Genomic DNA, 89,457 nt, shown 5'->3' on the forward strand with positions numbered 1-89,457 from the left:
TGTCCAGCTATTCCCGTAGGAGTCGAGCATCCTTCCACTCCAATCAACTTTCTCATCATCAATTTTTATAGGTGATACCAATCACAATAGACTTTCAGAAATAACTTTTTGCGAATCAGGATAGTGATTAAACACTATATACAATCCTTTCCATATAGCTGAAATCGAATGGATAGTGGACAGTAGAAAAGTCCATGGGAAGGGGGAAACCAATTATTCATTATCGGTAGTTTTACTTATCACATGAATTAGTGACCATAAAATGGAATTTATGTTAGCATATAGTCATATCTAAAGAAAAAAGGGGATTGTTATGGACGGACGTTTACCGGTTTTGTCGATAAGGGATTTGAAGAAGAATTTTGGGAGTAAGGAAGTGTTGAAGGGTGTCCGGCTGGATGTGTATGAAGGACAGATCATCGGCTATATCGGTCCGAATGGTGCTGGGAAAAGTACGACGGTCAAGATCATCCTCGGCCTTGAAGAAGGGTACTCGGGCCAGGTGACGCTCTTCGGTGAAGATATATCCCATAGTTCTGTGGAATATAAGAAACGGATCGGCTATGTGCCTGAGATGGCGGATCTTTATGATAACCTCACGGCAGAAGAGTATCTCACATTCATGGGGGAACTATATGGAATGGAACAAAAAAAGGCGGGGGAGAAAGCGGAGAGACTCACCCGGTTGTTTGGACTTTCGGAAGTGTATGAGTCAAGGATCGCCTCTTATTCAAAAGGGATGAAGCAGAAGATTCTGATCATCTCGAGTTTATTACATAATCCCGATGTTTTATTTTTGGATGAGCCCATCAATGGTTTGGATGCCAACTCAGTCATGATTTTTAAAGAGCTTCTCGCCAAGCTTGCCGCAGAGGGGAAAACCATCTTCTACTCCTCTCACATCATGGATGTGGTGGAAAAGATCAGTAACCGGATCGTTCTGCTCCATAACGGGCAAATCGTGGCGGATGGCAGTTTTGAAGATTTAAAGAATCAGAATATGGAAGGATCCCTGGAGGAAATCTTCAACCAATTAACCGGATTCAATGAGCATAAAGAAACGGCAGCGGAAATTGTTTCTGTTGTGCAAGAGGTGTAGGGATGAAGGAATTTCGTACCCTTTTGTTTCTGGATTGGTTTCAAGGATTGTTTAGAAGGCTTGGATTCGATTACCGGTTGTTGAGAAGAATCCTTCAAGTCAAGCTGACAATGGATCAACGACGTGTGCCTACGATATTCCAGCAACAAGGCAGGAAGAAAGGGAAGGATGAAAACCGTTTTATTAAATCCCTCTGGGTGTATGCGCTGTTTGGATTATTCGTCATCCCTTTCATTGTAATGGGAGATCAATATATTTTTCAGATGAGCATCACCTTTACCGTACTCATTTTCATCGTCATGACATCAATGATTTCAGATTTCTCAGTCGTCATACTGGACATCCGGGATCACACGATTCTCTTTACCAAGCCAGTTGAAAGGAAAACCATCAGCCTGGCTAAAACGCTTCACGTGTTTATTTATCTGTTTTTCCTGACAGGCTCCCTGACCGCCGTTCCGCTGGTCGTCAGCTTGATCAACCAGGGTCTTTCCTTCTTTTTTATTTTCCTGGCAGGGATCATCCTGATGAATATCTTCATCGTTGTGTTTACGGCTATGCTCTATTATTTCATCCTCCAATACTTTGATGGGGAAAAACTGAAGGACATCATCAACTATGTGCAGATCGGATTATCCATCGGACTTGCAGTGGGATATCAGGTTGTGGCTCGTTCCTTCGAATTTGTGGATTTGACGATTTCGTTTACACCGGATTGGTGGAATATTTTTCTACCTCCCATTTGGTTCGGAGCCCTGTTTGAATGGTTCCTGAACGGTAATCACGAGACGATGATCCTGGTTCTCTCATGTACAGCTGTACTGGTTCCATTCCTGGCTCTTATCGTTTATGTGAAAGCACTGCCGACCTTTGAGAAGAATCTTCAGAAATTATCCTCCCATGGGGGTAAGAAGAAGAAAGCCCGTTTCCGGTTCGGGGATGGACTCATGAAGGTACTCGCCAAGTCGAATGAAGAGCGGGCATTTTACCGGTTCGCCCATTATATGATGAAAAATGAAAGGGAGTTTAAGTTGAAGGTGTATCCCGCCCTTGGGTTTGCCATCATCATGCCGTTCATTTTCATCTTCAATGGATTGATGGATGGGACAAGGGAAGATCTACTGACTTCAAGCATCTACCTATCAATCTATTCAAGCTTCATCGTTATACCGACAGTCGTGATGATGCTCAGTTATTCAGGGAAATACAAGGGATCCTGGATATATAAAGTAGCGCCTGTCTCAGGCAGGGCGGCCATTTACAAAGGGACATTGAAGGCATTCCTTATGAAACTATTCCTTCCGCTTTATGCCATCATAAGCATTGTCTTCATCATCCTGTTTGGGTACCGCGTGATTCCTGAAATCATCATCGTCTTTATTAGCGCCTGTATCTTTACCGTGATCTGTCTGGGACTGATGAGAGGCTCGTTGCCTTTTTCTGAAAGCTTTGAAGGAGTTCAGCAAAGTGACAGCTGGAAGGTACTGCCGTTCTATCTCATCGTAGGTGTGTTCTTCGGGCTCCATTACCTGGCCCTTCAGATTCCATTCGGTATCCCGGGCTATCTCATCCTTCTATTCGTCCTGAACCTTATTTTATGGAAAACAGTCATAAGGGACGAATAGGAATCACGTTCCTGTCTTTAAGGCAGGGGCGTTTTTTGTATATCCCACAAGTTTATAGGGAAAGTATATACGATACATACACCATTTGAAGCGGATGACATATACATAGAAAAATGATGGGCTCTGGTAAATAGGTAGTATGACATTTCCTTTGACAAAGAAAGTTTCCTTGATGCAAGATGGTAGTATTCAAAATGTTTGATCGGAGGAGAGTGGTTCGTATGTTCATAGACTGGTTAAGTGGATTTAACCCCACGATGCAGGCACTGTTCGGTGGTCTGGTGACATGGGGGCTGACGGCCCTTGGAGCAGCCACGGTGTTTTTCTTTACGAAAATTGAAAAGCATACGTTGAATATGATGCTCGGGTTTGCCGCAGGAGTCATGATAGCAGCATCGTTCTGGTCACTGCTTGCCCCTTCAATTGAATTCAGTGAGCAAAACGGTCAAATCCCATGGCTTGCACCTGCTGTCGGCTTTTTACTTGGTGGTGTGTTCATTAGACTTTTAGATTTTGTCGTACCGCATTTACATTTGGGCAATGAATCGGAAGATGCGGAAGGACCTCCAACTAAATTCAAGAAATCGACCTTATTATTCCTTGCGATCACCCTCCATAATATTCCGGAAGGTCTTGCCATCGGGGTTGCCTTCGGTGCTGCCTCACTCGGCCTCGGGGATGCAACGTTAGTGGGGGCCATTGGCCTTGCCATTGGAATCGGGATCCAGAATATGCCTGAAGGGGCTGCTCTTTCCATCCCGCTAAGGGGAGAGGGGATGTCCCGTTTGAAATCCTTCCATTACGGTCAGCTGTCAGCCATCGTAGAGCCGATAGCCGCTGTGATCGGTGCTGCTGCAGTCTTGATGGTGCAGCCCCTCCTGCCTTATGCCCTTGCTTTCGCGGCAGGAGCGATGATATTCGTCGTCGTCGAAGAACTGATTCCTGAGTCACAATCTTCAGGGAGTACGGACTTGGCTACATTGGGACTGATGCTCGGTTTCGTCGTGATGATGATTCTGGACGTTTCCCTGGGATGATCAAAGCTAACGGGTTCGGTTTTAAAGTGCAAAATTTGAATTAGCAATGCTTTTCGCACAGTAATTTTCAGTAGAATCAGTAGACACTCTAGCAGTGAAATTAACGCGTGAAAAAGCTCGGAGCCATTATGCTTCGAGCTTTTTTTATCAATTCTTTATTAAAGATCAGAATCCTTATGTTGAATGAGGAGAGCCGTTTCCCTGGGGGTTGAAAATAAGCGGAAGAATTCCGTTTAAATCGGAAAATGTAGCTATTTCACGTATATTAACCGGAGTTTTTCCGCTTATTAAAAAATATTTGTTGAATATTGTTCCATATTGAGCAGTTAAGCGGAATTTCTCCGCTTATATCAGCGTTTTAACTCTCCTCCAGCTACCTTAGACGGAATTTCTCCGCTTATAAACCTCCGCCTTTCAGTTGCGAATTGGACTGCTAATTTACGTGCGAATCCAAGTTTTTGTGCTCGTTAGCCGAAACCGTTAGCCCAAAGCGTATGCCTTTTCTCTTCCATAAACTAGTATAATGGATGGGGGAGGGGATGTGTATGAAGATTGGTCTCATAAGGCACTTTAAAGTAACGAGGGGCTACCCGGCTTCATATGTAACGAGTGATGAGCTGATGAAGTGGGTGGAAGAGTATGATGCCTCGGACGTAGAAGGCAATGAAGTTGATCTTAAAGATATTGATTGGAAAGGCTGCTACTCCAGTGACTTATCTAGGGCACAAATAACGGCTGAAGCGGTTTATGAAGGAGAAATCACCTTTCTCAAGGAACTGAGGGAAATCAGATTATCTCCCATCTTCCGGTCTGACATAAAGCTGCCACTCTTTCTTCATATGGCATCCATCAGGCTCACCTGGTGGTTCAATCATCGTTCCCAGCCTGAAAGCAAGCGGGAAATCGAAGAGAGGATCCGTGTGGTGATCGATAGGGTCGTCCATGAAGGGAAGGATGTGCTCATCGTAGGTCATGGCGGAATCATGATATTTATGAGAAAAGAATTACGAAAGCGGGGATTTACCGGGCCGTCGTTCAGGAGACCCTCCAACGGAAAGTTGTATGTTTATCAGGGCGGGACAGGGTAATCATTTACCAGAGCAATACACTAATAGAAAGAAAGGAGGCCGTAAAATGGAAGAAGTCCATTCACTAAAAGCACTTCATGAAAAGCTGGAAGCGGAGAAGCTGGTACTGCTATACATATCAAGGCCCGGCTGTTCTGTATGTCATGCCCTCCTGCCCCAGGTGGAAGAGATGTTGAAGGATTTCAAATCTGTGAGATCCATCCATGCCGATGCAGAAGAAATTCCGGAAATAGCAGGAGAATTTTCCATCTTCACCGTGCCTGTCATCATCGTATTTGTAGACGGTAAGGAGATGTTCAGAAAAGCACGCTTCGTTCCAATCGACGAACTCCACAGCCAAATTTACCGTCTTACTGAGATGTTAGACAACTAAACAAACGTTTGATTAGTACGCGAAAACGTTGGTTGGTCTGGTCTGGATGGGTTAAACAGTTGTTTAGGAAGTGAAATATCAGAACTTAAACATAAATGAAGGTTGGATTATTATTTCATATTTTAAAGCATAAAAAGAGCTGCTAAAAATGGGTATTTAGACACACCCCATTATAGTAGCTCTTTTGTCATGGTTCAGTGAATAGGTATATAATAGAGAGTATACGAGTATAGTAGTTATGAGAAATGAAAGGGGGCTTGATGAATGATCAGATTGTCCAGGACAAAGAAAGTCATGTTACTCTGTTTCGCAATCATCCTCATAATAGTAGCCAACCGGATTTCCACTGTACAACATCTGACGGCAAGAATCGCCACCAACCTGTATGTGAGCCTGAAATACCAGGACCTTGACCTTGAATACCAAAACGTCGAATTCTCACCCCAGTTCGGAGATTATTCTGTGGCGTATAAGGACAAGGATGGTAAAGTATATGGATTCATGGTCACCCCTAAGTCAATGCCCGTCATCATCCTTCATGATCCTCTGAGAGAGACGCCTTAAGAAAAAGTTCCTATCATGCTTTTCAAATATCATTCTTCATGTATAATAAACCTTAACAACTTTATAAACGGTACCACAAGGGGAGCGAAAGCTGAGAGTGAACAATCTGTTCTGACCCTCTGAACCTGTTAGTTAGGACTAGCGTAGGGATGTGGAAAATAGGCAGCATTGTGCTTATTTCGATTGTTCATTCTCCCTCCTTATGGTTTCGTTTCAGTTCATAAGGAGGATTTTTTTATGAAAAACACACGACTTGTCGTATTGCTTGAAGCGTCATTGATGGCGGCTTTTGCGATCATCCTTGATTTGCTGCCTTCTATTAAGCTATCACCTAGTATCTCGATATCGATTGCCATGGTTCCGATCTTTCTATTATCTTATCGAAGAGGCTTGAGAGCCGGACTGATAGGGGGCTTTTTATGGGGGATCCTGCAGATTGCCCTTGGGGATGCCTGGATTGCGACCCCGGTCCAAATGGTGATTGAGTATTTCATCGCTTTTGCTTTTATCGGTTTTGCCGGGGTTTTCGCAGGGAAAATTCAGGGTGCACTGGGGGGCGGTCACCGGTCCAAAGCAGTCTTCTGGGTAGTGATGGCAACATTCGCTGGAAGCCTTGCCCGTTATTTCTGGCATTTCATTGCAGGATTCGTGTTTTTTGCCGAGTATGCACCAGATGAGATGTCTCCATTGCTATTTTCTCTTATAGTAAACGGGATCACTATGTTGGGATCGGCAGTATTATGCTCCGTTGTGATGGTGATCATCGTCAATATCGCACCAAGATTGATCAAAGTGCAGTCGCATCGACAGGAAATCAGCCGAAAGGCCTCGTGAAATCTTATCAACCGATCCTTTAATGGGGTCGGTTTTTTCTATCAAGGACCGGGGAAGAATGAAATCCACCTAAAATCCCTCCCGTTTCTCATTGCTTACACCACTGCTTTCCTATAAACTAGACCTATTCAAAAAATAGTACGTGTGGAGAGATCGTATGGAAGCAAAAATGATAAGAAGATATGACATTATGGAGGTCAGCCTGCTGGCGGGGAAGATCATGCTGCAAAGTGGGGCGGAGACGTATCGTGTCGAGGACACGATGATGCGCATTGCCGCTTCTTATGGGATATCGGAATCGCATAGCTATGTGACCCCCACTGGGATCATCTTCTCGATTGAAACATCGGAACCGACCAAAACGAAGCTCATCCGAATTAATGAGAGGTCTACGGATCTTGAGAAAGTGACCCTCGTGAACAGTATCTCAAGGCAGATCAGTAAAGGGCATCTGACTCTTGAAGAAGCATACAATGCCCTTGAGAAGCTGGATCAGTCGGATCTATCTTATTCCTTCCTGATTCAAGTGGCAGCGGCTTCGATTGCAAGCGGTTGTTTTCTCATCATGTTCCAGGGGATGTGGAAGGACTTCATTCCTGCTCTGATCACGGGAGGCATCGGGTTTACGAGCCTGATTTATTTACACCGCCTCGTCCCGATAAAGTTCTTCGCGGAGTTTCTTGCATCCTTCATCATCGGTATGGTGTCATACGGATTTGTAAAGCTTGGTATCGGACAGGAATTGGATAAGATCATCATTGGATCCGTGATGCCCCTTGTTCCCGGTCTCCTGATCACCAATGCGGTCCGGGACTTGATGGCGGGTCATCTCGTTTCTGGCCTCTCAAAGGGCGCAGAAGCTTTTTTAACGGCATTTGCCATTGGTACAGGCATTGCTGTCGTGTTTACATTAACGTAAAGTGAGATTGGGGTGAAAAGGGAATGCACATCATCGAGCAATTAGTGACCAGCTTCATTTCCGCCGCTGCATTCGGGATTATCTTCAATGCTCCAAAGCAGTCCCTTTTTAAATGCGGAATTGTCGGGATGCTTGGCTGGATCATTTACATATTGATGAGTTTAAATGAAACAGACACCGTTCTTGCCACGTTACTTGCCTCCTTTGTCGTGGCTGTGGTGAGTCAGGTGTTTGCGAAAATGTACAAAACCCCGGTCATCATCTTCTCTGTTGCCGGGATCATCCCCCTCGTACCCGGGGGGCTGGCGTACGATGCCATGAGAAATTTCGTTCAAAATGATTACAATGCCGCCATCAACCTGGCAGCCAAAGCCTTTATGATCTCCGGTTCCATTGCCATCGGGCTCATATTTTCGGAAGTCATCAACCAGGTCATCCGGAATGCGCGCCTGAACGCCAGTGCCCGGAGGATGAGATAGAGGGACGGACCTTACTTCTGTGGGGTCTTTTTTTTTGATAATACCTCTTCCGTTCAACAGATTCCCCCCTTCTATTACTTAAGGATGCCGACTGGAGCATCAGACTATCTTTTTTTGTCTGGTTTTGAAAAAAATTCTTTGGGTAGATAAGTATTAGCATTATACATTTTCCATATATGGAAGGGAGAACATCGAATGAACAATGAGATCACGCGAGAATGGTACGGGTATTTAGGTAAGCTTCCAGATCTGTTATTAGCTTTATTGGTGTTATTGATCGGCTGGATTATAGCAAAGGCTATTGAAAAAGCCGTTTACGGAATCTTAAAAAGAATAAAGATCGATGATAATCTATATTTTGGCAGCAGGACCGGGGAACGGAAATGGACATCGGAGAAAGTCATTAGTAAAATAGTGTACTTTATTCTGCTGGTGTTTGTATTTATCGCCTTCTTCAATATCCTTGACTTGAACTTTATTGCTTCACCTTTAGTCGGTATGTTGAGTACGATGGCGGCAGCGATTCCCAATGTCTTAAAAGCGGCACTTATTCTATTATTTGCATGGATCGTTGCCTCTGTCCTGAAGGTGTTGATCGAGAAGCTGGGTATGAGACCTGCCGTTAAAAGCACGCTGGTAAAATCTAAGCTGGCGAAAGATGAAAACGATGCACATCGATATGTCTACACGGCGGCAAGAATTGTCTTCTACCTTGTGCTTCTTGTATTCTTACCGGGAGTGTTGGCAGCTCTTAACATTGCAGGGGTTTCAGGACCTTTCACGGAAATGCTCCAAAGCTTCCTCGCGTTTATACCTAAGCTGTTTGCAGCGGCTATCATTCTCCTTGTTGGATGGTTTGTTGCCAAGATCGTCCGGGATATCGTCACGAATTTCCTGAAGGCGATTGGCACAGAGAGAATCGCTGATCGATTCGGCATCGGTAAACTTTTTCAAGGAACAACGGTTTCATCGGTCATTGGGACGATTGTATTTGTCCTGATCATGATTCCCGTCACCATTTCTGCACTGGATCAGCTGGACATCCGAGGGATTTCAGAACCGGCGATTCACATGCTGAATCAGGTCCTAGTAATGCTTCCGAATATTGCGGTTGCAATTGTACTCATTCTGGCAGGAATCTGGGTTGGTAGATGGGTTGGCGCATTGGTTGCACGTTTACTGAACAGGGTAGGATTCAATTCCCTGTTGCGTAATATGGGGATCGGACGTATAAACGTCAATAAGAACCCATATGAAGCCAAGGGTTCATCCTATATGAATCTATCAGGACTTGTAGGCAGAGTCGTTCAGGTCATCATTGTTTTCCTATTTGTAGTAGAAGCACTTGAAATGGTGCATTTGGAATTCCTGGTCGCTCTGGCAACGGGTGTATTAGCTTATGTGCCACATGTGTTAGCAGCCATCGTCATTTTTGGTGCAGGGTTGTATCTGGGTAACCTGGTTAAGAGCATCCTATCCAACGTACTGAGTGATCATTTTCAAGTGCTCCCTTCCATCACGAAATACGCCATCATTGCTCTAAGCTTCTTTATGGCCCTGGATCAATTAAAAGTGGCTGATTCCATCGTTAATATTGCGTTCATGTTGATTCTGGGTGGACTGGCACTGGCTTTCGGTTTAGCCTTTGGTCTGGGTGGAAAGGACTTTGCACAAAAGTATCTTTCTAAACTGGATCGGAAAATTGAAGAAGAAAAGAACAGACCGAATCGTGGAGGTACGGATACTCCACCTTTCAATCAATAACAGGAACAAGGCGCATGGTCCCTCTCTATGGGATCATGCGGTTTTTTTATGGAATCCCCTGGACAGCAGGGCACTTCCAACTACCACCCTGCATAAAAAAACGATATGATGATACATATAAATAATGGCAGATATTTGTTTAGAGGGGTGTTCGTTTGAAGGTCATACGTTTCTTAAAGCCTTACCGTGCTGCCATGGCCGTTGCCTGGAGTCTGATGCTGGTAGAGCTTGCAGTAGAACTATTGAATCCGCTGTTTATGGCGCGGATCATCGATGAAGGAATTCTGAATAAAGACTTGGACATCGTGTTGAAATGGGGATTCATCATGGTCGGGATGTCTCTCGTTGCCTTCTTTTCAGGTGTGGCGAATTCATTTTTTGCTGCCCATACGAGTCAGGGATTCGGATATGATGTGCGGGAAAGCCTGTATAGGAAAGTTCAGTCGTTTTCGTTTGCCAGTTTTAATAAGCTTCCGGCCTCTTCTCTCATCACGAGAATGACGAATGATGTCAGGCAGCTCCAGAACACGATCTTCATGAGCCTCAGGATCATGCTCAGGGCTCCATTATTGGTAGTGGGTTCCACCCTCATGGCCCTGATCGTCAATGCCCGGCTTGCGCTTATTCTGATCGTTGTGATTCCGGTGTTATGGCTGTTCCTGTTTTGGGTGTTGAAACGCGGCTGGAGTCTGTTCGAAAGAGTTCAATCCAGGCTCGATAAAGTAAATGAGGTCATGAAGGAAAACCTTTCCGGAATGAGGTTGATCAAAGCGTATACGAGGAGTAAGCATGAAGAAAGCCGATTTCATGAAGCGAATGAAGATTTGAAGGATCGAACGATACGTGCCCTCAGGTTCATGGAGATCATTATGCCTCTCTTGATGCTTGTCATGAACCTTGCCCTTCTTTCCGTTCTATGGTTCGGAAGTATAGATGTTGCCTCAGGAGGTACCAAGGTTGGGGAAGTAGTAGCGATCGTCACGTATGTCACGAGAATCTCATCTGTTTTTTCCATATTCTCTTTTATCATCACCAGCTTTTCAAGAGCGAGGGCTTCAGCTGAAAGGGTCGAGGAAGTACTTGAAACCGAGATCGACTTGAAGGATGGAACGGAGGTAGACTTTCACAATAAGGTGGTAAGAGGAGAAATATCGTTTAAAGATGTATCGTTTCAATATCCATCCACCAGGGGAAAGGTGCTTCGGGATGTTTCCTTTAAGGTGGGAGCGGGACAAACCGTTTCCATTCTAGGGGCTACGGGATCAGGTAAAAGCTCCCTGTTTCAGCTCATCCCCCGTCTGTATGATGTAACGGAGGGGACCGTTCAATTGGACGGACGGGAAATCCGGACCATCCCATTGGGGGAAATAAGAAAAAATATCGGATATGTCCCTCAGGAAGTCATCCTGTTTTCAGGATCGGTTTCAGAAAATCTCTTGTGGGGAAAGGAAGATGCCTCAAGGGAAGAAATGATTCAAGCGGCAAAAGATGCCCAAATCCATGAAACCATCCTGAATCTCACGAACGGATATGATACGGTCCTCGGGCAAAAAGGGGTCAACCTTTCAGGAGGTCAGAAGCAAAGGCTTTCCATTGCCAGGGCCCTCATTCGAAAACCGAAGATCCTCCTGCTGGATGACAGTACGAGTGCATTGGACTTGAAAACGGAGTCGAAGCTCCTTCAAGCATTGAAGAAATATGAGTGTACAACCATGATCATCACTCAAAAGGTCAGTACGGCGATTGAGTCCGATCTTATTCTGCTGTTGGAAGATGGACGATTGATCGGAGGAGGGACCCACCAGTCCCTGGTAGAGGATTCCGTTCTCTATCAACAGATTTACCAGTCTCAATTTGGAGAGGGGGAAATCCATCATGTCTAGGCATTTACGAAAGAAATTGGGGGAAAACGACAAGGCGAAAGATGCAAAAGGGACACTTCGACGCCTGTGGAACTACCTTTCCAAAATGAAGGTCATTTTGTATCTGGTCATTTTAATGGTGTTCATCAGTTCGGCAGCTGCACTTCTCGGCCCCTTTCTTGTGGGGAAGGCGATTGATGACTATATCGTCACGAAGGAGACATCGGGGCTTTTGGGACTGATTACAGGCTTGGTTGCGGTGTACATCCTGCATTCTCTGTCCGTGTGGTTCCAAAATTATTGGATGATCGGTGTCGCACAGGATACGGTGTACAGGTTGCGGAAGGACCTCTTCCATCAATTGCATCAACTCTCCATCCCTTTCTTTGATAAACGGAAGCATGGCGAACTGATGAGCAGGGTGACAAATGATATTGACAATGTGAGCGCCACCTTGAATAGTTCGTTCATTCAAATCATATCCAGTGTCCTTACATTAGTGGGGACCGTGTCGATCATGCTTTGGTTAAGCCCGCTCCTCACTCTCATTACCTTGACCATTGTCCCGCTCATGGTCTTCGGCATGAAATGGATCACGAAACGGACAGGCCGCTTATTTAAACAATATCAGCACAATATAGGTGAATTGAACGGATATATTGAAGAAACCATCTCAGGTCACAGCATCATCAAAACGTTTTCCAGGGAAGAAACGGCCATCAAAGAATTCGGTGAAAAGAATCAGAGGTTGAAGGCAGCTGCCTATTGGGCGGATACGTATTCCGGTTTCATCCCGAAACTGATGAACGTGCTGAATAATCTCAGCTTTGCCGTGATTGCCGGAGTGGGAGGGGTCTTTGCCCTGAATGGCATGATCACGATCGGTGTCATTGTCATATTTGCAGAGTATGCAAGGCAGTTCACGCGGCCGTTGAATGAACTGGCGAATCAGTATAACACGCTCCTCTCAGCGATAGCAGGTGCCGAGCGTGTGTTTCAAATTTTAGATGAAGAGGAAGAAGCGAAGGACGAAGGAGATTCCGTGGAAATCGAGTCCGTTGAAGGAAAGGTCGAGTTTCAACATGTATCGTTCTCCTATGAAAAAGGAGATCGGACGCTTGAGGATGTATCCTTTTCCATACGACCCGGTGAAACCGTTGCCCTGGTCGGACCGACAGGGGCTGGTAAGACAACGATCACGAATCTACTATCCCGGTTTTATGAGCTGAATGAAGGCAGGATAGAGATCGACGGCCAAAATATTCAGACCATTAAACGAAAAAGCTTACGTCAGCAGATGGGCTTCGTTCTTCAGGATAGCTTCCTCTTCCAGGGGACGATTGCCGACAATATCCGTTATGGCCGGCTCGATGCGAGCGATGACGAAGTAAAGGATGCCGCTAAGCTCGCCAATGCCCATACCTTCATCGAGAAGATGCCCGAGGGCTACGATACGATGCTGAGGGCGGATGGAAGCGGGATCAGTCAGGGTCAGAAACAGCTGCTGTCCATTGCGAGGGCCATCCTTTCCAATCCTTCCATCCTGATCCTGGATGAAGCAACGAGCAGTATCGACACGATTACGGAGATGAAGATCCAGGATGCCCTCAAACGGTTGATGAACGGACGGACGAGCGTGGTGGTGGCGCATCGCCTTAACACGATCCGGCAGGCGGATCAAATCCTGGTCCTTGATGGAGGAAGAATCATTGAACAGGGCACTCATGATGAGCTTCTTAAGACGAAGGGGTTTTATCATGGGTTGTATCACAGTCAGTTGAAGGAGAGCGGTTGAGAAGGCAGAAGACAGGGAAGATTCAACGAACACAAAAAAACACCTCAAAAGTCAGCACTTTTGAGGTGTTTTTCCTTATAAAGGGGCTAATCATCCCGTTAGCGATCCCCTTTGGTACTGCCCTTAATCGGATAAAGGCAATTCTGTAACTTGCAACATCACAAGTAATATATTTATATCTTGAACGTTGTTTGCAGATAATAAACAGCCGCGGGCAATTCCTTGAGTCGTTTGATATACCTAAACGACGTAAGCCCTACCTCTCTTACATCCTAACGGCTCCGAAGCCGATCCAGTGTGAATAAGTTGTTAAATCAAAACAGAATAGAATTACGAATTATCTTCTCTATCGTTTCAATGTATGTTACAAGATTACAATAACTAAATATATCATTAATCTAATAACATGTCAAGGAATCATTTAATTTATAATTCAAGCGACTGCGGCGAATCTTCCTCATCGTTCATCAGACGAATGGCTGTCGGCTGGATTTTCAGGACGATGTAATTGGGGTCGTCCGGGCCTTCAAACCATCTCTTCATATGGTCATTCCATAGTTTTTCTTTGTAATGGGCAGAATCTTCGACGGAAGCGCGCCCTTCGATTTCAACGAATGTGTCTCCGTATCCTTCCCCTTCATAGCCGAGGAGGATGTGGACATTGGGATTATCTTCAATTTCATCGGTTTTATGTGTTTCATTGCTCGTTGGCGTATATAAAGTGAGTTCATCATGTGAGAAGGTCATATAGCGGGAGTGAGGCTTATTATTCTTCACAGTCGCCAGCGTACCTACTTTGCTTTCGTCAAGAACCTTTAAGATTTGTTGTTTCAGTTCAGCTTGTGACAATCAATCCATCTCCTTTAATCTTTCATTTACCCATACTATTCCTTTTCTGAGAGGGAAATAAACATGTGAATGTGTAGACACCATCCACATCGGGAATAACGAAGATAATAAGAAGTGAAGGATGATGCGCGTGATACCGGAAACACTGGTGAAACTGTGTAAAGAGCGGATGAAAGGGTATGACTGTGAAGGTTTTGTCCATGGAAGGGGACCGAAAAACCCTACCATTATGATTGTCGGGGAGGCACCCGGGGAAACCGAAATACATAATGGAATGCCCTTCAGCGGGAGAGCAGGTAAGGTACTCGATCAGTTCTTTCATTACCTCGGATTAGAAAGGGAAGATATTTACTTCACCTCTACGGTCAGGAGCAGACCTTACAAAATCGTACAAAAGAAAAGCGTAGACAATGAAATGATCGAAAAGAAATACAACAGGGCACCGATTCTTAAGGAACAGCTGGCCCATGCACCGATATTGGATTATGAGCTCCAACATGTGAAGCCGAAGCAGCTTGTCACATTGGGGAATATAGGGTTGCAAAGATTAGTGGGGAGGAAATATACGATTTCGGACTGTCATGGCCAGTTGATCCAGTCGAAGGTAAGGCGGTTGAAAGATCTCGATTCTAATGAATGGACCTGGAGTGAGGAAACGTATTCCATCTTCCCAACCTTTCATCCAGCTTCGATCTTCTATAATCGGTCGCTGGAAAAGGCCATCTATGAGGATCTTGACCATTTGAAAGAAATACTCCATAAGAAGAAAAGCTGACATCAAGCGTATGTCAGCTTTTTGAATGATCATTTTTAGATATATTCTCCTGGGCCATTCTTACAAGTTCTTTCACCATATTACCACCTATCGATCCTCCGACCTTGCCCGCTTGTTCAGACGTTAATTTCCCATTATAACCTCTTTGAAGAGGGATCCCCTGTTCCTTTGCGATTTCATATTTGGCTTCCTTTGGATCCAGGGTACCCGACACTCTCGCTTTGAGCTCATCCATTGCGGCTCGGGATTCAGGGACGAGAAGTTTTCTTTTCGACATTTTATCACCTCTTTTATAGAATGCCCCAAATTTTTTTTACGAGTATAAAGTCTTGGCATATAAGGGTTTTTCTACGTTTAGGAAATTTTCGTCATAAAAAAGGATTGTCTATATTGTGTCAAATAAAATATAATTCTTAATAGTTAGAAAATTTTTATAAAAATAAAAGGGGGAAATGCCGTGGAAGAATTCGTTGGCAAGCTCGTAGGGATCCTTTGGTCCCCGGTCATGATTTATTTTTGTTTAGGCGTAGGCTTACTATTTTCTATTTTAACGAAGTTTTTGCAGGTCCGGTTGATTAAAGATATGGTGGTTCAAATGTTCAAGGGTGGAAGCTCAAGTGCAGGGGTGTCTTCATTCCAGGCTTTGGCTCTTTCATTATCCGGACGTGTAGGAACGGGGAACATCGCCGGTACGGCTACTGCCATCGCCTTCGGTGGTCCGGGAGCCGTCTTCTGGATGTGGACGATTGCCTTCATCGGTGCAAGCAGTGCCTTTATTGAGTCGACATTGGCTCAAATTTATAAGGTGAAGCAGGACGGGGAATACCGCGGTGGACCAGCCTATTATATTGAAAAGGGTATTGGCTGGAAGTGGTATGCCGTATTATTCTCATTTGCGACATTACTCGCTATGAGCATCCTGATGCCGGGGATCCAGTCAAACTCCATTGCATTGGGACTGGAAAATGCATTTGGCCTTAACACGACGGTCACTGGTATCGGTCTTGTCGTGTTAATCGGTGTCATCATCTTTGGGGGAGTCAAACGGATTGCGGGAGTGGCTTCGTACGTCGTGCCATTCATGGCCATTGCGTATATTCTTCTTTCCCTTATCATCGTCGGAATGAATATTGCTGAAATACCGGCTGTTTTTGCCCTTATTTTCAAAAGTGCATTCGGTGCCGATTCCGTATTCGGCGGTATCATCGGTATGGCTGTATCGTGGGGAGTCAAACGCGGAATCTATTCCAACGAAGCAGGTCAGGGTACAGGACCCCATGCTGCTGCGGCGGCAGAGGTTTCACATCCGGCGAAACAAGGCTTGGTTCAAGCGTTCTCGGTTTATATTGATACCCTTCTTGTTTGTACGGCAACAGCCTTCATGATCCTGTTTACAGGCTCATTCAATACGGAAGGTCCTGACGGGACGATGCTTGCAAACAATCTCGATGGTATTGAAGCGGGTCCTGGCTATACACAGGCTGCCATTGAATCCGTCATTCCTGGATTCGGGGCATCATTCGTCGCGATCGCATTATTCTTCTTTGCCTTTACGACGATCATGGCATACTATTACATGGCTGAGACGAATGTGGCTTACTTGTTGAGAGGCAAGAATTCAAAGGCGGCCATGGTGATCCTGAAGGTAGTCCTTCTTGGAGCCACTTTCTACGGAGCGGTAAGAGAAGCTGCCCTTGCGTGGGCGTTGGGAGATATCGGACTTGGGCTTATGGTATGGCTGAACCTGATCGCGATCCTCATCCTTGCCAAACCGGCACTCAGAGCGCTTAAAGATTACGAAGAACAGAAGAAGCAGGGGCTTGATCCGGTCTTCAACTCGAAAAAACTCGGTATCAAAAATGCAGAGTTTTGGGAGCAGGAATACAAAGTCGAAGATAAAGAAAATGCATCATAATCTACAAAAAAAAGAAACCTGTTGCCACAGTGGCAACAGGTTTTTTACTGAAGTGGGGCTTTGATTTTAGAATAAAGCTTTTCTCCGATATATTTTTGGAAAGCATACATGAGCAGTGATTTCATGAAAAACAGAAGAGATAGCTTGTATTGCTTTAAATGGGTTAATTTCCACACACCCAGTTTTTTGAAAAGGGAATAAAAAGGGTACGTGAAAAATGTATCAACAAGAAGGTTGACGAATACATAAAGGTATATGTTTTGATAAGTGAATTTAAGGATCCACACCGATCCTGTCAGGAAAACCCCGATGACAAATGGCATAACGCCGTTTACCCTCGGGAAAAGCCTTGTTGAGATGGTCCACCAATTGATTCTCTCTGCCAGCACATTTTCAGAATACACAAGAAGTGACATGAACATAGAGGCGGGTAAATATCGTTTTAAGGTTTCTTTTCCTGCCAATAAGAGGAATACCCACGATATGAGCATCAGAATCAATATGTACCATTTATTGCGTTTGTGGCTCAAGGTCATCTCCTCCTTAGTGTGTGATGTTATTTATAGAATGTTCATTGCAAAAACAATTATTCGATTTAAGGAGAAAATGTAACCCGATCAGATTAGTAAGCTTTATCTTTGAGTCGGGCAGCGAAATTGATTATGATAAACGGAGAAGAGAAGCGTCATTTTATCATTGGGAGGTGCTGTTTCATTGGATGTATATCAATCGTTTATACAGAATGAACGCCAAAGGAAATTGGTTGACTTAGCCGGGGAACTTGCCGATGCTTTTTCTGAACGAGGGGAGAAGTACGATAGAGAGGATGCGTTCCCTTATGAAAATTTCGGTGACCTCAAAAAAAGTGGATACGGAAATCTGTCTCTTCCGAAAGAATATGGGGGAGAAGAGATCAATTTATATGAGCTTGTGATGATCCAGGAGAGACTGGCAACAGGGGATGCCGCCACGGCATTGTCCATTGGCTGGCACTTGGGGGGATTGATGGAGCTTACAGAGACCCGTGCCTGGGAGGAAGCGATCTTCAAGGATTTGTGTGTGAAGATTGTATCAAACAAAGCTCTCGTGAACCGTGCGGCCACAGAACCGGCAACGGGCAGCCCGACACGTGGGGGACTTCCTCAGACCAAGGCGATCAAAACCGAAAAGGGTTGGAGAATAACAGGCCGGAAATCCTTTACTTCAATGGCGAGAGTGCTGGACTATTCCTTAGTATCGGCTGTGATCGGTGATACGGAGGAGAAAGGATTCTTCCTTGTGGATCATGACTTGGAAGGCGTGAGCATCGAGGAGACATGGGATACGATTTCCATGAAGGGGACAGGGAGCGATGACCTCGTTCTTAAGGACGTCCAGTTACCATCTTCTTCCCTCGTGGAGCGGGACAGCGACCAAGGGAAGGGTGATCTTCCTAAAGCCTGGCTGCTTCATATCCCTGCCTGTTATATAGGGGTAGCGATGGCCGCACGTAATGATGCCATCCAGTTTGCCAAAGACTACTCCCCTAACAGTCTGCCCGGCCCGATCAAGGATGTTCCTGAGGTCCAGCGGAAAATTGGTGAAATTGAGCTAGAGTTGTTTAAAGCCAGGCAGATTCTGTATTCCGTGGCAGATAAGTGGGTAAGGGAGCCTGCAAAGCGGAGGGATATGGCTGCAGAACTTTCTTCTGTCAAGCACATTGTCACAAACAGCGCCTTTCATATCGTGGACACTGCCATGAGGATCGTGGGAGCAAGGAGCCTCTTCCGGACCAATTCCATGCAGCGCTATTATCGTGATGTGAGAGCAGGGCTTCATAACCCTCCAATGGATGATATGGTCATTGCAATGTTAGCGAATAATGCCCTGAAATAAGGCTTTTAGACAAATCCGTTTCAGACAAAAGAAATCCGAACGATGATTCGACATTCTTTGAATATCGAATTCGTTCGGATTTTTTCGTTTTTGTATAAGGATATTTACTACTCATTCCGGGTACAGTGCTTTTTCCAATACGTTACGATGCTGTGCCTCAAGGAGATGGATCTCACTCAGCTCTTCAATAAGATCATGAATGGATAACAGTTCATAAAGCATGATGGTTTCGCAGGAGAAGTGATGCTTCATGGATTGAAATGGTTTCATATGAAGCCCCTCCTGATCCTCCCAGAATTCCTCCAATAAATTCTTCATAAGGGTGAAATGCTGATCGGGAATATCAAAGGAAGGGTGGTGCATGATTCCCTTTAAACTTAATGTTGCATCCATGATCCGTTCTTTTTCTTCTTCACTGAAAGAGTAGTGGACGGGTAGATAGATGATGTTACCGATATGAAATAGGATCTGTCTCAAGATGTTCAGTTTCTTATATTCATAATGGAAGCAGCGCATTTCCTGACGGTTGGAGCGGTGGAGCTTCCATTCTTCTTTCTGGTATTCGCAAAGAGTATCCGTCACATCAATCTCTCTTAAAATATCATTGAATATCAATTTCGTCTCTCTGTGCAGAGAATGATTCTGGAGGACCTCAGAGCCCCTTCTTTCCAGCAGGTTTCCCGTTTTGAAATAGAGATTATGGATATTGGTTGAGATTGTGTTGCTGTACTTGGGTGGAAGGATCCACAGATTGACCAAGGTCGATACAATCAGTCCGATGGTAGTCGTTCCAAGACGGATGAAAAACGTCGCAACGTAGTGATCATGGATCGTGGGAATCATAGCGATTCCCGTTAATGTAGCGACCAGGATACCCGCACCCAGATGAAGCTTATGGCAGGTGATGATCGTCAGGAGCGCGACCAGGGCATAGGTAAGGGCGTGGGCCCCTAATGTATGAGTGATGATCACGGCAAATAAAGCACCGATAGCCGATGCCGGAAAGCGGACGTACGCTTTTTTGATAGAATTGGCAGCCGTCGGCTCAATGGTGACGATGGCGGTTATGACGGCAAAGGTCGCCGGCCAGTTCAACAGTTCACATACGAGAGCAGTAAGGAAAACGGCAAGTCCCGTTTTAGCAATCCTTCCCCCGACAAATTGAAATTTTTTCAGAAAACCCATAATATGCCCCTCTTTAATAAAATCGCTATTTCCTATTATAAAGTAAGAAAAAACCAAATTAAATAAATTGACAAAAAAAGAACTGTTCAGGGAACAGTTCTTTATATATGATAACTCATCTTAGAGGCAATGGCCGTAATAGGATTTGGATGGACTGAGGCATCTTCCGGTCGTTCTGTGCCTCTTTTAAATACTTGAACATTCTTTTGCCCGCGCCAGAGTTTGCGGAATGAATCGTGATTCTTTCTGCAAATAACTGTTTTTCCACCATGTAGTGGACGAGCATTAAACCATTACGTGTCTTACTCTCTAAGTCGTGATCCAGTGAAAGATGAGCGATAGAAAAATTAAGAAGAAGGTCAATACATTCATCGATATCCTTCGCGAGAATGTACCCTTGGGGACAGTGGCGATAATCGTCTAAAAACACATTTACTGTCATATTTATTCTTCTTTCGTCATTTGACTTAATTTAAGCCTAACAGAGATTGACAAATTCTTATATAGGTCAATAGTATGAATAATACAAATATATTTGTAATTTTTTTGTAGGTTTTTGGTGAGGAATCTTTATATCTTACATTTTTCGTAGAGAAGAAAGTATTATCTCTCCCCGAGTATGTTCAATAATAAATCAGGTCGATCGGTGATAATGCCGTCTGCACCAAGGTTTATGAGTTTTTCCATCGTTTCCCGGTCGTTGACGGTCCAGTAATGTACCTGGAGTCCGATGCGGTGGGCGCCTGAGATCAGAATCGGTTGTGTCAGGTCCAGATTTCCTTCTTGAAGGGGAAGCTGGAAAGCGTCGACACTCGTTTTATAAAGATTTCGCATGAACAGTTTGTGCAGGATGACGAATTTTTTTGCCTCTTGCTTGCCTCCTTGTGTGGCGATCCTTCCTTTGGAGTAGGCTTCGACTAAATTGATGATGTCCTGATCGAATGAGGCAATGAGGACTTTATCCTCCATATCGTATTCTTCAATCAGCTTTATTAACTTCTGTACCATCTCCTCTATCCGTTCTTCCGGGTTGTCATCTTTCACTTCAATATTGATCCTCATATCGGGAAACCGCTGAAACACTTCTTCAAGGGTCGGGACATATATACTTTTTCCTCTGAAGGAGTACTCCCCCTTCAAATCTTGGAAATAGTATGCCGCATCAAGTCGTTGGAGCTTTTTCAATGTGTAATCTTTTACATATCCGCTTCCGTCCGTTGTCGCATCAACTGTGGGATCATGAATCGTTACCAATTGGCCGTCTTTGGTAATATGTATATCCGTTTCGATGACATCGGCTCCAAGATCCACGGCATTTTGGAATGCTTCAATGGTATTCCCCGGTGCAAGATGTTTTCCCCCCTGATGGGCAATGACAAGGGGACGCTCATTTTCCTTTTGCAAGAAAGGGGGTGGTGTGGCTTTTTCAACAGGGAGCCAGTACACGATGATGGAAAACAGGACAAAGAAAGCGACCATCATCTCGATGACGATGCGCTGGATTTTGGACGTTTCGGATAATTTCGTATTTTTCATCTGCCTTCATCCTTTTAAATAAAGAATCTTATTTTTCATTATAAGTACGACCTTGTTTATTTAGGACAATAATATAAGAGAAATTCAGATTAATATAAAAGAGGAATAAGGAATGATGATTAGTTTTTACTTTTAAAAGTAAATAAATTACGCTTTGGGTTAAAAGTTGTTGCTTTTAAAGGTAAAATAGATTACCTTATAAAGTAAGGAGGGGATATTTACCATGAAAGAACATTTAAGGTTAAATGTTTCATTGCTGCGTAAGCGTGTACCGAATCTCACATCTGCGGCCAAAACGGTGGGATTAAGGCCTGCCACTGTGTCAAATTTATGTACAGGGAAAATATCGGTTGGACGCGCCGAGGTGAAAACGATTGTGACCCTTGCAAACCTGGCAAATTGCACGTTGGATGAATTAATTATTCAAGGGGGGAAAGTTAGTATGATTGAAACGGGGATTAAACCGCTTGATTTATTTGCACCCATTGTTCAGGGGGGGACCAACGGATTCGTTGCGAGATCCCAGGTCGGCCAATTTGTTGTTTTGGCTGAAATGACACAAGTATTGAAGGAGAAGGGTTACCATGCCATTTTATTAACTCCGGATCAAACCTATCCCGGTTTAAGTGACCTTGAAGGATTCGTCGATGCGAAATGCCACACGATCGGGGATGCCTTTGCGGAAGTTTCGTTGGTGGGGGATAAGGAAAGTATCCTCTTGTATGTTGATCGTTCGTTTATCGTCTCAGGGGAGCTGTATGAATTGAGAGAGAGATTTGAAGCAGAGGGCTATCCGGACATCACAACCATTTTATTTGATCCAAGCGGAGAAGCGGTCGATGAAGATGACCCGTTTGGTCCACTTGATACCTTGTGTTATTTCGACATAGATCTCGCTACCCGTGGAATGTACCCGGCCATTCATCCCGTTCAGTCGACATCTATCCTGCTCGAAGACGAAGCTTTGGATGCAAGCCACGCTGCGACCCATAAGAAGGCAAAGAAAGTGTTAAGGCGATATAAAGAAATCCGCGTCTTGATGAATACGATCGGTAAGGAAAAGATCCCGGAATCAGATCTTGAGCTGTTCGAAATAGGGGAGAGACTCGAAGCTTACTTGAGTCAGCCTTTTTATGTAGCGGAGGAATTCACCAAGGTGAAAGGACAAAGTGTACAGATACAGCAAACCATCGGGGATATACAGAAGATACTCCAAGGCCATTACAACCACCTCGACCCCAAAGACCTCACCTATAAAGGACAATTGAATTAACCTCTTATGAGGGACGGACCCAGGGCAGGATTGCCGGGTCCGTCCCTATGACTTTTTTCGTAATTTTATGTCTATGGAGAAAGGATTTATCCGAATTGTGTCGTATGTGTAAAGTAATACTTTTTTCTGGGAGACATTTCGATGCTGATTGAGAAATTATTATTACATGTACTGATTATATTGGCTCCTGTTCTCATTCAAACCTCTCTCCTGGAAAATCATAGGCTAGGGAAATCCCCTGTTTTCATTGGTGTATTACATGGGATTGCCGCTTTCATGTGTTTGATTTTCGCCTATGAAAGCTTCGGATTGTATTGGGATTTCAGGTATATCCCATTGGTTCTTTCCATGTTGTATGGAGGAAGGAAAGCCGGGGTCATTGTCTTTCTGTTTATCTTGGCAGCACGTATCATCCATGGAGGTGATGCGATTGTCTTCGGATTCATCAGTGCGTTTCTGGCCGGGATCCTGCCATTTTTGATTTCCAATCGTTTTTGGACATTCCCTCCACGAAAGCGAGTGACATTTGCGGTGTTACTGGGTTTTTGGCCGGCTCTGGTCATGCTCGGCATCCTGCTTTCGTTTGCCTTCATATCCGGTGTCCCTGTTTCGGGTAACCGGGAGATGGGAATCTATGTCCTTATATTCGGCGGGATCCAGGTGCTGGGAGTGGGACTCGCAGCTCAATTGAGTGAATGGATGATTGAAAAGAAGTTAATGCGGGAAGAAATCATGAAGTCGGAGAAACTCAATACTCTTGGTGAACTCGCAGCTTCCATCGCTCATGAAGTGCGCAATCCCCTGACGGTTGTGAAAGGGTTCCTTCAATTAATGAAAAAACAGGTCAAAGGGGATCACGAAGAATATTTGAAGATCGTACTAAGTGAATTGGGAAGGGCAGAGGACATCATCAATGATTATTTGAACTTTGTCAAGCCTGAGCTTGAAAAGGTCGAGAAGATCAATGTCAAAGAAGTCCTTTCAGATGTAACCGTCCTTCTCAATGCCTACGCATTGAAGGAAGGGGTATATCTTGAGGCAGACTTGAGGGAAGATGGTTATTTATTGTCAGACCGGAATAAATTGAAACAAGCATTCGTCAATATCATCAAGAACGCCATTGAGGCAACTCCTCCACAAGGCAGTGTCACCATTCACCTCGAAGTCACACATACACAGGTGATCATCACCGTCACGGATACAGGGAAAGGCATGACGAAAGAACAGATTGCACGAATCGGGACCCTCTTTTTCACGACAAAGGATCAGGGGACCGGTCTTGGTACATCCGTGTCCATGCGGATCATCGCTGCCATGGGCGGGCTTGTCCATTATTCAAGCATTGTGAATAAAGGGACGGTGGCAACGATCAGTCTGCCGTTAAATCAGGAAAAACTGGCAAAGTTTGATGCGAAACCTGCCAATACGTATGTGAATAATCAAAACGCTTAGGGAAAGTGCTAAGTGTTTTTTGTTTGCTCAAAAAAATCATCAACTCCATTTCCCGTACATACGTTCCATGATAGGATAGAAGATATGAATGATAAATCCTAACGTGCAGGCGACAACCACCGTTCCAATCCCGACAGCCCCATGGAAGACCATGGCGAGGGTGATGGCAATCGCTTCATTTAACAACCGGGCATTGCGCAGGTTCAATCCGAAACGTCGGTGGATCGCCACCATGAAGGTATCCATGGGACTGGATGGGAGGTTTGCTTGAAGATAGATGGAGATTCCGATCCCGAGAAGCAGGATGCCGATCAGGACAAGAGATAGTTGCTCCCCGAATCCAACGGGTTCAACTGTTTTAAGGCCGGTCGTGATCCAGTAATCAACCATCATCCCGATCACAAAGATGGAGAGGGCTTCCAACCACTGGATCCCTTCTTTTAACAGGAGTGCGTTTATGAGGATGAGAATGCATCCATTCATGAAGATGCATGTCCCGATAGAAAGATGAAGCAGTGTGGATTCCCCGACGGCAAGTGCATCCCAGGGAGCTGCTCCCAAATCCCCTTTGATAATAAGTGAAACCCCTAATGATAAAGACAGTAACCCAATGCAATAAAAGACGAATCTTGCCTTCATTCTCCCGAATCCTCCGTTCCACACAGCTTGTCTAATATATATGTACATCTGAAATCAGTTAGAATCATCATTTTCCTTTTGACAACAGGAGGTGAAACATCTGTGAAAAAAACCATGAAGGTATCCATCAGGGAGTTAGTTGAGTTTGTTTATAAGGAAGGGAGCATCGACCTGAGATTCCAGTCCCGTTCTTCTATGATCATCGGTACAAGACTCCATCAGAAATGGCAGAAACAATATAAAGAAGGCGATGAGAAAGAAGTCTTCCTGAAAGGGGAGAAGGAAGCCGGTGGCCTCGTCTATCATCTTGAGGGCCGTTGTGACGGCATCCACTATGACGACGGAGAAGTGACGGTGGAGGAAATCAAATCGACGGCAAAAAGTCTGGACTTGATCGAAGAAGGAAGCCGGGTTCACTGGGCTCAGGGTGAATGCTATGCTTACCTGCTGGCAAAGGAAAAGGAACTCTCCCATGTGAGTGTTCAATTAACCTATATCGAAGTTGAAACAGAAAGAACGAAATCCTTCATGCGTACCTATTCCATTGAAGAGCTTGAACGCATCGTGAAGGAAACACTGGTCGCGTATACACCGTTTGCCACCGTGATACTGACAAATGAAGAAAGTAAATTGAAAAGTGTCCCGGGTCTGACATTCCCCTATCCTTCTTACCGAAAGGGACAGAAAAAACTAGCAGGGGCGGTATATAAAACAGTAACCGAATCGAAATCCCTTTATGCCAATGCTCCAACAGGAACAGGGAAAACCATTTCCACCCTGTTCCCTGCCATAAAAGCGATGGCAGAAGGAAACAGCAAATGGTTTTATGTGACGGCCAAAACGATCACCCGTACAGTGGCAGAAGAGGCGCTTCTTCTTTTGGAAAAAGAAGGTCTGGCACACAGGGCGGTTACGATTACGGCGAAAGACAAGATTTGCTTTAAAGAGGAAACGATATGTCAGAAAGAGTATTGTGAATTTGCCAACGGCTATTATGATCGCATTAACGGGGCACTGATTGATATTTTGACACAGGAAACCATCATCACGCGTCCGATCATCGAATCATATGCGAGAAAGCATAGGGTGTGTCCTTTTGAATATTCCATCGATCTTTCCTACCTGGTTGACGGAGTCATCTGTGATTATAACTATATCTTCGATCCGAGGGTATCCCTGAAAAGAATGAGTGATGAAAGTAAGAAAAAGACGAACCTCCTCATTGACGAGGCCCATAATCTTGTAGGCAGGGGACGAGAAATGTATTCTGCCGCCCTGAAAAAATCTGCTTTCTTACAAATCAAAAAGCGATATCCTGACCATGATGGATTGAAGCAGGCAATCACTGCTGTAAATAAGCAATTTCTGCGATTGAAAAAAGAAGAAGATGCTGACACCCGGGTGGAATTGGACGGTTCATTCGTCGAGTCGATTGCAGGCTTCATTGAAATAGCGGAAAAGTGCCTGGGGGAAACGGGCAGGGAGTGGTCGGAGGAATTTATGCAGCTATATTTCGATAGCATCAGTTTTGTAAGGATTTCAAATCTCTACTCCGAAGAACATCGCTTTGTCATTGGTCGCAGCTCCCAAGATGTAGAGGTGAAACTTTATTGCATCGATCCATCGAAGCTTATTAAGCAGGTTACACGTCCTTATCAATCATCGGTATTTTTCTCTGCCACACTCCTTCCGTTTTCGTATTATTTTCAGCAGCTGGGCGGGAGTGAAGAAGATTATCGATTCCTGATTCCTTCCCCCTTCGAGCAAAACCAGTGGCAGGTTGGAATCCACCCGATTTCCACCCGATTCAGGGACAGGGAGCGTACCCTTCCCATCATTATGCGTTCCATAGAGGAAACGTTCAATGGGTACAAAGGAAATTATCTCATCTTCTTTCCTTCTTACTCTTATATGAAGGAAGCGTATGACAGGATGAATAAAGAATCATTAGACGCTCTGGTACTTATTCAGGAGTCGAATATGAGCGAGAGGGAAAGAGAAGAATTCCTCCGGGAGTTCCGGAGTGATAGAGAACAACCCGTTATCGGTCTGGCGGTCCTGGGAGGGATCTTCTCAGAAGGGATCGATCTGAAAGGAGACCGGTTAAAGGGTGTGATCGTGGTAGGGGTGGGGCTGCCCCAGCCTTCTATGGAACAGGAAATCATCAAGGATTATTTTAATGCCATGGGAATGAACGGGTATGATTATGCATATGTGTATCCCGGGCTGAATAAAGTATTTCAATCAGGAGGCAGGCTTATCCGTTCGGAAGAGGACAGGGGAGTCCTGAAGCTGATCGACGATCGGTATTTGACCCCTAAATACCGGGATTTATTGCTGGATGAATGGAAAGAGTATCGCATTATAACGTAAAAAAGACCGCTGAAACCAGCGGTCTTTTATCATTAGTTAAAGGAAGGGTCCTTTAACAGACGGTCAAATTCTTCAAGGTGATGAGTTTCATCAGCAATCATATCATCAAGCTTGATGCTGAGCTCAACAAGACCCAACTCCTCGGCTTGTTCTTTGCGCTTCTTATAGCGCTCAATGGTGTCTGCTTCGGCTTTACGGCCTTCTTCCAGCATTTCCTTTACATTATCCGTTTGTTTAACGGCTGCAGGCGTCGTTGTCGGCTGACCACCTAACGTTTTAATCTTTTCGGCAAGGTATAAAGCGTGACCCTGCTCATCAGGAATTTCCTCTTCAAAGAAAGGTTTTAAGATTTGACGATATAAGCCGCTGACTACAGCAGCGTAGTTAGTGTAAAGAATGACTGCCGCATATTCATTGGCTAAATCTTCGTTTAATCCATCAATCAATTCATGTAATTTTGCTTCATCCATGTAAATACCACCCTTTTCATTGTTGTTATAGAGACTATTTACCCGGGTTGATGTAAAAATAAACATTCCGGTGGGAATCGAATGCCCTTCAAATATTTTGCCTAAAAATGGGGATTCTAATTCTATAAAAGTCAGAGGAGGGATGAGCATGTCTAAGCAGGGTAGGAAGAGTATGGATCAAACTTCTCAACAGCTGGCAAAACAAAAGGCCAAAAACGATGTGGAATTTGCATCTGATACCCAGACGGGAAATACAGAAGGACAAAGTCAGAAAAAAAGCGGCAGACAAGTAAATAAAAAATAATGGACGAATATCTTTTTCATCGAAAGAAAAACCTATATATAGAACCAGGAGGTGTAAAGGCATGAGAATTGGTGTTGAACAATCCTTAACAAACGTTGTTGAAGCCTTACGGGCACAGGGGCATGAAGTAGTGGAGCTTAAGCAGGAATCAGATGCAAACGGGTGCGACTGCTGTGTCGTGACAGGAATGGATACAGATGTAATGGGTATTCAAAATGTAGCGACTCAAGGCCCTGTCATCGAAGCAAGCGGACTGAGTGCCGATCAAATCTGCCAAGAAGTCGAAAGCAGACTGCAATAACTCCAACACCAAAAAGAACAGCCATCAATGGCTGTTCTTTTTGTGTTAAATATTTCAATCCACATCCTTCACCCAATCTGGGCAAGAGGCTGGTTTCTTAAGTGCTCGCGAAGGAGGTCAGGAGCGGTTAAGAAGATCAGGCCATTCCCTTCCAATGTTTTCGGGAAGCCAAGTGGTACAGTCCGCTTAATGAGCTGCGCATACACTTCACATTCAGAAAGTTTCCGGTCAAAGGATGCCTGTTCAAATTCTTTGATCAGGGCTAATGCTCCAGAGATGTGGGGAGCTGACATGGAGGTTCCGCTGAGCTTGGCATATTTTTCTCCGGGAATGGTCGACAGGATTTGTTCGCCGGGTGCCACTAGGTCAACTTCATTATTGGAATTGGTAAAGTAAGAAGACTTTCTTTGAAGATCGATGGCGCCGACCGAAATGACTTCATTGTAGCAGGCAGGGTAGGAAAATTCATCTGTGCCGCTATTGGAGTCGCCTTCATTCCCTGCAGCACACACCACCAGGATATTGGCATCCACCGCTTTTTGAATGGCTTCATGCAGAGGGTCATAATCTGAAGGTCCTCCCAAAGACATGGAAATGATGTCGACCTTTTGCTCGATGGCATAGAGAATCCCATTCACGATCCAATCATACTGCCCACTTCCACGGCTGCCTGCAAGAACTTTAATCACCAGTAAGTCAGCCATTGGAGCCACTCCGATGACCCCATCACCATTTTCGTTTGCGGCAATGGTCCCTGCCACATGGGTACCGTGCCCGCTGTAATCCGTTACATTATCTTCTGCACCGTCATCATCGTCGGTGAAATTTCGGAATCCTTTCACCCTTCCTGCAAGATCGGGGTGGTTCATATCACATCCCGTATCAAGGATGGCGATGGTTACACCTTTCCCCTTATACCCATTTTTCCACATGCTGGGGGCTTGGATTAAGTCAACGCCCTTAGGAATTTCATTTGTATCCACAATCATTTCGTCCATGAAATATGGAATTAACCTCATTTCACCTTGCATAACAATCCCTCCTAAAATAGTGTGGGGCACAGGAATAGAAATCAGAAGTTTCTGAAAATATAACATTTTTAGGACAAAATGAAAAGGGATAATAGTAATAGGAAAATAAAACCAGTCATATTCCGGTCCGCCTTTGCATAGAGGAAGGACTGACCCATGTGATTGAGGAATGAACAGGGAGGTCGGTCTTTTGGGTGATGAAAATTTAAACAAACGTTTGACTAAGGGGGCGAACCCATGATAGGAAAGGGATTTTCGGTGTTAAACAAACGTTTGGTTAAAATCAATGTTCCGGGTTTTTCATCATGTCGCCAAGGGTCCCAACATAAAATAGGGTGAAGAAAGGGGGCACAAGGATGAATTATTATCAATATGGTTATCCTGCATATTCCCATTACCGAAATGCTCCGAATATGGCCTACGCTCACATTCAGGGAGGTCCACTCGCTCCGGGGCTCAAAGGATATGTATTTTTTCGTGAAGTACAAAATGGGGTGGAAGTATTTGCCGAGGTGACAGGTTTACCATCCTTCAAAGAAGGAAAGGGAGATCAAAAGCCGATCGGTCCTCACGGATTTCATCTCCATGAAAAAGGGGTATGTGAAATAGGGGATCCAAATGAACCTTTCACGTCTGCAGGAGGGCATTGGAATCCGACCAATCAGCCGCATGGGAATCATGCAGGGGATTTTCCCGTTTTGTTTTCAAATGACGGCTACGCAAAGATGTCCTTTTTTACGAATAAATTCAATGTGAAAGATGTGATAGGGAAGGGTGTCATCATTCATCAAAACCCTGATGACTTCAGATCACAGCCTTCAGGTGATGCAGGGAAACGATTGGCGTGCGGAGTGATCATGGGGTATGGAGCATCATAAAGAAAAGGGTTGACCCACGCTTGGGTCAACCCTTTTGTATGGAGCGGGAGGGATTAAAACACTCCCAGGACATCAAGCATGACGAATAGTATTAACACCGGCGCCACAAAGCGGATCAAGAAGAACCAGGTTTCAAATAATCCCCGTTTCAACCCGCTGCCCTGCTTTAATTCATCATATAAAGCAGTTTTCTTCATTTTGAGCGGTACAAAGAGAGCAATAAGCAATGATCCGATTGGAAGCGATACATTACTTACTGTAAAGTCGGCTAAATCAAAGATGGTTTTCCCAAACAACGTGATATCACCAAGCACCCCAAAAGATAAAGCCGATGGGATACCGCAAACGAAAATGGCGAGACCGATGATCCACGACCATTTCGTACGCTTTCCGGGGTCCCCCTTCGAAATGACCGATACGATGATCTCAAGCATCGAGAACGCTGAAGTCAATGCTGCGAACAAGAATAGCACAAGGAATGCAATGAAGAAGAGCATCCCGAATGGAAGCTGACTGAACACGGTAGGCAGTACATTAAATAGCAGCACCGGACCCGCACCAGGCTCCAGATCAAAAGCGAAGACCGCAGGGAAAATCGCAAGTCCTGCCAGTAATACGATGAAGATATTCATCGCCACGATCGAAATGGCCGAACGGGGAAGACTCTGTGTTTTTGGAAGGTACGAGCTGTATGTCACCATCACAGATACCCCGACACTTAACGTAAAGAATGATTGACCCATCGCTTCTAAAATCGTCTGTGACGTTACTTTGGAAAAATCGGGTTTGAGCAGGAATGAAACTCCTTCCGCTGCCCCATCAAGGGTCACTGCGCGGATCACCAACAAAATGAAAAGAATAAATAATGCCGGCATCATAATTTTACTTGCGAGTTCAATCCCTTTTTCAATTCCCTTGGCCACCACGATGATGGTCATCAAGATGAAGAGGAGCTGAACGAATACACTTATCCCGGGATTTGAAATCGTTGCCCCGAATACTTCTGCGTATTGATCTGAAGATAGGCCGTTCAATTGACCTGTAACAGCTTTGAATAAATAAACGACGATCCATCCCCCGATGACACTGTAGAAGGAAAGCAGGATGAAGGATGTGATCATCCCGAGGATCCCGACCCAGTGCCATTTGGTCCCGGGAGCGATCTTTCGGTACGAATCCACCGCATTGCTTCCGGCAGTACGTCCGATTGAGAATTCAGCCAGTAGTAATGGAAGGCCGAGTAATAAAGTAAATAAGATAAAGATCAGGAAGAATGCTCCGCCTCCATTTTCACCGGCAATATAAGGGAATTTCCAGATGGCCCCCAATCCGATGGCAGACCCGGCTGCCGCTAAAATAAAGCCGATTTTCGATGACCATTGTTCACGCTGACTCATTCTCATACTCCTTTCGGTTTTTATTGACGTGTGAGGGTATTTTTAGACCAAATAAAAAAATCGCCCCTACATATCGTAGGGACGATTTGGATATCGCGGTACCACCCTAGTTATGAGAAAATATTTCTCATCACTCTTCACACATAACGGTCTTACCCGTCTTTTGATCTCGTCAAAAGAAGCTCCGGAATCGAAATTCGCTTCATCTATGTACCGGTTCACACCAACCACCGGCTCTCTTAAACAGGGAAATGTACGCTACTAGTTTCCTTCAAAGCTTATTCAATATTAGGTTATACAATTTTTATCATGAATCAAAACGACTTGTCAATCTATTTTGGGAAAAGTAGTGAGAATTGTCTGGAATTGATGGTGGTTTTTGGTTTGGTGATGATTGTGTACCAGGCACCCAAAGTACAATTTGTACCTGGTACAAAAAAGGGTTATCTGTACCAGGTACAAGCGGAACCCCGCCCATTGAAACGTGAAGCCATTGAGTTCGCCCTTCTTCTCAAGTAAAATAAAGAAAAAATGGACTGAAAAGGTGTTTTGAATGAAATCATATATCATCATTGGGGCAGGCATTCTCGGGGCTTCCACGGCGTATCATCTTGCGAAAGCTGGAGCGGATGTCACGATTATTGACCGGAAGGACCTCGGACAGGCAACGGATGCAGCAGCAGGAATCGTCTGTCCGTGGCTGTCACAGCGCAGGAATAAAGTGTGGTATCGCCTGGCAAAGGGTGGGGCGAAGTATTATCCGAGCATCATAGGACAGCTCGAAACAGACGGAGAAACTGAAACAGGTTATAAACGTGTGGGGGCCATCAGTCTCCACACGGATGTGAATAAGCTCCATAAAATGATGGAAAGAGCAGAGAAACGCAGGGAGGATGCTCCGGAAATCGGTCAATTGACGCTTCTGACTTCAGAAGAAACACGTCAGCGCTTCCCGCTGTTATCAGAAGAGTTCCATGCTGTTCACGTAAGCGGCGCTGCCCGGGTGGATGGCAGGGCAATGCGGGATGCGCTCTTGAACGGGGCTAAAAAGAACGGAGCAACACTACGACATGGGGATGCCGGATTGTTACACGAAAAAAACAGGATCACCGGCGTCCAAATAGCGGATGAAGTGCTTCGGGCGGATGGGGTGATTGTAACAGCCGGTGCCTGGGCGAAGGAACTCTTTCAGCCTCTTGGAATAGACTTTCTTGTAACCTCCCAGAAAGCCCAAATCCTCCATCTGGAAATAGGAGGGGGAGAGACGGGTGAATGGCCCGTCGTCATGCCTCCGAATGATCAATACCTCCTTGCCTTCCCCGAGGGGAAAGTCGTGGCTGGAGCCACACATGAAAACGATGTGGGCTTTGATCACCGGGTAACAGCAGGCGGGCTACACGAAGTCCTTCAGAAGGCAACGGCAGTCGCACCTGGAATTGGAGATGCGGCAGTAGTGGAAACGAGAGTCGGATTCAGGCCGTTCACTCCTGGATTCCTTCCGGTTTTCGGAGCGGTACCGGGGTTTGATGATGTCTGGGTGGCAAATGGTCTTGGGGCATCAGGTTTGACGGTTGGTCCATACCTTGGATCGGAGCTTGCCAAACTGGTGATGGGTGAATCAACTGAACTCGATCCCGCTGATTATGACGTAGCAGGGGCCCTCGGGTAAACGGTAGTAAAAAAACACCAGCTCATTTCCCCCTATCTTCTAAGCAATAGGACCCTTATAATAGAGAGAGCGAATTTTAGTATAGAAAGAAAAGGTGTTTACGACATGAGTTTATTAACAGTCAAAAATTTAACCCACGGTTTCGGTGACCGTGCGATTTTTAATGACGTTTCTTTCCGTTTGTTGAAGGGTGAGCATATCGGCTTGATCGGTGCCAACGGAGAAGGAAAGTCTACATTTATGAACATCATCACTGGGAAGCTTGAGCCTGATGAAGGGAAAGTGGAATGGGCGAAGCGGATCCGCATCGGGTATCTGGATCAGCATGCAAAGCTGAAGCAGGGGATGACGATCCGGGACGTGTTGAAGACGGCCTTTCAATACCTTTTTGATATGGAAACGGAAATGAATGAGCTGTTTGCCAAGATGGGGGACGCCACTCCCGAAGAACTGGAAGAATTGCTTGAGGAAACGGGGACCCTTCAGGATGCCCTGACGAATAATGATTTCTACATCATTGATGCCAAGGTGGAAGAAATCGGCCGTGGTCTTGGATTGGATGATATCGGTTTGGATAAGGATGTACACGATTTAAGCGGGGGACAGCGGACGAAAGTCTTACTGGCGAAGCTTTTACTTGAAAAGCCGGACATCCTGTTACTTGATGAGCCAACCAACTACCTTGATGAACAGCATATCAACTGGTTGAGACGCTATCTTCAGGAATATGAAAATGCCTTTATCCTGATCTCTCATGATATTCCATTCTTAAATAGTGTCATCAACCTGATCTATCATATGGAAAATCAGGAATTGAATCGCTATGCAGGGGACTATCACGAATTCAAGCGTGTCCACGAAATGAAGAAGCAGCAGCTTGAGTCAGCGTTCAAGAGACAACAACAGGAAATCTCGGAGTTGAAGGATTTTGTGGCGCGTAATAAGGCCCGGGTATCCACCCGAAACATGGCCATGTCCCGTCAGAAAAAGCTGGATAAGATGGATATGATCGAACTGGCTGCGGAAAAGCCGAAGCCGGAATTTCATTTTAAACAAGCGAGGACCGCAGGCAGGGTCATCTTTGAAACGAAGGATCTTGTGATCGGGTACGATGAACCGTTATCAAGGCCCCTCAACCTCAAGATGGAGCGCGGGCAGAAGATTGCTCTATCCGGAGCCAACGGAATCGGAAAGACGACTCTATTACGGAGCATCCTCGGGGAAATCAAACCGATTTCGGGTTCAGTGGAGCTTGGGGATTATCTTCATATCGGATATTTCGAACAGGAAATCAAAACAAAGAACAACAACACGTGCATTGAAGAGGTTTGGAACGAGTTTCCTTCCCTGAACCAGGCGGAAGTGCGCGCTGCCCTGGCGAAGTGCGGTCTGACGACCAAGCATATCGAAAGCAAGGTGGAAGTGCTGAGCGGTGGGGAAAAAGCGAAGGTACGCCTATGCAAATTAATGAATAAGGAATCGAACGTCCTTGTATTCGATGAACCGACCAATCACTTGGACATAGAGGCTAAAGAAGAGTTGAAGCGGGCATTGAAAGAATACAAAGGTACCGTGCTCTTAATCAGTCACGAACCTGACTTCTACCAGGATGTAGCGACGGAAGTATGGAACTGTGAAGACTGGACAACGAAATTGTTTTAATCAAAAAAAGCCGATCCCGTGAATTCAGGTGATCGGCTTTTTTTATATCATTCTACTCTGTCAAGATCGATTCTAGGGACGAATATCCATGATCCTCCATCCTCAAATCGTCAAAACTGTGCTTCAAATGAAGGTCGATCAATTCAAGGAGCGTCTGCTGATCCTTGTTTTCAATGGCCTTCACCATTTCCTCATGTTCCCGGAAGCGGACATTTTCACCTGGCTCTACATGATAAAATACATCAAATAAAAACAAATAGACGTTCGATTGGGTAAGCATTTCGTCCATATAGCGGATCAGAAACTTATTTCCGCTTACCTCCGCAAGGAACAAATGGAATTGTTTATTAAGCTCGACGTATTTTAACAGGTCCTTTTTTCTATACGTTTCCTGTTCCTCTTCAAGAAACGAATAAAGCTTGGACATATCGGATTTTTTAACTTTAGGCAGGCCGTACTTTACAGTTAGAAATTCGATTTCTTTCCTCAATTCAAAAAAAGAAATGATCTCTTCCCTGGAAGGGTGGACGACGAAGGCCCCGCGGTTCGGGATGATCTGAACCAGCCCCTCTGCTTCGAGCCGTTTCAACGCATGCCGGATAGGAGTCCTGCTTACAGCCATCTTCTGAGAGATGATCTGTTCGACGAGCTGTGTACCGGGTGCGATCTTCCTGGCCAATAAGGCGTCCTTTAGATGGCTATATACTTTTAATTCTGTGGTCAGTCTTTTTTTCACGGTCATCATCCATTCAATCGATATTTCCTTTTCCTATCATATATGAAAAAGAGGCTGATCCAAAATCGGGTGCCTTCTAAAAAAGACACCCGACTCCTGTATCAGCCCATTTAAGCAAATGATTTAAAGTTATTACCCCAGATTTCGTTCATGCTGTGAACCGTAATGAATGCTTTCTGGTCGGTAGATTGAATATGCGCTTTCAACTTGGAGAAGTCCTTTCGTCCCACAATGGTGGTGATGACTTCTTTCTGGTCATCGGAAAAGGCTCCCTTGGCCGAATGGACGGTGGCCCCTCTCTCCAGGTCTCCAACGATGAACTCCTTGATATCTTCACTATGTTCGCTGATGATGACCACTTCTTTGCTTTCATTGAAAAATTGAAGCGTGCGGTCGATCATTATCCCTTTGAGCAGCAAGCCAAAGAATGCATACAGTCCGACCTGCAGTCCGAAGAACCAGGCAGACGCAACGACAATCAGAATATCCGAAGCAAGAACGGCCCGTCCCAGTTCCAGCCCGGTGAATTTGTGTATGATTTTTGCCAGGACGCCGGTGCCTCCGGCTGAAGCACCCTGGTTAAAGATCATGGCGACTCCGATGGCTCCGATCAGCGTCCCGATGACAATTTGAATCAGGACATCATGACCGATCGGGTTCTGAAGGGGATGGAACACCTCCAACCCCCACACCATTCCGCTGAGGGTTGTACTCGCGAAAACGGATTTCAGGCCGAAACTTGGACCGATCAATATGAGGCCGAGAATGAATAATAACATATCCAGTGTAAACATGATGACGCCGACAGGCAGATCCATAAATTGAGCAAGCACGATGCCGGCTCCGCTCGTCCCGCCAGTGCCTACCTTATTGGGTGAAAGAAAAAAATGTATATTCAATGCGATTAAAAACGCACCAAGAGATATGTTTAATAAAGATTGGACTTGTTTCATCATGGAGCACGCTCCTTTTGAATGACGGTAGTTTGAAAAACAATCAACCCGATTATAAAGAGTGTATAACCCCATGTAAATGATAAATTCTTATGAAAGCATTTACGTATAAAAGTTTTTATAATGCTTGTTTTCTGACATTTCCTCTGCCGGAATTAGGGGAGAAAAAAATGTTGACTTTTTTACATAAGGTGATTAATATTTAAACAGGTTAAATATTATATGGATGAATAGAAATGGGGGATGATCTTGGACCTGGAACAGATCCAGCACTCATATATAGATCGCTTGTTTACAGCATTTCACGTAACGAATCGCCATATTCAGCAGGAAATGGCGGTTGCATTGAAAGATATGAATTTAACAGGTCCTCAGTTTTTTATACTCTATCTTTTGTCGACTTCAGAAGATATGAAATCGACGGAGCTTGCTGAGAAGTTAGATGTAAAGCCAAGCGCCATCACAGTCATGATCGATCGACTTCTTAAGAATGATCTGGTTTCGAGGCAGAGAGACGAGAGTGACCGCCGGATTGTGAAGCTCGAGCTTACAACAGGCGGTCGAGAGGTTTTCGAGAGGGCGAAAAAGGTAAGGAGGGAAATCTTTTCCCAATACCTATCCTATCTTGAAGAAAAAGATGTGGAACAACTTGTCACCATCTATGAAAAGCTGGCTACAGCCTTTGAGAACAATACAGAAGAATAAGGAGAGAAACATATGTCAGTACAACCAGGGATAAATAAACGTTTGGTTCTGACCGGTCTGATCATCGGGATGTTCTTCAGTGCCCTTGAACAAACCGTGGTCGGGACCGCGATGCCGACCATCATCGCAGAATTGAACGGGTTTTCCATTTTTGCGTGGGTCACCACGGCTTATTTGATCACTTCCACAACGGTTACACCGATCGTGGGGAAATTATCGGATTTATATGGCAGACGATTATTGTATTTAATCGGAGTCATTATCTTTATTATCGGGTCAGGTCTATGTGCCACGGCCACTTCCATGGAACAGCTCGTGCTGTACCGCGGCCTTCAGGGGATTGGTGGGGGAATGATCATGCCTTTATCCCAAACCATCATCGGGGATATCTTCACTGCTGAGCAGCGTGCAAAGTGGCAGGGTGTGTTCGGTGCTTTATTCGGATTGAGCTCGGTCATCGGACCGTTCATTGGCGGATTCATTGTCGATACAATAAGCTGGCACTGGATATTCTTGATCAACGTACCGTTTGGATTGTTATCAGCCCTTCTATTATTCATCGGTTTAAAATATGAAAATGTCGGTCGCCCGACGGATAAGGTAAGCATTGATTACCTGGGAATCATCACCTTGATCCCGGCACTGGTCCTCTTATTGCTTGGACTGAATTTCGGAGGGGATAAATTCGAGTGGATGTCAGGAACGAGCTTCATGCTCTTTGGCGGATCCATCGTTTTGCTTCTGGTATTCGGGTTCATTGAAAACAAAGCGAAGGAACCGATTCTTGATTTAAGCCTGTTTAAAAACCGGGTCTTTGCTACGACGAATGCCCTCGGGTTCCTTCTCGGATTAGGAATGTTCGGTGCGATCATGTTCGTACCAATGTTCATGCAGGGCATCCTCGGTGTGACACCGACTCAAGCCGGGTCCACCATGACACCGATGATGATCGCCTTGATCACGGCGAGTATCATCGGCGGAAGATTATTATTAAGGCTGAGATACCGTACAGTGTTGACGGCTGGTATGCTGATCACCGTGGTTGGATTCTTCCTGATGAGTACGATGGGTCCTGAATCGAAGGAATATACAGCGTATATGTACATGATCGTGATGGGATTCGGAATGGGTCTTGTCATGCCGACCCTTATGATCGCAGTTCAGAATGAATTCCCTAAATCGAGGCTGGGGGCCGTCACATCTTCCGCAACGTTCTTCCGTTCCATCGGTGGGACGATCGGGATCACCGTATTAAACGCTGTGATGAATCAATCCCTTCAGGAAAATATGAAGGATGTAGCGGCACAGCAGGATAATCCTGCTGCAGCTCAGATCCTTGGCGGGTTAAGCGAAAAAACGGATGCCCTATTCGGACTGCTTGTGACACCAGGATTATTGGAAGTACCGAAAGAAATCGGCAAAATCGTGATCACTTCGATTGAAACCGCATGGTCCGATGCGTTTACCACCGTCTTTTTAACAGGACTGATCTTCATTGCCATCGGCGTCGGAGTGGCCCTGTCGGTTGGAAATGGGAAGATTAAACGGGATAAAGAACTACAGGAAGAAGCGGAAAAGGAAGAGACAATCCTTAAACCGGCTACTGAATAATATAAAGAGCCTGCCTTGGATGATTTCAAGGCAGGCTTTTTTATTAGTTGGATTTTCGGACCTCATATAAATGAAACGTCAATCCAAACGGATCAGAGATCATTTCACTTTTCGTATGATAGACGTGATCTACCCTGCAGCCGCTGTCCAGGAGCTTTTGCTTACTTCTTTCAAAATCATCCACAGCGAATTCGAAATGCACGGTGTTTTGATCACTGTCTTCAATGAAAAAATTCCGGCCATTCATCGAGAACTTTGTTTCCTTTTGTCCCTGCTCTTCAACCTTCATTCCAATGATATTCGTGTAAAATTGGATTGCCTCAGGGTAATGCTTCACTCCAATTGCAACATTATGAGTGAGCTGAAAGGGTGAACGATGATTATGCTTCAACTGAGGGACAAAATCTTCTGACGGAGAATGTAATAAATCCAATAAGGAATAAACGACGCAATATTCGTCCCCTGGCCCGAAGTAAGCAGAACTGAAATGATAAATCATACCTTCTTCACTTTTCTTGAACGTGGATACCCCAGGCATGGAGGTATGCCCGTTTTTAAATCCGAGATCTTGTGAAAACGTGTTTTCTTTCGAGGATACAAGCGGAAAGGACCACCCTTTTGAAGCTGCAAAGTCTTCTTGAACAGTTGGATCGTCTGGGGAGGATAGAACAAATTCACAACGGCTTAACAAATGATGGTACACCCCATTAAAGCCATCCCCCCACATGGAACAATAGCGACAATTCCTCCCCATATTATGGATGATGATAAGTTCGTCCTTGTCCTTGAAAAGTTCCTCCAGTGTAACGGTTTGATGATCGGTTGTTAAAAAAAGGTAGTTTTCAACCTTTTGCGGCGTTTGTTGTTTGCGCAGCTGTGCAAGCTGCTTTTTCTTTTCCATGATTTCCAACTCTAATGCCTGTATTTCTTTCGTGCCTTCAAATGTGGTCATTTTTTTGCCTCCTTTTAGAACTTGTCCTATGTAAGATTTCTGTATTGGTGTGAGATATCCTGCTTTACTTTCCACAAGCTCGCTTCTTACCTGGCCGCCAACCCGTTTTCTTTAATTAAATTTTCTGAAAATATATTGACAATTATCAACAGACACGTTATCTTTTGAGTAGTTGAATATAACACATATTTACTTAAACGAATTAATAACGTTATATAAATATATTTTTATATCATGACAGGGGGCCGATACATTGATTTTGCATGAGATTGAAACTGCCGGTCGATCGCAAATGGAGCGCCTTCAACTAGAGAGACTGCAACATGTTGCTTCAGTCGTTTATGAGAAAGTTCCCTTTTACCGGGAGCAGTTTGAGAGAAGGGGCATCAAGCCGGAGGATATAAAGTCTTTGTCAGACTTAAAAATGTTACCGCTTACAATTAAAAAAGACCTTCGGGATCATTATCCATTCGGTCTGTTTGCTGTAGAGCGCGAGGAGATGGTAAGGGTCCATGCATCAAGCGGTACGAGCGGAAAGCCCACTGTCGTAGGCTATACCCAGAACGATATTGAGATGTGGGGAGAAATCGTGGCACGTGCAATCAGCATGGCAGGTGGGAAACCGGGGGATGTCCTGCATAACGCATATGGATATGGTTTATTTACCGGCGGACTTGGTCTTCATTATGGCAGTGAGAAGCTCGGGATGATCACGGTTCCGGTGTCAGGAGGGAACATGTCCAGGCAGATCACATTATTGGAAGACTTTAAGCCGTCCATCATATGCGGTACACCTTCGTACGTTCTCAATTTAGCTGAATCAATGGAGGCTCAAGGAAAGGATCCGGCTTCCCTTTCTGTAAAGTATGGAATCTTCGGAGCCGAGCCATGGTCGGATTCAATGAGGAAGACGCTGGAGCGGAAGATGGATATTAAAGCATGCGACATATACGGGTTGAGTGAGGTCATCGGTCCCGGGGTTGCCATTGAATGTCATGAAGCACGGGACGGCCTTCATATAGCAGAGGATCATTTCCTCGTTGAAGTCATTAACCCTGATACGTTAGAGACCCTGCCGGAAGGGGAGGTCGGGGAGCTTGTGTTTACGAGCTTAACGAAGGAAGCCTTTCCGATCATCCGGTATAGAACCGGCGATATTGCTTCGATTCAGCATGGAACATGCTCATGTGGACGAACAACGGTGAAAATGTCCAGGGTGAAAGGAAGAGTCGATGACATGCTCATCATCAGGGGTGTGAACGTGTTCCCATCTGAAATGGAGCATTTTCTGCTTCAGATAAGTGAACTTGCACCCCATTATCAGGTTCACTTAAAGAAAAAAGGGGCACTGGATTTGGTGGAGCTGCAGGTCGAGGTGACGGATGAATGTTTCAATGGGGTGTCGAACGACTTACATCATGACCGCCTGAGTGAACTGGAAAGAAAAGTGAAGAGCCTGATGAAAGATCGTTGCTATGTTTCCATGGAAGTCAAAGTGAGAGCTCCAAGGGAAATACCCCGCTCGGAAGGTAAAGCCATCCGGATTGTCGATCTTAGGGGAGAAGCCATGCTTCAATAAATTTTTTTGAGAAAAATACCTATCACACCATTTCAGTATAACGTTGAAATGGTGTGATGAAGGAGGGGCTGCAATGAGTGACGTATTGACAAATCAACCAATGACGGAAGATGAGCGTATGGCTCATTTTATGAAAAAGATCGAAAATGACGAAAAAATAGAAGCCGATGATTGGATGCCGGATGAATACCGGAATGCGCTGATCAAGCTGATCTCCATGCACGGCATCAGTGAAATCATGGGGGCACTCCCTGAGAAGGAGTGGGTCCCGAAAGCACCTACCCTTAGAAGAAAACTGGGAATCATGGCGAAGGTTCAGGATGAGATGGGGCACGGACAGCTTCTGCTTCGTGTAGCGGAAGATTTAATGAAGCCTTACGGGAAAACGAGAGAGCATATCATGAGAGATTTGTTTTCCGGAGATTTAAAGTTTCATAACGTCTTTCATATGGAGGCACCGACATGGGGGGACGCAGGATTGATCGGCTGGCTTGTGGATGGGGCGGCGATCATCACACAAACGAATATGCTTCATGCTTCCTACGGACCGTACGCCAGGGCGCTGAAGAGGATTTGTGCCGAGGAGGTATTCCATGCCCAGCATGGTGAGGCGATCATCATGGCTCTCGCAGAAGGAACACCGGATCAGAAGGCACTGGTCCAGGATGCGGTGGACCGTTGGTGGGAATCGCTTCTGATGTTCTTTGGACCTGGTGATGCGAAGACGACGGGCTCTTCCAAGCAGGATATTACCATCAAGTACAACATCCGGACGAAAACGAATGAACAGCTTCGACAGGACTTTTTCACGAAATATGTTCCAAGGATGCTGTCATTGGGACTGACGCTCCCGGATGAAACCATGTACTTTGATGAAGAACAGGACTTATGGATTTATAAGCAGCCAGACTGGAGCCGCTTTAAGGAAATCATTCGCAACAACGGGCCGAAATCGAAGGATCGCCTCCGTTTAAGGGAATTATCCTACGATAACAATGCGTGGGTCCGGGAAGCATTAAGCCCTGGTGACCGAGTAAGTTAGAAGGGAATGAGAAGAGATGTCAGACAAGGGTCAGAACTTTTATCAGGAATTTGAAGTGTTCAGTAAACGGTCGGACGGAGCACAGATGCAGCATCAGTTCAGTCTGCTGGCTCCCAACCATGAGCTTGCCATGGTGATGGCTCAAGAGAATTTCATGAGAAGAGAGCCTGTTTCGGATATATGGGTAGTGAAACGGTCGGATGTCCGGATGATGACGCCTGAAGAAAGAGAGAGCGTCTCCCGTCTTGATAATAAAGATTACCGTAACGCCAAGGGCTACGGCTATTTGAAAAAGAAGTGGAGACAGTACGAACAGGAAATGCTTGATGAGAAAGAAATCATGTCGTGGGGAGAGTTGGTGAAGAAGAAATGAACGTGAAAAGTCTACAGGACATACCGAATGCAGATTATAAGGAAGCCCTCTTGAGCCTCTTATATCAGCTGGCTGATGACGATTTCATCCTTGCTTACCGGGGATCTGAATGGCTGGGGCTCGCTCCCCATATCGAGGAGGATGTCGCGTTTTCTTCCATCAACCAGGACACAATGGGGCATGCGACCATGTTTTATCAGCTTCTTGAAGAGTTGGGGGAAGGCGATCAGGACCATCTCGCCCATGGTCGAAAAGCGGTCGAAAGAAGAAATGCCATTCTCCTTGAAGAAGTGAACGGACCCGGAAACTACATGGAGGAACCACGCTATGATTGGGCCTTTGCCGTGGTGCGGCATTATTTTTACAGTGTGGCGAAAAAAGTGCGGATCGATGCACTTAAGAATTCTTCCTATGAACCACTAGCCGAGATGGCCGTCAAGATCAACACAGAATTGTACTACCACCTGCTTCACTGGAAAACCTGGTTCATTCAGTTGATGAATGCAGGCGGGGAAGCAAGGGAGCGTATGAATAAGGCAATGGAAAGAGTGCTGGAAGAATTCGCTGGGGTCCTGACCCTGGGGCCAAGGGGGAAAGAAATGTCCCAAATGGCATTGATTGAAGGGGAAGAAAGTTTAACAAAACGTTGGGAGCTCGCGCTCGAGCCGGTCTTCAGGTCCTGTCAACTATCCTTTCCGCCGATTGTTGGCATGAAAAAGGGGAATGGACGCTTAGGTGAACACACATCTGAACTGGATACGGCACTTTCGACCTTAAGCGAAGTCTATCAAACAAATCCGGCTGCAAGCTGGTAAAGGATGAGGGAAATGACTGCTACCGTTTTAGATGTTCTTCAAACAGTGAAAGATCCTGAAATCGATTCCATCAGCATTGTGGATCTCGGAATGGTCAATCGCGTCGATCAACAGGAAGGAAATCTTGTGATCGAGCTTCTTCCCACTTTTGTAGGATGTCCTGCACTGGACATCATTAAAGGCAATGTGGAGAAGGCTTGCAGGGAACAACTGGACGTCCGATCTGTACAGGTGGAGTTCGTCTATTCTCCTCCATGGACATCGGACCGACTGACGATGAATGGACGGGAGCGGCTGAAGGAATTCGGCATTGCGCCGCCTCCAGAACATTTTACAGGGGAAGAAGATTGGGAGATTCATTGCCCGTACTGTGATTCCGCCTATACGTCCATGGAGAATCTGTTCGGGCCCACCGCCTGCAGAAGCATCCTCTACTGCAAACAGTGCCGGAACCCGTTCGAAGCCATGAAACCTATTTCCACGATGATGTAAAAATCTAGTAAACTACTGAAAACTAAAGGAGAGATTCCATTATGGTAAAACTGATTGCGTTATATAAGCACCCTGAAAATAAAGAGAAATTCGATGAGCATTACTTCAATACCCACGGTCCGATCACAGCGAAGATTCCCGGCTTGAAGAAGATGGATGTCACTCGCATTGTCGGATCTCCGATGGGTGGGGAAGGCAAATATTACTTAATGTGCGAAATGTATTATGAAAGCCATGAAGCACTGAAGGCAGCCATGAAATCCGACGAAGGAAAAGCTTCCGGGAAGGACCTTATGGGCTTTGCCGCAGATCTAGTCACCCTTATGATCGGCGAAGAAGTGAATGAATAAAGAGTACGAATATATCGTAGTGAGCGAGAGGGACGGACTGGGTTTCATCGAACTGAACAGACCGAAAGTCCTGAACGCCATCAATCGTCCCATGGTATCGGAACTGGTCCATGCTTTCGAAGCGTTTGACCGGAACGACAATGTGAAAGTGATGGTGTTATCCGGCAGGGGGAGAGCGTTCGCCGCAGGGGCGGATATTGATGAAATGGCAGAGGACGGGGCCATTGATCTGGAGCTCTTGAATCAATTCACCGAATGGGACCGCCTTGCCTGGATCAAGAAGCCGATCATCGGAGCGGTCCAGGGGTTTGCGTTAGGTGGCGGATTTGAGCTTGCCCTTTGCTGTGACCTTTTATTCGCAACGGAGGATGCAAGTTTCGGTTTTCCCGAAGTGAATCTTGGGGTCATGCCGGGAGCAGGCGGGACACAAAGGCTTACCAAGTTGATCGGGAAATCCCGTGCTATGGAATGGCTGTTATCCGGAGATATGTTCACAACCTCCCAAGCACTCCAATGGGGAGTCATCAACCGGACGATCCCTAAAGAGATATTAATGGAAGAAACAGAGAAATTTGCGAGAAAATTGGCTGCCAAGCCTCCGCTTTCCCTTCGCTTGATCAAGGAGTCAGTACATAAAGCCGTGGATTCCTCGATTTATGAAGGAATGCAGTATGAGCGTAAAAACTTCTATCTCCTTTTTGCCTCGGAAGACCAGAAAGAAGGCATGAAGGCTTTCGTGGAAAAACGCAAACCTGATTTCAAAGGAAAATAAGGAGGCTGCACTATGTTTGAAACGATTAACTATGAAGTGAAGAATAACGTAGCCTGGATCACCCTGAATCGTCCCGATAAGCTGAATGCATTCATCCGTCAACTGAATATGGAAATTCAAAAGGCGGTAAAAGAGTCGTCGCGAAATGAAGAAGTGAGAGCCATCGTCATCACGGGGGAAGGCAGGGCCTTCTGCTCAGGGCAGGATCTGAGTGAAGTGGATGAAAGCATGGATCACGGTGAAGTGCTGCGGAATCATTACGGGCCGATGGTGAAGGAAATCGAGCAGTGCGAAAAACCTGTCATCGCCGCTGTCAATGGAGTGGCTGCAGGAGCGGGGTTCAGCCTTGCGCTTGCATGTGATTTCAGGCTCGTGTCAGAGAAAGCGAGCTTCATTCAGGCATTCGTGCATGTCGGTCTCGTTCCGGATTCAGGAAATCTTTATTATTTATCAAAGATTGTTGGATATGCCAAAGCCCTTGAGCTGGCCGTATTTGGAGAGAAAATCAAAGCGGATGAGGCGGAGAAACTGGGTCTTGTCACAAAGCTCATTTCAATTGATGAGTGGCAGGAAGAGACGAGAGCCTTTGCCGAAAGGATCGCCTCCATGCCGACAAAGGCAATCGGCTTGATGAAGCGCTTATTGAAGGGAAGTGCGGATCTGTCCTTCAACGAATACTTGGAAAAAGAAGCATGTGCCCAGCGGATCGCAGGCAAGACAGAGGATCACCGCGAAGGTGTGACAGCCTTCATGGAGAAAAGAAAACCAGCCTTTCACGGAAAATAATTCAATCAAAAAGGAGATGGAGTTATGTCTACAGTAAAAGAGCAAAGCTTTGAAGTCCTTGAAATGAAAAGAGAGCATTATTCATTGGTGATCAACGGTCAGCGTATGGAAAGCACCTCTGGGGAAACCTTCACGACATACAACCCGGCAACAGGTGAGGCAATCGCCACTGTTTCACTGGCATCAACAGAAGATGCGGAAAAAGCGGTAGAGGCAGCAAGGAATGCATTCGACTTCGGTAAGTGGAAGAAGTTCCCGATCAATAAACGTTCCCGTGTCCTTAATAAAATTGCAGGCATTATGAGATCCCGTTTCAATGAACTGGTTTCCCTTGAAATCATGGACAGCGGGAAATCGTTATCCGCGGCACAAGGTCAAGTGATGCAGGCAATCGAAGACTTTGAATTCTATGCAGGGGCGATCGTGGGTCACCGCGGAACGGTCAATAACGTACCGGGTCAATTCACAAACGTCGCAGAGAAAGAACCGGTCGGTGTCTGTGCCCAGATCATCCCGTGGAATTATCCATTGATGATGGCAGCGTGGAAGATCGCCCCGGCCATTGCCGCAGGCTGCTCGGTTGTCGTGAAACCTGCAACCCTTACTCCTCTGACTGCCATTGTACTAGGTGAAATCTGTATTGAAGCGGGAGTACCTGAAGGGGTCGTCAACGTCATTCCGGGTGCGGGTTCTTCTGTCGGTAATTATTTAGTGGAGCATGAAAAGGTTGATAAAGTGGCCTTCACCGGTTCCACTCCGATCGGAAAAAACATCATGGAAAAAGCGTCTCAAACATTAAAGAGGGTCACGCTTGAATTAGGCGGGAAATCCCCGAATATCGTGTTTGAGGATGCCGATGTAGATGCTGCTGTAGATGGTTCCCTGTTCGGAATCTTCTATAATACAGGACAGTCCTGTGAAGCGCGTTCCAGATTATATGTGCACGAAGATATCTACGATGAGTTCATGGAGAAGTTCGTTGAGAAGACGAAGAAGCTGAAACTTGCCGATCCCCATGACAAAGGAACACATATCGGGGCGATCATCAACCAGGGTCAGCTGGATACGATCGATGGATATGTCCAGTCGGCCAAAGAAGAAGGAGCAACGATTTTAGCCGGAGGAAGCACAGCCAAGGTGGAAGGCTTCGAAAACGGCTACTGGTATGAACCGACGATCATCACCGATGTAAACCACGATATGAAGGTGGTAAAAGAAGAAATCTTCGGACCTGTCGTGGTTGTAATGAAGTTCAAGGATGAAAAAGAAGCGATCAAACTGGCAAACGACAGCGAATATGGTCTCGGTTCAGCGGTGTGGACCCAGAATCATGGGCGTGCGACAAGAGTATCGAAGGCGATCCAGGCAGGTATCGTCATGGTGAACTGCCCGTTCTCGGCTTTCCCGGGGACTCCATTCGGAGGCTACAAGCAGTCCGGGTTCGGCCGTGAGCTCTGTGTCGAAACGCTGGATCTGTATACTGAAACGAAGAGTATTATTTCATACTTCGGAAACCGTCCGTTAAATCCATTTGGCGTATAAAAAACATCAAGCAGGGGTTGTCCTAACAAGGTCAACCCCTTATTGCAAGAAAGGGGAAATGAAGGATGACACAGCATATCGTGGTAGTGGGTTCAGGTGTGATGGGGAGAGGGATTGCCTATGTAAGTGCAACAGGTGGTTTCAGAACCACACTGGTTGATATTAAACAAGAGCAGTTGGATCACGCGAGAGAGGAAATCGAGCTCCTACTACAGAAGGGGATAGAAAGAAACAAGCTTACACAGCAGGAGTATGTAGAAGCAAAAGAACTGATGAGCTATTCAACGAATCTATCGATTGCCGTCAGGGATGCCGACGTGGTCATCGAAGCCGTTCCGGAAAAAACAGACATCAAGCGTGGCGTATTCGAGGTACTGGATGCCCATGCACCTGAGTATTGCTATTTGGCGACCAATACGTCCACCATGAGTCCGACTGAAATCGGATCCTTTACGAAACGTCCGGATAAAGTGATTGCCATGCACTTTTTCAACCCTGTACATAAAATGCCACTCGTCGAAATCGTGCGGGGATTGGAAACGAGTGATGAAACAGCGGAGGTCATCGGGCAGGTGGCCCGCCTGATGGGGAAAGAGACAGTGGTAATCAATGAATTCCCCGGGTTTGTTACAAGCAGGATCTCGGCACTCGTCGGGAATGAAGCCTTCTACATGCTTCAGGAAGGACTCGGGTCTCCCGAGGAAATAGATAAAGCGATCAAGCTTGGCTTAAATTACCCAATGGGTCCCTTTGAACTGGGTGATTTAGTCGGATTGGATACACGATTGAATAATTTAAAGTATCTCCATGAAAAGCTTGGCGAGAAGTATCGTCCGGCGCCACTGTTAGAGAAGTACGTGAAGGCAGGCCGCCTTGGGAGAAAAACAGGCAAAGGGGTCTATGATTATTCAGCACCAAAAGAGAAGGAGCCCCAATCATGAGAGAGGTTGTCATTATCGATGCCGTCCGGACCCCGATCGGAAGATATAAAGGAGCTTTAAAAGAAGTTCGTCCTGATGACCTTGGAGCTCACGTCATCAAAGCCCTGGTGGAAAGGAATCCCCTTGTCCCCGTCCATACGATTGAAGAAGTGGTACTGGGAAACGCCAATGGTGCCGGAGAGGATAACCGGAATGTCGCGCGGATGTCGACTCTCCTTGCGGGTCTTCCTGTCGAAGTCGGTGCGACGACCATCAATCGTCTATGCGGCTCAGGTCTGGACGCTGTGAACTATGCAGCAAGGGCCATTTTAGCAGGAGAAGGGGAGGTCTTCATAGCAGGTGGAACCGAAAGCATGACGCGGGCCCCGTACGTCATGGCCAAGCCTTCAAAAGAATTCCCGAGAGGCAATATGGAAATGTTCGATACGACGATCGGCTGGCGTTTCGTCAACTCCCGGCTGAAAGAAAAATACGGGACCGACTCCATGCCGGAAACGGCTGAGAACGTGGCGAAGCAATTCGGCATTTCACGAGAAGAACAGGATCACTTTGCTTATTGGAGCCAGGTGAAGGCGAAGCGTGCCATGGAAGAAGAACGTTTCAAAGAAGAGATTGTACCGGTGGAGCTTCGTGACCGAAAAGGAAATGTCTCTACCTTCATGATGGATGAGCATCCAAGACCCGACACCAACAGTGAGAAGCTGCAGAAACTTAAGCCCCTGTTCCAGGGGGGGACCGTGACGGCCGGGAATGCTTCCGGTGTGAATGACGGAGCATCGGCCCTCTTACTCATGAGCAGGGAAAAGGCGGAAGAATTAGGCGTCACCCCTCTCGCCCGCTACATGACGTCAGCCACTGCGGGCCTTGAGCCTTCAGTCATGGGACTGGGGCCGATCTATGCCACACAGAAGGTCCTGAAGCGCTCAGGCCTCGCCCTTGATCAGATCGGCTTGGTGGAGCTGAATGAAGCCTTCGCGGCCCAGTCCCTCGCCTGCATCCGCGAACTCGGACTGAACGAAGAAATCGTCAACGTCAACGGTGGAGCCATCGCCTTCGGTCATCCGCTTGGAGCAAGTGGCGCCCGTATCCTTACCACCCTTCTCTATGAAATGAAGAAGAGGAAGGTACGATACGGCCTCTCCACCATGTGCATTGGAGTAGGTCAGGGAATCGCGACCCTCGTTGAAAATATAGAATCGTAAGTGCCCTGTTTTTGCAGGGTTTTTTGTGATTAAGAGGTTTCCTTTTTAGAAAGGATAGACGTGAGGTGATAAAGATGGAATTTGAAATCATGACAGTCGAAAGTGAAAGTCCCTGTCTCGTCGTTGCAGATGAAGATAACGGCAGATTTATGATCAGGAAGGCGGACACGAGCGGGGAAGTGTTCAACAGTCAGGAGGAGCTTGTACATTGGATCGAGGCAAACTGGTCCAAGGAAAAAGTCGTGAACACGTATGATTTTGTGAAGATGCTGGAGATGTTGAGGGTGTATCATTGAGGGACAGGCTCTTTGGGGGCCTGATTTTTTTATTTAGAATATGTATATAAGAATATTCATTTATCTTCCTGGATTTTTTATGCTATTATATTTACTAAACGTAAAATTAACGTCATAAATAAATGCAATAGGATAAAAGGAGAGGCAGCGATGAATACAAGATCAATGATCTTTACACTATACGGGGACTATATTCGCCACTACGGAAATAAAATATGGATCGGCAGCTTGATTCGCCTGCTGAATGAATTTGGTCATAATGATCAGGCCGTTCGTGCCGCGATTTCCCGGATGAACAAGCAGGGATGGGTCCAGGCAGAGAAACAAGGGAACAAGAGCTATTACTCCCTGACTGAACGCGGCGAGGTCCGCATGGAAGAAGCGGCAAACAGGATATTTAAGCTGAAGCCTGAGCAATGGGACGGAAAATGGAGGATCCTCATGTATTCCATTCCCGAAGAAATCAGGAGTATCCGTGATGAACTGAGAAAAGAACTGGTTTGGAGCGGATTTGGAACGCTGTCGACAAGTACGTGGATTTCTCCCAACAACCTGGAGAAGCAGGTGCAATCCCTTATTGATAAATACGATATTAAAGAGTACGTCGATTTCTTCATCGCAGAACACAAAGGTCCGAATGAAAATCAACGGCTAATAGAAAAAAGCTGGGATCTGAATGAAATCAATGACCGATACCAGGAATTCATTTCCCGATACAGCCAACAATACATGATTGATAAGAGTAAAATCAGTAAAGGACAAATGAGCGATGCCGAATGCTTCGTGGAAAGAACGAAGCTCGTCCATGAATACCGAAAATTCCTCTTCGTCGACCCAGGCCTGCCGGAAGAACTCCTGCCTGAAAAATGGCTCGGAGCCCACGCAGCCACTCTGTTCGGAGAATACTACAAAGAACTCGCAGAGCCGGCATCCCGATTCTTTGAAAGTGTATTCGAAGACGGAAACGAACTGAAGAACAAAGATGTGAGCTATAACGTCATGACACATCCGTTATTGCTTGATTGAAAAAAACCACCTGCCGTTTTGAATAGGCAGGTGGTTTTTTTGAGGGACGGACCTCTTGAATTTGACGAAGGCTCTTGTCGAACAATCCCAAAAAGTATAACATAAATTTAACGAAGGGGGATTATAATGAATAACCTAACGAACGTCTTACATATAAAATATCCTATCATTCAAGGAGGCATGGGGAACATCAGCAATGCCCCTTTGACGGCGGCAATTTCTGAAGCAGGAGCACTTGGAACGATCGGAGTCGGGACCATGGACGTGGAGGAAGTGGAAGCGATCATCGTGGAAACAAAAAAGAGAACCAGCAAGCCTTTCGCCCTGAACATCCCGATTTCCATCACACCGCATCTGAAGGAGATGGTTCGTTTAGTGGTGACACACGGCATACCTGTCGTTTCCTTATCAGCGGGAAATCCATCCCCGCTCATTCCTTATTTTCATGAGCACAATGTAAAGGTGATCTGTGTCGTCGCTTCGAAAAAACAGGGAAAGAAAGCGGAAGAGGCAGGTGCGGATGTGATCGTCGCGGAAGGATATGAAGCCGCCGGGATCAACTCCAATCTGGAAACGACCACTCTGGCCCTTATTCCTCAGCTCGTGGATACGGTAAAGATTCCGGTGGTGGCAGCAGGTGGGATCGGTGATGGACGGGGACTTGCTTCCATGCTTGCCCTTGGTGCGAGCGGAGTGCAGATGGGGACACGGTTCATCGCGACCAAGGAAGCTCCTTTTCATGAAAACTACAAGTCTACCCTGGTGGATGCAAAGGACGATAGCACGGTCATCGTGGGCCGTTCTGTCGGCAGGGTGAGACGTGTGATGAAGACACCTTATGCAGATGGGTTGCTTCAAAAAGAGCGGGAGGGGGTCGCTCCTGATGAGTTCAACCACATGACATCCGAGGATCATCACCGGATTGGGGCACTTGAAGGGAAACTGGATCAGGGCTTCATCAACGGCGGGCAGGTGTCCGGTTTAGTAGAGGATATTCCAACGGTAGAGGTGCTGATCGAAAGAATGATGAGCGATGCAAACAGGATTTTCAGAGAGCTTTCCAGCTACGGAATGCGTTCTTAATAGATTAAAGTTTTCTAAGCGCTGCTCCTTTTAGTGAGGGCGCTTTTTTTGGGTGGAGCTCGCAAAGTGGCACAGCTTCAACATCCCCCATCATAGATTCTATCCTCATGTCAGAAAGCTATTGCACAAAAATTTTCCTCAACTTCCTCTAGAAATTCCCCCCAAGACCGACTATACTAGTATTAATTTTTAAATTTTCCGAATATTATTGACTATTTTGTGACTGGAGTGATAATATAACGTTGTATTTACGTTCGTTCATATTTTTATCATACATGGATTTGCTAGTCTAGTAGACTACTGATCATATATCAGGAAGAGAAAAAGGGGGATTTCTGTGAAGAAGAAGAGTTTATTACTTGTTGTGATCTCTATGTTATTTGGAATGCTGATTCTATCAGGATGTGGTAGTGATAAGAGTTCCGGTGGTGGAGATGGTGAGAAGCAATATGTCATCGGGGTAACCCAGATTGTGGAACATCCATCACTGGATGCGGCATTTGAAGGTTTTAAGAAAGCATTGGATGAAAACGGTTTCAAGGAAGGCGAAAACGTTAAGTATGATGTTCAAATCGCTCAAGGAGACCAAAGTAACTCACAAAGCATTGCGAAGAACTTTGTCGGGGACGGTGTAGACCTTATCTTTGCAAACTCTACCCCAAGTGCACAAACTGCCCTGAATGCAACGAAAGACATTCCAATCGTATTCACCTCTGTCACGGATCCTGTCGGTGCTGAACTGGTCAAGTCATTTGACGAGCCAGGTGAGAATATTACTGGTACGACGGATACTCACCCAGAAGCGATTTCAAAGACACTCCACTTTATCACGGATGAAATGAAAGCGAAGAAAATCGGGATTGTCTATAATTCCGGAGAGCAAAATGCTGTCGTGCAGGTAGCTGAAGTGAATAAACTCGCGAAGGAAAAAGGCGTGGAAGTGGTTGAAGCAACGGTTTCAACGTCTGCAGATGTGAAACAGGCGACTGAATCCATGGTGGGAAGGGTCGATGCCCTTTACATCCCGAAAGATAACACAGTCGTTTCAGCCCTTGAGTCGGTCATCACGGTAGCGAATGAAAAGGATATTCCTCTATTCGTCGGGGAACTCGATTCATTGAAAAAAGGAGCCATTGCTGCAAGTGGATTCAACTATGAAGATCTTGGTTACCAAACCGGGTTGATGGCGGTGAAGATCTTAAAAGGAGAGAAAAAACCTTCTGAACTCCCTGTGCAGGCTCCGGAAAACTTCGAGTTGATGTTCAATAAAGCGGCAGCTGAAGAACAAGGTGTGGAAGTACAGGAAGCCTGGTCAGACCTTGGGAAGTTTATCGAAGAAAAATAGGAAGGGATGATGATTCGTGCCAACAGCAATATTCGCATCCTTTGAATCTGGAATCATTTACGCTATTATGGCCCTCGGAGTCTATCTGTCCTTTCGGATATTGGATTTTCCTGATTTAACAGTCGATGGCAGCTTCGTAACAGGGGCCGCTGTCGCTGCAACCATGATTGTCAGTGGCGTAAACCCCGTCATCGCAACGATTACGGCGATAGTGATCGGATTTGTAGCAGGATGTATAACAGGTTTACTTCATACGTTTGGTAAAATTAATGCCTTATTATCAGGGATCTTGATGATGATCGCCCTTTATTCCATCAATCTTCGGATCATGGGGAGATCGAATGTACCCCTGCTCAGTCAGGATACTGCGTTTACAGGGATAGAAGGATTCTGGTCCCCTCTTGGAATTGACGCCGCCCTTAATAAAGTATGGACAGGCATCGGGCTTGGGGAGCCAGTTCCGGGAACATGGAGCATTCTGTTCATCATGACGATCATTACACTGGTGATCAAATTTTTGACAGACGCATTTTTGAAAACGGAAATCGGGTTGGCGTTGAGAGCTACAGGGGATAATCAGAGGATGATCCGCAGCTTCTCTGCCAATACGAATCTGATGATCATTCTCGGATTGGGGATCTCGAATGGGATGGTGGCACTATCCGGTGCCCTGATCGCCCAGTACAGCCGTTTTGCCGACGTCGGAATGGGGATCGGGATGATCATCATCGGGCTCGCTTCTGTCATCATCGGAGAAGCATTATTCGGAACGAAGACGATTGCCCGTACGACCTTAGCCGTTATCGGCGGGGCAATCATCTACCGATTGGTCGTTTCCATGGCTCTCCGTGTGGATTTTCTTGAAACAGGAGATATGAAGCTGATCACGGCGACCATCGTCATTCTGGCCCTTGTCATGCCTAAGGTGATGGATCGTTACAAGGATAAGAAACGAAAGGCGCAGCGGATGGCGGAACGGGTAAACCAAACGTCGATTTCAGAGAGAAAGGGTGATGGCGGTGTTACAATTAAATCGAATTCATAAAGTATTCAATGAAGGGACACCCGATGAGAAAATCGCCCTTGATGATATTCAGCTCTCTCTGAAACCAGGTGATTTCGTGACGGTCATCGGGAGTAATGGAGCCGGGAAATCGACACTGATGAACATCGTCTCAGGGGTGTTGATCCCTGATATCGGAAATGTGTTGATCGATGACCACGAGGTATCGAAGGTTTCTGAGTATAAACGTTCAAAGCTCATTGGCCGCGTATTCCAGGATCCCATGGCAGGGACGGCGCCATCCATGACCATAGAAGAGAACCTGGCCATGGCGTATTCACGCAACCGGACGAGGACCTTCAGGATGGGGGTCACGAAAAAGCGGAAAGTGTTCTTTAAAGAAGTACTTGAAACCCTTCATCTCGGACTTGAAAACCGTCTGAATGCCAAGGTGGGATTATTGTCAGGTGGAGAACGGCAGGCTCTTTCCCTATTGATGGCGACCTTCACAGAGCCATCGATCCTGCTATTGGACGAACACACGGCTGCTCTTGATCCGGCCCGTGCGGATCTGATTACGAACCTGACAAAGGAAATTGTTGAGAAGTACAAGCTCACTACATTGATGGTCACCCATAACATGCAGCAGGCCCTGGATCTCGGGAACCGCTTGATCATGATGGATAAGGGACAGATCATCCTTGAAGTGAATGAAGAACAGAAGAAGCATCTCACCGTCGAAGGATTGCTTCACGAATTCCAGAGGATCCGTGGCAGTCAACTGGCAAGTGATCGGGCACTTCTTTCATAGAATATAAAAAGAGTAAACAACCTTCTGTAAAAAGCAACGGGACTTTGGTTCCGTTGCTTTTTTGCGTTAATAGAGTCACTATGCATAACTTATATTAATATAATATTTTAAATATTTTAACAATTTATTGACTATTTATAAAACAAAATGTTATTATATCGTTGAATTAACGTTATATAAAAATGTATGATTCGTTGGTTTAAAGGGGGAAAGCAATGAAGTCTGGATTAGCAGTAGGACATACCGCCGTTATTACGACTGAAGTCACCCCCGGCATGTATGCCCAGTTTGAAGGAAACGTGGTTCATCCCGTGTATTCAACGGTGTCGATGGTATATCACATGGAATGGGCATCCAGGAAAGTCATTCTACCCTATTTGGAAGATCACGAAGAAGGAATGGGGGCAGAGGTGAACGCCCGGCATGTGGCTCCGGCGAAAACAGGTTCCCTTCTTGAAATTAGAGCGAACGTTATTGAATATGAACGAAACGTCATCGTAACAGAAGTGACTGTCAGAGATAGAGAGAGTGGCAGACTCATCGGAAAAGGTGAAGTGAAGCAAGTGGTATTACCGAAAGAGATAATCAAAGAAAGAATACAAGATAGCTAGATCCATTTAGGAAGCGGGTAGTAAAAGGAGGAAGCAAAGTGTCTAAAGTATCGACTGAATTGAAAGCGGTTACAAACAGAGAGCTTGTAGGGGGAAATGATATGGATATGTTCCAGAAAATACAGAACCATGAACAGGTCGTTTTTTGCAACGATGAGGAAACAGGGCTGAAAGCCATCATCGCCATACATAATACCACCCTCGGTCCAGCTCTTGGCGGATGCCGCATGAGACCTTATTCATCAGTAGATGAAGCGCTTGAAGACGTCCTGCGCCTATCCAAAGGCATGACGTATAAATGTGCAGCGGCCGACGTCGACTTCGGTGGAGGGAAGGCGGTCATAATCGGAGATCCGGAAAAAGATAAACATCCGGAGTTGTTCCGTGCCTTCGGTCAATTCGTCGAATCCCTTAATGGACGATTCTATACAGGGACGGATATGGGGACCACGCCTGAAGATTTCGTTTATGCCTTGAAAGAGACAAATTGTATCGTCGGCGTCAATGAAGAGTACGGCGGAAGCGGTGATTCATCCATCCCGACAGCCATGGGCGTGATTTATGGGTTGCAGGCGACAAACCAAAATGTCTGGGGTTCGAAAGACCTTTATGGAAAAAGCTACGCTATTCAGGGGCTCGGGAAGGTCGGGTTTAAAGTAGCCGAGCGACTGCTGGAAGAGGGAGCAGATCTGTATGTAACGGATATCAGTCAGAAATCCATCGATCTATTGGTTGCGAAAGCGAAGAACATGGGTGCGGCCATCAAAGTCGTATCGGGAGAGGAAATTTATTCTGTGGATGCGGATGTCTTCGTGCCATGTGCCATCGGGGGGGTCATCAACGATCACACGGTGGATCAGTTAAACGTAAAGGCGGTCGTGGGTTCTGCCAATAATCAGCTTTTAGATCTTTCCCATGGGCTGAAGCTACATGAAAAAGGGATCCTGTATGCCCCTGATTACATCGTCAATGCCGGAGGACTGATCCAGGTGGCGGACGAATTATATGAGCCGAACAAAGAACGGGTCCTTCAAAAGACAAGCGCCATTTACAACAGCCTTCAAAACATCTATCTGCAGTCGGAAAATGAGCATATGACCACGGTGGAAGCGGCCAACCGTTTCTGCGAGGACCGGATTCACGCACGCACGAGAAGGAACAGCTTCTTCTCCCATGCGAAGCGCCCGAAGTGGTCGGTGAGAACGTAAATCCAGGCAGTGTCATGATTATCCCGAATCTCCAACAATATTGCACCACACGAGGTGATGAAATGATCGAGGAATTTCAATTGGTCCAAGTGATGGACCAACAAGGTCAACTGGTTCAAAGCGAGTATGAAAAAGATATTTCAGAAGAATTGGCCCGTACGTTTTACCGGCATCTCATCAGGATCCGCACCTTCGATCGTAAAGCCGTCAGCCTTCAGCGCCAGGGCCGTATCGGAACCTATGCACCCTATGAAGGTCAGGAGGCATCCCAAGTGGGGAGCGCCCTTGCCCTGCAGGAGAAAGACTGGTTATTTCCATCCTACCGCGATCATGGCGCAACCATGACATTCGGACATTCGCTCCTTCATATCCTTCTTTTCTGGAAAGGGAGGAATGAAGGGTGTGTCCCTCCTGAAGGGAAGAATATCTTCACTCCAGGCATCCCGATTGCGACCCAGCTTCCACATGCGGTAGGCGCGGCTTTTGCTGAAAAGAGAAAAGGAACCCGGAATGCGGCCATTGTCTATTTCGGCGACGGCGCCACTTCTGAGGGGGACTTTCATGAAGGAATGAATCTGGCAAGTGTGTGGGGGGCTCCGGTCGTCTTCTTCAATCAAAATAATCAATATGCCATATCTGTCCCCATGCACAAGCAAATGAAGACAAAGACCATTGCCCAGAAAGCCCTGGCCTACGATATCCCAAGCGTCCGCATCGACGGCAATGATATTTTTGCCGTTTATTTTGAAACATTGAAAGCACTGGAGCGAGCAAGGAACGGGGACGGACCTACCTTGATCGAATCGGTGACATGGAGATACGGGGCCCATACGACAGCCGATGATCCGACGAAGTACCGTAGCCAGCAGGAAAGCGAGTCCAGGCGTAAAGATAATGACCCTGTCGATCGTTTAACAAAATACATGGAGCTTAGGGGCTGGCTTGACGAGGAATGGACGGCTTCTGTCCAAAAGGAATGTGCGAAGGAAGTGGACCTTGCCGTCGACGAACTTGAATCTTATCCTGCCGCAGATCCGAGCCTGATCTTTGATTATGTGTTTGCCAAACCGACATGGACGATACAGGAACAAAAAGAAAAGCTCCTTGAGCAATTGAGAGGTGAATAGAATGAGCACCTTAACGAAAATGAAAACATTGACGATGGTTCAGGCCATCACGGATGCCATGAGAGTGATGCTCGAAGAAAACCAGGATGTCCTGTTAATGGGGGAGGATATCGGGACGAACGGGGGAGTGTTCCGGGCGACTGACGGCCTGCAACAGGAATTCGGTGAAGACCGGGTGCTGGATACACCCTTAAGTGAAGCCGGCTTTATCGGTGCCGCCATCGGGATGGGGTTGAATGGATTCCGCCCGGTGACGGAGGTCCAGTTTTTAGGATTCATCTACCCGGCATATGAGCAGATCATGACCCATGCTTCCAGAATACGGGCACGCACACTCGGGTCTTTCACCTGCCCACTGGTCATAAGGGCTCCTTATGGGGCCGGGGTCCGGGCGCCGGAAATCCATTCCGACAGCACAGAGGCGCTTTTCACTCACATGCCTGGAATCAAGGTTGTCTGTCCGGCCACACCGTATGATGCTAAAGGTCTTCTGATAGCAGCGATTGAAGACCCCGATCCCGTCCTGTTCCTTGAGCCCATGAGATGCTACCGGTCTTCCAAAGAGGAAGTGCCGGAAGAGAAGTATACCGTGGAAATCGGGAAGGGAAAGGTAGTAGCAGAAGGTGAGGATGTCACGATCATTGCATGGGGCGCGATGGTGAAGATAGCCGAGGACGCAGCGAAGGAAGCGGCGGATAAAGGCATCTCCTGCGAGGTGCTTGACCTCAGAACCCTCTACCCCCTTGATAAGGATCTGATCTCAAACTCTGTCCAGAAGACGGGGAGAACCGTTATCGTCCACGAAGCCCATGCAACGGGTGGGGTTGGAAATGATGTGCTTGCGATCATCAATGACAAATCCTTTTTATATCAAAAAGCGCCTACAGAGCGCGTAACAGGATTCGATACACCTGTCCCGTATTTCGGATTTGAAGATTTCTATTTGCCTGACAGTAAACGAGTGCTTGCTGCAGTGGAGAAAGTGGCGCGCTATTAGACAAGGAGGGAGTCCATGGAAGTTAAGCTTCATGATATCGGGGAAGGGATGACCGAAGCCAATATCAATCACTTTCTTGTGAAGGTGGGGGATATCGTAAAAGCGGATCAACCACTTGTAGAGGTACAAACAGATAAAATGACGGCTGAGATCCCGGCACCATTTTCAGGTGTGATCAAGGAATTCACCGTAAGTGAAGGTGAGACGATTCCCGTTGGATCAACGGTATTGCTGATGGAAAAGGAAAGCAGGGATACTAGCCGCCGTACCGTTTCCCAGACGACTCAGGTCTTGAAGAAGAGGATCCTTGCTTCCCCGTATACGAGAAAAATCGCAAGGGAAAATGGGGTCAATATAGAAGAAGTGGTTGGTTCAGGGGCCGGGGGCAGAATCGTCGATGAAGATGTTCTCCTCTATATGAAAGGCGACATAGGGGCGTCTCCAAAACCTGAAGAGGAAACCGTGCCTGCTGTGCAAACGAAGCCAGCAGAAACCGGGCCAAACACCATCCCTTTCAGGGGCAGGAGAAAACAAATTGCTTCCAAGATGGCGCATTCACTCAGAACCATCCCTCACTGCACCCATTTTGAAGAAATCGACGTGACGAATCTATTAGTCTGGAAAGATACGATGAAAAGAGGGGGCCAGTCCGTTTCCATGGGGGCGTTTTTTATCAAAGCTCTTTCTATCTGCTTAAAAGAGTTCCCGATCTTCAATGCCCGCCTCAATGAAGAGGAAGAATGCATCGAGCTTCAGCCACACCATAATATCGGTATCGCAGTCGACACGGATGACGGTCTGATCGTTCCTGTCATCAAAGGGGTCGAAGGATTGACGATGGTCGAAATCCAGGCTGAAATGAAGGCACTCACCGTCAAGGCTCAGGAAGGCAAGCTTACGATGAAAGAGATCAAAGGAGGCACCTTCACGGTCAGTAATGTCGGCCCGCTGAACGGATCGATCGGGGCCACCCCGATCATTAACGAGCCGGAAGTGGCCCTCATAGCCTTTCATAAAACGAAGAAGCGTCCGATGGTGAACGAACACGATGACATTGTCGTCCGTTCCATGATGAATGTATCCATGTCCTTTGATCACAGAGTGGTGGATGGCGGGACGGCCGTGACCTTTACAAATCGTTTGAGGGATTTGATCGAAGAGCCTCAATCCATGCTTTTGGAGTTGATATAAATGGTAGTGGGAGAAATTACAGAAGAAAAAGACGTCATTGTCATCGGAGGAGGTCCCGGAGGCTATCACGCAGCCATCAGAGCAGCGGGCCTCGGTAGACAGGTCACGCTGATCGAACGGGAGGACCTGGGGGGTACCTGCTTGAATAAAGGCTGCATCCCATCAAAGGTATTCACCCATTTTGCCCAGGAATTCAAAAAGACGAAGCACCTGAAGGAAATGGGGATGGAGTTCGGGGAAGTAGAGGCAAACCTTGCGACTCTTCAACACTATAAAAATAAAAAAATCACCCAGCTCCGTACCGGTGTGGAATCCCTCTGTAAAGCAAACAAGGTTGAAATCATAAAAGGGACGGCTTCATTCCTGTCAGAATCCCGTATCGGAGTCGAAAACGGGCATGAGTTCAGTCTTCTTAATTTTAAAGAGGCGATCGTCGCAACAGGTGGAGACTTTCACTATCCGGATGAAATCATCTTCAATGATGATACGATCCTGAAGGAAAGACAAGTGTTTGAGCTGGAGGATATCCCCCGGGAACTGATCATGTATGGAGCAGATTACATTTCATTGGAGATCGCGTCCGTTTTCTCAACATTGGGAAGTCGGGTCACGCTAATCCTGAGTGAAGAATTAGCATTGGATCCATCCCTTTCCAAAGAATTGTCCAGGCAGTTAAAAAAACAGAAAATCAGTGTCATCAAAGATTGCGTACTGAAAAAGGCCAGTGAGAGGGACGGACATGTCCTTGCAGAGCTCCAAAACGAAGAGGGAGAAACGGTCTCCATCGAAGGCTCTCACTTTGTCGTGAGCGGCCAAGTAAAACCGAATCTATCAGATCTCGGGCTCGACCGCCTTCGTATCGAAACAACCGGGAAGGGATATATCCAGACAGATCGGGAGGGACGGACCTCCATTCCCCATATTTGGGCGATCGGGGATGTGACGGAAGGTCCGTCCCTCGCAGTGAAGGCGATCAAGCAGGGGAAGGCGGCTGCAGAGGCAATGGCGGGACTTCCGGTAGAAGTGGATCTGCGGTTCGTACCTACGGTGGTGCAGATGAGTCCCCCGATTGCGTACACCGGCCTTACAGAAGAGGAAGCGAAGAGTGAAGGGTATTCAGTTACGGTGAGTGAGAATCCTGTCAGGGGAAATGGGTACGCCCAGCTCACAGAGGAAAAGGATGGGTTCGTCAAAGTCGTGTCAGACAGTGAAACGGATGTGATCCTTGGTATCCATATGATGGGGATGGGTGCCGTCGAGCTGATCACTGCAGGTGTAATGGGACTCGAAATGGCAGCGAGGGATGAGGACTTTCGCTTTCCACTCTATCCCCACCCAAGCATGAATGAGACCATGCTCGAAGCGGTCGAAGGGTTAAAGGGGGACGCCGTCCATATGCCTCCCAGAAAAAAAGAACCAGTGAGATGAAAAGAGGGACGGACTTCATCACAGAGAAGCGTTTAAGCTTTACTAGCCATTCTTGAGAAGTTATACAAAACGATTTACTATAATATTCAGAATATACTTACGTTTAATGGAGGGGTTAATATGCAAGAGAACGTGGCAAAAAAACAGGTTAAGGCAGAAGAGGTCTTTCCCGTAAGAGATGTCGATTATTTAGAATATTATACAGGCAATGCCAAGCAGGCAGCCCACTTCTTCTGTACAGCATTCGGATTCAAGACCGTTGCTTATTCAGGGCTCGAAACAGGCAATCGTGACACGGTATCCTATGTATTGCAACAAAACAAGGTGAGATTGCTCATTACAGGGAGTCTGCATGAAGGAAGCCGGGTATCCCAATTCGTGAAGAAACACGGAGACGGCATCAAAGACATCGCACTTGTAGTGGATGATATTGAAAAGGCTTACAGTGGAGCGGTGGAACGTGGTGCCATTGAAATCATGCCCCCTTCCACACTGGAAGACGATAACGGAACAGTGAAGAAAGCCGTGATCGGTACATACGGGGACACGATCCATACACTTGTGGAGCGTAAAGATTACAAAGGGATTTTCATGCCTGGCTTTGAAAAATATGATACGGCGCTTAAAAACGAAGATGCCGGCATCATCGCTGTCGACCACGTCGTCGGAAACGTGGAGCGCATGGAAGAGTGGGTGGAATACTACGAAAAAGTGATGGGCTTCAAGGAAATGCGTCATTTCACGAATGAAGACATCACAACAGAATATTCTGCCCTGATGTCCAAGGTCATGCATAACGGGGGCCGCATCAAATTCCCGATCAATGAACCTGCTGAAGGGAAGCGTAAATCACAAATCCAGGAATATCTTGAGTTCTACGGTGGTCCGGGAGTGCAGCATATTGCCATCCTGACTGAGGATATCGTGAAGACAGTCGGGATCCTTAAGGAAAATGGAGTAGAGTTCCTGAGCACTCCGGATTCCTACTACGAAATGCTCTCAGAGCGTGTAGGTGAAATCGATGAAGAGATTTCGCAAATCAAAGAGCTGAATATTTTAGTGGACAGGGATGACGAAGGGTACCTGCTACAAATTTTCACGAAGCCTATCGTGGATCGTCCGACACTATTCATCGAAGTGATTCAGCGTAAAGGGGCGAGGGGATTCGGTGAAGGAAATTTCAAAGCACTTTTCGAATCCATCGAACGCGAACAGGAGCGCAGAGGAAACCTATAAAAAATAGATAGATAGAATATATATAACGGGGGTCAAAGGACCGGTCAGGGGGTTAACTCATGTAGAGATTAGCTGCTTCTACGCTTAATATCGTACAGATTGAATGTACATATTTTAACGGGAAGATAAGCTAGCACATGAGTCAACCCCCTTCATCCATGAGGAAGGCGAGGGTATATGTATGGCACTGAAGTTCAAAACAAGGGAAGCGGTCACACATATCGCTCCATATGTGCTGGGGAAGACGCTTCTAGATTTAAAGAAGGAGCATGGACTCAGCTCGATCAGAAAGTTATCGGAAAACGAAAATATATATGGCTGCTCCCCGAAAGTGAAAGAGTGGTTTAAAGAAAACGGAAGCGACCTGTTTTTATATCCGGACGGGGCTGCGGTGGACCTGAGTCAAAAAGTTTCAGCGTTCTTGGGCGTTCCGAAAGAACAACTCGTATTCGGGAACGGATCGGATGAAGTGATCCGGCTGTTGACGAGGGCCTATTTGAGTAGCGGAGACGAGGCGATCATGGCCGATGTGACGTTTCCGAGGTATCAGACCAATGTGTTGTTAGAGGGAGGCACACCCGTCATTGTCCCTCTCGTTGCCGGTACCCATGATTTACAGGGCATGCATGAACACATCACTCCAAGAACAAAACTGATCTTTGTCTGCAACCCCAATAATCCTACGGGGACCATCGTAGGGAAAAAGGAACTCCTGCAATTTATCGAAAGTGTCCCATCCAACGTTCTCGTGGTGGTCGATGAAGCTTATATGGAGTACGTGACAACCGATGATTATTTAGAAACCCTGCCGCTTCTGCCGGCATTCGAAAACCTGATCGTCCTCAGGACATTTTCAAAAATTTATGGCCTTGCCGGGTTAAGGGTCGGGTTCGGAGTCATGAATGAGGAAATTGCTGAACAGCTCCGTAAAGTGAAGGATGTCTTCAATGTGAATACCGTTGCCCAGAAATCGGCGATCATTGCCCTGGAAGATCAGGCGTTTATAAGGGAATGCACCCATAAGAACGAACAGGGCCGTCATTACTTGGAGGGGGAATTCGACCGGATGGGCTTATCCTATTTCCCTTCTCAATCCAACTTCATCATGGTGGACACAGGCTTGAATGGAGACGTGGTGTCCCATGAACTCGTAAAAGAGGGCCTCGTCGTCCGTTCAGGAACGCTTCTGGGATACCCGGACACGGTCAGGGTCACGGTTGGAACAGAAGAGGATAATAAACGATTCGTAAAAGCTCTTGAAGTCATTTTGAATAACAAAGGGGTGAAGTGAAATGGACATCAAACCCCAGACCCTTGAGTGGCAGTCAGCGTATAAATTGATGATCGGCTCGATTCTGCCAAGGCCGATTGCCTTTGTTTCGTCCATTGATGAAAAAGGGAATGCGAACCTCGCTCCATACAGCTTCTTTACGGCGATTTCTGCAGAGCCTATGCTCGTCTGCTTCTCTCCCATGAGAAGAGGGAAAGATGGCAGCAAAAAGGATACCCTTCGAAATATCGAGAAAACGAAGGAATTTGTCATCAACATCGTCAGTGAAGAGTTTGTGGAGGAGATGAATAACTGTGCCATCGAATTTGATTCCGACGTGGATGAATTTGAACAGGTCGGACTGACGAAGAAGGAGTCCATCACGGTAAAGCCTCCTGGAGTGACGGAAAGCAAGGTTCAGTTGGAATGCGTGCTTCATGAGGTCCTTCACTTCGGCGATCATCCCGGTGCAGGAAGCCTTGTCATCGGGAAGGTGGAGTGTGTCAGGATCAATGATGAACTCTACTATGACGGGAAAATAGATTCAGAGAAACTCAAACCGGTGGGAAGGCTTGCCGGCCAGATGTACACTAAACCATTATCCGATTCATTTGAATTGATTCGAAAAAGGTGATGACACGTGAAGTTGGTTAGTTTTTTAATAGATGGAGAAGTAAAGGCGGGGATGGTTCAGGATGAACTTGTCGTGGATATCCATGCTGTGAGCGGAGGCTCACTCCCTAAAGATATGATATCCATCATCAATCTTGGTGACGAAGGCATAAAACGGATGAATGAGCTCGGAAGCTTTTTGGAGAAAGACAAGGGAGTGCATTCAATACGTGATATCACCCTGACATCGCCGATTCCAAGACCTGTGAGCATCCGGGATTTCTATGCCTTCGAAGAGCATGTGAAAACGGCCCGTAAACGAAGGGGGCTCGATGTGGTGCCGGAATGGTATGACATTCCCGTGTTTTATTTCACCAATCACTTAGCTGTAAAAGGTCCAGGCGATCCCATCGCGAAACCTGCCGGCTGTGAGTGGCTCGATTACGAGCTGGAAATCGCCTGCGTCATCGGAAAAGAAGGCAGGAACATTTCCCCGGCCAATGCGGAAGAATTCATTTACGGCTATATGATCATGAATGACTGGAGTGCAAGGGACATCCAGAAGCATGAAATGAAAGTCGGGCTCGGTCCTGCGAAAGGAAAGGATTTTGCCACGTCATTCGGACCTTATGTAGTGACGAAGGATGAGATGGATACGTATCGAAACGGGGAACGTCTTGATCTGCCCATGACGGCAAAAGTGAATGGGAAGCTCTTATCCGAGGGGAATTATCAGGATATTCATTATACATTTGAAGACATGATCGAGCGCGCATCGAGAGACGTCACCCTGTATCCCGGTGAGGTGATCGGATCCGGTACGGTCGGCAGCGGCTGCATTTTAGAGCTTGGTCCCGAAATGCATCCGTGGTTGAAGCCCGGGGACGTAGTGGAATTAGAGATTAAGGGATTAGGAGTATTAAGGAATACGATTGTAGAGAGAAGAAAGGGGGAGGACCATGTACTATCGTCAATTGGGGAACATACCTCATAAACGTCACACCATGTTTAAAAAGGAAGACGGAACGCTTTACAGGGAGCAGGTCATGGGAACGAAGGGATTCTCGGGAACCCAGTCGATCCTGTATCATCATCACTTGCCCACGGCTGTGGCGAAAACAGAGTTTTTAGGCAGTTATATGCCGGAATTTGAGGAAGAGGGTGCTCTGCGTCATCGACATTTCTTTACAGACAAAGTCGAGAAGAAAGGGTGTGCCTTAAAGAGCCGTGAGTATTTACTTGGTAACTCCGATTTATTGATTGGAACCGCCTATGTCACGGAAGAGATGACAAGCTTTTACCGGAATGGTGACGGTGATGAAATGCTTTATATCCATTTTGGTAAAGGAAAGGTAGAGACGATGTTCGGTACGATCACGTATGGAAAAGGAGATTATGTGGTGATTCCGATTGGGACCATCTACCGGGTCGTTCCTGAAGAAGAGACGAAGATGCTGATCGTCGAGTCCTTCAGCCAGATCACCACTCCCCGTCGCTATCGTAACGAGTACGGGCAGCTGCTGGAACACAGTCCGTTTTGTGAACGTGATCTGCGGGGACCGGAGAAGCTTGAAACGAAGGATGAAAAGGGAGAGTTTGAAGTGATCACCAAATCCAGGGGTGCGCTTCATTCCCATGTATTGGATCATCATCCACTGGACGTCGTCGGATGGGATGGATATTTATATCCATGGGTATTCAACATAGAGGATTTCGAGCCGATCACCGGCCGTGTCCATCAGCCGCCGCCTGTTCACCAGACGTTTGAAGGTCATAACTTCGTTGTATGTTCATTCGTGCCGCGATTATATGATTATCATCCTGAATCGATCCCGGCTCCCTATAACCACAGCAATGTGAACAGTGATGAACTGCTGTATTATGTGGAAGGGAATTTCATGAGCAGGAAGGGGATCAAAGAAGGGTCGATCACGCTACATCCGAGCGGGATACCACACGGGCCTCATCCAGGAACGACGGAAGCCAGTGTCGGAAAAAAAGAAACCTTGGAGCTCGCTGTCATGATCGATACCTTCAAGCCGTTGAAAATCGTCAAAGAAGCAAACGATGTCGAAGATCAGAATTATATGTTTACATGGGTTTAGAAGAATCAATCCAGAGGCCTGACTCTGGATTGATTCTTTTTTTGTTGCATAAACATGCCTATTCCAGATTCGATCCGGCTGGGTACAAACTCCCCGAACGCCGATAGCTGTAGGATTTTGTCGAAAAATTTTTCAAGAGGCATTCTCCAAATCTGAACCACCATTCACCACCCTTAATGAAAAAATTCTCAAAAATTTTTTTCCTCCCACAAACTCTATAAGGACAAAGATGTAAGCGTTTACTTATAATCAGATTAATCTAAATAGTCAAATAATTTACAAAAAGCCTGTTGACCTTCCTGGGAAACGGGAGTAATATTGTCCTCAATATAAAAAACAGAGCCGGCGGGAAGCGGTAGTCACAAACCAATCAGCCGCGTTCTGAGTAGGCTTATCCAGTCAACGTACTTTCGTTGCAAAAATAAATTTCTGAATAATCAAATAAATCACAACCGGGAAAGGAATGATTAACATGAACGAACAGTGGATCTACTTAGACGGACAATACGTAAAAAAGGAAGACGCAGTTGTATCTGTGTACGACCATGGTTTTCTATATGGAGATGGAGTGTTCGAAGGGATTCGAATGTACGATGGGAACGTGTTCCGTCTGGATGAACATGTTGATCGCCTTTATGACTCAGCAAAATCCATCATGCTGCACATTGAACTCTCTAAAGAAGAGATGAGCGACATTATCGTTGATACATTGAAAAAAAATAAGCTCGAAAATGCCTACATACGGGTGGTCATTTCCAGGGGTGTTGGAAACCTGGGGTTGGATCCATTCACTTGCAGGAAGCCACAGATCATCGTCATTGCTGAACAACTGGCTCTATTCCCTAAAAGCTTATATGAAACGGGCATTGATATCGTTACCGTCGCAAGCCGGCGAAATCGTGCGGATGTACTTTCACCTAAAGTTAAATCATTAAACTACTTAAATAACATTCTCGTTAAAATCGAAGCCAACCTTGCAGGCGTAAGCGAAGCTTTGATGTTGAACGATCAAGGATATGTAGCAGAAGGATCGGCTGATAACATCTTCATCGTGAAGAAAGGGAAAATCCTTACACCTCCAGGATATGTAGGAGCGCTCGAAGGGATCACCCGGAATGCGATCATCGAAATTGCCGAAAAATCAGGTTTCGAGATGAAAGAAGAAGTCTTCACCCGACATGATGTATATACAGCAGATGAAGTGTTCTTAACAGGAACAGCCGCTGAAGTCATTGCCGTTGTAAAAGTTGACGGACGTGTCATCGGAGACGGAAAACCTGGAAAGTATACAAATCAATTATTGCAGGAATTCAGAAACACTGTCACGCAGGATGGAAGAAAAGTTTACAAACAAAACGCTCAAGTTGGCTAAGTTGGAGGTGATGACGTGCGAAGTGACATGATCAAGAAAGGGATCGACCGGGCTCCCCACCGCAGTTTACTCTACGCGACGGGAGTCAAGCTCGAAGACATGGAAAAACCATTTATCGGGGTATGTAACTCTTATATCGACATCATCCCCGGTCATATGCATTTAAACGGATTCGCCCAGGTGGTGAAAGAAGCGATCCGGGAAGCGGGGGGAATCCCGTTCGAATTCAATACGATCGGTGTGGATGACGGGATCGCCATGGGGCATATCGGGATGAGGTACTCACTCCCAAGTCGCGAACTGATCGCCGACTCGGCAGAAACCGTCATCAACGCTCACTGGTTTGACGGAGTATTCTACATTCCAAACTGTGACAAGATCACACCGGGAATGCTGATGGCATCAGTCAGAACCAATGTCCCTTCCGTTTTCGTATCGGGAGGCCCCATGGAAGCAGGAGTATCGAGTGAAGGGAAGCCACTATCACTCGTATCCGTTTTCGAAGGGGTCGGAGCCCATCAGTCAGGAAGGATGACGGCAGAACAGCTTCTCGATATCGAAGCCAATGCCTGTCCGACCTGTGGGTCATGCTCCGGGATGTTCACGGCGAACTCCATGAATTCCCTTATGGAGATGCTCGGAATGGCTCCACCGGGTAATGGAACGATCGTGGCTACTTCTAATGAGCGTCACCAGTTAATCAAGGATGCAGCAAAGTACCTCGTAGAAATGGTTAAGAAAGATATCAAACCGAGGGATATCATCACGGAAGATACCATCGATGATGCTTTCGCCCTGGATATGGCGATGGGAGGCTCGACGAATACGGTCCTTCATACGCTGGCGATTGCGAATGAGGCGGAAATCGATTATGACATCAACCGGATCAATAAAGTCGCAGAAAGGGTTCCCTACCTATCCAAGATAAGCCCGGCATCCGATTACTCCATGCAGGATGTTCACAATGCAGGAGGGGTCAGCGCCATCATTAAAGAGCTCTGTGAAATGGAAGCTGTACACAAAGACCGTATCACGGTTACAGGGAAGTCACTTTATGAAAATGTGAAGGATGCGCATATTCAAAATGATGATGTCATCCGCCGCAGGGAAAATGCCCACAGTCCAGTCGGGGGATTATCCGTTCTCTTCGGCAATATCGCTCCTAATGGCGGTGTCATCAAAGTGGGGGCAGTCGACCCATCCATTAAAACATTCATGGGTGAAGCGATTGTATATGAATCCCAGGATGATGCCCTTGCCGGAATTGAAAGCGGAGAAGTGAAAGAAGGTCATGTTGTCGTTATCAGATATGAAGGTCCAAAGGGCGGTCCGGGAATGCCGGAGATGCTGGCACCGACGGCAGCCATTGCAGGACGCGGGCTTGAGAAGAAAGTCGCACTCATGACAGACGGCAGATTTTCAGGAGCATCCCGTGGTATTTCCATCGGGCATGTCTCCCCTGAAGCAGCCGAAGGAGGGCCGATCGGTGTGGTGGAAAATGGAGATCCCATCTTCATTGATCTTACAAACCGGACGATTTCCCTCATGGTTTCTGAAGAAGAGTTGACGTTCAGGCAACAGGAGTGGGTACAGCCTGCTCCGAAAATCAAAAAAGGGTATCTTGCAAGATACGCAAAACTTGTTACATCAGCAAGTACAGGTGGAATCTTGAAAACGGAATAAGTGAAAGCGTTGAAGAGGTTAAAGGATTGGGAGCTGTATTTTCAGAGAGCTGGTGGTGCTGCAAACCAGTAATACAACCAATACCGACATCCCCTCTGAGTATCGTTCTGAACCGTGTAAGTAGGAACGATCGAGTAGATGATACTCGTTACAAAAACAAAGGCTGATGAAACCGATCAGCCTGCCAAGGGAGATGATATCGATCATCTCTGAACGAGGGTGGTACCGTGGAAAGGATCAAGACCTTTTCGCCCCTGCGAAAGATGAACTCTGTCGTAGTGGGTGGAAAGGTCTTTTTTGTTTGAATGAATTGTTGAACCATGCTGAGTGAAAAATCAATCATAGCAATTTAATAAGGGGAGGAGATTGGCAATGAGAGCGAAGGTAGAGGCAGAACCGGCTTCACAGACACTGACAGAAAACGGCAACGGCGCTGATATGCTCATGAAAGCTTTAAAGGAGGAAAAGGTTGAGATTCTGTTTGGGTACCCTGGAGGAGCGGTCTTGCCGATTTACGATGCTCTATACAAAGCCCCGATCAAGCACGTACTCGCCCGCCATGAACAAGGGGCCATCCACGCGGCTGAGGGTTATGCAAGGGTATCAGGGAAGCCGGGTGTGGTCATTGCGACATCTGGACCTGGTGCTACCAATCTCGTGACAGGGATTGCCGATGCCATGATGGACTCCCTTCCGCTGGTCGTCTTTACGGGGCAGGTGGCGTCGGGGGTCATCGGGACCGACGCATTCCAGGAAGCGGACGTGGTAGGCATCACGATGCCGATCACCAAGCATAATTACCAGGTGCGGGATATTAAAGATTTACCGAGGATCGTGAAGGAAGCCTTTCACATCGCATCAACCGGGAGGCCCGGACCCGTACTGGTCGATATTCCAAAAGACTTGACCTTAGAGCAGGCCTACCCGGTACACGAAGTGGAGATGGACTTACCCGGTTATCAGCCCAACTTTTATCCGAATCCCCTCCAAATAAAGAAGCTGGTGGATGCGATCAAGGTGTCGAAGCAGCCCGTCATCCTTGCAGGGGCTGGAGTGCTTCACGGAAAGGCCACGGAGGAATTGAAGGCATTCGCTGAACAATATGACATCCCGGTGGTTCACACCTTATTGGGATTAGGGGGATTCCCGGCAGACCATACCCTGTTTCTTGGCATGGCGGGGATGCACGGATGTTATACGAGTAATATGGCCATCCATGAATGTGACTTGCTCATCAATATCGGGGCCCGTTTCGATGATCGTTTAACAGGGAATCTCGCTACCTTTGCACCGAGGGCCAAAGTGGTTCATATCGACATCGACCCGGCTGAGATTGGCAAGAACGTTGAAACCCAGATCCCGATCGTGGCCGATGCGAAACAGGCGCTTACCAGGCTCCTTCAACATGAGTCCGAGAAGCCCGATTTCGATGCCTGGCATCAGCATCTTACATCATACAAAAGGGAATATCCTTTCTGGTATAACCAGGCTCATGATGTATTGTCCCCACAGCGGTTGATTGAGCAGGTGTACGAAATGACGAATGGGGAAGCCGTCGTCACAACGGACGTGGGTCAGCATCAAATGTGGGCGGCCCAATACTATTCTTTTAAAAAGCCGAATAACTGGGTCACATCCGGAGGACTAGGCACGATGGGATTCGGATTCCCCGCAGCAATCGGGGCACAGTTAGCAAACCCGGACAATACAGTGGTCGCCTTTGTAGGAGATGGAGGCTTCCAGATGACTCTTCAGGAGCTTGTCCTCTTGAAAGAATTGAACCTTCCTGTAAAAGTGGTCCTTCTCAATAACGGCACACTTGGAATGGTGAGGCAGTGGCAGGAAACGTTCTTCGAAGAGAGGTATTCCCAATCGGTTTTCTCCACCCAGCCTGATTTTGTAAAACTGGCTGAATCATATGGGATCAAAGGATATAAAGTGAAAACCCAGGAAGAAGTCGATTCTGTTTTAAAAGAAGCTTTAACAAGTGATGAACCGGTGCTCATCGATTGCTGGGTGAACCCGAAGGAAAATGTCTACCCGATGGTGGCTCCAGGTAAAGGATTACACGAAATGTTAGGAGTGAAACCATGAGGAAACGGATTGTAACAGCCCTTGTTCATAACCGGAGCGGTGTCTTGAACAGGGTGACCGGATTGTTTACAAAGCGTCAGTTCAATATTGAAAGTATTTCGGTCGGATATACAGAAACGGAAGGGATTTCGAGGATGACCTTCGTCGTCAACGTAGAAGACGATCGTAAAATCGAACAGCTCCTGAAGCAGCTCCATAAACAGATCGATGTCCTCAAGGTGTCAGACATCACGGATCAAGGAGTCGTTGCCAGGGAACTGGCCCTTATCAAGGTGTTGAGTACGGGGCAGACACGATCTGAAATCAACGGCATTGTTGAACCGTTCAGAGCCGCCATCATTGATGTGGCAAGGGACAGTGTAACGGTGCAGGTAACCGGGGAGACATCCAAGATCGAAGCCATCATCGACCTGTTAAGACCATATGGAATCAAAGAGATCGCCCGAACCGGCATCACGGCATTTGCCAGGGGCAATGGAAAATCGGTCACGGATCTGAAACAGTATTCGATTGTGAATTAGAAGTAATGTTAATAAACTTATTATTCGAAAAATGGAGAGGATGAGGGAAATGGTAAAGGTATATTATAACGGAGATGTGAATGAAGAGGTTTTGAAAGGGAAGAAAGTAGCGGTTGTCGGTTATGGCTCACAAGGTCACGCACATGCTCAAAATCTGAAGGAAAGCGGATTTGATGTTGTAGTGGGATTACGAAAAGGAAAGTCGTGGGACCAGGCGGAAAAGGACGGATTCGATGTCTACTCCGTTAGGGAAGCGAGCGAACAGGCGGATGTCATCATGGTTCTCCTGCCGGATGAGCATCAGCCGAAAGTATATGAAGCAGAAATCAAGCCCGCCCTGTCACCAGGTAAAGCACTCGCATTTGCACACGGATTCAATATCCATTTCCATCAGGTCGTCCCTCCGGAAGATGTGGATGTCTTCCTTGTTGCCCCTAAAGGACCCGGACATCTTGTAAGAAGGACCTTTGAAGAAGGAGCCGGGGTACCTGCACTCTTCGGGGTTTACCAAGACGCTTCAGGTCAAGCCGCAGAACTGGCCCTGGCATATGCCAAAGGTGTCGGCGCAGGACGTGCAGGAATCTTGGAAACATCCTTCCAGGAAGAAACAGAAACCGATCTCTTCGGGGAACAGGCAGTCCTTTGCGGAGGAGTGACATCCCTTGTGAAAGCAGGATTTGAAACACTGGTCGAAGCCGGTTATCAAAAAGAAGTCGCCTATTTCGAGTGTTTACATGAATTGAAGCTCATCGTTGATTTGATGTATGAACAGGGATTGGAAGGAATGCGCTATTCAATCTCAGATACGGCTCAATGGGGAGATTTCGTTTCAGGTCCAAGGGTAGTGAACGAGGAAACGAAAGCCCGCATGAAGGAAGTACTGACGGATATCCAAACAGGAAAATTTGCGAAGGGGTGGATCCTGGAGAACCAGGCGAACCGTCCGGAATTCAACGCCATCAATCAGCGTGAAAGTCAGCACCCGATCGAAGTCGTTGGCAGGGAGCTTCGTAAAATGATGCCATTTGTACAGAAACCTTCTACTAAAGAAAAGGAAGTGGTAGCGAGTGCGAACCATTGAGATCTTTGACACGACTCTACGGGACGGAGAACAGTCAGCGGGCGTAAATCTGAATACGATTGAGAAAATCGAGGTAGCGAAGCAGCTGGAGAGACTCGGGGTGGACGTCATTGAAGCTGGATTTCCTGCAGCTTCAAAAGGGGACTTCGATGCCGTGCAGCGGATTGGTTCCACGATCAAGAACAGCTCGGTAACGGGCCTTGCGCGGGCACAGCAGCGGGACATCGATGCAGTATGGGAATCCCTTAAAGGAACGGCGGAACCAAGGCTGCATGTCTTCCTTGCAACCTCCCCGATTCACATGACCCATAAGCTGAAGATGACACCGGATCAGGTCATCGATACAGCCGTGCAGGCGGTTCAGTACGCGAAGAAATTTTTCCCGGTCGTTCAGTGGTCGGCGGAAGATGCTTGCAGATCGGATCTCAACTTTTTAGTGAAGATCATGGAGAGGGTTATTGATGCCGGAGCTTCCGTCATCAATCTTCCCGATACGGTGGGGTATATCACCCCACATAAATACGGTGAACTGTTTCGGTACGTAAGAGAAAATGTACCGAATATCGGCGGGGTAAAGCTATCGGCACACTGCCATGATGACCTGGGGATGGCGACGGCCAATTCCCTTGCAGCCATTGAAAACGGAGCCGATCAAATTGAGGGAACCATCAATGGAATCGGTGAACGTGCCGGGAATGCAGCCTTGGAGGAAGTCGCTGTTGCCCTTCGCATCCGTGAAGATTTCTACGGGGCGACGACCAGACTGAAGCTGGATGAAATCAAGAAAACAAGCTCTCTTGTCAGTAAGCTGACGGGGATGAGGGTACCGGCTAACAAAGCGGTTGTAGGGGATAATGCCTTCGCCCATGAGTCAGGCATCCATCAGGATGGCGTATTGAAAGAAAAAACAACGTACGAAATTATCACACCGGAACTGATCGGAGTGAATTCCAACCGTCTCGTTCTCGGAAAACATTCAGGACGTCACGCATTCAAAAATAAAGCCGTCGAGCTGGGCTTTGACTTAACGGATGAAAAGTTGAACGAAGCGTTCCACACATTTAAAGATCTTGCGGATAAGAAGAAGGAAATCGTCGATGAAGATCTCTTCAGCATCCTGACGAATAAACAGACGGAAATGACTGAAGGTGTCGGGTTCACACTGGAACGAATGCAAGTTCAATATGGGATGGACAATATCCCGACGGCTACGATCGAATTGAAGTTTGAAGACGGTAACGTCACCCGCCTTGCTTCAACGGGATCCGGAAGTGTGGAAGCCATTTACAATACCATCGAAAAAATCCTTCCGGGCAAGTCAAAGCTCTTGGATTACAAAATCAACTCAGTGGGCGGAGGCCGTGATGCCCTTGCCGAAGTGTATGTCCGACTGGAGTATGACGGTGAAAATACAAGCGGACGCGGAACCGCTCAGGATGTATTGGAAGCATCTGCCCGCGCGTATCTAAATGCTGTGAACCGGTCGGCACAGCGATCACACTCAAGAGGGAAAGAAGCGGTGCAAGCCAGCTTATAAACCACGGGAGCCTTGAATTATAAGGCTCCTCATAAACCAAAAAATCAGGAGGTAATTCTAATGAAGAGAAAAATCGCTGTACTACCAGGAGACGGTATCGGTCAAGAGATTATGGACGGGGCATTAGAAGTACTGAAGGCAGTGGGTGATTGGTTCGGTCATGAATTCGAAGTCGAGAAAGGATTCATCGGGGGATCGGCCGTTGATCGCTTCGGTACACCGTTACCTCCTGAAACGATCAAGCTTTGTAAAGAGAGCGATACTGTCCTATTAGGGGCAGTCGGAGGACCGAAATGGGAGCACTTGCCGAAAGAGATCCGTCCTGAAAAAGGGCTCCTGGCCATCCGAAAAGAGTTCGACCTTTTCGCGAATCTGCGCCCGGTGAAGGCATTTGAAAGTTTACTGGGGGCATCCCCGCTCAAACGGGAGATTGTGGAAGAAGTAGATTTGGTGATTGTCAGGGAGCTGACGGGTGGATTGTATTTCGGTCAGCCGTCCGGCCGCCAGGGGAAGCGGGATGAAGTGGCCGTTGACACCCTGGTCTATGAAAAAAGTGAAATTGAACGGATCGTCCATAAAGCATTCAAGCTGGCTCAGAAACGCAAGAAAAAACTAACGTCCGTCGACAAGGCAAACGTTCTGGAAACCAGTCGAATGTGGCGGGAAGTCGTAAATGAAGTGGCCGGTGAATATCCGGATGTAGAAGTCGAACACATGCTTGTGGATGTCGCAGCCATGAAGCTGATGTATCAGCCGAAACAATTCGATGTGCTCGTGACCGAGAACATGTTCGGTGACATCCTGAGCGACGAAGCCTCCATGATCACAGGCTCACTTGGGATGCTTCCTTCCGCCAGTTTAAGGGGGGACTCATTCGGCCTTTACGAACCGGTTCACGGATCCGCCCCTGATATCGCCGGAAAAGGAAAAGCCAATCCACTGGCTATGATTCTATCGGTTGCCATGATGCTTCGCCATTCCTTCGGCTTGAAAGAAGAAGCGGAAATGATCGAAATGGGGGTTCAGGAAGTCCTGAATGCAGGCTACCGGACAGGAGACCTTTGGACGATGGGACGCGGAACCGTCGTCGGAACGGGTGCCATGAGTCAGCTGGTCGTAGAGCGTCTGGAAGCGGATCACGCCCTGTCCTCCATCCTGGCAGCGTACTTGTAATAAAGAATTTCATGGAGCGGGTGGCCGGAGCGGAAGTCATCGGTCACTCTCTCCACCAAAACAGTCTTCATTGAAATAAAATCTTACCAAACCAGGAGGGAGTTCATGGCAGGGAAAAATATCATCGAAAAGATATGGGAAAAGCACATCGTACACAGGGAAAAGGGCAAGCCGGATTTATTATACATCGATCTTCACCTTGTACATGAAGTAACATCCCCCCAGGCATTCGAGGGGCTTCGCCTGAAAGATCGCAAGCTCAGGAGGCCGGATCTGACTTACGCGACCATGGACCACAACGTTCCGACAAGGGAGCGTCACATTGTCAGGGATCAGATTGCCCGACTGCAAATGGAGACGTTGAAGAAGAACTGTGCAGAGTTCGGCGTCACCCTGGCAGACATTCATCATCCCGATCAAGGAATTGTCCATGTCATCGGTCCTGAATTGGGTCTGACCCAACCGGGGAAAACGATCGTATGCGGAGACAGCCATACTTCCACACACGGAGCGTTCGGGGCACTGGCCTTTGGAATCGGGACGAGTGAGGTGGAGCATGTACTGGCGACTCAGACATTGTGGCAATCCAAGCCCCGGACCCTTCAAGTCGAAGTCTCAGGGGAGCTCGGATTCGGTGTCACGGCAAAAGACGTGATCCTGAACATCATTTCCACCTACGGAGTCGGTTTCGGCACCGGATATGTCATCGAATTCACGGGAGACGTAATTCGCAATCTGTCCATGGAAGAAAGAATGACCGTCTGTAATATGAGCATTGAAGCAGGTGCGAAAGCAGGATTGATCAGTCCCGACGAAACGACCTTTGACTATTTAGAGGGCAGGGAATATCTTCCCAAGAACAAATCCTTCCAGCAGTGCAAGGAAGAGTGGCAATCCCTGACAAGCGATCGTGACGCCACCTATGATCACAGAATTGAGGTGAAGGGTGAAGAAATTGAACCTCATGTGACATGGGGGACGAACCCGGGGATGGGTGCCGGGATTTCAAGGTCCGTCCCTCATCCGGATGAGTACGGTGACCCTTCTGAAAGGGAAGGGGTTGAGCGGGCGCTTCATTATATGGGGCTTGAAGCCGGAATGAGAATCGAAAACATCGAGGTTGATTATGTATTTATCGGTTCTTGTACGAATTCACGCTTGAGTGACTTGAGAGCGGCGGCTGAAGTGGTGAAAGGGCACAGCGTTAAGCAGGGCGTCACCGCATTGGTTGTTCCCGGTTCGTTTAAAGTGAAGAAAAAGGCAGAAGAGGAAGGCTTGGATACGATCTTTACAGAAGCTGGTTTTGAATGGCGGGAAGCGGGATGCAGCATGTGTCTCGCCATGAATGACGATATCGTCCCACCCGGCAAACGCTGTGCATCGACTTCCAACCGGAACTTTGAAGGCAGGCAGGGGAATGGTTCAAGAACCCATCTTCTCAGTCCTTCCATGGCAGCAGCCGCGGCCATCACAGGGAAATTGACCGACGTACGAAAGCTTGAAAAAATGCCGATTTCATAGGAGGTGAAAAGGGTGGCAATCAATCATGTGGAAGCGAATGTTTTTCCTCTCAGGAGGGACAACGTAGATACGGATCAAATCATACCGAAACAATTCTTGAAAAGGATCGAGCGTAAAGGCTTCGGTCAGTTCTTATTTTACCATTGGCGGTTTGAAGACGATGGGAAGTCCCTGAGACATGACTTCTTATTGGATACCCCCAAATACCGGGATTCAGAGATTCTTCTCGGCGGAAAGAATTTCGGATGCGGGTCTTCACGGGAACATGCACCCTGGGCCCTTCAGGACTATGGATTTCAGGTGATCATCGCGAAGAGCTTTGCGGACATTTTTTATAACAATTGTTTAAAGAATGGGATCCTTCCGATTCAGTTGGATGATAAAACAGTCGATAGCCTGATGAAGAATGAGAGTCAAGTTGATTTATATAAAATCGAAGTGTCCCTTGAGCACCAGACCATCTGTGATTCTGAGGGGCTACGTGTCTCCTTTGACATTGATCCTTATTGGAAGACGATGCTTCTGAAGGGTCTGGATGAAATCGATTTAACGTTGCATTACGGTAAACATATCGAAGACTACGAAAAAAAATATGAGGTGAGTGACTTGGGAATTTAATGGATAACACTGAAGTGGTAGAAGCAATGGAAAGAATCAGTCATCAGGTGCATCGAACACCGTTAAAGCAATCATCGACGCTGAATGCGTTCACTGGTGGAGAAGTCTATTTGAAAATGGAGAACCTGCAGCGGACAGGTTCCTTCAAAGTAAGGGGTGCCATGAATAAAATCATGTCATTGTCTGAAGAAGAAGCAGGGAGGGGGATCATTGCCGCTTCGGCAGGAAATCATGCCCAAGGGGTGGCGCTGGCTGCCTCCAAGCGAGGGGTCCCTTCCAAAATCTTCATGCCAAAGCGGACGCCTTCTACTAAAGTTGCGGCAACGAAACATTACGGAGCTGAAATCGTTTTGACTGGAGACACCTATCAGGAAGCCTATGGGGCAGCACTTGAGGAGAAAATCAAAAAAGGCTCGACGTATGTTCATGCATTTGATGATTATAAAGTGATGGCTGGACAAGGGACAGTCGCACTGGAAATGCTTCAACAGCTCAGTGATTTAGACATGATTCTCGTCCCCGTCGGTGGAGGGGGCTTGCTCGCAGGGATGGCACTGGCCGTGAAAGCCTTTAATCCCCGCGTACAGATTGTCGGCGTGCAGGCTTTGGGGGCGCCGGCTACGTATAATTTTTTTACAGGAAGCAATAAAGGTTCCCTTGAGCATGTTCATACCATTGCAGACGGGATCCTTGTCAAGACGCCTGGAGAGCTCACGTTTCCGATCATCCGGAAGTATGTGGACGATATGGTCACCGTGACCGATGAAGAAATCTCCTATAGCATCATGTTCATGCTTCAACGGGAGAAAACCCTGGTCGAAGGAGCGGGAGCCGCATCCTTGGCGGCAGCCATGTGTCAAAAAGTCAAGGTACAGGGGAAGAAGGTAGGCTGCGTCATCAGCGGCGGGAACGCCGATCCGAGTAAAATCCCTGTTTATCGGGATTTATCCAAAATGGCCAGACAGTTGCATCATATTGTGTAAAGATGGGACGGCTCTTAACTGCGTGAGTAGTTGGGAGCGGTCCTCTGTTTTTAGCAAGTTGATATGATTTTTCGTGGAGATAACTAGAACAATCAAATTAATTAAACTTGTAAGCTCTTACATTCTGAAAATGCGCAAAAACCTATTGTAATAGGTAATTTTTTCAACTATAATGTCCACTATACAAATACAAATGTACACCAGAAATAAACAAATGGAGGTTTTCGGCTTATGGAATCAATTTCAATCGGACTTTTAGGACTCGGAACGGTGGGAGCCGGAGTGGTGAAGATAGTAGAGAATCATCAGGATAAATTGTCTCATCAGATCGGCTGCCCGGTGACGGTGAAAAAAGCCCTCGTTCAGGATTTAGAGAAAGACAGGGGACTGGAAATCGAAAACAGCATATTAACCTTAAATCCTGAGGAAGTCCTGTTTGACCCTGAAATTGATATTGTGGTCGAGGTCATGGGTGGAATCGAAGCAACGAAGGAGCATCTCCTGCATGCATTAAACGAAGGTAAGCATGTCGTCACGGCAAACAAAGATCTCATGGCCCTCCATGGACCTGAATTATTAAGAGCGGCCTCGGAAAATGGCTGTGACTTATTCTACGAAGCAAGCGTCGCAGGAGGTATCCCGATTTTAAGGAGTTTAGTAGACGGCCTTGCCTCGGACCGCATCACGAAAATGATGGGAATCGTCAACGGGACAACGAACTTCATTTTGACAAAGATGACGAAAGAGGGACGGACCTTCGATGATGTCCTAAAGGAAGCCCAGGATCTCGGCTATGCTGAATCGGATCCGACGGCAGATGTCGGCGGATTGGATGCGGCAAGGAAGATGGCGATCCTGTCCACCCTGGGGTTCTCCATGAATGTGGACCTGGCGGATGTGAAAGTGAAGGGGATCACGGAAGTAACGGGAGATGACATACAATATGCCGAACAGTTCGGTTATACGATGAAGCTCATCGGTTACGCCCACCGGGAAGGGGAAAAGGTCGAAGTAAGCGTGGAGCCGACCCTCCTGCAAAATGAACACCCCCTCGCGTCTGTACATGATGAATATAATGCCGTGTACGTGTACGGTGAAGCGGTGGGAGAAACGATGTTTTACGGTCCAGGTGCAGGGAGTCTTCCGACAGCGACTGCTGTCGTATCCGATATGGTGGGAATCATGAAGAATATGAGACTGGGCGTGAATGGGAAGAGTGCCGTGAATCCGCAGTTCCCGAAGAAACTAAAAGAACCTGATGAAATTCATTCAAAATATTTCTTGCGGCTGCACGTTCGTGACGAAGTGGGCGTATTGGCCAAACTGACGTCCATCTTCTCGAATCACGGAGTCAGTTTCGAAAAAATACTCCAGAATCCCCTGGACAGTGATGAGTTTGCAGAAATCGTCCTGGTGACTCATAAGGCATCCCTGGAGCATTATGAAGATATCCTCATGGAGCTGAAGGATTATGAAGCGGTTCATTCAATTGAAAGTTCATACCGCGTAGAAGGAGGAGAAAAAGGATGAGATGGAAAGGACTACTTGAAGAGTACGGAGAACAGCTTCCATTAAATGCAGATACTCCCCTTTTAAGCTTGAACGAAGGAAACACACCATTGATCGAGTTGAAGTCGTTGTCCGAGGAGTGGGGCATCGAGCTTTATGCAAAGGTTGAGGGGGCGAACCCGACAGGATCCTTTAAGGACCGGGGGATGGTCCTGGCCGTTGCGAAAGCGGTGGAATCAGGCAGCACGACGGTCATTTGTGCATCGACAGGCAATACTTCTGCTTCAGCTGCAGCTTATGCGGCACGGGCGGGGATCAAATGCATCGTCGTCATTCCGGAGGGGAAAATCGCCCAAGGGAAATTGGCTCAGGCCGTCATGTACGGGGCCGAGATCATTTCAATCGAAGGGAATTTCGATGAAGCCCTGGAGATTGTCCGGGAACTGAGTAAAACGGAATCCGTCACGCTTGTGAATTCGGTGAATCCATATCGACTGGAAGGACAGAAAACAGCGGCCTTCGAAGTCATCGAAGGATTAGGGGAAGCCCCGGATGTGCTCGCGATACCTGTCGGGAATGCAGGCAATATATCAGCATACTGGAAAGGATTCAAGGAATATTCAGATCGCAGCGCTTCATCGCTTCCCCGCATGTTCGGCTTTGAGGCATCGGGGGCAGCGGCTCTTGTCCACGACCGCGTGTTTCCCCAGCCCGAAACGATTGCCACTGCCATCCGCATCGGGAACCCGGCGAGCTGGACATTGGCCGTCGACGCACTGAAGGAATCCAACGGCCATATTGATGAAGTGACGGATGAAGAAATCCTGGAAGCCTATCAGCTGATGGCAAGAAAAGAAGGGATCTTCGCGGAGCCGGCTTCTTGTGCTTCCATCGCAGGGATCAAGAAGTCATTGGAAAAAGGGCTTCTTGAACCAGGGGCGAAGGTAGTCGCGGTATTGACGGGGAATGGATTGAAAGATCCGGTTACGGCCATGGAGTGCAGCCCGGTGACACCGGTGAAGCTGCCAAACGATCGTGAACTGGTGAAGGATTATATCAAGGGAACGATCGGGGTATGAAGGGCCGGGAACCGCGCTCGTGGAAAATCATCGTCCCGGGAAGCACAGCTAATTTAGGAGCAGGATTTGACTCACTTGGCCTGGCTTTGGAGGTCTTTTTAACCGTCGAGGCACATGAAGCAGATGACTGGCAGGTGATCCCTTTGTCAGCGGCCCTGGAGGTATTTCCTGAAGATGAGTCGCATTTCATCGTAGAAGTCGTCAAGGAAGTGGCGGGTGAATATGGAAGGAAGCCTGCACCATGTCATTTATACGTATCAAGTGATATCCCATTAACCAGGGGTCTCGGATCCAGTGCAGCGGCTGTCGTGGCAGGGGTCGAACTCGCCAATGCTTTATGCGATCTCAACTTGACACAGGAAAAGAAGCTGGTTCTGGCAAATCGTTTCGAAGGTCATCCCGATAACGTCGGGGCATCTCTCTACGGAGGATTTGTTGTCAGCTGTCAGGATGAAAAGGGTGTTAACCTGATCACGGTGCCTGACCTTCCAATCGATGTTGTATGTGTCATACCGAAAGCAGAGCTGAAAACGTCGGATTCGAGAAATGTCCTCCCTTCATCCCTATCATTTGCAGAATCCGTCAGTGCTGGAGCGGTATCCAATGTTTTAGTTGCGGCGTTCCTGACCGGTGATTGGGAAATGGTCGGAAAGATGATGAAACGGGATCGTTACCATCAGCCTCACCGGAGAAAGCTTCTACCCCATTACGATGCCGTTGAAAAAGTGGCGGATCGTTTCGGTGCTTTCGGCGTCGCTTTAAGCGGGGCTGGTCCAACGGTTGCCTGCTTTGTGGAACGGGAAGCAAGCGAATGGCTCTTCCGCCAGCTCGAACAATCCTTCCCGACCATGGACGTCCGCAAACTATCCATCTCCCATACGGGAAGCAGCATCACCACCCACCAACCAAAGGTCCGTCCCTCATCGCTTTAAAGCAGCGAGGGACGGACCTCATTTTATTTTTTCTCCGTTGTGATCATAAAACAGTTGTCTTTCTCATTGACGTGCAGGCAGTAGGAGGATGGATACGTCATGCCCATTTCTTCCCGGAGTTCCTTCGGGATGTGGACCGTTCCTTTTTCTGAGATGTAGCGTTTGTTGTGGGTGGAGTCCTTTCTGGCCTGCTTAATATAGAGGCAATTGTTTTGATAGACGAGCTCTGCAAGTTTTCCCGGCAGCAGTCCAAACTTTTCCCTCCATTTATGGGGGAGAGTGATTGTACCGCTTTTACTGAAAGGTTTACTCCCATACATCATACTTAACATTCGTATCACCTGCCTTCACTATCATATTGTTCTCTTTTTACCTCCCTAAAGAAAAATAAACGCCAATTTGAAAAATTAGGAAAAAGGGCTGAGTTTCTTTGAAAGGGTAGGGGGAAATCGAAGGGAGAAAACGATCATTTAACATCCGATGGTTCATACTATTATTTATTCTCTTCCTTCAAGCTCCCTATGTTATGATTAGGTGGGTTGTCAAAGTAAATGAAACAGATGAAAATACTCTCGCATTTCAGTCTTATGAGTATTTTTGATAAATGGATAAGAACTGAGAAACCATAGGAGAAAGACTATTGGAATTTAGGTGAATGTCAAATCATGAAACAAGCTAAAGATATTGCCTTGAAGATATCCGTCACCTATGTATTGTTAGGTGCATTATGGATTGTGTTTACAGATTATGCATCCATGATCATTGCACATGAAAAGCTTAGTATGTATATTTATTTTCAGCGCTATAAGGGCTGGCTATTTACGTTTGTAACAGGTATCATCATATTTTTCCTGATTTACCGGAGGGCCAATGAGCTGATTCTCTCAAACGATAAACTGTCAAAAAAAGAGAAGCAGCTGCAAATAAGGAATCAGCATTACCACTCGTTGTTCGAACAAAATCCCGATGCCGTCTTAGAGCTGAGCTTGGATGGGCATGTCATTTCTGTAAATGCAGAAGCCGAGGGATTGCTTGAATTCACCCAAGAAGAGTTAAAGGAAGTGAAATTCAGTAAGTTCCTGGATAAAGAAGAAATGAAGCGGGTGACAGAGTACTTTTTCGCTACGTTCAAAGGCATCGCATCCACCTTTGAGACGAAGATCCATATCGGCGATAATAAAGGAAAGATCCTCAGGTGCTCCCTCGTGCCGATTATCGTTAATCGAGAGGTGACAGGAATGTTCGCCATCGCAAGGGATATCACATCCAATCGGGAAAACGAAGAAATGGTCGTCGCGTCGGAGAAACTTTCTGTCATTGGTCAGTTGGCAGCTGCCGTTGCCCATGAAATCCGCAACCCGCTCACATCTCTCAAGGGATTTATCCAACTTATGCAAACGACCAATACCATCAATCACGAACATTTGGACATTATGCTCTCAGAAGTGGATCGAATTGATTTGATTTCAGGTGAGATGCTGATCCTTGGGAAACAGCAGGAAACCCACTTCCGTCATGAAAAACTCGATGATATCCTTCAGCAGGTCCTCGTCCTGATGGAAGCACAGGCTAATCTTGATAATGTGTCCATTACATACGAAAACCTGTCTGAAAAACCTTTGTATGTGTCGGGAGAGTCCAATCAGCTTAAACAGGTTTTCATCAATATCATTAAAAATGCCGTGGAAGCCATCCCAGCGTCCAAGGATGGGAAGGTCTCGATTTCGTTGGAAGAACAGGGCACAAACGCACAGGTTATCGTGAAGGATAATGGAGTCGGCATGGAGCCTGAAAGAATCGAACATCTGGGGGAACCGTTTTATTCCACGAAAGAAAAAGGCACGGGCCTCGGTCTTGCCGTATGCAAAAAAATCATCCAGCGTCATAAAGGACATATACACTTTCAAAGTGATAAAGAAAAAGGGACGGCAGTGGAAATCAGCTTACCCATTGAGGAAGAGCCTTCTGCCTTTACCGATTAAGAAAGGACGAAACGTATGAATTCAATCTCAAGCATCATCCATTCGCCAATACTACAGAAAAACTGGGAAGAATCAGGGTTTACTGCATTCACTCCCGTACAGGAAAAAGTCGTGCCCCTAATCATGGAAGGGAAAGATGTCGTGTGTGAATCACCAACGGGGACGGGGAAAACCCTGGCTTATTTACTCCCAATCATCCAGGCCATCGATCCATCAAGAAAACAGGCACAGGCTGTTATCATTGCACCATCAAGAGAGCTGGTCATGCAGATCCACCAGGAAATCCAGAAATGGGCTAAGGGGACGGACATTACGAGTGCTGCCTTCATCGGTGGTGCGAACGTCAAGAAACAAGTCGAGAAGCTGAAGAAAAAGCCTCATATCGTTGTCGGAACAACGGGTCGCCTGATCGAATTGATGAAAATGAAAAAACTGAAGATGCATGAAGTGAAAACCATCGTTGTCGATGAGTTTGACTTAATGATTTCATCGGAGCATATCCGGGAAGTGAAGGATATCATCAAATCGACTTTGAAAGAACGTCAGGTGCTTTTCTTCTCTGCCACTTTATCAGATGAAACGGAACAAGTTGCCGAATCTCTCTTACAGAACCACGAAATTGTCAAGATGGAAGCCAACCTTGATAATCCGAAAGTAGACCATGTCTTTGTATATAGTGAATTGCGGGATAAGATGGAAGCCCTCAGAAGTATCTCTTACTTCAAAGGGATCAAGGCACTTGTATTCTTCAATCAACTGGAGAAACTCTCTGAAATGGAAGAGAAGCTTAAATATAAGGGAGTCGAGCTTGAAGTCTTAGCAGGAGAATCGAACAAGATGGAGCGCAAGCAATCCCTGGACCGTTTCCGCTCAGGGAAGGTGTCCATGCTTCTGACAACCGATGTTGCGGCACGAGGCCTTGATATCACCGATGTCACACACGTGATCCATTTCGATTTCCCGAGCGACACGAAGCAGTACATTCACCGTTCAGGAAGAACCGGCCGCATGGGAGCAGAAGGAACTGTGATCTGCCTCGTATCCAAGCGTGAACTGAGCTTCCTTGAAAAGCTAAGCAAAGAACTTAACCTGCCATTCCAGGAAAAGACCATCCGCGGCGGCGGACTGCAACAACCGGAAACAAAATAAAAAAAGAGGTCCGTCCCCGGATATGAGGGACGGACCTCTATTTAGTTATACCCTGTCGCTATTTTTCATACACAATCCTGCCGTCCATCACTGTCATCCATACACTCGTCTCAAGGAGTTCCTCCGCGTCAACTTCGAAAGGATTCCGGTCCAAAACGGCTAAATCAGCTTTTTTTCCAACTTCGATCGTTCCTAAATCATGCTCCCTGAAGTTTCCGTAAGCAGGAGATTTCGTGTAATGGATCAGGGCATGGGCCAATGAAATTTTCTCATGAGGATTCCATCCGCCTTGAGGAGAGCCGTCTTCATGCTTCCGTGTGACCGCCCTGTACAGGCCGAGCATCGGATTCAAGTCCACAATCGGAAAGTCCGTTCCAAACGCAATGGCTGCGTCATGCTTGTCCAATGAACCGATCGGCCACGTATAGCGTGCCCGCTCCATCCCGAGTCTGTCCAGATACGCATGGGAATCCATGGAACCCGACGTGAGATGCTCGGGCTGGATGGATGCGATGACTCCGAGCTTCCGGAAGCGCTCGAAATCCTGTGGGTCGCATACTTCAATATGTTCGATCGTATGTCTGGAATCCCTTGCACCATTTACCTGCATAGCATGCTCATACACATCCAGGCCCAACCGGACAGCGGCGTCCCCGCAAGCGTGCAGGCGGATCCGGAACCCTTCCCGGTCAGCATCCTCGATCCATTTTTGATACACATGTGGTTCATAAATGGTTCCCCCAATTTCAGTCGGCCGGTCTGAGTATGGCTGAAGCAAATACCCCGTATACGTCAGGGGGACACCATCGAGGAACTGCTTCAAACCAGAAAACTGAAGTTTATCCGATTGATACTTCTCCCTGAATTGAATGCCACGCCCGAGGTCACCATCCAGCACGTCCAGGAAGTGAATGCGTGTCGTCAGCTCGCCTTTTTCTTCAAATTCCCGATAAAACCCGGGATCTCCCAATGTATAACCGGGAAGAGGCAGCATGTCGGCAACGGAAGTGATCCCATAGGATGCCGTCTTCTTCAGCATTCCGTTCATCAATCTGTCCTTTACTTTCCTTTCGAATGTAAAAGCCTCCGTCACATACTGTACGGCCGTCTCATATAAAAATCCGGTTGGTTCACCGTCGGCATCTTTTTCAATCTTACCGAAAGGAGGAGCGGAAGTATCCCGGTGAATCCCCAATTTCTCGAGGGCAGCTGTATTCAGCCAAGCGCTATGAGCTTCTTCATTGAGCAGAACAACGGGGCGGTGGGGCAGGTACCGGTCCAATGAATGGCGGGTGGGGGTGGTCTGGTCCGGCCAGCGGACATGATGCCATCCGAATCCAAGAACCCATTCCTCATCGGGATGTTCCCGGGCATATTCCGCCACCATCTTCGCCGTCATATCCTCTGTGGTCCCGAAAGTCAGTTGGCAAAAACCCTCAAACATCGCTCCTAAAAACCAATGAAGATGAAAGTCATGGAACCCTGCCGTCACCAGGCGGTTTCCGGCATCCCTGACGTCCGTAGAGGGGCCTATGAAACTCTCCATCTCAGAACGGGGACCGACCCCAATGATCATGTCATCCCTTACTGCAACGAAGCCATCGATGGGAGCAGCTGCATTCCCGGTGAATAGAGCAGTGCTTACCAGTATTGTATCGGCCTTCATGTAATCCCCATCCTTTTTCATCTATTACATCGATTGTAACCAGATGAAGGAAAGAACACAAACGGTGAAATGATAAAAACTTGCTCTTACAAGAAGGCATTGGAAAATCCCATGTTGAATACATAAGGAGAACAAGAAGAAAAGGAGAATGACCATGTTGACACGAACCTTTCCGGCACTTGAAACAGATAGATTTCGCTTACGGCAGATGAAAGAAGGGGATGCTCCCCGTGTTTTTGACTATTTCTCAAAAGAAGAAGTCACCCGATATTATGATCTGGAGTCGTTCCATGAGGAAAGACAGGCACTGGAGATCATCGAAAAGTGGAACGAAAGGTTTCATCTGAATGAAGGAATCCGATGGGGGATTGCCCTGAAAGAATCCGACGAGATCATCGGCAGCTGCGGTTTTCATCAATGGGAGAAAGAACATTTTAAAGCCGAGGTGGGGTTTGAGGTTCATCCATCCTATTGGAGGCAAGGGGTCATCACGGAAGTATTACAGCCGATCCTCGGATACGGCTTTGAAGAAATGAATCTTAATCGGATCGAGGCCTATTACGATCCGGAAAATACGGCATCGAAGAATAGTCTCGAAAAGGCCGGCTTTACATTTGAAGGCGTATTGCGAAAAGCGGCATTTGAAAAAGGCGTATTTTGCGATGCGGCTGTCTGCTCTTTATTAAAAGAAGAATATTGACCACAAATTTAAGACGCTGCTTATGCCTATACCACATAAACAGCGTCTTAACTTAAGTAAACCTTATTCAATTAACTTTACTATCCTTTCTTACTAATACACATACGTAACATTCATTTAACATTAAATTAATGGTCTTGCATGGTTTATTAGTTTATTTTCGTTTGCCGCTGATTTTCCCACACGCCCACATGTTACGAAGATAGTTTTCACGGGCTATCTTCTTGCGTACCATGATGTTAGCATGCTTCGCTTACATTCTTCATTGGAATCATCTCCTGAAATAAGATTGCGCATTCCCGCATATCCACACATCTTGAAATCAGTTTTCACGGGCCGATCTCAAAAGCGAGATGTGATGCTGACATGCTTTGCTAACTCACTTCATTGGAATCACGCCTTCCTTTAAAGATTGTTTTGTGAATCATTTATTAATTATATATTAACAAATTATAAAATTAATGCAAATGTTCAGAATAATCAATATAGTGCGATTTTGGGCGGTTTTTGGATTGAAATGGGCGGTTATCTTGGGTTATCTTATTTTTTCTTGGTTTTTTATTTTTTTTAAAAGCTTAGTAGCTCTGTAAGGAGCATTTATTAAGGCAGAGACCGTTCCTTTTCGCTGCAGGTG

The 89,457-nt window shown here is 46.7% G+C and carries 85 protein-coding genes, 1 riboswitch and 1 other annotated feature; of the genes, 70 read left to right on the forward strand and 15 right to left on the reverse strand.

Features of this window, described 5'->3' with window-relative positions:
• Positions 1-313 precede the first annotated feature (313 nt).
• From BVI01S_RS09560 to BVI01S_RS09615, 12 genes are all read left to right on the forward strand, one after another.
• Entirely contained in the window at positions 314-1,099 is a 786-nt protein-coding gene (locus BVI01S_RS09560) for an ABC transporter ATP-binding protein (RefSeq protein ID WP_061809980.1), read from the forward strand.
• Between the two features lie 2 nt (positions 1,100-1,101).
• Positions 1,102-2,724 (forward strand): hypothetical protein, encoded by a 1,623-nt coding sequence (locus tag BVI01S_RS09565; protein WP_061809981.1) that lies wholly within the window; start codon positions 1,102-1,104, stop codon positions 2,722-2,724.
• Positions 2,725-2,945: 221 nt separating this feature from the next.
• Positions 2,946-3,761 (forward strand): ZIP family metal transporter, encoded by an 816-nt coding sequence (locus BVI01S_RS09570; RefSeq protein ID WP_061809982.1) that lies wholly within the window; start codon positions 2,946-2,948, stop codon positions 3,759-3,761.
• 545 nt (positions 3,762-4,306) lie between these two features.
• Positions 4,307-4,849, forward strand: a complete 543-nt coding sequence (locus BVI01S_RS09575; protein ID WP_061809983.1) for a histidine phosphatase family protein — start codon at positions 4,307-4,309, stop codon at positions 4,847-4,849.
• 46 nt (positions 4,850-4,895) lie between these two features.
• A complete protein-coding gene (locus tag BVI01S_RS09580) occupies positions 4,896-5,222 on the forward strand; it encodes a thioredoxin family protein (RefSeq protein ID WP_061809984.1) in 327 nt (108 codons plus the stop codon).
• Between the two features lie 264 nt (positions 5,223-5,486).
• The gene (locus BVI01S_RS09585) at positions 5,487-5,786 is read left to right on the forward strand and encodes a hypothetical protein (RefSeq protein WP_034760911.1); all 300 of its coding nucleotides are present in this window, start codon (positions 5,487-5,489) and stop codon (positions 5,784-5,786) included.
• A 68-nt stretch (positions 5,787-5,854) separates the two neighbouring features.
• Positions 5,855-5,953: riboswitch (TPP riboswitch) on the forward strand.
• Positions 5,954-6,023: 70 nt separating this feature from the next.
• A complete protein-coding gene (gene thiT / locus BVI01S_RS09590) occupies positions 6,024-6,620 on the forward strand; it encodes an energy-coupled thiamine transporter ThiT (protein WP_034760912.1) in 597 nt (198 codons plus the stop codon).
• Between the two features lie 157 nt (positions 6,621-6,777).
• On the forward strand, positions 6,778-7,539 hold the full coding sequence (locus BVI01S_RS09595) for a threonine/serine exporter family protein (RefSeq protein WP_061809985.1): 762 nt from the start codon (positions 6,778-6,780) through the stop codon (positions 7,537-7,539).
• 23 nt (positions 7,540-7,562) lie between these two features.
• Entirely contained in the window at positions 7,563-8,018 is a 456-nt protein-coding gene (locus tag BVI01S_RS09600) for a threonine/serine exporter family protein (RefSeq protein WP_061809986.1), read from the forward strand.
• A gap of 195 nt (positions 8,019-8,213) precedes the next feature.
• Positions 8,214-9,782 carry a mechanosensitive ion channel gene (locus BVI01S_RS09605; protein WP_061809987.1) on the forward strand — a complete coding sequence of 523 codons (1,569 nt, stop codon included), beginning with the start codon at positions 8,214-8,216 and terminating at the stop codon, positions 9,780-9,782.
• A gap of 194 nt (positions 9,783-9,976) precedes the next feature.
• Positions 9,977-11,665 carry an ABC transporter ATP-binding protein gene (locus BVI01S_RS09610; protein WP_061810034.1) on the forward strand — a complete coding sequence of 563 codons (1,689 nt, stop codon included), beginning with the start codon at positions 9,977-9,979 and terminating at the stop codon, positions 11,663-11,665.
• A complete protein-coding gene (locus BVI01S_RS09615) occupies positions 11,658-13,439 on the forward strand; it encodes an ABC transporter ATP-binding protein (RefSeq protein WP_082804705.1) in 1,782 nt (593 codons plus the stop codon). Before BVI01S_RS09610 ends, BVI01S_RS09615 begins: the two co-directional genes overlap by 8 nt.
• Before the next feature lie 426 nt (positions 13,440-13,865).
• Here the strand turns inward: BVI01S_RS09615 and BVI01S_RS09620 are convergent, their stop codons facing one another.
• Positions 13,866-14,288: a pyridoxamine 5'-phosphate oxidase family protein gene (locus BVI01S_RS09620; protein ID WP_061809989.1), complete on the reverse strand. Its 423-nt coding sequence runs from the start codon at positions 14,286-14,288 to the stop codon at positions 13,866-13,868.
• A gap of 121 nt (positions 14,289-14,409) precedes the next feature.
• Here BVI01S_RS09620 and BVI01S_RS09625 point away from each other — a divergent pair, with 121 nt between their 5' ends.
• Positions 14,410-15,063: a uracil-DNA glycosylase gene (locus tag BVI01S_RS09625; RefSeq protein ID WP_061809990.1), complete on the forward strand. Its 654-nt coding sequence runs from the start codon at positions 14,410-14,412 to the stop codon at positions 15,061-15,063.
• A gap of 13 nt (positions 15,064-15,076) precedes the next feature.
• Here the strand turns inward: BVI01S_RS09625 and BVI01S_RS09630 are convergent, their stop codons facing one another.
• Positions 15,077-15,340: an alpha/beta-type small acid-soluble spore protein gene (locus tag BVI01S_RS09630; RefSeq protein ID WP_034760926.1), complete on the reverse strand. Its 264-nt coding sequence runs from the start codon at positions 15,338-15,340 to the stop codon at positions 15,077-15,079.
• 180 nt (positions 15,341-15,520) lie between these two features.
• Here BVI01S_RS09630 and BVI01S_RS09635 point away from each other — a divergent pair, with 180 nt between their 5' ends.
• Positions 15,521-16,978 carry an alanine/glycine:cation symporter family protein gene (locus tag BVI01S_RS09635; RefSeq protein ID WP_061809991.1) on the forward strand — a complete coding sequence of 486 codons (1,458 nt, stop codon included), beginning with the start codon at positions 15,521-15,523 and terminating at the stop codon, positions 16,976-16,978.
• Between the two features lie 44 nt (positions 16,979-17,022).
• Here the strand turns inward: BVI01S_RS09635 and BVI01S_RS09640 are convergent, their stop codons facing one another.
• The gene (locus BVI01S_RS09640) at positions 17,023-17,508 is read right to left on the reverse strand and encodes a hypothetical protein (RefSeq protein ID WP_061809992.1); all 486 of its coding nucleotides are present in this window, start codon (positions 17,506-17,508) and stop codon (positions 17,023-17,025) included.
• Between the two features lie 184 nt (positions 17,509-17,692).
• Between BVI01S_RS09640 and BVI01S_RS09645 the strand changes: the two genes are divergently transcribed.
• On the forward strand, positions 17,693-18,853 hold the full coding sequence (locus BVI01S_RS09645) for an acyl-CoA dehydrogenase family protein (protein WP_061809993.1): 1,161 nt from the start codon (positions 17,693-17,695) through the stop codon (positions 18,851-18,853).
• Between the two features lie 111 nt (positions 18,854-18,964).
• Here the strand turns inward: BVI01S_RS09645 and BVI01S_RS09650 are convergent, their stop codons facing one another.
• The 3 genes from BVI01S_RS09650 to BVI01S_RS09660 all read right to left on the reverse strand — a co-directional run bounded on the left by BVI01S_RS09650 (position 18,965) and on the right by BVI01S_RS09660 (position 21,574).
• Positions 18,965-20,038 (reverse strand): aromatic acid exporter family protein, encoded by a 1,074-nt coding sequence (locus BVI01S_RS09650; RefSeq protein ID WP_061809994.1) that lies wholly within the window; start codon positions 20,036-20,038, stop codon positions 18,965-18,967.
• A gap of 115 nt (positions 20,039-20,153) precedes the next feature.
• Positions 20,154-20,480 (reverse strand): cyclic-phosphate processing receiver domain-containing protein, encoded by a 327-nt coding sequence (locus BVI01S_RS09655; RefSeq protein ID WP_034760934.1) that lies wholly within the window; start codon positions 20,478-20,480, stop codon positions 20,154-20,156.
• Between the two features lie 161 nt (positions 20,481-20,641).
• On the reverse strand, positions 20,642-21,574 hold the full coding sequence (locus tag BVI01S_RS09660) for a glycerophosphodiester phosphodiesterase family protein (RefSeq protein WP_061809995.1): 933 nt from the start codon (positions 21,572-21,574) through the stop codon (positions 20,642-20,644).
• Positions 21,575-21,797: 223 nt separating this feature from the next.
• Here BVI01S_RS09660 and BVI01S_RS09665 point away from each other — a divergent pair, with 223 nt between their 5' ends.
• Together BVI01S_RS09665 and BVI01S_RS09670 are read left to right on the forward strand one after the other, a co-directional pair.
• Positions 21,798-22,847, forward strand: coding sequence for an ATP synthase beta subunit C-terminal domain-containing protein (locus tag BVI01S_RS09665; protein ID WP_034760939.1), 1,050 nt, complete (start codon positions 21,798-21,800; stop codon positions 22,845-22,847).
• A 195-nt stretch (positions 22,848-23,042) separates the two neighbouring features.
• Positions 23,043-24,299: an ATP-binding protein gene (locus BVI01S_RS09670; protein ID WP_439951106.1), complete on the forward strand. Its 1,257-nt coding sequence runs from the start codon at positions 23,043-23,045 to the stop codon at positions 24,297-24,299.
• Between the two features lie 39 nt (positions 24,300-24,338).
• On the opposite strand, the gene BVI01S_RS09675 is transcribed toward BVI01S_RS09670, so the two are convergent.
• On the reverse strand, positions 24,339-24,938 hold the full coding sequence (locus tag BVI01S_RS09675) for a YczE/YyaS/YitT family protein (protein ID WP_061809997.1): 600 nt from the start codon (positions 24,936-24,938) through the stop codon (positions 24,339-24,341).
• A 102-nt stretch (positions 24,939-25,040) separates the two neighbouring features.
• Here BVI01S_RS09675 and BVI01S_RS09680 point away from each other — a divergent pair, with 102 nt between their 5' ends.
• Positions 25,041-27,311 (forward strand): helicase C-terminal domain-containing protein, encoded by a 2,271-nt coding sequence (locus BVI01S_RS09680; protein ID WP_156477320.1) that lies wholly within the window; start codon positions 25,041-25,043, stop codon positions 27,309-27,311.
• Positions 27,312-27,343: 32 nt separating this feature from the next.
• On the opposite strand, the gene BVI01S_RS09685 is transcribed toward BVI01S_RS09680, so the two are convergent.
• Entirely contained in the window at positions 27,344-27,781 is a 438-nt protein-coding gene (locus BVI01S_RS09685) for a ferritin-like domain-containing protein (RefSeq protein ID WP_034760943.1), read from the reverse strand.
• Between the two features lie 148 nt (positions 27,782-27,929).
• Here BVI01S_RS09685 and BVI01S_RS22735 point away from each other — a divergent pair, with 148 nt between their 5' ends.
• Together BVI01S_RS22735 and BVI01S_RS09690 are read left to right on the forward strand one after the other, a co-directional pair.
• Positions 27,930-28,085, forward strand: a complete 156-nt coding sequence (locus BVI01S_RS22735; RefSeq protein ID WP_167562109.1) for a hypothetical protein — start codon at positions 27,930-27,932, stop codon at positions 28,083-28,085.
• A gap of 61 nt (positions 28,086-28,146) precedes the next feature.
• Positions 28,147-28,386: a YkuS family protein gene (locus BVI01S_RS09690; protein WP_060671538.1), complete on the forward strand. Its 240-nt coding sequence runs from the start codon at positions 28,147-28,149 to the stop codon at positions 28,384-28,386.
• 68 nt (positions 28,387-28,454) lie between these two features.
• Here BVI01S_RS09690 and BVI01S_RS09695 read toward each other — a convergent pair whose 3' ends face one another.
• Complete coding sequence (locus BVI01S_RS09695) at positions 28,455-29,417, reverse strand: S8 family peptidase (protein ID WP_034760947.1); 963 nt, start codon at positions 29,415-29,417, stop codon at positions 28,455-28,457.
• Positions 29,418-29,773: 356 nt separating this feature from the next.
• Between BVI01S_RS09695 and BVI01S_RS09700 the strand changes: the two genes are divergently transcribed.
• On the forward strand, positions 29,774-30,295 hold the full coding sequence (locus BVI01S_RS09700) for a superoxide dismutase family protein (RefSeq protein WP_061809998.1): 522 nt from the start codon (positions 29,774-29,776) through the stop codon (positions 30,293-30,295).
• A gap of 53 nt (positions 30,296-30,348) precedes the next feature.
• On the opposite strand, the gene BVI01S_RS09705 is transcribed toward BVI01S_RS09700, so the two are convergent.
• Entirely contained in the window at positions 30,349-31,692 is a 1,344-nt protein-coding gene (locus BVI01S_RS09705; protein ID WP_061809999.1) for a sodium-dependent transporter, read from the reverse strand.
• Positions 31,693-31,766: 74 nt separating this feature from the next.
• Positions 31,767-31,976, reverse strand: a binding site (T-box leader).
• A 100-nt stretch (positions 31,977-32,076) separates the two neighbouring features.
• Between BVI01S_RS09705 and BVI01S_RS23135 the strand changes: the two genes are divergently transcribed.
• From BVI01S_RS23135 to BVI01S_RS09715, 3 genes are all read left to right on the forward strand, one after another.
• Positions 32,077-32,211: a hypothetical protein gene (locus BVI01S_RS23135; RefSeq protein WP_280512991.1), complete on the forward strand. Its 135-nt coding sequence runs from the start codon at positions 32,077-32,079 to the stop codon at positions 32,209-32,211.
• A gap of 34 nt (positions 32,212-32,245) precedes the next feature.
• The gene (locus BVI01S_RS09710; RefSeq protein ID WP_061810000.1) at positions 32,246-33,361 is read left to right on the forward strand and encodes an NAD(P)/FAD-dependent oxidoreductase; all 1,116 of its coding nucleotides are present in this window, start codon (positions 32,246-32,248) and stop codon (positions 33,359-33,361) included.
• Between the two features lie 105 nt (positions 33,362-33,466).
• The gene (locus BVI01S_RS09715) at positions 33,467-35,023 is read left to right on the forward strand and encodes an ABC-F family ATP-binding cassette domain-containing protein (protein WP_034760955.1); all 1,557 of its coding nucleotides are present in this window, start codon (positions 33,467-33,469) and stop codon (positions 35,021-35,023) included.
• Positions 35,024-35,075: 52 nt separating this feature from the next.
• Here the strand turns inward: BVI01S_RS09715 and BVI01S_RS09720 are convergent, their stop codons facing one another.
• Both BVI01S_RS09720 and BVI01S_RS09725 read right to left on the reverse strand, forming a co-directional pair.
• Complete coding sequence (locus BVI01S_RS09720; RefSeq protein WP_159361126.1) at positions 35,076-35,759, reverse strand: GntR family transcriptional regulator; 684 nt, start codon at positions 35,757-35,759, stop codon at positions 35,076-35,078.
• Positions 35,760-35,869: 110 nt separating this feature from the next.
• Positions 35,870-36,715, reverse strand: a complete 846-nt coding sequence (locus tag BVI01S_RS09725; protein ID WP_034760957.1) for a YitT family protein — start codon at positions 36,713-36,715, stop codon at positions 35,870-35,872.
• A gap of 246 nt (positions 36,716-36,961) precedes the next feature.
• Between BVI01S_RS09725 and BVI01S_RS09730 the strand changes: the two genes are divergently transcribed.
• Positions 36,962-37,417, forward strand: coding sequence for a MarR family winged helix-turn-helix transcriptional regulator (locus BVI01S_RS09730; protein ID WP_167562110.1), 456 nt, complete (start codon positions 36,962-36,964; stop codon positions 37,415-37,417).
• Between the two features lie 12 nt (positions 37,418-37,429).
• Positions 37,430-39,028, forward strand: a complete 1,599-nt coding sequence (locus BVI01S_RS09735; RefSeq protein ID WP_061810002.1) for an MDR family MFS transporter — start codon at positions 37,430-37,432, stop codon at positions 39,026-39,028.
• A 43-nt stretch (positions 39,029-39,071) separates the two neighbouring features.
• Here BVI01S_RS09735 and BVI01S_RS09740 read toward each other — a convergent pair whose 3' ends face one another.
• Positions 39,072-39,980, reverse strand: coding sequence for a DUF899 family protein (locus BVI01S_RS09740; protein WP_061810003.1), 909 nt, complete (start codon positions 39,978-39,980; stop codon positions 39,072-39,074).
• Between the two features lie 253 nt (positions 39,981-40,233).
• On the opposite strand from BVI01S_RS09740, the gene BVI01S_RS09745 reads away from it, so the two are divergent.
• The 41 genes from BVI01S_RS09745 (at position 40,234) to thrB (ending at position 83,326) form a co-directional block, all read left to right on the forward strand.
• Positions 40,234-41,559 carry a phenylacetate--CoA ligase family protein gene (locus BVI01S_RS09745; RefSeq protein WP_061810004.1) on the forward strand — a complete coding sequence of 442 codons (1,326 nt, stop codon included), beginning with the start codon at positions 40,234-40,236 and terminating at the stop codon, positions 41,557-41,559.
• A gap of 73 nt (positions 41,560-41,632) precedes the next feature.
• A complete protein-coding gene (gene paaA, locus BVI01S_RS09750) occupies positions 41,633-42,601 on the forward strand; it encodes a 1,2-phenylacetyl-CoA epoxidase subunit PaaA (protein WP_061810005.1) in 969 nt (322 codons plus the stop codon).
• Between the two features lie 16 nt (positions 42,602-42,617).
• The gene (gene paaB / locus BVI01S_RS09755) at positions 42,618-42,974 is read left to right on the forward strand and encodes a 1,2-phenylacetyl-CoA epoxidase subunit PaaB (RefSeq protein ID WP_034760966.1); all 357 of its coding nucleotides are present in this window, start codon (positions 42,618-42,620) and stop codon (positions 42,972-42,974) included.
• Entirely contained in the window at positions 42,971-43,789 is an 819-nt protein-coding gene (gene paaC / locus BVI01S_RS09760; protein WP_061810006.1) for a 1,2-phenylacetyl-CoA epoxidase subunit PaaC, read from the forward strand. The genes paaB and paaC overlap by 4 nt, the downstream gene beginning before the upstream one ends.
• 12 nt (positions 43,790-43,801) lie before the next feature.
• Entirely contained in the window at positions 43,802-44,281 is a 480-nt protein-coding gene (gene paaD, locus BVI01S_RS09765) for a 1,2-phenylacetyl-CoA epoxidase subunit PaaD (protein ID WP_156030065.1), read from the forward strand.
• Positions 44,282-44,322: 41 nt separating this feature from the next.
• Positions 44,323-44,631, forward strand: coding sequence for an EthD family reductase (locus tag BVI01S_RS09770; protein ID WP_034760972.1), 309 nt, complete (start codon positions 44,323-44,325; stop codon positions 44,629-44,631).
• Positions 44,624-45,403 carry an enoyl-CoA hydratase/isomerase family protein gene (locus BVI01S_RS09775; protein ID WP_061810007.1) on the forward strand — a complete coding sequence of 260 codons (780 nt, stop codon included), beginning with the start codon at positions 44,624-44,626 and terminating at the stop codon, positions 45,401-45,403. Before BVI01S_RS09770 ends, BVI01S_RS09775 begins: the two co-directional genes overlap by 8 nt.
• Before the next feature lie 12 nt (positions 45,404-45,415).
• Positions 45,416-46,189 (forward strand): enoyl-CoA hydratase-related protein, encoded by a 774-nt coding sequence (locus BVI01S_RS09780; RefSeq protein ID WP_034760975.1) that lies wholly within the window; start codon positions 45,416-45,418, stop codon positions 46,187-46,189.
• Positions 46,190-46,213: 24 nt separating this feature from the next.
• Positions 46,214-47,731 (forward strand): aldehyde dehydrogenase family protein, encoded by a 1,518-nt coding sequence (locus tag BVI01S_RS09785; RefSeq protein ID WP_061810008.1) that lies wholly within the window; start codon positions 46,214-46,216, stop codon positions 47,729-47,731.
• Positions 47,732-47,796: 65 nt separating this feature from the next.
• Positions 47,797-48,672: a 3-hydroxyacyl-CoA dehydrogenase gene (locus BVI01S_RS09790; protein WP_061810009.1), complete on the forward strand. Its 876-nt coding sequence runs from the start codon at positions 47,797-47,799 to the stop codon at positions 48,670-48,672.
• Positions 48,669-49,874, forward strand: coding sequence for a thiolase family protein (locus tag BVI01S_RS09795; RefSeq protein WP_061810010.1), 1,206 nt, complete (start codon positions 48,669-48,671; stop codon positions 49,872-49,874). The genes BVI01S_RS09790 and BVI01S_RS09795 overlap by 4 nt, the downstream gene beginning before the upstream one ends.
• Positions 49,875-49,948: 74 nt before the next feature.
• Entirely contained in the window at positions 49,949-50,170 is a 222-nt protein-coding gene (locus BVI01S_RS09800; protein ID WP_034760983.1) for a hypothetical protein, read from the forward strand.
• A gap of 150 nt (positions 50,171-50,320) precedes the next feature.
• A complete protein-coding gene (gene paaX, locus BVI01S_RS09805; protein WP_034760985.1) occupies positions 50,321-51,196 on the forward strand; it encodes a phenylacetic acid degradation operon negative regulatory protein PaaX in 876 nt (291 codons plus the stop codon).
• Between the two features lie 126 nt (positions 51,197-51,322).
• The gene (locus BVI01S_RS09810; RefSeq protein ID WP_061810011.1) at positions 51,323-52,279 is read left to right on the forward strand and encodes an NAD(P)H-dependent flavin oxidoreductase; all 957 of its coding nucleotides are present in this window, start codon (positions 51,323-51,325) and stop codon (positions 52,277-52,279) included.
• A 373-nt stretch (positions 52,280-52,652) separates the two neighbouring features.
• Positions 52,653-53,624 carry an ABC transporter substrate-binding protein gene (locus tag BVI01S_RS09815; RefSeq protein WP_034762640.1) on the forward strand — a complete coding sequence of 324 codons (972 nt, stop codon included), beginning with the start codon at positions 52,653-52,655 and terminating at the stop codon, positions 53,622-53,624.
• 16 nt (positions 53,625-53,640) lie between these two features.
• Entirely contained in the window at positions 53,641-54,669 is a 1,029-nt protein-coding gene (locus tag BVI01S_RS09820) for an ABC transporter permease (RefSeq protein WP_061810012.1), read from the forward strand.
• Positions 54,644-55,438, forward strand: a complete 795-nt coding sequence (locus tag BVI01S_RS09825; protein WP_034762642.1) for an ABC transporter ATP-binding protein — start codon at positions 54,644-54,646, stop codon at positions 55,436-55,438. The genes BVI01S_RS09820 and BVI01S_RS09825 overlap by 26 nt, the downstream gene beginning before the upstream one ends.
• 215 nt (positions 55,439-55,653) lie before the next feature.
• Positions 55,654-56,049, forward strand: coding sequence for a thioesterase family protein (locus tag BVI01S_RS09830; protein ID WP_061810013.1), 396 nt, complete (start codon positions 55,654-55,656; stop codon positions 56,047-56,049).
• Between the two features lie 101 nt (positions 56,050-56,150).
• Positions 56,151-57,257: a Leu/Phe/Val dehydrogenase gene (locus BVI01S_RS09835; protein ID WP_061810036.1), complete on the forward strand. Its 1,107-nt coding sequence runs from the start codon at positions 56,151-56,153 to the stop codon at positions 57,255-57,257.
• Positions 57,258-57,319: 62 nt separating this feature from the next.
• Positions 57,320-58,384: a pyruvate dehydrogenase (acetyl-transferring) E1 component subunit alpha gene (pdhA, locus tag BVI01S_RS09840; protein WP_061810037.1), complete on the forward strand. Its 1,065-nt coding sequence runs from the start codon at positions 57,320-57,322 to the stop codon at positions 58,382-58,384.
• 1 nt (position 58,385) lies between these two features.
• Positions 58,386-59,381: an alpha-ketoacid dehydrogenase subunit beta gene (locus tag BVI01S_RS09845; protein ID WP_061810014.1), complete on the forward strand. Its 996-nt coding sequence runs from the start codon at positions 58,386-58,388 to the stop codon at positions 59,379-59,381.
• A 15-nt stretch (positions 59,382-59,396) separates the two neighbouring features.
• On the forward strand, positions 59,397-60,572 hold the full coding sequence (locus tag BVI01S_RS09850; protein ID WP_061810015.1) for a dihydrolipoamide acetyltransferase family protein: 1,176 nt from the start codon (positions 59,397-59,399) through the stop codon (positions 60,570-60,572).
• Positions 60,573-62,000, forward strand: coding sequence for a dihydrolipoyl dehydrogenase (gene lpdA, locus BVI01S_RS09855; RefSeq protein ID WP_061810016.1), 1,428 nt, complete (start codon positions 60,573-60,575; stop codon positions 61,998-62,000).
• Positions 62,001-62,120: 120 nt separating this feature from the next.
• The gene (gene hppD, locus BVI01S_RS09860; protein WP_061810017.1) at positions 62,121-63,236 is read left to right on the forward strand and encodes a 4-hydroxyphenylpyruvate dioxygenase; all 1,116 of its coding nucleotides are present in this window, start codon (positions 62,121-62,123) and stop codon (positions 63,234-63,236) included.
• 181 nt (positions 63,237-63,417) lie between these two features.
• A complete protein-coding gene (hisC, locus tag BVI01S_RS09865; protein ID WP_061810018.1) occupies positions 63,418-64,527 on the forward strand; it encodes a histidinol-phosphate transaminase in 1,110 nt (369 codons plus the stop codon).
• Position 64,528: 1 nt separating this feature from the next.
• Positions 64,529-65,140, forward strand: a complete 612-nt coding sequence (locus BVI01S_RS09870; protein ID WP_034761025.1) for a flavin reductase family protein — start codon at positions 64,529-64,531, stop codon at positions 65,138-65,140.
• A 6-nt stretch (positions 65,141-65,146) separates the two neighbouring features.
• Positions 65,147-66,112 carry a fumarylacetoacetate hydrolase family protein gene (locus BVI01S_RS09875; protein WP_061810019.1) on the forward strand — a complete coding sequence of 322 codons (966 nt, stop codon included), beginning with the start codon at positions 65,147-65,149 and terminating at the stop codon, positions 66,110-66,112.
• Positions 66,078-67,223, forward strand: coding sequence for a homogentisate 1,2-dioxygenase (locus tag BVI01S_RS09880; protein ID WP_061810020.1), 1,146 nt, complete (start codon positions 66,078-66,080; stop codon positions 67,221-67,223). The genes BVI01S_RS09875 and BVI01S_RS09880 overlap by 35 nt, the downstream gene beginning before the upstream one ends.
• A gap of 472 nt (positions 67,224-67,695) precedes the next feature.
• Complete coding sequence (gene ilvE, locus BVI01S_RS09885; protein ID WP_061810021.1) at positions 67,696-68,595, forward strand: branched-chain-amino-acid transaminase; 900 nt, start codon at positions 67,696-67,698, stop codon at positions 68,593-68,595.
• 15 nt (positions 68,596-68,610) lie between these two features.
• Entirely contained in the window at positions 68,611-70,278 is a 1,668-nt protein-coding gene (gene ilvD / locus BVI01S_RS09890) for a dihydroxy-acid dehydratase (RefSeq protein WP_034761035.1), read from the forward strand.
• Between the two features lie 372 nt (positions 70,279-70,650).
• Positions 70,651-72,372 (forward strand): acetolactate synthase large subunit, encoded by a 1,722-nt coding sequence (gene ilvB / locus BVI01S_RS09895; protein ID WP_061810022.1) that lies wholly within the window; start codon positions 70,651-70,653, stop codon positions 72,370-72,372.
• Positions 72,369-72,893: an acetolactate synthase small subunit gene (ilvN, locus tag BVI01S_RS09900; RefSeq protein ID WP_034761039.1), complete on the forward strand. Its 525-nt coding sequence runs from the start codon at positions 72,369-72,371 to the stop codon at positions 72,891-72,893. The genes ilvB and ilvN overlap by 4 nt, the downstream gene beginning before the upstream one ends.
• A 40-nt stretch (positions 72,894-72,933) precedes the next feature.
• Positions 72,934-73,974 carry a ketol-acid reductoisomerase gene (ilvC, locus tag BVI01S_RS09905; RefSeq protein WP_082804706.1) on the forward strand — a complete coding sequence of 347 codons (1,041 nt, stop codon included), beginning with the start codon at positions 72,934-72,936 and terminating at the stop codon, positions 73,972-73,974.
• Complete coding sequence (locus tag BVI01S_RS09910) at positions 73,961-75,511, forward strand: 2-isopropylmalate synthase (RefSeq protein WP_061810024.1); 1,551 nt, start codon at positions 73,961-73,963, stop codon at positions 75,509-75,511. The genes ilvC and BVI01S_RS09910 overlap by 14 nt, the downstream gene beginning before the upstream one ends.
• Before the next feature lie 60 nt (positions 75,512-75,571).
• Positions 75,572-76,684, forward strand: a complete 1,113-nt coding sequence (leuB, locus tag BVI01S_RS09915) for a 3-isopropylmalate dehydrogenase (protein WP_061810025.1) — start codon at positions 75,572-75,574, stop codon at positions 76,682-76,684.
• Positions 76,685-76,789: 105 nt separating this feature from the next.
• Positions 76,790-78,205 (forward strand): 3-isopropylmalate dehydratase large subunit, encoded by a 1,416-nt coding sequence (gene leuC / locus BVI01S_RS09920; protein WP_061810026.1) that lies wholly within the window; start codon positions 76,790-76,792, stop codon positions 78,203-78,205.
• 12 nt (positions 78,206-78,217) lie between these two features.
• Positions 78,218-78,823: a 3-isopropylmalate dehydratase small subunit gene (gene leuD, locus BVI01S_RS09925; RefSeq protein ID WP_034761050.1), complete on the forward strand. Its 606-nt coding sequence runs from the start codon at positions 78,218-78,220 to the stop codon at positions 78,821-78,823.
• Between the two features lie 26 nt (positions 78,824-78,849).
• Positions 78,850-79,806, forward strand: coding sequence for a threonine ammonia-lyase (gene ilvA, locus BVI01S_RS09930; RefSeq protein WP_061810038.1), 957 nt, complete (start codon positions 78,850-78,852; stop codon positions 79,804-79,806).
• Positions 79,807-80,037: 231 nt separating this feature from the next.
• The gene (locus BVI01S_RS09935) at positions 80,038-81,336 is read left to right on the forward strand and encodes a homoserine dehydrogenase (protein WP_061810027.1); all 1,299 of its coding nucleotides are present in this window, start codon (positions 80,038-80,040) and stop codon (positions 81,334-81,336) included.
• Positions 81,333-82,394 carry a threonine synthase gene (thrC, locus tag BVI01S_RS09940; protein WP_061810028.1) on the forward strand — a complete coding sequence of 354 codons (1,062 nt, stop codon included), beginning with the start codon at positions 81,333-81,335 and terminating at the stop codon, positions 82,392-82,394. Before BVI01S_RS09935 ends, thrC begins: the two co-directional genes overlap by 4 nt.
• Positions 82,391-83,326, forward strand: coding sequence for a homoserine kinase (gene thrB / locus BVI01S_RS09945; RefSeq protein WP_061810029.1), 936 nt, complete (start codon positions 82,391-82,393; stop codon positions 83,324-83,326). The genes thrC and thrB overlap by 4 nt, the downstream gene beginning before the upstream one ends.
• 23 nt (positions 83,327-83,349) lie before the next feature.
• Here the strand turns inward: thrB and BVI01S_RS09950 are convergent, their stop codons facing one another.
• Positions 83,350-83,658 (reverse strand): AbrB/MazE/SpoVT family DNA-binding domain-containing protein, encoded by a 309-nt coding sequence (locus BVI01S_RS09950; RefSeq protein ID WP_244886915.1) that lies wholly within the window; start codon positions 83,656-83,658, stop codon positions 83,350-83,352.
• Between the two features lie 333 nt (positions 83,659-83,991).
• On the opposite strand from BVI01S_RS09950, the gene BVI01S_RS09955 reads away from it, so the two are divergent.
• Together BVI01S_RS09955 and BVI01S_RS09960 are read left to right on the forward strand one after the other, a co-directional pair.
• Positions 83,992-85,308: an ATP-binding protein gene (locus BVI01S_RS09955; protein WP_174523021.1), complete on the forward strand. Its 1,317-nt coding sequence runs from the start codon at positions 83,992-83,994 to the stop codon at positions 85,306-85,308.
• Positions 85,309-85,323: 15 nt separating this feature from the next.
• Positions 85,324-86,457, forward strand: coding sequence for a DEAD/DEAH box helicase (locus tag BVI01S_RS09960; protein ID WP_061810031.1), 1,134 nt, complete (start codon positions 85,324-85,326; stop codon positions 86,455-86,457).
• 58 nt (positions 86,458-86,515) lie between these two features.
• Here BVI01S_RS09960 and BVI01S_RS09965 read toward each other — a convergent pair whose 3' ends face one another.
• Positions 86,516-88,123: an amidohydrolase gene (locus tag BVI01S_RS09965; RefSeq protein WP_244886917.1), complete on the reverse strand. Its 1,608-nt coding sequence runs from the start codon at positions 88,121-88,123 to the stop codon at positions 86,516-86,518.
• Between the two features lie 154 nt (positions 88,124-88,277).
• Between BVI01S_RS09965 and BVI01S_RS09970 the strand changes: the two genes are divergently transcribed.
• A complete protein-coding gene (locus BVI01S_RS09970) occupies positions 88,278-88,823 on the forward strand; it encodes a GNAT family N-acetyltransferase (protein ID WP_061810033.1) in 546 nt (181 codons plus the stop codon).
• Positions 88,824-89,457: the final 634 nt, after the last annotated feature.

Origin of the sequence: Rossellomorea vietnamensis NBRC 101237, assembly GCF_001591825.1 — a bacterium.
Taxonomy (GTDB): domain Bacteria; phylum Bacillota; class Bacilli; order Bacillales; family Bacillaceae_B; genus Rossellomorea; species Rossellomorea vietnamensis.

Coding starts and splice junctions, on each gene's coding strand:
- BVI01S_RS09675 (WP_061809997.1), bottom strand. CDS start 24,938: ATGAAGGCAAGATTCGTCTTTTATTGCATTGGGTTACTGTCTTTATCA.
- BVI01S_RS09870 (WP_034761025.1), top strand. CDS start 64,529: ATGGACATCAAACCCCAGACCCTTGAGTGGCAGTCAGCGTATAAATTG.
- BVI01S_RS09570 (WP_061809982.1), top strand. CDS start 2,946: ATGTTCATAGACTGGTTAAGTGGATTTAACCCCACGATGCAGGCACTG.
- BVI01S_RS09575 (WP_061809983.1), top strand. CDS start 4,307: ATGAAGATTGGTCTCATAAGGCACTTTAAAGTAACGAGGGGCTACCCG.
- ilvE (WP_061810021.1), top strand. CDS start 67,696: ATGAACGAACAGTGGATCTACTTAGACGGACAATACGTAAAAAAGGAA.
- hppD (WP_061810017.1), top strand. CDS start 62,121: ATGCAAGAGAACGTGGCAAAAAAACAGGTTAAGGCAGAAGAGGTCTTT.
- BVI01S_RS09690 (WP_060671538.1), top strand. CDS start 28,147: ATGAGAATTGGTGTTGAACAATCCTTAACAAACGTTGTTGAAGCCTTA.
- BVI01S_RS09710 (WP_061810000.1), top strand. CDS start 32,246: ATGAAATCATATATCATCATTGGGGCAGGCATTCTCGGGGCTTCCACG.
- BVI01S_RS09715 (WP_034760955.1), top strand. CDS start 33,467: ATGAGTTTATTAACAGTCAAAAATTTAACCCACGGTTTCGGTGACCGT.
- BVI01S_RS09625 (WP_061809990.1), top strand. CDS start 14,410: ATGATGCGCGTGATACCGGAAACACTGGTGAAACTGTGTAAAGAGCGG.
- pdhA (WP_061810037.1), top strand. CDS start 57,320: ATGATCGAGGAATTTCAATTGGTCCAAGTGATGGACCAACAAGGTCAA.
- BVI01S_RS09970 (WP_061810033.1), top strand. CDS start 88,278: ATGTTGACACGAACCTTTCCGGCACTTGAAACAGATAGATTTCGCTTA.
- BVI01S_RS09740 (WP_061810003.1), bottom strand. CDS start 39,980: ATGACCACATTTGAAGGCACGAAAGAAATACAGGCATTAGAGTTGGAA.
- BVI01S_RS22735 (WP_167562109.1), top strand. CDS start 27,930: ATGTCTAAGCAGGGTAGGAAGAGTATGGATCAAACTTCTCAACAGCTG.
- paaD (WP_156030065.1), top strand. CDS start 43,802: ATGACTGCTACCGTTTTAGATGTTCTTCAAACAGTGAAAGATCCTGAA.
- thrB (WP_061810029.1), top strand. CDS start 82,391: ATGAAGGGCCGGGAACCGCGCTCGTGGAAAATCATCGTCCCGGGAAGC.
- ilvC (WP_082804706.1), top strand. CDS start 72,934: ATGAGGGAAATGGTAAAGGTATATTATAACGGAGATGTGAATGAAGAG.
- paaX (WP_034760985.1), top strand. CDS start 50,321: ATGAATACAAGATCAATGATCTTTACACTATACGGGGACTATATTCGC.
- paaA (WP_061810005.1), top strand. CDS start 41,633: ATGAGTGACGTATTGACAAATCAACCAATGACGGAAGATGAGCGTATG.
- paaC (WP_061810006.1), top strand. CDS start 42,971: ATGAACGTGAAAAGTCTACAGGACATACCGAATGCAGATTATAAGGAA.
- BVI01S_RS09835 (WP_061810036.1), top strand. CDS start 56,151: ATGGATATGTTCCAGAAAATACAGAACCATGAACAGGTCGTTTTTTGC.
- thrC (WP_061810028.1), top strand. CDS start 81,333: ATGAGATGGAAAGGACTACTTGAAGAGTACGGAGAACAGCTTCCATTA.
- BVI01S_RS09795 (WP_061810010.1), top strand. CDS start 48,669: ATGAGAGAGGTTGTCATTATCGATGCCGTCCGGACCCCGATCGGAAGA.
- BVI01S_RS09780 (WP_034760975.1), top strand. CDS start 45,416: ATGTTTGAAACGATTAACTATGAAGTGAAGAATAACGTAGCCTGGATC.
- BVI01S_RS09735 (WP_061810002.1), top strand. CDS start 37,430: ATGTCAGTACAACCAGGGATAAATAAACGTTTGGTTCTGACCGGTCTG.
- BVI01S_RS09610 (WP_061810034.1), top strand. CDS start 9,977: ATGGCCGTTGCCTGGAGTCTGATGCTGGTAGAGCTTGCAGTAGAACTA.
- BVI01S_RS09790 (WP_061810009.1), top strand. CDS start 47,797: ATGACACAGCATATCGTGGTAGTGGGTTCAGGTGTGATGGGGAGAGGG.
- BVI01S_RS09655 (WP_034760934.1), bottom strand. CDS start 20,480: ATGACAGTAAATGTGTTTTTAGACGATTATCGCCACTGTCCCCAAGGG.
- BVI01S_RS09950 (WP_244886915.1), bottom strand. CDS start 83,658: ATGTTAAGTATGATGTATGGGAGTAAACCTTTCAGTAAAAGCGGTACA.
- BVI01S_RS09580 (WP_061809984.1), top strand. CDS start 4,896: ATGGAAGAAGTCCATTCACTAAAAGCACTTCATGAAAAGCTGGAAGCG.
- BVI01S_RS09785 (WP_061810008.1), top strand. CDS start 46,214: ATGTCTACAGTAAAAGAGCAAAGCTTTGAAGTCCTTGAAATGAAAAGA.
- BVI01S_RS09800 (WP_034760983.1), top strand. CDS start 49,949: ATGGAATTTGAAATCATGACAGTCGAAAGTGAAAGTCCCTGTCTCGTC.
- BVI01S_RS09725 (WP_034760957.1), bottom strand. CDS start 36,715: ATGATGAAACAAGTCCAATCTTTATTAAACATATCTCTTGGTGCGTTT.
- ilvA (WP_061810038.1), top strand. CDS start 78,850: ATGGAAAGAATCAGTCATCAGGTGCATCGAACACCGTTAAAGCAATCA.
- BVI01S_RS09830 (WP_061810013.1), top strand. CDS start 55,654: ATGAAGTCTGGATTAGCAGTAGGACATACCGCCGTTATTACGACTGAA.
- BVI01S_RS09605 (WP_061809987.1), top strand. CDS start 8,214: ATGAACAATGAGATCACGCGAGAATGGTACGGGTATTTAGGTAAGCTT.
- paaB (WP_034760966.1), top strand. CDS start 42,618: ATGTCAGACAAGGGTCAGAACTTTTATCAGGAATTTGAAGTGTTCAGT.
- BVI01S_RS09965 (WP_244886917.1), bottom strand. CDS start 88,123: ATGAAGGCCGATACAATACTGGTAAGCACTGCTCTATTCACCGGGAAT.
- BVI01S_RS09705 (WP_061809999.1), bottom strand. CDS start 31,692: ATGAGTCAGCGTGAACAATGGTCATCGAAAATCGGCTTTATTTTAGCG.
- BVI01S_RS09695 (WP_034760947.1), bottom strand. CDS start 29,417: ATGCAAGGTGAAATGAGGTTAATTCCATATTTCATGGACGAAATGATT.
- BVI01S_RS09700 (WP_061809998.1), top strand. CDS start 29,774: ATGAATTATTATCAATATGGTTATCCTGCATATTCCCATTACCGAAAT.
- BVI01S_RS09935 (WP_061810027.1), top strand. CDS start 80,038: ATGGAATCAATTTCAATCGGACTTTTAGGACTCGGAACGGTGGGAGCC.
- BVI01S_RS09955 (WP_174523021.1), top strand. CDS start 83,992: ATGAAACAAGCTAAAGATATTGCCTTGAAGATATCCGTCACCTATGTA.
- BVI01S_RS09630 (WP_034760926.1), bottom strand. CDS start 15,340: ATGTCGAAAAGAAAACTTCTCGTCCCTGAATCCCGAGCCGCAATGGAT.
- BVI01S_RS09650 (WP_061809994.1), bottom strand. CDS start 20,038: ATGGGTTTTCTGAAAAAATTTCAATTTGTCGGGGGAAGGATTGCTAAA.
- ilvN (WP_034761039.1), top strand. CDS start 72,369: ATGAGGAAACGGATTGTAACAGCCCTTGTTCATAACCGGAGCGGTGTC.
- leuB (WP_061810025.1), top strand. CDS start 75,572: ATGAAGAGAAAAATCGCTGTACTACCAGGAGACGGTATCGGTCAAGAG.
- BVI01S_RS09850 (WP_061810015.1), top strand. CDS start 59,397: ATGGAAGTTAAGCTTCATGATATCGGGGAAGGGATGACCGAAGCCAAT.
- thiT (WP_034760912.1), top strand. CDS start 6,024: ATGAAAAACACACGACTTGTCGTATTGCTTGAAGCGTCATTGATGGCG.
- BVI01S_RS09600 (WP_061809986.1), top strand. CDS start 7,563: ATGCACATCATCGAGCAATTAGTGACCAGCTTCATTTCCGCCGCTGCA.
- BVI01S_RS09615 (WP_082804705.1), top strand. CDS start 11,658: ATGTCTAGGCATTTACGAAAGAAATTGGGGGAAAACGACAAGGCGAAA.
- BVI01S_RS09595 (WP_061809985.1), top strand. CDS start 6,778: ATGGAAGCAAAAATGATAAGAAGATATGACATTATGGAGGTCAGCCTG.
- BVI01S_RS09770 (WP_034760972.1), top strand. CDS start 44,323: ATGGTAAAACTGATTGCGTTATATAAGCACCCTGAAAATAAAGAGAAA.
- lpdA (WP_061810016.1), top strand. CDS start 60,573: ATGGTAGTGGGAGAAATTACAGAAGAAAAAGACGTCATTGTCATCGGA.
- BVI01S_RS09775 (WP_061810007.1), top strand. CDS start 44,624: ATGAATAAAGAGTACGAATATATCGTAGTGAGCGAGAGGGACGGACTG.
- BVI01S_RS09585 (WP_034760911.1), top strand. CDS start 5,487: ATGATCAGATTGTCCAGGACAAAGAAAGTCATGTTACTCTGTTTCGCA.
- BVI01S_RS09880 (WP_061810020.1), top strand. CDS start 66,078: ATGTACTATCGTCAATTGGGGAACATACCTCATAAACGTCACACCATG.
- ilvB (WP_061810022.1), top strand. CDS start 70,651: ATGAGAGCGAAGGTAGAGGCAGAACCGGCTTCACAGACACTGACAGAA.
- BVI01S_RS09560 (WP_061809980.1), top strand. CDS start 314: ATGGACGGACGTTTACCGGTTTTGTCGATAAGGGATTTGAAGAAGAAT.
- BVI01S_RS09810 (WP_061810011.1), top strand. CDS start 51,323: ATGAATAACCTAACGAACGTCTTACATATAAAATATCCTATCATTCAA.
- BVI01S_RS09660 (WP_061809995.1), bottom strand. CDS start 21,574: ATGAAAAATACGAAATTATCCGAAACGTCCAAAATCCAGCGCATCGTC.
- BVI01S_RS09565 (WP_061809981.1), top strand. CDS start 1,102: ATGAAGGAATTTCGTACCCTTTTGTTTCTGGATTGGTTTCAAGGATTG.
- BVI01S_RS09665 (WP_034760939.1), top strand. CDS start 21,798: ATGAAAGAACATTTAAGGTTAAATGTTTCATTGCTGCGTAAGCGTGTA.
- BVI01S_RS09685 (WP_034760943.1), bottom strand. CDS start 27,781: ATGGATGAAGCAAAATTACATGAATTGATTGATGGATTAAACGAAGAT.
- hisC (WP_061810018.1), top strand. CDS start 63,418: ATGGCACTGAAGTTCAAAACAAGGGAAGCGGTCACACATATCGCTCCA.
- leuC (WP_061810026.1), top strand. CDS start 76,790: ATGGCAGGGAAAAATATCATCGAAAAGATATGGGAAAAGCACATCGTA.
- BVI01S_RS09845 (WP_061810014.1), top strand. CDS start 58,386: ATGAGCACCTTAACGAAAATGAAAACATTGACGATGGTTCAGGCCATC.
- BVI01S_RS09960 (WP_061810031.1), top strand. CDS start 85,324: ATGAATTCAATCTCAAGCATCATCCATTCGCCAATACTACAGAAAAAC.
- BVI01S_RS09815 (WP_034762640.1), top strand. CDS start 52,653: ATGTTATTTGGAATGCTGATTCTATCAGGATGTGGTAGTGATAAGAGT.